91 protein-coding genes (1 of these 91 running past the window's edge) are annotated in these 114,677 nt (G+C 38.3%); 46 read left to right on the forward strand and 45 right to left on the reverse strand.

The features are described from left to right. The 6 genes from leuC to JXQ92_RS18175 all read left to right on the forward strand — a co-directional run. Positions 1–565, forward strand: partial view of a 3-isopropylmalate dehydratase large subunit gene (gene leuC / locus JXQ92_RS18150; protein WP_421988063.1) — the final stretch only. It extends 830 nt beyond the left edge of the window; 565 of the gene's 1,395 nt are visible here — the last part of the coding sequence; the start codon falls outside the window, past its left edge; the stop codon is at positions 563–565. 1 nt (position 566) lies between these two features. Next, on the forward strand, positions 567–1,154 hold the full coding sequence (gene leuD / locus JXQ92_RS18155) for a 3-isopropylmalate dehydratase small subunit (protein ID WP_421988064.1): 588 nt from the start codon (positions 567–569) through the stop codon (positions 1,152–1,154). 50 nt (positions 1,155–1,204) lie between these two features. Then, positions 1,205–2,317, forward strand: a complete 1,113-nt coding sequence (gene leuB, locus JXQ92_RS18160; protein ID WP_421988065.1) for a 3-isopropylmalate dehydrogenase — start codon at positions 1,205–1,207, stop codon at positions 2,315–2,317. Between the two features lie 59 nt (positions 2,318–2,376). Next, positions 2,377–2,883, forward strand: a complete 507-nt coding sequence (locus tag JXQ92_RS18165) for a histidine triad nucleotide-binding protein (RefSeq protein ID WP_421988066.1) — start codon at positions 2,377–2,379, stop codon at positions 2,881–2,883. A 56-nt stretch (positions 2,884–2,939) separates the two neighbouring features. After that, positions 2,940–3,677 carry a YebC/PmpR family DNA-binding transcriptional regulator gene (locus JXQ92_RS18170; RefSeq protein ID WP_421988067.1) on the forward strand — a complete coding sequence of 246 codons (738 nt, stop codon included), beginning with the start codon at positions 2,940–2,942 and terminating at the stop codon, positions 3,675–3,677. Positions 3,678–3,760: 83 nt separating this feature from the next. Next, positions 3,761–6,517, forward strand: a complete 2,757-nt coding sequence (locus JXQ92_RS18175) for a prolyl oligopeptidase family serine peptidase (RefSeq protein WP_421988068.1) — start codon at positions 3,761–3,763, stop codon at positions 6,515–6,517. Position 6,518: 1 nt separating this feature from the next. Here JXQ92_RS18175 and JXQ92_RS18180 read toward each other — a convergent pair whose 3' ends face one another. Next, on the reverse strand, positions 6,519–7,757 hold the full coding sequence (locus JXQ92_RS18180; RefSeq protein ID WP_421988069.1) for a hypothetical protein: 1,239 nt from the start codon (positions 7,755–7,757) through the stop codon (positions 6,519–6,521). Positions 7,758–7,873: 116 nt separating this feature from the next. Between JXQ92_RS18180 and JXQ92_RS18185 the strand changes: the two genes are divergently transcribed. The 9 genes from JXQ92_RS18185 (at position 7,874) to msrA (ending at position 17,536) form a co-directional block, all read left to right on the forward strand. Beyond that, complete coding sequence (locus tag JXQ92_RS18185) at positions 7,874–8,284, forward strand: hypothetical protein (protein ID WP_421988070.1); 411 nt, start codon at positions 7,874–7,876, stop codon at positions 8,282–8,284. Positions 8,285–8,427: 143 nt separating this feature from the next. Continuing rightward, positions 8,428–10,968: a PIG-L family deacetylase gene (locus JXQ92_RS18190; RefSeq protein ID WP_421988071.1), complete on the forward strand. Its 2,541-nt coding sequence runs from the start codon at positions 8,428–8,430 to the stop codon at positions 10,966–10,968. Positions 10,969–11,098: 130 nt separating this feature from the next. Continuing rightward, positions 11,099–12,808: a sodium:solute symporter gene (locus JXQ92_RS18195; protein ID WP_421988072.1), complete on the forward strand. Its 1,710-nt coding sequence runs from the start codon at positions 11,099–11,101 to the stop codon at positions 12,806–12,808. Positions 12,809–12,922: 114 nt separating this feature from the next. Then, positions 12,923–14,254, forward strand: coding sequence for an exonuclease domain-containing protein (locus JXQ92_RS18200; RefSeq protein ID WP_421988073.1), 1,332 nt, complete (start codon positions 12,923–12,925; stop codon positions 14,252–14,254). Positions 14,255–14,414: 160 nt separating this feature from the next. Beyond that, on the forward strand, positions 14,415–14,612 hold the full coding sequence (locus tag JXQ92_RS18205; protein ID WP_421988074.1) for a hypothetical protein: 198 nt from the start codon (positions 14,415–14,417) through the stop codon (positions 14,610–14,612). Between the two features lie 150 nt (positions 14,613–14,762). Further along, positions 14,763–15,683 carry a methyltransferase domain-containing protein gene (locus JXQ92_RS18210; protein ID WP_421988075.1) on the forward strand — a complete coding sequence of 307 codons (921 nt, stop codon included), beginning with the start codon at positions 14,763–14,765 and terminating at the stop codon, positions 15,681–15,683. A gap of 59 nt (positions 15,684–15,742) precedes the next feature. Continuing rightward, on the forward strand, positions 15,743–16,282 hold the full coding sequence (gene msrB, locus JXQ92_RS18215) for a peptide-methionine (R)-S-oxide reductase MsrB (RefSeq protein WP_421988076.1): 540 nt from the start codon (positions 15,743–15,745) through the stop codon (positions 16,280–16,282). Positions 16,283–16,345: 63 nt separating this feature from the next. Beyond that, positions 16,346–16,822 (forward strand): hypothetical protein, encoded by a 477-nt coding sequence (locus JXQ92_RS18220; protein WP_421988077.1) that lies wholly within the window; start codon positions 16,346–16,348, stop codon positions 16,820–16,822. A 54-nt stretch (positions 16,823–16,876) separates the two neighbouring features. Beyond that, on the forward strand, positions 16,877–17,536 hold the full coding sequence (gene msrA, locus JXQ92_RS18225) for a peptide-methionine (S)-S-oxide reductase MsrA (protein ID WP_421988078.1): 660 nt from the start codon (positions 16,877–16,879) through the stop codon (positions 17,534–17,536). 1 nt (position 17,537) lies between these two features. Here the strand turns inward: msrA and JXQ92_RS18230 are convergent, their stop codons facing one another. Next, entirely contained in the window at positions 17,538–18,056 is a 519-nt protein-coding gene (locus JXQ92_RS18230) for a hypothetical protein (RefSeq protein WP_421988079.1), read from the reverse strand. Between the two features lie 55 nt (positions 18,057–18,111). On the opposite strand from JXQ92_RS18230, the gene JXQ92_RS18235 reads away from it, so the two are divergent. The 5 genes from JXQ92_RS18235 (at position 18,112) to JXQ92_RS18255 (ending at position 21,425) form a co-directional block, all read left to right on the forward strand. Then, positions 18,112–18,591, forward strand: coding sequence for a DUF456 domain-containing protein (locus tag JXQ92_RS18235; protein WP_421988080.1), 480 nt, complete (start codon positions 18,112–18,114; stop codon positions 18,589–18,591). A 159-nt stretch (positions 18,592–18,750) separates the two neighbouring features. Further along, positions 18,751–19,548: a c-type cytochrome gene (locus JXQ92_RS18240; protein WP_421988081.1), complete on the forward strand. Its 798-nt coding sequence runs from the start codon at positions 18,751–18,753 to the stop codon at positions 19,546–19,548. A gap of 8 nt (positions 19,549–19,556) precedes the next feature. Continuing rightward, entirely contained in the window at positions 19,557–19,979 is a 423-nt protein-coding gene (locus JXQ92_RS18245) for an OB-fold protein (protein ID WP_421988082.1), read from the forward strand. Positions 19,980–20,003: 24 nt separating this feature from the next. After that, complete coding sequence (locus JXQ92_RS18250) at positions 20,004–20,561, forward strand: YceI family protein (protein ID WP_421988083.1); 558 nt, start codon at positions 20,004–20,006, stop codon at positions 20,559–20,561. A 6-nt stretch (positions 20,562–20,567) separates the two neighbouring features. Then, positions 20,568–21,425 (forward strand): DUF5777 family beta-barrel protein, encoded by an 858-nt coding sequence (locus JXQ92_RS18255; RefSeq protein WP_421988084.1) that lies wholly within the window; start codon positions 20,568–20,570, stop codon positions 21,423–21,425. 295 nt (positions 21,426–21,720) lie between these two features. Here JXQ92_RS18255 and JXQ92_RS18260 read toward each other — a convergent pair whose 3' ends face one another. Next, a complete protein-coding gene (locus tag JXQ92_RS18260; RefSeq protein ID WP_421988085.1) occupies positions 21,721–23,154 on the reverse strand; it encodes a Gfo/Idh/MocA family protein in 1,434 nt (477 codons plus the stop codon). Positions 23,155–23,308: 154 nt separating this feature from the next. Further along, positions 23,309–25,213 carry a peptidase M61 gene (locus tag JXQ92_RS18265; protein WP_421988086.1) on the reverse strand — a complete coding sequence of 635 codons (1,905 nt, stop codon included), beginning with the start codon at positions 25,211–25,213 and terminating at the stop codon, positions 23,309–23,311. A 294-nt stretch (positions 25,214–25,507) separates the two neighbouring features. On the opposite strand from JXQ92_RS18265, the gene JXQ92_RS18270 reads away from it, so the two are divergent. Further along, positions 25,508–26,770 (forward strand): hypothetical protein, encoded by a 1,263-nt coding sequence (locus JXQ92_RS18270; protein ID WP_421988087.1) that lies wholly within the window; start codon positions 25,508–25,510, stop codon positions 26,768–26,770. Here JXQ92_RS18270 and JXQ92_RS18275 read toward each other — a convergent pair whose 3' ends face one another. From JXQ92_RS18275 to JXQ92_RS18285, 3 genes are read right to left on the reverse strand one after another with little or no spacing between them, the layout of a single operon-like run. Next, the gene (locus JXQ92_RS18275) at positions 26,771–28,108 is read right to left on the reverse strand and encodes a sensor histidine kinase (RefSeq protein ID WP_421988088.1); all 1,338 of its coding nucleotides are present in this window, start codon (positions 28,106–28,108) and stop codon (positions 26,771–26,773) included. Then, positions 28,108–28,581, reverse strand: coding sequence for a hypothetical protein (locus tag JXQ92_RS18280; RefSeq protein ID WP_421988089.1), 474 nt, complete (start codon positions 28,579–28,581; stop codon positions 28,108–28,110). The genes JXQ92_RS18275 and JXQ92_RS18280 overlap by 1 nt, the downstream gene beginning before the upstream one ends. 48 nt (positions 28,582–28,629) lie before the next feature. Then, positions 28,630–30,003, reverse strand: coding sequence for a sigma-54-dependent transcriptional regulator (locus JXQ92_RS18285; protein WP_421988090.1), 1,374 nt, complete (start codon positions 30,001–30,003; stop codon positions 28,630–28,632). 193 nt (positions 30,004–30,196) lie between these two features. On the opposite strand from JXQ92_RS18285, the gene JXQ92_RS18290 reads away from it, so the two are divergent. The 4 genes from JXQ92_RS18290 (at position 30,197) to JXQ92_RS18305 (ending at position 40,217) form a co-directional block, all read left to right on the forward strand. Continuing rightward, positions 30,197–32,605 (forward strand): ABC transporter permease, encoded by a 2,409-nt coding sequence (locus tag JXQ92_RS18290; protein ID WP_421988091.1) that lies wholly within the window; start codon positions 30,197–30,199, stop codon positions 32,603–32,605. Between the two features lie 11 nt (positions 32,606–32,616). Next, entirely contained in the window at positions 32,617–35,064 is a 2,448-nt protein-coding gene (locus JXQ92_RS18295; RefSeq protein WP_421988092.1) for an ABC transporter permease, read from the forward strand. Positions 35,065–35,201: 137 nt separating this feature from the next. Next, the gene (locus tag JXQ92_RS18300) at positions 35,202–37,622 is read left to right on the forward strand and encodes an ABC transporter permease (protein ID WP_421988093.1); all 2,421 of its coding nucleotides are present in this window, start codon (positions 35,202–35,204) and stop codon (positions 37,620–37,622) included. A gap of 141 nt (positions 37,623–37,763) precedes the next feature. After that, on the forward strand, positions 37,764–40,217 hold the full coding sequence (locus tag JXQ92_RS18305) for an ABC transporter permease (RefSeq protein WP_421988094.1): 2,454 nt from the start codon (positions 37,764–37,766) through the stop codon (positions 40,215–40,217). A gap of 80 nt (positions 40,218–40,297) precedes the next feature. Here JXQ92_RS18305 and JXQ92_RS18310 read toward each other — a convergent pair whose 3' ends face one another. The 6 genes from JXQ92_RS18310 to JXQ92_RS18335 all read right to left on the reverse strand — a co-directional run bounded on the left by JXQ92_RS18310 (position 40,298) and on the right by JXQ92_RS18335 (position 49,343). After that, positions 40,298–40,714, reverse strand: coding sequence for a hypothetical protein (locus JXQ92_RS18310; protein ID WP_421988095.1), 417 nt, complete (start codon positions 40,712–40,714; stop codon positions 40,298–40,300). Positions 40,715–40,805: 91 nt separating this feature from the next. Further along, positions 40,806–42,008 (reverse strand): tRNA 2-thiouridine(34) synthase MnmA, encoded by a 1,203-nt coding sequence (gene mnmA, locus JXQ92_RS18315; protein WP_421988096.1) that lies wholly within the window; start codon positions 42,006–42,008, stop codon positions 40,806–40,808. Positions 42,009–42,183: 175 nt separating this feature from the next. Then, positions 42,184–43,518 carry an amidohydrolase family protein gene (locus JXQ92_RS18320; RefSeq protein ID WP_421988097.1) on the reverse strand — a complete coding sequence of 445 codons (1,335 nt, stop codon included), beginning with the start codon at positions 43,516–43,518 and terminating at the stop codon, positions 42,184–42,186. An 8-nt stretch (positions 43,519–43,526) separates the two neighbouring features. Further along, positions 43,527–44,894 (reverse strand): amidohydrolase, encoded by a 1,368-nt coding sequence (locus JXQ92_RS18325; protein WP_421988098.1) that lies wholly within the window; start codon positions 44,892–44,894, stop codon positions 43,527–43,529. Between the two features lie 20 nt (positions 44,895–44,914). Then, entirely contained in the window at positions 44,915–46,597 is a 1,683-nt protein-coding gene (locus tag JXQ92_RS18330; RefSeq protein WP_421988099.1) for an amidohydrolase family protein, read from the reverse strand. Between the two features lie 259 nt (positions 46,598–46,856). Then, positions 46,857–49,343: a zinc-dependent metalloprotease gene (locus tag JXQ92_RS18335; RefSeq protein WP_421988100.1), complete on the reverse strand. Its 2,487-nt coding sequence runs from the start codon at positions 49,341–49,343 to the stop codon at positions 46,857–46,859. Between the two features lie 111 nt (positions 49,344–49,454). Between JXQ92_RS18335 and JXQ92_RS18340 the strand changes: the two genes are divergently transcribed. Further along, positions 49,455–50,348: a sterol desaturase family protein gene (locus JXQ92_RS18340; RefSeq protein WP_421988101.1), complete on the forward strand. Its 894-nt coding sequence runs from the start codon at positions 49,455–49,457 to the stop codon at positions 50,346–50,348. Positions 50,349–50,388: 40 nt separating this feature from the next. Then, a complete protein-coding gene (locus JXQ92_RS18345; RefSeq protein ID WP_421988102.1) occupies positions 50,389–50,904 on the forward strand; it encodes a hypothetical protein in 516 nt (171 codons plus the stop codon). Between the two features lie 15 nt (positions 50,905–50,919). Here the strand turns inward: JXQ92_RS18345 and JXQ92_RS18350 are convergent, their stop codons facing one another. From JXQ92_RS18350 to JXQ92_RS18370, 5 genes are all read right to left on the reverse strand, one after another. Beyond that, positions 50,920–52,272, reverse strand: coding sequence for a hypothetical protein (locus tag JXQ92_RS18350; protein WP_421988103.1), 1,353 nt, complete (start codon positions 52,270–52,272; stop codon positions 50,920–50,922). Between the two features lie 159 nt (positions 52,273–52,431). Beyond that, positions 52,432–53,241 (reverse strand): LytR/AlgR family response regulator transcription factor, encoded by an 810-nt coding sequence (locus tag JXQ92_RS18355; protein WP_421988104.1) that lies wholly within the window; start codon positions 53,239–53,241, stop codon positions 52,432–52,434. Between the two features lie 22 nt (positions 53,242–53,263). Next, entirely contained in the window at positions 53,264–53,941 is a 678-nt protein-coding gene (locus tag JXQ92_RS18360; protein WP_421988105.1) for a DUF1961 family protein, read from the reverse strand. Between the two features lie 166 nt (positions 53,942–54,107). Beyond that, positions 54,108–54,728 carry a hypothetical protein gene (locus JXQ92_RS18365; protein WP_421988106.1) on the reverse strand — a complete coding sequence of 207 codons (621 nt, stop codon included), beginning with the start codon at positions 54,726–54,728 and terminating at the stop codon, positions 54,108–54,110. A gap of 63 nt (positions 54,729–54,791) precedes the next feature. Next, positions 54,792–55,568: a S1/P1 nuclease gene (locus JXQ92_RS18370; protein WP_421988107.1), complete on the reverse strand. Its 777-nt coding sequence runs from the start codon at positions 55,566–55,568 to the stop codon at positions 54,792–54,794. Positions 55,569–55,717: 149 nt separating this feature from the next. Between JXQ92_RS18370 and JXQ92_RS18375 the strand changes: the two genes are divergently transcribed. Next, positions 55,718–57,943: an alpha/beta hydrolase family protein gene (locus tag JXQ92_RS18375; protein WP_421988108.1), complete on the forward strand. Its 2,226-nt coding sequence runs from the start codon at positions 55,718–55,720 to the stop codon at positions 57,941–57,943. 5 nt (positions 57,944–57,948) lie between these two features. On the opposite strand, the gene JXQ92_RS18380 is transcribed toward JXQ92_RS18375, so the two are convergent. Beyond that, complete coding sequence (locus JXQ92_RS18380; RefSeq protein WP_421988109.1) at positions 57,949–58,509, reverse strand: hypothetical protein; 561 nt, start codon at positions 58,507–58,509, stop codon at positions 57,949–57,951. Positions 58,510–58,724: 215 nt separating this feature from the next. Here JXQ92_RS18380 and JXQ92_RS18385 point away from each other — a divergent pair, with 215 nt between their 5' ends. Then, entirely contained in the window at positions 58,725–60,056 is a 1,332-nt protein-coding gene (locus tag JXQ92_RS18385; protein ID WP_421988110.1) for a glycoside hydrolase family 2 TIM barrel-domain containing protein, read from the forward strand. 22 nt (positions 60,057–60,078) lie between these two features. Here JXQ92_RS18385 and JXQ92_RS18390 read toward each other — a convergent pair whose 3' ends face one another. Genes JXQ92_RS18390 through JXQ92_RS18400 form a run of 3 tightly spaced genes read right to left on the reverse strand, consistent with a single transcriptional unit; the run spans position 60,079 to position 64,715 of the window. Further along, positions 60,079–61,182 carry an MBL fold metallo-hydrolase gene (locus JXQ92_RS18390; protein ID WP_421988111.1) on the reverse strand — a complete coding sequence of 368 codons (1,104 nt, stop codon included), beginning with the start codon at positions 61,180–61,182 and terminating at the stop codon, positions 60,079–60,081. A gap of 29 nt (positions 61,183–61,211) precedes the next feature. Next, entirely contained in the window at positions 61,212–61,502 is a 291-nt protein-coding gene (locus JXQ92_RS18395; RefSeq protein ID WP_421988112.1) for a hypothetical protein, read from the reverse strand. Between the two features lie 27 nt (positions 61,503–61,529). Continuing rightward, positions 61,530–64,715 carry a WD40/YVTN/BNR-like repeat-containing protein gene (locus JXQ92_RS18400; RefSeq protein WP_421988113.1) on the reverse strand — a complete coding sequence of 1,062 codons (3,186 nt, stop codon included), beginning with the start codon at positions 64,713–64,715 and terminating at the stop codon, positions 61,530–61,532. Between the two features lie 179 nt (positions 64,716–64,894). Here JXQ92_RS18400 and JXQ92_RS18405 point away from each other — a divergent pair, with 179 nt between their 5' ends. After that, the gene (locus tag JXQ92_RS18405; protein WP_421988114.1) at positions 64,895–65,563 is read left to right on the forward strand and encodes a YciI family protein; all 669 of its coding nucleotides are present in this window, start codon (positions 64,895–64,897) and stop codon (positions 65,561–65,563) included. Between the two features lie 15 nt (positions 65,564–65,578). Here JXQ92_RS18405 and JXQ92_RS18410 read toward each other — a convergent pair whose 3' ends face one another. Both JXQ92_RS18410 and JXQ92_RS18415 read right to left on the reverse strand, forming a co-directional pair. Then, the gene (locus JXQ92_RS18410) at positions 65,579–66,556 is read right to left on the reverse strand and encodes an NADPH:quinone oxidoreductase family protein (RefSeq protein WP_421988115.1); all 978 of its coding nucleotides are present in this window, start codon (positions 66,554–66,556) and stop codon (positions 65,579–65,581) included. Then, positions 66,556–67,161 (reverse strand): YdeI/OmpD-associated family protein, encoded by a 606-nt coding sequence (locus JXQ92_RS18415; RefSeq protein ID WP_421988116.1) that lies wholly within the window; start codon positions 67,159–67,161, stop codon positions 66,556–66,558. The genes JXQ92_RS18410 and JXQ92_RS18415 overlap by 1 nt, the downstream gene beginning before the upstream one ends. A gap of 283 nt (positions 67,162–67,444) precedes the next feature. Here JXQ92_RS18415 and JXQ92_RS18420 point away from each other — a divergent pair, with 283 nt between their 5' ends. From JXQ92_RS18420 to JXQ92_RS18445, 6 genes are all read left to right on the forward strand, one after another. Beyond that, entirely contained in the window at positions 67,445–68,062 is a 618-nt protein-coding gene (locus JXQ92_RS18420) for a 2'-5' RNA ligase family protein (RefSeq protein WP_421988117.1), read from the forward strand. Positions 68,063–68,144: 82 nt separating this feature from the next. Then, complete coding sequence (locus JXQ92_RS18425; protein WP_421988118.1) at positions 68,145–68,639, forward strand: hypothetical protein; 495 nt, start codon at positions 68,145–68,147, stop codon at positions 68,637–68,639. Positions 68,640–68,847: 208 nt separating this feature from the next. Further along, entirely contained in the window at positions 68,848–71,472 is a 2,625-nt protein-coding gene (locus tag JXQ92_RS18430; protein ID WP_421988119.1) for a PAS domain S-box protein, read from the forward strand. Positions 71,473–71,528: 56 nt separating this feature from the next. Beyond that, positions 71,529–72,257 (forward strand): LytR/AlgR family response regulator transcription factor, encoded by a 729-nt coding sequence (locus JXQ92_RS18435; protein ID WP_421988120.1) that lies wholly within the window; start codon positions 71,529–71,531, stop codon positions 72,255–72,257. A 147-nt stretch (positions 72,258–72,404) separates the two neighbouring features. Continuing rightward, complete coding sequence (locus tag JXQ92_RS18440; RefSeq protein WP_421988121.1) at positions 72,405–74,174, forward strand: DEAD/DEAH box helicase; 1,770 nt, start codon at positions 72,405–72,407, stop codon at positions 74,172–74,174. Positions 74,175–74,334: 160 nt separating this feature from the next. Beyond that, positions 74,335–75,411: a fatty acid desaturase family protein gene (locus JXQ92_RS18445; protein ID WP_421988122.1), complete on the forward strand. Its 1,077-nt coding sequence runs from the start codon at positions 74,335–74,337 to the stop codon at positions 75,409–75,411. Between the two features lie 2 nt (positions 75,412–75,413). On the opposite strand, the gene JXQ92_RS18450 is transcribed toward JXQ92_RS18445, so the two are convergent. The 15 genes from JXQ92_RS18450 to JXQ92_RS18520 all read right to left on the reverse strand — a co-directional run bounded on the left by JXQ92_RS18450 (position 75,414) and on the right by JXQ92_RS18520 (position 92,454). Further along, a complete protein-coding gene (locus JXQ92_RS18450; RefSeq protein ID WP_421988123.1) occupies positions 75,414–76,586 on the reverse strand; it encodes a glycosyltransferase family 2 protein in 1,173 nt (390 codons plus the stop codon). 133 nt (positions 76,587–76,719) lie between these two features. Then, the gene (locus JXQ92_RS18455; RefSeq protein WP_421988124.1) at positions 76,720–77,598 is read right to left on the reverse strand and encodes a glycosyltransferase family 2 protein; all 879 of its coding nucleotides are present in this window, start codon (positions 77,596–77,598) and stop codon (positions 76,720–76,722) included. Next, complete coding sequence (locus tag JXQ92_RS18460) at positions 77,598–78,401, reverse strand: SAM-dependent methyltransferase (protein WP_421988125.1); 804 nt, start codon at positions 78,399–78,401, stop codon at positions 77,598–77,600. The genes JXQ92_RS18455 and JXQ92_RS18460 overlap by 1 nt, the downstream gene beginning before the upstream one ends. Then, positions 78,392–79,696 (reverse strand): lipopolysaccharide biosynthesis protein, encoded by a 1,305-nt coding sequence (locus tag JXQ92_RS18465; RefSeq protein ID WP_421988126.1) that lies wholly within the window; start codon positions 79,694–79,696, stop codon positions 78,392–78,394. Before JXQ92_RS18465 ends, JXQ92_RS18460 begins: the two co-directional genes overlap by 10 nt. Then, a complete protein-coding gene (locus JXQ92_RS18470) occupies positions 79,696–80,850 on the reverse strand; it encodes a glycosyltransferase family 4 protein (RefSeq protein ID WP_421988127.1) in 1,155 nt (384 codons plus the stop codon). The genes JXQ92_RS18465 and JXQ92_RS18470 overlap by 1 nt, the downstream gene beginning before the upstream one ends. Then, positions 80,847–80,978 carry a hypothetical protein gene (locus JXQ92_RS18475; RefSeq protein WP_421988128.1) on the reverse strand — a complete coding sequence of 44 codons (132 nt, stop codon included), beginning with the start codon at positions 80,976–80,978 and terminating at the stop codon, positions 80,847–80,849. The genes JXQ92_RS18470 and JXQ92_RS18475 overlap by 4 nt, the downstream gene beginning before the upstream one ends. After that, positions 80,975–82,153, reverse strand: coding sequence for a glycosyltransferase (locus tag JXQ92_RS18480; RefSeq protein WP_421988129.1), 1,179 nt, complete (start codon positions 82,151–82,153; stop codon positions 80,975–80,977). The genes JXQ92_RS18475 and JXQ92_RS18480 overlap by 4 nt, the downstream gene beginning before the upstream one ends. A 117-nt stretch (positions 82,154–82,270) precedes the next feature. Further along, positions 82,271–83,716, reverse strand: coding sequence for an O-antigen ligase family protein (locus JXQ92_RS18485; RefSeq protein ID WP_421988130.1), 1,446 nt, complete (start codon positions 83,714–83,716; stop codon positions 82,271–82,273). 78 nt (positions 83,717–83,794) lie between these two features. Then, positions 83,795–84,931 carry a glycosyltransferase gene (locus JXQ92_RS18490; protein WP_421988131.1) on the reverse strand — a complete coding sequence of 379 codons (1,137 nt, stop codon included), beginning with the start codon at positions 84,929–84,931 and terminating at the stop codon, positions 83,795–83,797. A gap of 2 nt (positions 84,932–84,933) precedes the next feature. Beyond that, positions 84,934–87,009, reverse strand: a complete 2,076-nt coding sequence (locus JXQ92_RS18495) for a GumC family protein (protein ID WP_421988132.1) — start codon at positions 87,007–87,009, stop codon at positions 84,934–84,936. 4 nt (positions 87,010–87,013) lie between these two features. Then, entirely contained in the window at positions 87,014–87,811 is a 798-nt protein-coding gene (locus JXQ92_RS18500) for a TolC family protein (RefSeq protein WP_421988133.1), read from the reverse strand. Positions 87,812–87,813: 2 nt separating this feature from the next. Next, entirely contained in the window at positions 87,814–88,986 is a 1,173-nt protein-coding gene (locus tag JXQ92_RS18505; protein WP_421988134.1) for an acyltransferase family protein, read from the reverse strand. Positions 88,987–88,989: 3 nt separating this feature from the next. Beyond that, the gene (locus JXQ92_RS18510) at positions 88,990–89,751 is read right to left on the reverse strand and encodes a sugar transferase (protein ID WP_421988135.1); all 762 of its coding nucleotides are present in this window, start codon (positions 89,749–89,751) and stop codon (positions 88,990–88,992) included. Positions 89,752–89,998: 247 nt separating this feature from the next. Further along, positions 89,999–92,041: an LruC domain-containing protein gene (locus JXQ92_RS18515; RefSeq protein WP_421988136.1), complete on the reverse strand. Its 2,043-nt coding sequence runs from the start codon at positions 92,039–92,041 to the stop codon at positions 89,999–90,001. Between the two features lie 14 nt (positions 92,042–92,055). Continuing rightward, complete coding sequence (locus tag JXQ92_RS18520; RefSeq protein WP_421988137.1) at positions 92,056–92,454, reverse strand: response regulator; 399 nt, start codon at positions 92,452–92,454, stop codon at positions 92,056–92,058. 222 nt (positions 92,455–92,676) lie between these two features. Between JXQ92_RS18520 and JXQ92_RS18525 the strand changes: the two genes are divergently transcribed. From JXQ92_RS18525 to JXQ92_RS18545, 5 genes are all read left to right on the forward strand, one after another. Further along, complete coding sequence (locus tag JXQ92_RS18525; RefSeq protein ID WP_421988138.1) at positions 92,677–93,747, forward strand: DUF4249 family protein; 1,071 nt, start codon at positions 92,677–92,679, stop codon at positions 93,745–93,747. A 310-nt stretch (positions 93,748–94,057) separates the two neighbouring features. After that, positions 94,058–94,582 carry a DUF3570 domain-containing protein gene (locus tag JXQ92_RS18530; protein WP_421988156.1) on the forward strand — a complete coding sequence of 175 codons (525 nt, stop codon included), beginning with the start codon at positions 94,058–94,060 and terminating at the stop codon, positions 94,580–94,582. 51 nt (positions 94,583–94,633) lie between these two features. Further along, complete coding sequence (locus JXQ92_RS18535) at positions 94,634–95,062, forward strand: Rieske (2Fe-2S) protein (protein ID WP_421988139.1); 429 nt, start codon at positions 94,634–94,636, stop codon at positions 95,060–95,062. A gap of 10 nt (positions 95,063–95,072) precedes the next feature. Further along, positions 95,073–95,237: a hypothetical protein gene (locus JXQ92_RS18540; RefSeq protein WP_421988140.1), complete on the forward strand. Its 165-nt coding sequence runs from the start codon at positions 95,073–95,075 to the stop codon at positions 95,235–95,237. Between the two features lie 139 nt (positions 95,238–95,376). After that, positions 95,377–96,411, forward strand: coding sequence for a PepSY-like domain-containing protein (locus JXQ92_RS18545; RefSeq protein ID WP_421988141.1), 1,035 nt, complete (start codon positions 95,377–95,379; stop codon positions 96,409–96,411). 224 nt (positions 96,412–96,635) lie between these two features. Here JXQ92_RS18545 and JXQ92_RS18550 read toward each other — a convergent pair whose 3' ends face one another. The 3 genes from JXQ92_RS18550 to JXQ92_RS18560 are packed head-to-tail and all read right to left on the reverse strand — an operon-like array spanning position 96,636 to position 100,797. Further along, positions 96,636–99,308: a carboxypeptidase-like regulatory domain-containing protein gene (locus tag JXQ92_RS18550; RefSeq protein ID WP_421988142.1), complete on the reverse strand. Its 2,673-nt coding sequence runs from the start codon at positions 99,306–99,308 to the stop codon at positions 96,636–96,638. After that, positions 99,295–100,236 (reverse strand): FecR family protein, encoded by a 942-nt coding sequence (locus JXQ92_RS18555; RefSeq protein ID WP_421988143.1) that lies wholly within the window; start codon positions 100,234–100,236, stop codon positions 99,295–99,297. The genes JXQ92_RS18550 and JXQ92_RS18555 overlap by 14 nt, the downstream gene beginning before the upstream one ends. Before the next feature lie 54 nt (positions 100,237–100,290). Further along, positions 100,291–100,797, reverse strand: a complete 507-nt coding sequence (locus tag JXQ92_RS18560; RefSeq protein WP_421988144.1) for an RNA polymerase sigma factor — start codon at positions 100,795–100,797, stop codon at positions 100,291–100,293. Between the two features lie 137 nt (positions 100,798–100,934). Here JXQ92_RS18560 and JXQ92_RS18565 point away from each other — a divergent pair, with 137 nt between their 5' ends. After that, on the forward strand, positions 100,935–101,306 hold the full coding sequence (locus JXQ92_RS18565) for a cupin domain-containing protein (protein ID WP_421988145.1): 372 nt from the start codon (positions 100,935–100,937) through the stop codon (positions 101,304–101,306). Here the strand turns inward: JXQ92_RS18565 and JXQ92_RS18570 are convergent. Continuing rightward, the gene (locus tag JXQ92_RS18570; RefSeq protein WP_421988146.1) at positions 101,303–102,010 is read right to left on the reverse strand and encodes a LytR/AlgR family response regulator transcription factor; all 708 of its coding nucleotides are present in this window, start codon (positions 102,008–102,010) and stop codon (positions 101,303–101,305) included. The genes JXQ92_RS18565 and JXQ92_RS18570 overlap by 4 nt on opposite strands. Continuing rightward, positions 102,007–103,074: a sensor histidine kinase gene (locus tag JXQ92_RS18575; RefSeq protein WP_421988147.1), complete on the reverse strand. Its 1,068-nt coding sequence runs from the start codon at positions 103,072–103,074 to the stop codon at positions 102,007–102,009. The genes JXQ92_RS18570 and JXQ92_RS18575 overlap by 4 nt, the downstream gene beginning before the upstream one ends. A 208-nt stretch (positions 103,075–103,282) precedes the next feature. Between JXQ92_RS18575 and JXQ92_RS18580 the strand changes: the two genes are divergently transcribed. Further along, positions 103,283–104,674, forward strand: coding sequence for a serine hydrolase (locus JXQ92_RS18580; protein ID WP_421988148.1), 1,392 nt, complete (start codon positions 103,283–103,285; stop codon positions 104,672–104,674). A 54-nt stretch (positions 104,675–104,728) separates the two neighbouring features. Continuing rightward, complete coding sequence (locus JXQ92_RS18585; RefSeq protein ID WP_421988149.1) at positions 104,729–105,001, forward strand: MoaD/ThiS family protein; 273 nt, start codon at positions 104,729–104,731, stop codon at positions 104,999–105,001. A gap of 68 nt (positions 105,002–105,069) precedes the next feature. Here the strand turns inward: JXQ92_RS18585 and JXQ92_RS18590 are convergent, their stop codons facing one another. Continuing rightward, entirely contained in the window at positions 105,070–108,351 is a 3,282-nt protein-coding gene (locus JXQ92_RS18590) for a VPS10 domain-containing protein (RefSeq protein WP_421988150.1), read from the reverse strand. 196 nt (positions 108,352–108,547) lie between these two features. Here JXQ92_RS18590 and JXQ92_RS18595 point away from each other — a divergent pair, with 196 nt between their 5' ends. Together JXQ92_RS18595 and JXQ92_RS18600 are read left to right on the forward strand one after the other, a co-directional pair. Further along, complete coding sequence (locus tag JXQ92_RS18595) at positions 108,548–109,930, forward strand: GH1 family beta-glucosidase (protein ID WP_421988151.1); 1,383 nt, start codon at positions 108,548–108,550, stop codon at positions 109,928–109,930. A 135-nt stretch (positions 109,931–110,065) separates the two neighbouring features. Beyond that, on the forward strand, positions 110,066–114,169 hold the full coding sequence (locus JXQ92_RS18600) for a Calx-beta domain-containing protein (protein ID WP_421988152.1): 4,104 nt from the start codon (positions 110,066–110,068) through the stop codon (positions 114,167–114,169). The last annotated feature ends 508 nt before the right edge of the window (positions 114,170–114,677 follow it).

Genomic DNA, 114,677 nt, shown 5'->3' on the forward strand with positions numbered 1-114,677 from the left:
TCACTTCGATGCTACGGATATAGAACCAATGATTACATATGGTACTAACCCAGGAATGGGTATAAAAATCACTAAGCAAGTACCTCAACATGTAGGTGGTGGTAGTCAAGACAGTTTTAAAAAGTCTTTAGACTATATGGGTTTCAAACCCGGTGAATCACTTTTGGGTAAACCTATCAATCATGTTTTTATAGGAAGTTGTACCAATTCTAGAATTGAAGATTTGAGAATCGTGGCAGATTACGTGAAAGGAAGAAGAAAGGCCGACAATGTATCGGCTATGATAGTTCCAGGGTCGAAACAGGTAGAAAAGCAAGCCATCGCAGAAGGGCTTGATCAAGTACTGCTAGCAGCAGGGTTTGAATTAAGAGAACCGGGCTGCTCAGCCTGTTTAGGCATGAATGAGGACAAAGTTCCTACTGGCGAGTATTGCGTATCAACATCCAACAGAAATTTTGAAGGCAGGCAAGGTCCAGGAGCTAGAACACTTTTGGCTAGTCCTTTAGTGGCAGCAGTTACAGCTGTTGAGGGTAAAATCGTAGATATCACAAAGTATTTGAATTAAGATGAAGAAGTTCGAAAAGGTAATATCAACAGGAGTGCCTTTGGCCATAGAAGATATAGATACCGATCAGATTATACCTGCAAGGTTCTTAAAGGCAACATCTAGAGAAGGCTTTGGCGATAATCTGTTTCGTGATTGGCGATACAACCCTGACAATTCTCCAAAAGCTGATTTTATACTAAATAACCCCACTTTTACAGGTCAGGTTTTAGTAGCTGGTAGAAATTTTGGATGCGGATCGTCAAGAGAACACGCTGCCTGGTCTTTGTTTGATTATGGTTTTAAAGTGATTGTTTCGAGCTTTTTTGCTGATATTTTTAAAGGCAATGCTCTCAATAACGGTCTTTTGCCAGTTCAAGTCAGTGATAAGTTTTTAAAGGAAATGTTGGAAACGATTCAAGCTGATCCAACCACTCAAATAAGTATAGACTTAGTAAGACAAGCAATAAGTTTTAAAGAGCACTCAGAATCATTTGAAGTAAATCCCTATAAAAAGGAATGCCTAATTAATGGCTATGACGATATAGACTATTTGGTGAATATGAAGGCTGAAATTGAAGCTTATGAAACTTCGTCGGTAGTCATCTGATTGAATTAAACTAGAAAATTAAATACACAGTAAACTCAAGTTCTTATAACATGGGAGTAAACAAAAAGATAGGTATGCTACCTGGAGATGGAATTGGTCCAGAAGTAGTTACCGAAGCTCGAAAAGTACTAGATGCTATTGCCGAAAGGTTTGGTCATACTTTCGAATACGCTTATGGAGATGTAGGTGCGGTAGCAATTGATAATTCTGGAGAGCCTTTACCCGACACGACTTTAAGGGTTTGTGAACAGTCAGATGCTTTTCTCTTTGGGGCCATTGGGCATCCCAAATACGACAATGACCCATCTGCTAAGGTAAGACCTGAACAAGGCTTGCTTAAGCTCAGAAAGAGCCTTGGCCTCTATGCAAACATTCGACCCGTAACTGCATATGATAGTTTGGTACACATGTCACCTTTAAAAACCGAAAGGATTCTAGGTGTAGACATGGTGGTTTATCGAGAACTCACAGGTGGAATCTACTTTGGTGAAAAAGGAAGAACCGAAAATGGAGCCTTCGATCATTGTATTTATTCTGATTTTGAAATTGATCGTATCGCCCACTTGGCTTTTCAAGCGGCTAAAAATAGATCAAAAAGAGTCACACTAGTCGATAAAGCTAATGTTTTGGAAACCTCAAGACTTTGGCGAGAAAGGGTTAATGAGATAGCAAAGGAGTATCCAGAAGTAACTTTGGATTGTATGTTTGTTGATAACGCGGCTATGCAAATGATTCAAAACCCGAAGCATTTTGATGTAATTCTAACTGAAAACATGTTTGGTGATATTATTTCTGATGAGGCAAGTGTAATTGGCGGGTCGCTAGGACTTTTGCCATCTGCTTCAGTTGGTGATAAAACGGCCATGTTCGAACCAATTCATGGTTCTTATCCACAAGCCGCTGGAAAAAATATTGCAAACCCATTGGCGACTATACTTTCGGCGGCCATGATGCTAGATCATTTAGGTTTAGTGAATGAAGCGATTGAAGTAAGAAATGCTGTTAACGCATCGCTAAGAATAGGAATGGTGACAGAAGACTTAGCCAAAGAAGAAGGTTATGGAACTGATAGAGTAGGCGATTTTATAGCGAGTTGTATAGCCGATGGTGAAGAATCTTGTGCTCAAGGAAACATAAAATTAGGGTTAAGTACTATTATTTAGTACTCAGTTATTGTGTTTATATTATAAAGCTCCGATTCATCGGAGCTTTTTTTGAACCTTTGCATAGAACTATCGTTTGGCGTACCATGTTTAAATATCTGATACCATTATTTTTCTTAGCATTGACTTTTCAAGCCTTTTCGCAGTCTGAAGCCTATGCATCGGATAAAGCGAAAAAATTGGCCGTAAAGTCTCCTTTTGAAAAAATTTGGGACGAAGAGTTACCTGCTGAAGTTGTTTATAAGGACAGCGAAATCATCGCTTTTGTACCGCTAAGACGGCAAACTCCAGTTCATTTTTTAATTGTACCTAAGAAACGTATCCCCACCATTGCCGATTTGGAAGATGCAGATATTCACTTGATTGGTAAAATGTATAAAGTGGCTCGCGACTTAGCCAAAGAGTATAATATCGCCGAAACTGGTTATCGTTTGTCGATGAATACGAACGAAGACTCAGGACAATCAGTATTCCATATACATTTACATCTGTTAGGAGGAATGAAGGTGGGGCCTATGGTAACTCAAACATATGTAGACCCTCGGAAGAAAAAAGAAGACAAATAATTCTGCTCATATCAAAGACTTTTTAATTTTGAGGCTTTAGCAGAAACCAAATCATTATGGGAAGAGCATTCGAATTTAGGAAGGGTAGAAAAATGAAACGATGGGGCATGATGTCTCGCGTTTTTCCAAAACTAGGTAAGGCCATTACCATGGCTGCTAAAGAGGGTGGCCCTGATCCGGATATGAATGCCGCATTACGTACAGCCATTCAGAATGCGAAAGCTCAAAATATGCCCAAAGATAATATCGATGGGGCCATCAAAAGAGCAACTAGTAAAGATGTAGAGGCTTATGTAGAAATGAACTATGAAGGCAAAGGGCCACATGGTGTCTTGGTTTTTGTAGAATGCGCTACTGACAACCAAAACAGGACTGTCGCTAATGTGAGGTCATATTTCAATAAAGCAGAGGGAGCCTTGGTACCTACAGGTTCATTGGAGTATATGTTTACCCGAAAAGCTGTTTTTGAGTTCGATAAAACCGATGAAATGGATTTAGAAGAACTTGAGTTTGAATTGATTGATGCTGGTTTGGAAGAAATCGAAGAAGACGTCGAAGAGAACGAAAATGGTGAGGAAATCAATACGGTTTCAGTATATGGTGACTATACTAATTTTGGATCACTTCAAGGTGCACTAGAAGGCCTTTCTATTGATGTTAAAAGTGCTAATCTAAAACGCTTTCCAACCACCCCTGTAGAGTATTCCGATGAGCAATTGGAAGAAATAGAGAAAATGCTCGATAAGCTTGAAGATGATGACGATGTTCAGGCGGTATATACCAACATTGGGTAGTTGAAGTCTGAAATCTACTAGAAATTGGCTTGCTAAGTTTGAGAAATAGGTGGTAAATTCACTTCCTACAAAAACTCAACATCATGCTTAATTTTTCAAAGACTACCAGTAGGGTAGCAATACTAATTTTCTCCATTTTTACTGTTTGTTCGGCTGAAATTATTGCTCAGGATACCAAAAAGACGCTCCAAGTGAGTGACTACGAGCAGTGGGAAAATCTTGGTTTTAGAAGTACTTTTTCACCAGATGGTAATTGGTTCTTTTACGACATCAGAAGGAATAATAAGGTAAATGAAATTAGACTACATAATCTCAAGTCGAATTCAGTAAAAATTCTCTCAGAAGGTACAAGGGCTCAGTTTTCCTCGGATAACCAATGGTTAGGTTACTTTGAAAACCCATCAGCCAAAGCCCAAGAAAAGAGTAAATCGCCACTTAAAAGTACTTTTAAGCTTCTGAATTTAGCTCAGCCTGATAGTATGGAGGTAAAGGATGTAAATGCCTTCAGCTTTAACGATGATTCACGTTTCCTTGCAATGAAACGCGTCAAAACCAAAGAAAAGAAAAGCAAGGGTAGTGACTTGGTCATAAGGAACTTAGCCACCGGTCAAGAGTTTAGTTTCGGTAATGTAGCTCAATACAGCTGGAAAGATGAAAGTAGTTTACTGGCTATGGTGATCGACGCTGATGGTCAGGCCGGAAATGGTGTTCAATTATTCGACCCTACAACAGGAAGTTTAAGTGTATTAGATAGTAAGGAAGCTGAATACAGCGGCTTGCGCTGGAGAGAAGACAGCGATGACCTGGTAGTTTTTAGAGATTTTGAAGATGATGACTACAAAGAAGCAAGTCAGCATATTCTAGTTTGGAAAAAAGTAAGTTCAAAAAAGAGAAATGTCTACGTCTTTAATCAAACGGATTTTGAGGATTTTCCGGTGCATCATAAGGTGATAACCTCTAGATCTTTAACATGGTCGGATAATGGTGAGTATTTGTTCTTTGCCATTAAAGCTTGGGAGCAAAAATCTGAGAATAAAGAGGATACAGATGAAGAGAAAACGTCATTCCAAGACTTTACGGATGAGGCGCCCGCACTACAGATTTGGCATAGTAAGGACGTAAAAGTAATCCCAGAACAGAAATTATCCGCTGCTAGAAGAAGAGACAATCAATTTATGTCTGTTTGGCATATCGAAAAGGAAAAGTTCGTTCAATTGGAAGATGAACTAGTTGAAAGCTTGCGATTACAAACCAATCAACCAATTCTTTTGGGAGTAGATGCTACCCCTTATGAGAAGGATGCAATGTTTGGTCGTGGTAGTTCTGATACTTATGCCATTGATATAGCGACGGGCACTAAGACCAAAGTGCTTACTGATATTAGCACCATTGGTTCAATAGGCCCTAATGGTAAATACTTTCCTTATGTGAAGGGCGATGACTATTATATATATGATTTAAACCAAAAGACACACCTACGTTTAACAAATGGTGATGCCATTTTTTTAAACTATGACGATGATCACCCAACACCAAGAAAAAGGTCTTATGGAGTCATAGCATGGGAGAAAAGTGGGAATTCTTTCTTTGTCAATTCAAAATATGATGTTTGGCAGCTTGCTGTGAATGGTAAAAATAATAGGAGAATAACTGATGGAAAAGCCCAAGAAATAAGACATCGATTCAGCTATATAGACTTTGAAGATTATATCGATCAGAAATCGGCTATGTACCTAAGCACGTTCGGTTACAAGTCTAAGAAATCTGGTTATGCTAGAATAGTACCCGGAAAAGCTGTACAACAACTGATTTGGGAAGATGCTAGGGTTAGTCGTTTAAATAAAGCAGAAGAAGCTGAGGTTTATGCTTACAGTACTGAAACCTTTAGTGATTCACCGGACTTTTTTGTCACGTCTTCAACTTTTAAAGATGCAAAGCAGGTGTCAGAGACAAACCCATTCCAAAAAGATTTTGCTTGGGGTAAATCTGAGATTGTAGAGTATACGAATGCCAATGGTAAAAAACTTCAAGGTGCTCTTTTTTACCCTGCCAATTACGAGCCGGGGAAAAAGTACCCAATGATCACCTATATCTATGAGCTGTTGTCCGATGGTATTCATTCGTACAGCGCCCCATCACAGACCAATTACTATAGCCATACGGTGTTTACACAAAATGGCTATTTCGTTTTAAGACCAGATATTGTTTTTGATGCTGGAGACCCTGGTATTTCTTCAGTAAGAACAATGGAAGCAGCAGTAAAAGCAGTTGTTGAAAAAGGGCTAATAGATGAAAAAAGAGTTGGACTAGTCGGCCATTCATGGGGAGGATATCAGGCAGGATATGCTGTAACGCAAACTGATATTTTTGCAGCAAGTGTAGCAGGGGCAGGTTTGACTAATCTTACGAGTATGGCTGGTATGATCGCTTGGGCTTTTGGCGGTGCACCAGAAAACGAACATTTCGAGGTAAGTCAAGAACGAATGGTGGTTCCAATTTTTGAAGATGTGGAGGGCTATGTTAGAAACTCATCGGTTTTTAATGTTGAGAAACTCAATACGCCACTACTTTTTGAAGTGGGAGATAACGATCAGAATGTAGATTGGCGACAGGGTATAGAATATTATAATGCTGCAAGGCGTGCTAGAAAACAATTCGTGCTCCTTGTTTACGCCAATGAGGGACATGGTTTAAGGGCTGAAAAGAATAGTTCAGATTATCAATACCGTATTTTGAAATGGTTTGGTCATTATTTGAAAGGCGAAGAGGCTGAATCTTGGATCAGCCAAGGAATTCCTTATGAAGATCAAATGAAGTCTTTGAAAGACTGGAAAAAGTGAGTTAAAAAACACGTTTATTAGAGGCTTTCGAGCCTCTAATTTTTATAAACTCAGTGAAATAATCAGTAGTAACACCTTCACGACCTTCGACCAACAGCATGTGGTGCTTAAATGGTGAACCTTTTTTATTTAGGGAATAAACTTTAACTGACGCATCATCATTGGATTCCAATAAACCTGGTAGGTTCATCGAAGAAATGGCTGTCGACTGATAATTGTTGTTTTTATCAGCATAAAAGCTGTTTTCGTAGAAAATGGGAATACTAAGTATTTCATCTTTTTTCAATGCTCCACTCTCAATTGATTCTTTTATGAAGCTACTCGACTGATTACCAACATTATTTTTCCATATATGGAAAGCACCCCATTTACCGTAGAAGTTTCCGATCGGGTTCTTGTTCATGACGAATTGCAAATTCTTGGCAAGTTGTTTTTCTCGTTTGACCAAGTAAGCTTCAGGTTGCTGGTGGAGGTCATACCGCATAATCATGTTCTCTAAGATTAACAATACCTCATTGTAATGTATGCCAAACGCCCTTCTATAACTATCCACTAAGTTTTCTTTTCGTAAATCTTCAAGAAAGTACTTGCAGAAACTGTTCACGTCACGATAGTTGTTGTTTTGAAGGCTTATTAAGCTGACTAAAGCCTGTTGTATTGATTTGTCATAATATTGAAGATCATCGAATAGAAAACCTTTAATGGAAAGAATCCCAGTACTAAAATGTTGTTCTAAATCGATTCCTACATATTTAATCTTGGCATAGGATGGTAAACTCTGGTTAAAAGCTCTTAGCGCTTGAAGGCGTTCATAATTTTCTTGAGTGCCACTAAATGTTCCTGTTAGTGACTGAAATATTGACTTGAGTAATTGTTCGTCACCAGTTTGTAAATATTCATTGATGAGCAAACCCATGCCATAACCACTTTCTCCTAAATAATACCTGACGCCATGCTTATAGTAAAGATACTTAAATAGCTCCATGTCCAGCTTTTCGTTAGTTTGACTGCCATGAACTTCTCCTAATAGGATGAGTCTTTTTCTAGTAAAATTACTGTCCAAAGGAGAGAAGTCAGTAGGCTTGTTGCCATCTATAGAAATAGGAAAATTATTTTGATCTAGATAAGCAAGCAATTCAGAATTATCTACCGAAGTCTTAACCTTCCCTTGATTACACCCCGAAAAAGACAAGAGTAATATTAAAAGTAGAAACTTATAAAAGGGATCTAATTGATTCAAATAGATGGTTTTTAGAATTCTTTACTGATCAAAAATAAAGCCAATATAAGCGTTGAATTCATTTTTGGCATCATTTTGGAAATGTAGTTATACATCAACCAAAAAAGGAGGTCAACATGAAAAAAGGTTTACTCATAGTATCAGTCTTAGTTTTATTATCAAGCTGCGACTTAACAATAATTGAAATACCATTCGACAACAGAGACAATTTTGTCGGTCGATTTGAAGCTGAAGAATACAGTGAAACTTATGATCAATTGTCGTTTTTCGACATGAGAATTGTTAGAGATTCAGATGACTACGGCAATGCTATTTACATTCGAAACTTTTATGCGCAAGGCATTGAGGTCTATGCTGAAGTAAATGGAAGAAGAATTACAATTCCTCGACAAGCCATTGACGGGTATGTCATCGAAGGAACTGGAAGATTAGAAAATGGAGAAATCTATCTGACTTATGCGGTCGACGATACTTTCTCAGCAAACAATAGAACGGACTTTTGTAACACTGTACTATTTAGAAGATAAATTGTTGTTTTGAGTTTTGATCCAGGGGCCGCTAGGAGTAGTGGCCCTTTTTTATTTAACCGCTCACAAAAGTGACTTCTTTTCACTAAATACAACTTACTATATTCGTGTTCGTACTAAAACCCATCCGTACTACGAAACCTATGAAATTTCAAATTAAGATTCTTGCTCTTTTAATCTTATCGGCTTTTAGTGTCAATTCTTATAGTCAGGCCCCTGTCAAGTTAAATGCTGCCGAAATAAAGCAAGCCTTAAATAAGCTTGAAGTATTGGGTACTGTCTTATATGTGGCTGCACATCCTGACGACGAGAATACTCGACTTATTGGCTATATGGCGAATGAACGAAACCTTAGAACAGCTTATATGGCGATGACTAGGGGCGACGGTGGTCAGAATTTAGTTGGCACGGAAATAAGAGAATATCTAGGTATAATTAGAACACAGGAATTGTTGGCTGCAAGAAGAAGAGATGGTGGCGAACAATTCTTTACCCGAACCAATGACTTTGGTTTCTCTAAAGATCCTGACGAAACTTTTAATACTTGGGATAAAAACGATGCACTTGCTGATGTAGTCTGGAATGTAAGAAGGTTTAAGCCAGATGTAATGATCGCCAGATTCGATTCCGCAAGAGTTCCAGGTGGGAGAATGCATGGCCATCACACCGCTTCAGCTTTGTTAGCCATAGAAGCATTTGATATCGCAGGTGATCCTAATGTTTTCCCAGAGCAATTGAAATATGTAGATCCTTGGCAACCAAAAGGCCTTTATTGGAATACCTATAATTTTAGAGGAAGCAATAGCGGAACATTTGCTGGAGAAGATGGCTACTATGAGTTAGAGCTTGGCGCCTACAACCCTTTATTAGGTAAATCATATGATGAAATTTCGGCGATAAGCAGGAGCCAACATAAGTCTCAGGGGTTTGGTAGTACCGGTAATAGGGGGGCATTAAGAGAATATTTGAAGTTATGGAAAGGTGAAGCACCGAGTAAAGATGTCTTTGAAAATATTGATCAGACATGGAACAGAGTAGAGGGTGGGAGCACGATCGGTGATCTTTTGAGAAGGGCTAACAAGGCTTACAATTTAGAGAACCCATCGGCTATAGTACCTACATTATTAGAAGCAAGAACGGCCTTAGTGAATCTTAAGAATGATTATTGGAAGAATATAAAATTAAAAGAGCTTGATCTAGTCATAAAATCAGCCATGGGTCTTTACCTTGAAGTAGCTGCAAGCACATACAGTGCAGTACCAGGAGAAGTTGTTCCTATTTTCTACGAAGCAATAAATCGTTCCGTAATCGATACTAAAATACTTTCTATTAATATTCCTTCTTTAAGAAAGACGATAAGCATAAATAAGTCATTGGTAAACAATCAAAGGCTACGTAAGAATGATTCAATTAAGATCAATCAGAATGCGAATTATTCACAACCTTACTGGCTTGAGGATGAAGCCTCATTAGGTATGTATGCCGTGAAAGACCAAGAAATGATTGGGCTAGCAGAAAACCCAGGAGCAGTACCTGTGTTTTTTAATCTTGAAATCAATGGTCAGCCCTACCAATACAGGTCCGATGTGATTTTTAAACGTAACGATCGTGTAAAAGGAGAATTTTATAGGCCATTCGTTATCACGCCTCCAGTAATGGCAGATATCAAGGAAAGCGTGCTTGTGTTTCCGAATAATGAACCTAAAACGGTTAACGTTGTGGTTAAATCAGGTAGAACTGATGTTAAAGGTGCTGTTCGGTTGAACTTACCTAACGGTTGGAAATCCAATCCAGCCTTTGTCTCATACGACTTGAAAGAAAAAAATCAGGAATTTTCAGCAGTTTTTAGTGTCTTACCACCTTCATCTCCAGAAGAAGCCTATATCGGCGTTCAGGCTACTTATAATGGAAAAAGTTATGACCGAGGCCTAAAGATTATAGACTACGATCATATCCCAATTCAAACTATTTTTCCTAAAAGCAACACAAAGGTAGTTCGGGCTGAAATTAAAAGAGCCAACCAATATATTGGTTACATCATGGGTTCAGGAGATGCCATTCCGGAAAGCTTAGAACAAGTAGGATACACAGTTACAATTCTGGACCCCAATAGCATAACCACAGAAAGCCTTGAAGCTTTTGATGCTGTAATAGTAGGGGTAAGAGCTTACAACACAATTGAGCGAATGAATGTGATACAACCAAGGTTGATGGAATATGTTAAAACTGGAGGCACTGTTATTACACAGTACAATACTTCCATGAGAAATCAGCCACCTATTGGTCCATATCCTTTCCAAATTTCAAGAGATAGAGTAACCGTAGAAGAAGCCCAAGTGACGATATTAGCTCCGGAGCACCCCATTATTAACGGCCCAAATAAGATTACCCAAAAAGATTTCGAAGGATGGGTACAAGAAAGAGGCCTATATTTCCCGAATCAATGGGATGAAAAGTATACGCCGATATTATCAAGTAATGACCCCGGTGAAACACCAAAAAATGGCGGTTTGCTTGTTGCAGAATATGGCGAAGGAAACTTTGTTTATACAGGCTATTCTTGGTTTAGAGAATTGCCAGCAGGTGTTCCAGGAGCTTTCAGGATATTTACTAATATGATTTCCTTAGGAAAAGAAAGACCAAAGAATACGGCATTGAACTCTGTAGAAACTGACAACAAATGATCAAAGACAACGAGGAAACCCAAGAAGATAAGCCTCCTTTTTTCGATTCATGGTCTAAAATGTACTGGCTCGTTATGATCGTTTTAGGGATAATGGTTCTATTGTTTTACCTATTTACCATCCATTATTCATGAGTACTATAGATTGGATTGTACTATTTGGTACACTAATTTCCATTGTGGCTTATGGCGTATGGAAAACGCGAAGCGACAATGATATCAATAGCTATTTAAGAGGAGGCGACGACGTTAAATGGTGGGCAATTGGCTTGTCTATTATGGCGACGCAAGCTAGTGCCATTACCTTCCTTTCCACACCAGGCCAAGCCTACACTGAAGGCATGGGCTTTATACAGTTCTATTTTGGGCTACCGCTCGCAATGATCATCATTTCGGTTTTCTTCTTGCCGATCTATTACAAACTAAAAGTATACACCGCCTACGAGTATTTAGAAACTCGTTTTGATATGAAGACGCGCATGTTGGCCGCTTTCATATTTCTTGTGCAAAGGGGATTGGCTGCGGGAATCACCATTTATGCCCCATCCATTATTTTATCTTCCTTATTGAATTGGGACCTTAGAGCTACCAATATTGTAATTGGTGTACTAGTTATTATCTACACCGTATCAGGTGGAACCAAGGCCGTAACCCAAACACAGAAGACCCAAATGGCTGTGATGATGGGAGGTATGATTCTGGCAGGTATTCTTGTGCTCAATTCCTTACCTACAGGTGTTAATGTGACGGATGCACTGCATGTGGCAGGTAAAATGGGGAAACTCAATGTAGTTGACTTCACTTTTGATTTAGAAAATAAATACAGTTTTTGGTCTGGAATGACCGGAGCAGTCTTCCTGTTTCTGTCATATTTTGGTACAGATCAGTCACAAGTACAGCGATACCTATCGGGTAAATCCTTATCAGAAAGCCGTTTAGGACTTATGATGAATGGATTATTAAAAGTACCCATGCAGTTTATTATCCTATTTATAGGAGCAATGGTTTTTGTATTCTATCAGTATAATCAGCCTCCGATCTTTTTTAATGAAACACTAAAAGAAGAAGTATACGAGACTGATAGAGGACCAGATTTTAAGGATTATGAAGGGGAATATGCCGAAATTTTTTCTGAAAAACTGCAAGCTGTTGAAGACTTAAATGACGCTGTAAGAGCAGGAGATGAGCCTGGGATTGAAAGTGCAACATTACGAGTTAATGAATTACAAGCTGAATCGGATACCCTTCGGAAAAGGGCAATTGAACTGGTAGGAGAGGCGGTTCCTGGTGCTGAAACCAAGGATACCGACTATATTTTCATGGACTTTGTGCTCAAGAATATGCCAATTGGTATTGTTGGACTGCTTTTCGCCGTAATATTCTCCGCAGCAATGTCATCAACCTCTTCAGAATTAAATGCACTCGGAAGTACAACCACAATTGACTTCTATAAAAGAAGAGTGAAGCAAAATGCCGGTGATGAACATTATCTAAAATATTCCAAGATTTTTACATTAGGATGGGGTATTCTGGCCATTATAGTAGCTTCTACCCTTAGTTTGTTCGATAACTTAATTGAAGCTGTTAATTTGATTGGATCACTTTTCTATCCAACTGTTCTAGGAATCTTCGTGGTAGCCTTCTTTTTAAAGAAAGTGAGATCAAATGCCGTTTTTATTGGAGCACTTTTGAGTCAAGCGGCTATCATTCTTATTCATTACCTTAATACAAAAGACCTTGCTGGCATATTTACCATGGGCTTTTTGTGGTACAATGCATTGGGTTGTATACTCGTAGTCTTATTTAGTTTGATCATTAATCAAATCGATAGAAATAAATAAAATTACATATACACATATTTAAACATGTAGTAATATTAATGTGTTATTGAAAACTTCTCCTGACTTCATAAGATTGACCTAGAAATACTCAATAGTTTTTCTAAATTCATTTCCATGTATGCCATAGTCGATATAGAAACAACTGGAAGCGCTGCGGCTTATGGTAAGATCACAGAAATAGCGATCCTTATTCACGATGGTAAGCGTGTAATAGACGAATATCAGACCCTGATAAATCCTGAATGCGGTATTCCAATGGGAATTACCTCTTTAACGGGTATCTCAAATGAGATGGTGATGAATGCCCCTAAGTTTTACGAAGTGGCCAAAGAAATTCATCAGATGTTAGAGGGCAACATATTTGTAGCACACAATGTGAATTTCGATTACTCATTTATCAAAAAAGAATTTGTTGAACTAGGAGGTACTTTGAGCTTACCCAAACTATGCACGGTGAGGCTGAGCAGAAAGATATTTCCAGGTTTAAAGTCGTACAGCTTAGGTAGGCTCGCTGATCACTTTCAAATTGAAAATGCTGCTCGGCATAGAGCAATGGGGGATGCCAGAGCAACAGCGGAGCTCATGGATTTATTAATTGCCGACGATTCAGGACAAATTCAAGAGTTTCTGAAGAAGAATTCAAAGGAATCTGATTTACCGCCTAATTTGCCAAAAGAGACTTTCGCAAATTTACCAGCCTTAACAGGCGTATACTACTTTCATGACGACCATGGGAAAGTTCTTTATGTAGGAAAGGCTAATAATATTAAGTCGAGAGTTAGAAATCATTTTTCGTCAAGCGATGTTATCTATAAGCAAGGCCTAAAAGATCAGATATACGATATTACTTTTGAGCTTTGTGGTGATGAAATGATTGCTTTCTTATTTGAATCATTCGAAATTAAAAGACTCTTTCCTCCATTTAATAAAGCCCAGAAATACCCTTCGAGAAAATATGGAATCTACCATTATGAAGACTCAAGAGGGTTTCATCGTTTATCGATTGGTAAGGTTCAAAAAGGACATATTCCCCTAAAATCTTTTACTTCATTTGATAAGGCCAGAACCTTCCTAATTCAATTCGTAAAAGACCATAACCTTGATCCCGAACTCTGCAGTTTGCCTGCTTCAATGATGAAATACTTCGGGTATTCTTTCGAGGTTTCTGATGAAGAAACACTAAAAGAGCGTTTCAAAGCGGCTCTAGCGGCGATAAATGATGTGAAAAACACCTATTGTCTTTTTGGTGATGGAAGAACGATAGGAGAGAAAAGTGTTGTGTTGGTAGAAGAAGGGCTTTATAAAGGGTTTGGCTTTTTTGATGAAGAAGTAACAGGAGAATCATTAAACCAGGTCAAAGATCTTGTGAAAAGTTATCCTGATAATCCTGATGTACATAGAATCATAAATCAATATATCGATAAAAGAGAAATTGTTGTTTTTTAAAAATATTCCGGTTAGGGTATTGATGAAGTTGATTGTTATAAAAATGAAAATCCTACCAACCGTAAACGTTATTTCCCGTTGGAAGGATTAAGATAGAAAAGCTAAGTCATCATAAACATCTTAGACATAACTTGGTTATACAATCATAGAAAATGCAGTCATGAAGAAGACAAAAGAACTTGGAGGAAAAATTTTAAAATACGCTGAAGAGTCAATTCAGGAGAGGTCTAAAAAGACATCGAAACGTTTTAGAAAGTATGTGAACAACGTAAGCGACGTAAGCAAAGAATTAATGTTTGCTAGTACGCTGATGGCTGGGCATAAGAAGCTAGAAGTTTCTGAGTACTCTTCAAATTGAAAAGATTTTTCTTTTCATCCTAGGAGAATAATTCCCATATCGGGAAATACCTTTATCCAAAAGGTCGATTTAACACTCAGAAAAGAATTTTTAAATTTTTGGTAGGGTTATTGGCACGTAGTCTGTATCACATACAGAGACTACGAAAAAATGACTCAAAACACTGCTGATACATTCTTAATATGCCCCTTCTCTGGAAGGAACCTAAGGTATTTAACAGATGCTGAGCTTGTTGTTGTTAATTCAAGAATTAACGGCGGTGAGCTTTTCTTTTATCCGGGTGTTCAAGTTAAAGAGTCTTTAAAACGCGCATTGGTAACAGAACATCAAACCTATATCTACCCTGTTGACGATAATATTATATATCTGAAAAAGGAAACCGCTATAGTTACCAAAAACCGGACAAAGAATTACCTCAAAAGAGTTTCAGATACAGTAATTTCGAGCTTCGAGAGTATTTATAGTTTTAACCGCAAAACTGATTCAGAGCAAGTAAATAAGTTACCAAGTGTACCTTCAATGCCCTCTGATGCCATCGCTTCTTTAAAACAATACATAACAAAATCTCAGAATGTTTTTGTGAGCATGTGCTCGAACAATGCAGATGACGTTCATAACCTTGTTTTTAATACTCATTTCGCGGAATATGTTCATGCAGATTTCGATTTAGAGAGACTTAAAGCATTAAAATCAGAGCTTAAGAAAGATACGACACTTGTTTTATGTGATCCTGTGGCGCTTCCTTTTGCGCAAGAATCTATAGACACGCTCGTTTCATTTGATTTGATAAATGAATACGAGAAGGACGTTGAAAAAGAAGCGGCTGGAGAAATTAAGCGTGTAGTATGTAGTAGAGGTGCTTCAATTGTCATGTTTAATGACAGCCTACCTTTGAATGCTGAACGTCAGCTGAAAAAGGATGAACTTGTGAAAAAAGCCAAGGTGCTAATGAAACCTTGGAAAAAAGTAAGCAGTTGTGAAATCTACTTTCACCCAATATCAGCTACTCAAGATTCTGATATGTCAGATACATTTGTCGGGAAGACTTCTTTGAAGAGACAATTGTTCTAGGTTTTTAAATCCAATTAAACCTTTTTGGCGTACATACGGTTAGCAAAAAAAGCAATCATATGAAGACTAAAGTAATTTTAATCTCTGGTTTGATCATTCTGGTAGTATCAAGCTTCATAACGCTCAAAGGGAATAAAGCAGTTGCAAAGCAAGACGTTCAAGATAAAGAGAAATACGAAATTCAACTTTCGGATGACGAATGGAAAAAACGTTTAACTCCAGAACAATTTTATATTCTTAGAGAACGTGGAACAGAAAGAGCTGGAACAGGCAAGCTCAATAAATTCTATGAAAAAGGGACTTACTATTCTGCAGCTTCTTTACAGCCAATTTTCAGTTCTGAAACCAAATACAATTCTTATTCAGGATGGCCTAGTTTCTGGGATCCAATCTCAGATAATGCCATCAAGTTGGTGAAAGACACCACTTTTGGCATGGTTAGATGGGAAGTGGTGGATAGCAAGAGTGGATCTCATTTAGGTCATGTATTTGATGATGGACCAAATCCAACAGGTAAGCGTTATTGCCTAAATTCTGCAGCTTTGATTTTCGTACCGGAAGGAGAAGATCCACCAAAATTTAAAAAAGACCTGAAGTAATTCAGCAGAACAAAATATTTCACTAACATTGGCCTGATTAATCAGGCCTTTTTTATTTGTACCATGGAAGAACCCAAATCTTTAAACAGCGTAGCAGAATTTCATAAGACTTTTAAACACCCTATTCTTGATTCACCTCAAATACCTTCTGAGGATAGATGCAAGCTTCGTGTGTCACTAATTGCAGAGGAATTAAAAGAATTAGAGGAAGCAATTGCTGACAACGATTTAGTTGAAATAGCCGATGCGTTAGCAGACATACAATATGTATTATCTGGAGCCATTCTTGAGTTTGGTTTAGGTGGTAAGTTCAAGTCGCTTTTTGATGAGGTTCAACGCTCCAACATGAGCAAGACATGTAAGACAATGGATGAAGCAGAAGCTACCAGAAAGCATTACATGGATAAAGACGGAACAGAAAGTTACATAGAGGAATCAGATGGTCACTTTTTAGTATATCGATCGGCCGATAATAAGACATTGAAATCAGTGAATTATTCTCCTGCTGATTTGAAAAGCATCCTAGCTGACCATATTTAAAAACCTTTTCAAGGAACATGGCGTTACGGGAGAACAAATGTAATTGAGGAAGATATGCAGGGAGTTTATTCTATAATGTTATCGCTGATTTTAAACCTTTCTATTGGCTCATGCGCTAGCCAAGGTGGTACTGAATTAGCTGTTTTAAATAATTTACAAGATGGTGAAGCCATAGCAACATTTGCCGGAGGATGTTTCTGGTGTACAGAGGCTGTTTTCGAAAGGGTAGAAGGCGTCAATAATGTGGTTTCTGGTTATACAGGGGGTAAGGAAGAAAATCCAACGTATTATCAAGTTAGCTATGGAAGGACAACGCACGCAGAAGGAATACAGATATATTACGATCCGAGCGTAGTCACATATCAAGAGCTGCTAGATATATTCTTTGCTACACATAACCCTACAGAATTAAATCGTCAAGGACCAGATGTTGGATCTCAATATCGAACAGCGGTATTTTATCATAATAACGATCAGAAAGAAGCACTAGAATCTACGATTGCTAAACTAGATAAGTCGGGTAAGTATGATAAAAAGATAGTGACTGAAGTTAAGCCTTACGAAAAGTTTTGGCTGGCAGAAGATTACCATCAAGACTATTACGAATTAAACCCAGGAAACCCATACATCATTAATGTGGCCATTCCTAAAGTCAAAAAGCTTAAAAAATATTTTCCTGAGAAAGTAAAAGCCAAGTATCGGGCAGAACGATAAACTATAATTTGTGAAGGGCAGAAAGAATTTTTTGCCCTTTACTTTTTATGCCTGGCGTGCCGTATGGCAATAAGTCTTCTACAACAAGGGCCAGTTCATTTTTTAATTCAGGAACGTTCTTGACAATATTATAAGCGACAGTCATAGAAAAAGCTTTTACAGCGACCGCTTCATCTTTACTTTCCAAGAATTGCATGGCTATATCATATAATTCCCCCCAGTGCACTTCGTCTATTTTAGTTTCTTGAAGAAAGCGCATGGTGTTTCTTTTTGGAGCATCATGAAGCCCTTCCTTTTTAAGGTTTTCTATCAATAGCGGTATATAAGGTTGAATAAGCTCGGGACGTGACCTTCCCAAATCACCAACTACCCAGGCCGATCTTTGGACTAACCTATAGCGTTCATTGATGAAAATATCCATCAATTCAACTATTTGATCTGGGTTCGACTCAATAAAACTTACAATAAGCGCTGTATTCTTTTTAGAGTGCTCTTTTAAGAGTTGTTTTCTGATGTCCATGTTTTATAATCAACGAAATTTAGGCATCTTTAATCTCGGTCAAAAACATTATTGAATGGATATTTTACTCATTATTCTTGGTGCTATATGTATAATAGTGGGAATCTTAGGGTGCTTTTTACCTATCATTCCGGGTCCACCTGTAAGTTTTGTAGGCCTATTATTATTAGAATTCACTGAGAAATCACCTTTCGATTCAGATTTTCTTTGGATGTGGGGATTGATTGCCGCAGGGGTAACCGCATTGGATTATGTAGTTCCCGTATATGGTACTAAGAAGTTTGGTGGCACCAAAAGAGGGGTTTGGGGCAGTACAATAGGCCTAATAGTCGGATTATTCTTTGGGCCTTTAGGTATCATTCTAGGTCCTTTTATAGGGGCATTTTTAGGTGAAATGAGCACGGGAAAAGCCACGAATAAAGAAGCACTTCGAGCTGCTTTCGGAGCCTTTGTGGGGTTTCTAGTTGGCGTTTTACTCAAATTAATTGCCTCTGGTTGGATGGCGTGGCTGTTTTTCAAGAACGTATTCGCATAGTAGTCCATATATTTAAAATCTGCCTAATAAGCCGCATTCATTCACTTATTTAAATTAGAGTACCTTTTGAATTCTTAATTTCTGAAGTTTTTTGTCGGACACCGCAGCCTTTTATAAAGGCGTAGCGTATAGGGTGCAATCGACCAAAAACAAGAGTTCATGAAATATTTAAAGGTACCTAGTATCATATTTTTTAGTCTAGCACTTATTTGGGCTTGTACTTCAGAACAAGAACCGCTACCAGGAACAATTGATTGTAGTACAACATTAAATATTGCCTTCTCAAATCAAGTGGATGCTAACTGTGGTCAAAGCGACGGAAGCTTTACTATTGATGTAACGGGAGGCTCAGGAAACTACACTTTTCAATTAGCAGGAGGGTCAGCTCAAACTTCATCCCTTTTTCAAAACTTAGCGGCAGGCACTTATTCAATTACCGTTACTGATACGGATTTAGGCTGTAATATTCAAGTAAATGCCGAGGTTAGAAACCAAGACGGCGTAAATGCAACCTCATCTGTAACACCGAGTGACTGCAACAATCCGGATGGTACAATTCAAATTGTAGCAACAGATGGGGTTACACCTTACGAATATAAGCTAGATGACGGTTCATTTCAGGCAGATCCGAATTTTGCAAGTCTTGCACCTGGAGAATACACAGTTACGGTGAGAGATGCGAGTGGGTGTGAAGTTGAAGTACGTAGTGAGATTGCCTCTACAGTATTGTTTGCAGAAATAAGAACATTAGTACAAGCTAATTGTGCTACATCAGGTTGCCATGATGGCTCACAAGCACCAGACTTCAGAGTTGATGCTAACATCACAGGGCAGGCTGGAAGAATAAGAGCACGTACTAGTGCTAGAACAATGCCACCGCAAGGAAGTGGTTCACTATCTGATGAACAAATCGCGAATATCATTTGCTGGGTGAATGATGGAGCACAAGGAAATTAATAAGGGATATGAAAAAGAAATCAATATTAATCATTGTGATTATCGTCGGTTTAATAGCGGCCTATTTGGTTTACGATAATTTTTTAAGAACTGCACCAGCCATGAAAAGGTTAGATGCAGACCATCAAGTCAATGCTGTACAACTCTACAATGAATTTGATGCAAACGAAGAAGCGTCCAATCAGAAGTACCTGAATAAGATAGTAGAGGTAACAGGTGAAATAAGCGAAATAGAGACTCCGGAAGGTAGTTTGCCAATTATAAGCCTTAAAACAGGTGGATTCGGTGTAATTAAATGCACAATGGAAGCACCATTAGATAATGAAGAGCTACAAAAAATAAGACTTAACAGCTCAATTACACTGAAAGCAGAGTGCATTGGTTTATTACTAGATGTCCTGCTTATCAGAGGTATCATCAATAACAACTGAAAATCACGTATTAAAAATTAACTAATGAAACTAACGAGAATTTTTTTAGCGCTAACCATGCTTATGTGCACGTTGGCAGTAAATGCACAAAATAGATATTTGACTAGAACAGGACATGTGAAGTTCTTTTCTACAGCGCCAATGGAGGACATTGAAGCGCATAACAATAAAGTGTTGAGCATAGTAGATGTCAGCAAAGGTGAAGTGGCAGTAGATATGCTCATGAAGGCCTTCGAATTCGAGAAAAAACTCATGCAAGAGCATTTCAACGAGAATTACATGGAATCGGCCAAGTATCCTAAATCTACTTTTAAAGGAAGCTTTGACTCTCCAAGTGGGTTAAAAGAAATGAAGGATGGAACCTATGAAGTCGATGTTCAAGGAGAAATTACAATACATGGGGTGAAAAGGCCGCTCACAACTAAGGCAATACTTACTGTAAAAGATCAAAAACTAATAGGGGACCTAGTCTTCAATGTTCGCGTAAAAGATCACGAGATCAGTATCCCGAAAGTAGTAGTTAAAAATATTGCAGAAGTAGTAGAAGTGACCGCATCATTTGCGTACGAGCTATATAAATAAAAGATCATGAAAAGCGTAATAACAATATTTTTACTAATGGTTATCAGCATTAATTTATCTGCTCAAGATGACCTACTTGATCTTTTAAATGAAGAACAAGAAGTCCAAACTGACTACGTGCTAGCCACTTTTAAAGGCCAGCGCCTTATAAACGGACATACAGTGGTGACTCGTAAAAAGTCTGAACTTGAATTCCTTATATCACACAGGTTTGGAAGAGTAAATAGTGGAATCAAAGAATTCTTTGGATTGGATGCGGCAAATGTACGTTTCTCTTTAGAATACGGCCTTTCAGATCGTATAACAGCAGGTATTGGCCGAAATTCGCTTCAGAAAGTTTATGACGGTTTTATTAAATACAATCTTTTAAGACAATCTACTGGCAAGGTAAATACACCAGTTACTATAACTGGTTTAAGTAGTATTGCCATTAGAACAGCAGATAACTTTGATTTTGAAGACGATGATTTTGCGTCAAAAGTATCTTATACACATCAGTTGCTTGTGGCCAGAAAATTAAATGAAAAATTTTCTGTTCAAATTTCGCCAACCTATGTACACAGGAATAAGATATTAGAAAATCAGGCCAACGATATTTTCGCTTTAGGAATTGGAGGACGGATGAAGTTATCTCAAAGAATAGCGCTTAATGCAGAGTATTTCTATCGTTTAACCGATGAGTTAGATAGTCAATTCAACGATGCGATTGGAATAGGTTTAGAAATAGAGACGGGAGGACACGTATTCCATCTCAATTTTACTAATGCTAGGTCAATGGCCGAACGTGCCTTCATAACAGAAACCACTGGTGACTTTTTCAATGGAGATATTCATTTTGGATTTAATATTTCTCGAGTTTTTTAGTCGAGTCTTTTTTAGTTGATTATATGTAGATGAGAAGAGCAACTTAGGTTGCTCTTTTTTATTAATACATTATCATATATATAATGATATATATAAACATATTAAACTAATCACATATATAATAAGCAACTCATAATTCAATTAAGCGATAGGGGGCTGATGGTTATTTAAATCTTATTGAACTAAAGAACAATTAATGTATTTCGACTAATTCTATTCACTTCTAATAAAAAAGACACCTGGTCAATAGGTGCCTTTTCTCAGTTACTGACTTGAATTTTGAAAGTGCAGCGGTTTACCAGCCTGTTCTATATTCTCGTTTCACATATTTATTGGCCTCCTCGAAATTGGTCACTTTCATATTTGCAGCATCCCATTGTAGTCTCTTCCTACCATGGTACTTAGTACCACCCCAGAAACCCTGGTTTTTGGCCGCCGGATCTACTTCGAAATAAGCTTTAAGCGCCAGATTGCCTATGAGTAAACTTTCGGTGAAAGGTCCAGCATAATCGAACGATGAGCTTGTTTCCGCATTACCAAAGCCAGCAATACAAGCATTTACCCATTGCAGATAGTGTCCTTCAGGTACTCTGGCTATCGTTTCTTTTACGGCTATTTGCTCATTCAATGAAAGAGGTAAGAGCCTTGGGTTTGCACCATAACAGTCCGCCAAGAGTTTGCCTTTAGTTCCAATAAAAAGTACTCCACCATCCCAATTTCCAAACGCTTCATCATCGCCAAGTTCTTCTGGTCTTTCCGGTTTAAGGCCACCGTCCATCCAAGTTACTTTGATGTTTCCAATACCATCAGTTCTTGGGTAGTTTAAATGAATTTTACTGGCCGTAGGGAAGCTTTTTGGGTAGCTCACGGTCTCAAAGTTCGCCTTAAATGCATCAGCAACGCTACATTCTACTTGATTAGGGTACAGGATAGGTAGAATTCGGTATACCGGATCCATAATATGGCAAGCCATATCTCCAAGTGCACCAGTACCAAAATCCGACCATCCACGCCAATCAAATGGTAAGTAAGCGTCGTTATAATCTCTTTTTTCTGCTGTTCCTAACCACAAATCCCAATCAAGACCATCTGGTATCTTATCCTTTTTTGTAGGTGTTTCCAGCGCCATTGGCCAAATCGCGCGATTCGTCCAGCATTTCACTGTGTGAACTTCACCAATTAGCCCAGCGTCGTAATATTCCTTCATTTTTCTCACTCCATCCCCAGAGGCTCCTTGATTACCCATTTGTGTCACCACCTTGTATTTTTGGGCGGCCTCTGTCAATTGACGGGCTTCGGCAATATCATGCGTCAGGGGTTTTTGAACGTAGACATGCTTACCTAGTTCCATGGCAGCCATGGCCTGAACAGCGTGCATATGATCTGGTGTAGAAACAGATACCGCGTCGATACTATCCTTATTTTCTTCAAGCATCTTGCGATAGTCCTTATACATAGGTGCATCAGGGAAGTTCTCAACCGATTGCTTAGTGTTTCTCGCATCAACGTCACACAAATAGGCAATTTTCACATTAGGACTTTGGGCAAAACTGGCTAAGTCGCTTGTTCCTTTACCGCCAGCACCGATTCCGGCAATATATAATGTGTCTGAAGGAGCAGTAAAACCTTTGCCCAGAACATGCCTAGGAACTATTGAGAAGGCAGCGCCTGCGAAGCCAAGGTTTTTAATGAACGAACGTCTTGATTCAGGTGTGATTTTCTTATCCATGTATAGTTGATTGAAGTCAGGACAATAAGTTATAAAGATTTTGGGAAAATGGATAATCAATAATTATCAAGCCAAGAAGTTTTAAAAGCTGAATATGGCGCATAAAAAAGGCCAGCTTCGCGCTGGCCCAATTTTTTTCGGAGTTGAAAAAGGATTATTTCTCAATCCACAATTTTCTTAAACTTAGTTGCTCAGCGTTAGGGTTATCAACGAACCTTAAAGATAAGGGGAGAGGTACCTCAACTTTTACATTTGGTGCACTCAACTTCACCTCCTTTTTCTCACCGTCAATGTCTCTCAAAACAGTAAATGTCATAGTTTCTAATCCGGTAGATATTTTGCCAAACTGATTATTGAGGAAACTATTGATTTCAGGTCCGAAGTTAATTTCATCTCCATTCATTTTAACTAGGATATCACCATTTTGGAACTTTAAAGCTTGACCTAGAGCATCCATTTTAGTTACATCGCCAACCGCTAAGTAGCGCTTGTTTTCGTGCATAGTAACGGCTACATTCTCTCCGCTAATAACAATTGTGTGCTGCAGTGTAGTAGCATCTTTAGTTAATTCTACACCTACCTGTCCAAAAATCTCATCATAAGGAAGCGGTGTATTACCAGCAACATAGGTTTTGAAGAATTCATCAATTTCGGGATATGTCATGGCTACGATTTCTTCAAAAAGCTGGTCATCTTGAAAAGATTTATCCTTGCCATATTTTTTTGATAAATCGGCCATCATATTCTGAACACCATATGAACCGTTAGATAGTTTTCTCAACTTGATATCAAGCGCAGCACCGATTAAAGCCCCTTTTTGGTAGACATTGTAATACTGGTCTGCATATTCATTTAACGCACCAAGACTAAGTTCCGTAAAAGGTAATTCATCTTTAAAACGTGTTGCCGTTAGAATTTTCTCTCCGAGCATGCCTAAATATTCTTCCGGCGATACAAGGCCATATTTTACCTGAACGCTTCCTGCGAAATATTCTGTCATACCTTCGTACATCCAAAGGTGACGAGACATTTTAGGATCGTTAAAATCGAAACTGCCTATCTCTTCAGAGTGAATGTTTAGAGGTGTAACTATATGAAAGAACTCATGCGCTGCAAAATCTCTCAATTGCTGACTCATTTGTTCAATAGTTTGCTCAGGCATATAGTAAAAAGAACTATACGAGTGCTCTAACGCACCATAAGATGTCACAGGCTGATCTGTGAAGTAAAAAATGAAAGCATATTTATCAACAGGTAATTTCCCACCGAGGAAATCAGTTTGCGCGGCTAAAACTTCTTTGATACTCGCTGCAATTTCTTTTGATGTTACTTTATTGTTTGGCGAATAACTAGCGACAAGGACCTCAGTATTGGCCACTTTCACTATGGCTGTATCTAGCTTGCTATACATTAATGGCGAATCAACTAACTGATCGTAATCTTTGACCGAAAACCTGTCAAGAACAGCTGATTCTGTTGCTGTAGCTATTTCAGGATTAAGTTTTAGATTCTTTTGTAAACCTATTTTTTCAGCTTTCAGGCCTGTGGCACCGTAGAATGATCTGTCTCGAACGAAATTGATCTCAAATTCTTCTTTTTTCATGCCTTCGAAGTAGCCAAAGAATCCACTGGGGTTGATTATGTAATTCTTGCCTTCTTCAATATTGGTTCCTGCGGGCTGAAAAATATCTGGGCCCTCTAAAACAGTGTCGTAAGTATCTTCTACTTGATAAGTGATTTTTCGTAGTTTTTTTGCGTTGCTGATCTTCCATGTGTTATCATCAACTCTTTCTACACTTAGCACATTTCCTTTTTTGTCATATGCTTTAAATGCAGATACCATTCTACCATAATCAGCAATAGCATATGTGCCCGGTATAATTTTCGGCAAATAAAAAACGATTTCGTTTTTCTTGATTTTTGGAGGAGTCAATTCTACGAAAACCTTGTCATTCTCAACCTTAGTAAGGTAAACTGTGTATTTATAAGGCTTTGCTGCCCATACACTTGCTGTGATCATTAGACCCAAAAACAGCACCATTAAACTCTTTCTATTCATCTTTATTCTTTTGAATTCATTAACCTTTTAAGAAACAATACTGCCTTTCCGCATATGGTTTCCCATTCCTTTTACAATTTAGGAGCCAAACTTAAGATAATATGCTTTCTTCTGCATTCGGTGAGCCAATTATATCGCTGAAAACCTAGAAACCTTGGTTAGTTTTTACTTTTTTTAAACGCGTATATAATTGAAAATGATTACATTAAACTTGTGATTGCGTTTAAAATGCGTCTTCGCAGAGAATTTCTCAGGTCTAGCTCAAATCAACTCTATTTCTTGGATTTAATTACTATGAATAAGAAGCTGATTCTATTTCTTCTATCATTTGCGCTTTTGACATCGTGTAATAGCAAGGATGATGCACAAAGTGTTCCCGATATCATCGGGCCATCGGACATTCAACTATTTGATATTAATAATCGGAACGATGCTTCTGACATCCGTGTGTTTTTCTTTTATAGAAATCCTGTTGTAAACGTTGAACAGTTCAGGTTGATTCTGATCCCAGATGGTCAACAAGGTGCCATAACTATCGATGATTTTTTAAGAGATAATAATACAGCACAAATTATTTCCGCTTTTTCAGGCGAAACACGTTTGAATTTTGTCGGTACAATTTCTGACTATGCCGGTAATCAGGTTAGAAACGGTCAGTCATATGCAGTAGGAATAGCCGCCATTCATAATCTTGATAATGCTGCCAGTGAGTTTACCATTTCTGAAGAGATTGTTTTGCTTGAAGATAAAGAGCTTAGAGATTTATATATCGGCAATGGGCAGGGTAATTCAGTGGCTATTATTGATGAAGTAACAGGAGAGTTAATCGGAAACTTTATCAACCCTTTTGAGGGAGGTTTAGTAGAACTGATCGACATCATTGAAAAGCCGGATGGTGATTTTCTAGTAACAGGGATTGGGAATAATACTGTCAAAACCTTTTCTCGAGAAACAGGGGAGTATAAAGGAGATTTTACAAAGACTTACCCATTGGTTACACCAACTAAAACGGCAATCGGTCCTGATGGTTTGTTATATGTTAGTCAATGGCTAGATGGTAGAAATCATGTGGTTAGATTCAATTCTTCAGATGGTGAATTTGTAGATGAATATATTTTGAATGTATCCCAGGGAATGGGGCATGCTTGGGATAGTCAAGCCAATTACTATTTAGCTAGTTTCGGTAGCGGAAGGGTATTAAAATTTGACAGCGAGGGTAATGAATTAAATGTTTTTGGAGAAAACATACTCACAGCTCCTGTGAATATTTGGGTTGATGAAGAACGTGATGCTCTATTTGTAGTGGATTGGTATGATGGCGCCGTAAGAAGGTTCAATTTACAGTCCGGTGATTTTGAAGGTGACTTTATATCGGGGTTAGAACGTGTTGAAGGCTTCTTATTTGGTAGAAACAACGCACTTTATCTTTGCGACTGGCAAGAGAATACGATTAAGGAATATGACCTGACTTCAGGAGAATTCAGAAGACTTATTAATGTAGAAGGACTGAGCGCACCCAACTCTATGGTATATGGACCTAATGTAGACCCACAATAATCAATAAAACTTTAGAATAAATGTAGTACCAGTTGATCTGGTTGAAAGAACATCTAAGCTTCCATTGTGCAGTCTCATAATCTGACGAGATAGCGATAAACCAATCCCAGAACCTGCTTCTTTGGTCGTGTAAAAAGGCACAAAGATGTTTTCAATGACCTCATCTGGAATGCCTGGGCCATTGTCTTTGATTAAAATATCTATTTCATCGCCTTCTTTTTTTGCACTTAAGTAAATGGAAGGGCCTGGTGATTCGTTTAATGCTTCAATTGCATTTTTTACAAGGTTTATTAGAATCTGATCCATTAAATCCGGATCTGCTAAAACCATCAAATCTTGATCACAATCAATTTTGAAACGCATTTGCTTCTGATCAATGTCTACTTTAAATAGGTTCTTCACCCTTTCCAGCATACCGCTTACAGAAACGGTCTGTAGCTTAGGTTTAGGTACTTTGGTAAGTTGATCATACGTCTTAACAAAATTCGCTAAACCTTTACTTCTTGATTCTATCGTTTCTAACCCACCTACTAAATCTTCGACACCTTCATCATCTAATCGCGAAAGGTCAGGGAGTCCTTCTTCGTCCTTTATCATCTGTAGTATAACATCGGATAGGGTAGAGATGGGAATAACAGAGTTCTTAATTTCATGAGTCAACACTCTGATAAGTTTTTGCCAAGACTCTAGTTCATTAGCTTCTAGTTCACTTTTTATATCTTGGAAAGAAACAAGTTTAAACGATTCGTCTTGTAGTTTGAACTCCGTGGCTAAAATCGACAGGTTCACGAACTTTCCACCAATGGAGAGCTTAACGAGTTCTTTTTCGCCATTTTTCAATCGCTCTATTAATTCGACCAACTCTAATGAGGTATTATCAAGCGATCTTAAGGAGGTAATGAATGGTTTATTGAACAAAGACTTGGCTGCATGATTCGATAGTTGAACACGCATATTATCGTCAAAGCAGATAAGCGCAACCCGTATGTGCTCCACTACTGTCTGAAGATATATAAGGTTAGAAGCCTTTTCGTTTCTCAACTTTTTAAGTACATGGTTAATCTCATGGAATGCGTAATTGAGATCGCCTTCTTTTTTGTAATGATACGTATTACTAAAGTCTTGCTGCTTAATGGCCAAAAGGAAATTAGCTAGTTCTCGTCGCGATCGTTCAACGTATTTAATAAGGTTGATTAGCGTAATGATTAGCGCCAAGGAGAGCCAAAAGGAAACAAGCCAAAAATGCGTTTGCGTAACTACATATACAGCCCCGTAACCAAAAAGAATAATAAGGGAAATGCGAATGATAACATTAATGCGGAAGTACTTGTACTCCATTAGTCATCTGCGTTTTTATTTACATAGAACACAATCAGGCGCATCTCGGTATTGATCATCTTTTCACATCCCCAGCGTAAGCCGTAATTAATGTTCATCATAAATTCTTTTTCCGTGGTATACATTGAAGTAGCCGCCTTAAAGCCCTTTAAGTCAGTTTCTAAGCTCAACGGATCGTTAGTTCCAAAAACGTAAGATTCTTTCTGGTTTCGTACATCGAAATACATGTAACAATCAGTTTTGGCCAACAGGTACATTCTAACCGTAGTATTTTCTTCAACTCTTAAATAACTGGTAGTTTTATTGTCTACACCTTTCACTGTGTAATCAAAAGTACCGAAATGAACCCAGTCGCTGGTTTCATCTTTCAATTGACTTTCTCTGATCTGTTTAGCAATATCATCGATAGATTCTTGTCCTAAAGCTGGAGAAAGTAGTAAACATAGGACCATGAAAGTGGTGAAGAATTTCATCTGGTTGAAGTGGTTAGGTCAGGCTAATCTAGCAAAATCTTTTCAAAATTACAGACCATATTTCGACATCTTTCTGTAGAGTGTGCTACGACCTAAACCTAAAGTTTGAGCGGCTTTTGTCAAGTTTCCTTCCGCATTCCTCACTGCATTTTGAATGGCTTGTTTTTCCATTTCCTCAATGTTATAATTGTCTGAAGCAATTACGTTTTGGGTAGGCCTTTCTATTAATAAGAAGTCTTCAGGTGCTAAAAGTGGAGAGTTGGCCATGATTACCGCCCTTTCAATGGCATGCTGAAGTTCCCTGACATTCCCTGGCCAAGAATACTTTTTTAACTTGCTCAAAGTGGTGTCGTTTAATCGCATTTTCTCTTTGCGATACTTCTTGCCATACATTTTTAGAAAATGTCTTGCCAAAGGTTCTATATCTTCTAGACGTTCTCTTAAAGGTGGAAGCTTAATTTCTACTGTATTAATTCGGTAGAGTAAATCTTGTCGAAATTCATTCTCGACAATCATGTCATACAAGGGCATATTCGTTGCGCAGATCAAACGAGTATCTAAAGTGATAGCCCTATTAGAGCCGACTCTTGATATTTGTTTGAACTGAAGGGCGGTCAATAACTTAGCCTGCATGGCTAGGGATAAATTGCCAATTTCATCGAGAAACAGGGTACCCTCATGCGCCATTTCGAACCGTCCAGGTCGATCTTCTCGAGCATCAGTAAATGCTCCTTTTACATGACCAAATAGTTCAGATTCGAAAAGACTTTCAGAAACTGCACCTAAATCGACTTTAATAAAATTTTCATCTACCCTTGGCGACCTATTATGAATTGCTCGGGCTATTAGTTCTTTTCCAGTACCGTTTTCGCCTAAAATCAATACGTTAGCATCAGTTTCAGCTACCTTGTTGATCGCCTCAAAAATAGGCTTCATAGAATCGCTAACACTTATTATATCATCAAATTCTCTTTGCTGATCTTTTACGACGATTTTCTGGCTTGTTTTTAAGTCTTGTACTTGCTTTTTGGTTTTGCTGAGCTTGCAAATTGATTGAACGGTGGCTAAAAGTTTTTCCTTTTGCCAAGGCTTAACTAAAAAGTCGACGGCACCTTCTTTCATTGCCTCCACAGCGATGTCGATTTCTCCGTAAGCCGTATTCATTAAAACATGAGCGTTCGGATCTTTCGCCAAAATCTTACGAAGTAACTTTATACCTTCCTTTCCACTGGTAAGTCCATAGGAGAAGTTCATGTCTAGTACAATAACATCGTACTGATGCTGATTGAGAAGGAAATCAAGCTTCAACGGGTCTTTCTCAATAATGACAGTTTCAAAGTGTTGTTTAAGTATCATTTTCGCTGTATACAGCACTCCCTGATCATCATCTAATACTAGGATTTTAGCGTCCTCTTTGCTCATTTTCTGTATACAGTGTCTTAATGAGCTACTAATGTATTCATTGTCTCATATTGATACAAGTGTTCGTGTCACAATGAGACGAATTTAGTTATAATCGGTAGATAGATTCTGTAACTATCAGAATAACAGGTGTTTGTAATTTAGGCACGGAATTAGGATAAATGTGGAGCATCGACCCTTAAACCGTCAGAAAATGTTTAAAAATTATTTCAAGGCAGCATTTAGAATCCACATTAAGAATAAGCTTTATTCTTTCATCAATTTCATTGGCCTGTCAGTATCATTAATGATGTGCTTTCTCGTCTACTTATTCGTCCAAGATGAGTTCAGCTATGACAATTTTCATAAGGATAGCGAAAGCCTGTATTTATTCCATTCGATCAAATACAAAGCGGACAATCCTAAAATGGAAGCTGGTTTTTGGGATGTTGAACCGCTAGAAGGAATACAAAGGTCTTATACGACTAACCTACCTTTTCTTAGCGATATTAAATCGAAAGTACCGGAGATTGAAAGTATCACAAGAGTGGAGTCGCAAGGGCTGCAAACTTTAAAAGATGGTGTAAAATCTAGGGAGACGGTTCATTATGTTGATGGCAATTTTTTCGATCACTTTACATTCGATTTCCTTAGGGGAGATGCGGAAGTCGCTCTTAGTAATAAGAGCAATGCCGTTATCACAAAAGACTTTGCCATAAAACACTATGGAAGTACCGATGTAATCGGCAAAGACCTAGTAGTACTAGGAGAGCCCAACACGATATATGTTGTTTCTGGCCTTATTGATTTACCCCATAATACGATGTTCAATTTGAATATTGTGTTGCCTGTTGAGAATTCATACTACTATAAAGAGCATGCCGACGATTGGAATTACTTTGCCATTTCTGCCTTTTTTAAACTCAAAGATCCTTCGCAAGTAGAAGCAGTCAATTCGAAAGTAAGAGACATTTGGCTAGAGCGAAACAGTGATAAGACGCTTGATGGTCAGCGTAAGATGTTAAAGTTGTCAGCGGATAATCCAGTTCAAGAATATGGCCTTAGAAACGTTTCAGATGTATACCTAGATCCTACTTTACAATTCTATAAGTCCTCTTCACCGCTTTACTCTTATATACTCATTGCTATTTCTGCGGTGATACTTATTATCGCTAGTATAAACTATTTATCAATCAGCATCGCATCTTCTGCCAGCAGAAGGGTAGAAATAGCAGTTCGTAAGGTAGTGGGAGCTAATGTAACTCAGCTAAAATTGCAATTCTACTTGGAAGCGGTTGCCCTAACTATACTATCAGTCCTTGGCGGTTTTACACTAATGCAGGGCTTGCTACCTAAATTCAACGATTTCGCTGGAAAATCTCTAATGCCTACGGTGGGTGAAAATGTGCAATTGTTAGGCTATGGTTTAGTATTTGGATTATTGATCTCTTTTATAGCCGGAGGATACCCTGCTCAGGTCTTGTCAAGAATCAAGGTAATAGCCGGCCTAAAGGGGCAAACAACTAGTCGTGTCAGTCCAAAACTGATTAGAGGCATGATGATTTTCCAATTCACATTATGCCTTGTCTTTATTTCTGTGACGTTAATAATGCAAAAGCAATTTGAATACATCAATCAAAAGGATTTAGGGTTTGATAAAGATCAGGTGGTCATGGTTGGTGGCCTATGGGGTAAATCCCACCTGGTGAAACAAGAGCTTGCCAAATCGACCGCAGTTCAAGGTGTCGGAACAAGCAATGGCATTTTTATAGGAGGTAGCGGTTTCGGTATGATGGTAATGAATGGAGTGGAACACAGGATTAGACGGGTGGGTGTGGATAAAGATTTTTTGAAAACATTGAATATTCAATTTGTCGACCGACAAGGTTACCCGGCACCTAAAGAAGGCGAATTAGTGGAAGGCAAAAACTATATTAACGAAACCTATTTTGACTTGCTGGAAGCAGATACTGCCGCTTTTGGCTATATGAAATCCTACATTGGTGGTGTCGTAAAAGACTTTCATTTCGAATCGCTTCAGGCGGCCATGTACCCTATAAGTTTCGACTTAAGAAACCCTGAAAACTTATCATCTCTATTTGTGAAATTAAATGGAGGCAGTGTAGAACAGGGTATTGCAGATATAAAAACAGCTTTTAAAAACGCTACGGGAGAACCGCTAGATGAAGTGCGATTTATGGACGACTTCTTGGCAACCAGATATAAGGATAGCAAGCGTTGGCAGAGCATTATTCAGTCGTCCACGACTATCGGAATTCTGATCGCTTGTATAGGTCTTTTTGGGCTTACAGGGATCAACATGGCGAATAGAATCAAAGAGATTAGTATTCGAAAAGTTCTCGGTGCCGAATTTAGTGAGATTGCATTTTTGCTCAACAGACAAACCCTTATTCTGATAGTTGTATCAGCCCTTATCTCTATACCCATCGCTTATCAATTGATGTCAAGTTGGCTTGATGGCTTTGCATATCATGTAGAAATCTCGCCAGAACTGTTTATGATATCTATGCTAGTACTGCTCACCATTGCTGTTGGTACGGTGTTGTTCCATTCAATCAAATCAGTAAGAACTAATCCTGCTGAAGTATTAAGAAACGATTAAACCTAAATCAAATGCTCAAAAACTACTTTAAAACAACATTGAGGTCATTAAGAAAGAACAGACTCTTTTCTTTCATCAATATAATGGGCCTTTCTATTGGAATTACTGCGTCAACATTAATTCTACAATATGCCTTTAACGAATTAAATGTAGATCGCTTTCATAAGAATTCGGCCAATATTTATCGCGTGATGAACGAACGGTTTACAGGCGATAGAATGATTCAACGTGGACAGATCACTTATTCTGCTGTAGGTAAGCAAATGTTTGAAGACTATCCGGAAATCGTAGACTACTTTACACTAAGCACATTCGGTCAAAATGTGATTACGCATAATGAGCATACAGTTAAAATACCTTTTAGCATTTTAGTTGAGCCAAGCTTTTTCAAAATGTTCTCTTTTGAGGTACTGGCTGGTAACCCAGAATCTATTTTTAATGAAAAAAGAAAAATGGTTGTTACTGAAAGCACAGCCAAAAAACTATTTCCTGGTAAAAATGAAGGGTGGGATATTCACCTAGGTAAGATTATAGAAATGGGATCGAGCCGCACGGAATATGAACTGGCAGGGGTGATTGAAGATGCTCCGCATAATTCCAGTCTTCAGTATGAGATCATTTTATCTCGAGCCACCACTTTTGATTTTTTCGACCAAGCTGAATTTAGCTGGACAGGTTCAGATTACTTCCATTATATCCAAGTTGCTGAAAATGCGGACGTGAAAGCACTGGAAGCCAAATTTGAAGATTTCAGTAATACTTATTTTGAAGGAGATAATGTGACTGGGACATTCGAAAAGTTTCATTTACAGCCTTTAGAAGATGTTTATCTGTATTCAGATTATGAGTACGAAAACCATACCACTGCAAGTGGAAGCATGGTTTGGACTTTGATATTGGTGGCTGCTTTTATCTTGGCCATGGCATGGATTAACTATATCAATCTTGCTACTTCTAAGTCTTTACAACGCGCTAAAGAAGTCGGCGTGCGAAAAGTAGTAGGTGCAAGCAAAGGGCAGCTAGTGAACCAATTTTTAGTAGAGTCTTTAATCTTAAATTTCTTTGCCTTTATTCTGGCGATTACTTTTGTACAAGTTTCTCGGAACTTCTTTAACCGTTTGGTAGGCAGAGAATTAGACCTTTTAGTTTTCTTAAATTCTGAACTATATTCTTTACCATTATACATCTGGATGATTGGCTTACTCTTTATTGGGTCATTTATATCCGGAATATATCCCGCCTTTGTGCTTTCCAGCTTCAAAGCCTCTCAATCATTGAAAGGTACTTTTGGCAAGAGTTCAAAAGGACAGCAATTAAGAAAAACGTTGGTAGTCTTTCAGTTTGCACTATCTATTGCATTAATAGCTGGAACTATTTTAGTGTATCAGCAGACTAATTTTATGAGAAATCAAGACCTAGGCGTTAATATGAGTCGGGTCATTACCGTAGAACCACCTTCTTTAACTCGTTTCGATAGTACGTTTGTTGAACGGATGCATCAGTTTACCAATAAGCTTGAACAAAATTCCCGAATAGAAAAAGTAGGCACTTCGGGTTCTGTTTTCGGTAGTCGGTTGCCTAGAACTTTCAATGTAAGAACAGGTCCAGAAAGTGAAGGACATATGTTGAATAGGATTAGCGCAAACTATGGTTTTCTAGATGTTTATGAAGTTGAGATTATAGCTGGGAGAAATTTCGTGAGAACTGATCATAACCCTGATTTTAATTTGGTAAAAGGTACAATTCTAAACGAAAAAGCTACAAAACTCTTGGGCTTTGAACGTCCGGAAGATGCTGTAAATACAAAACTTACCTTCTTCGGTAGAGATTGGGAAGTTTTGGGAGTAACCGCCGATTTTCATCACAGGTCTTTAAAATCAACCATTGAACCTTTAATGTTAGCGCCCTTTATGAGCGGCGGTGATGATACTTATCACATACGTGTAAATGATGCTAAGCTTTCCGAGACAATCGCTTATATAGAAAAGACGTTCGAAGAGTTTTATCCAAACGATATTTTTGAATATAATTTCATGGATACTCGTTTTGAAAGTCAATACCAAGAGGATAAGCAATTTGGCGCTATTTTCAACTTATTCTCAGTTTTGGCAATAGCCATTGCATGCTTAGGCCTATTTGGTTTGGCAGGGTACTCTGCCATTCAAAAGACTAAAGAAATAGGGATTAGAAAGGTACTTGGCGCTACTATTCCAAATATTTTGCAAATGCTGTCTAAAGACTTTATCCTTTTAATAGGATTGGCTAGTGCAATTGGTTTGCCACTAATTTATTGGGGAGCTACTGAATGGTTGTCAGGTTTTGCTTATCAAACTTCTATCGGTTTATTCTTCTTTCTGGTTCCCATTGTTAGTGTGTTGTTCATTAGTCTGGCTATTATACTTGGACAGACCTTTAAAACTGCAAAATCTAACCCAATCAATTCCTTACGTCAGGAATAGGCTTAAAGACTTATATGTTCTTGATTTCTACAAAGAGTGATGTTTTTATTACCATTTTAACAACAGGGAGGATTGCTGTAAGAACAGCAAATAGTAATCCAATGGAAGTACTAAGAAAAGATTAAAATAACTTCGTAATGCTTATTAGAAATATAAAATTGGCCATTCGACAGCTTTCTAAAAACAAGGTTTTTTCTATCGTAAATGTATTTGGTTTAGCCTTATCGATGGTTGCCTGTTTGCTTATTTACAAGTATGTGAGTTTCGAAAAGAGTTATGATCAATATCATGCCGAAGCTGATAATATCTATCGAATTTATCGGGTGGAAGCGAACGAAGATCCAGATGACGGCGTAGCATCTGTTTTCTCAGGCATGAAAATTCCTTTAGAGGAAGAATTACCTGAAATAAAGCATGTCGCTCGCTTTATTGGTTACGATAAGATTTTTCAATCATTTGCTTTCACATACAATGGTCTGGACGATCAGTACAAGACTTATAATGTTTCGAGTGGGTTCTTTTCAGATCAAGACGCCATTAAAATCATTGATTTTAAATGGAAAGAAGGCGTTTCATCTTCCGTTTCGCTTAACAATCCGTTTGAATTAATCATTTCCGAGAAGTATGCTAAACTGTTTTTTGGAGATGCCCCAGCCTTAGGTAAAGTACTGCGATTTAAAAATTTAGGAACAGATTTTAAAGTGACAGGTGTTTTTAAAGACTTGCCGGAAAACACACATATTAAATTCGAAATGCTGTGCTCTATGAAATCCTTGCCGGCAAATTGGAACCTAGATAACGTATATAACTGGGGAAACTTCTATACATATATAAAAACAGCCGGTGGAGCTTCTCCTAGGGCCTTAGAGTCAAAGATTAACGAGCTTTTTGCTGGAATAGAGGGCGCTTGGTTTGATGAGGACGGGGTGACAATGAAACTACAGAATATTCAAGATATACACCTTAATTCTCACCATTCCTATGAAATTGAGGCAAATGGAAATGGCGACACTGTGACTTTTCTATCCATCATTGGGGTTTTTATAATGGTGATTGCTTGGGTAAATTATATAAACCTAAGCAGCTCAAAGCTTGTTGATAGGGCCAAAGAAGTAGGCATTCGAAAAGTAATGGGTGGTTATAAACGCCAATTAATGGGACAGTTTTTAATGGAATCATTCACAACCAATTTCTTTGCAATCATAATTTCTTTGACCTTACTTCAGTTAACGCGGAGTTTCTTCGAAGGATTAATAGGAATACCCATCACGTTTTTCGAAGCTGAATCTTTATTTATCACTCTAGCTTTTATAGCGGCTTTTCCGCTTGGATCTATCATATTTGGCTTTTATCCAGCGCTTCTTTTTTCAAGTCAAAAAGTATCTATCGTCTTGAACGGGAAAAGTAAAACAAGTAAATCTGGATTGCTATTCAGACGTGGCCTAACGCTTTTCCAATATGTGATAGCCTTGGTGTTAATCGTAGGAACATTAGCTGTGAAAAAGCAGCTGTTATTCATGCAAAATCAGTCTTTGGGAATGAATATTGACCGCACGCTAGTAGTGAAAAAGCCTTTTATGGAAATGGAAAGCCGGTTTTCAAGCAAGGCTTCATTCATGAATAGTGTGAATCAAATGAGTGAAGTATTGGGCGTAAGTGCTTCATCAGAAATTCCGGGTTATGAAATTTCACGCATGAGATGGATTGCATTAGGTCCTGGCTCTGATGATAAAGCACTTTATGCTAAAGATATTGCCGTGGATGAGTTTTTTACTGATCTCTACGAGATTGATGTCATTTATGGACGTAGTTTTTCTAAGGGATTTTCTGATTCTACATCAGTAGTGTTGAGTCATCAAACGGCTAAAGAATTGTTGGGAGAAGATAACCTTGCTGATTGGATTGGTAAAACGATTTATTATGAAACGCTACCATACCGACTCATTGGTATTGTAGATGATATCAGTCAAGAGTCGCTCAAAGTGAATAGAAAACCTCATATCTATACTAAAGTCAATAGGGATAAATTTTATTCAATAAAGCTCAATAGCGACAATATGAGCGAAGTGGTAAGTGAAATTCAAACCATATTCGACAGGAGTTTTACGACCAGTCATTTTGAATATTTCTTTTTAGACGAGTATTATGATCGGCAGTATAAAGCAGATCGTCTTTTTGGTCAAATATTTTCTTTCTTTTCCATCTTAGCGATCATTATTACGGCATTAGGACTTTTTGGGCTCTCATTATATAATATCAGTCAGCGCGCGAGAGAAATTGGTATTCGTAAAATTCTTGGCGCGCCAGTGAATCACATATTCTATTTGTTAACCAAGGAATATGCGCTGTTAATAAGTCTCGCTTCGGTTATTGGTTTGCCTATTGGGTATTACTTTATACAGAAGTGGTTAGTTAATTTTTCCAGCCATATGGATATCACTACTGGCTTGCTTGTTCTTCCTATTGCACTGCTGTTTTTCTTAACCTTAGGTACCATTTGCTATCAAGTGATTAAAGCTATTCGAACAAACCCGGCTGACACTTTGCGATACGAGTAATAAAACGTATCATGATGATACGAAAGTGTGTCATCATGATACGTTTATTAGGATGCTAAATCCGTTATATACTTGATTAATAGAGAGTTATATATTTGGTATTAGTATTGTCTGTTGTATGGCATACAAATTCAAAACAACATGTTTAAAAATCATATTTCCGTTGCACTTAGAAACTTTCAAAAAAGAAAGTCTTTCACCTTTATCAATGTTTTAGGACTTACTGTCGGCATGACGGTCTGTTTACTCATTTTAACATATGCTAAGTATGAAATGAGTTATGATACATTTCACAGCAGAGCCAATGATATCTATCGCATTTCAGTTGACATTTACAATGGCGAAGACTTCCAGATTGCAGATGCGCAATGTTACCCTGCAGCCGGCAAGTTGGCAAAAGACGAATTCGCAGAGGTAGAGGAGTATGCCATGGCGAGAAAATTTGGTCGTATGTCTTTAAAAAATGGCGATAAAGCGTTTAATGAAGACGGTGTTTACTTTGCTACGCCTTCTTGGTTAGAGGTTTTTGATTGGGAATTGCAAATGGGAAATAGGGCTACCGCGCTAAAAGACGCTAATACCATAGTAATTTCAGAGAGTACTGCCGAGAGATACTTTGGTGAAGAAGATCCAATGGGTAAAATGATTAAACTTTTACCTGGCGGAGGTGAGTTACCAATGCTTGTTACAGGAGTTATTAAGGATGTTCCTGAAAACGCACATTTGAAGTTTGATATTTTGGTCTCATATCAAACGGCTGTCGAAGAGTTCGGAAGTAAGTACGATAATTTCGGTGGCAATAATGAGTATATGTACATTTTGGCCAACACTGCGCTGGACAATGAATTCGAAAAACGCTTCAATGCGACCTACTTTGAAAGAACTGAACCATTCTTAGAGCGCGGTGATAGTTTAGATATACAACCATTAACTGACATTCATTTAAACTCTGATAAAACTTATGAGGCAGAAACTAATGGCAGCCAGTCTATTGTAAATATACTCTTAGTGGTTGCCATATTCGTATTGATCATTGCTTGGGTGAACTTTATCAATCTTTCTACTGCACGAGCTATGGAAAGAGGAAAAGAAGTAGGGGTAAGAAAAGTATTGGGTTCGAACAAAGGAGCATTGATTACTCAATTTTTAATGGAGTCCTTTATGCTCAATTTCTTGGCCGTAGTGTTAACCCTAACGTGCATCCAAGGTGTATTGCCGCTTTTCAATGAGTTTGCTGGTTTGGATCTTTCTTTTAATGTGTTCCAGAATACGCAGGCCCTATTACAGGTAGCGGCAATTTTGATAATTGGCTCTTTCGCTTCTGGTATTTATCCAGCATTGGTTTTGTCCAATTATAGGCCATTAGCGGTTATTAGCGGACGCTTAAAAGACTCTAAGGGCGGGTTAATCTTACGAAAGGGTTTAGTAATTTTTCAATTTATGATTACGATGTTACTTCTAGCAGGTACTGTTACAATATATCAGCAGGTTAATCATATGCGTTCACAATCATTAGGTGTAAATATTGATCAAACCATCGTAATTAGAAACCCTGTAATGTCGGCAAACGATAGTCTTCAGAGTGAGCATAGAAAAACTTTAAAATCTGAATTAAATCGAGTCGCACAGGTGAAATCGGTAGCCTATTCCGAAACAGTTTTTGGTCAAGGAACAACGGAAATGAATACGACAACGGGTTTTTATGAACTAGTCAATAAAACCGGAAGGGGAGTAAGTTTCTCATTTTTCAGAGTAGATGAAGATTTCACAAAAGCTTTTGAGTTTGAAATTCTAGCAGGAAGAACATTTGATTCGAATATTGAAAACTTGATTCCAGATAGCGGTGGCTATGACGGAATCATGATTAACGAAACAAGCCGAAAAATTTTCGGGTACTCCACTAATGAAGAGGCTGTAGGACAAAAGATCAACAGGTTTGGTGCGCAAGTAGCAATAATAGGCGTTTTCGCAGACTACAACCACCATTCCTTAAAGACTAAGGTAGACCCAACTGTTTTATTCTTCGATCGATATGGCTACGCTTCTGACTATGTATCCATAAAGCTAAATGCGGGAAATAATCCTGGAAAGGCGTATAAATCTATATTAGGTGAGATTGAGAAAGTATATAGACAAGTATATCCTGAAAGCGATTTTGACTATTTCTTTTTAGATGAGAATTTTGAAAAACAGTATCAAGCTGATCGACAGTTTGGAACGGTATTTACAACTTTTGCAGGAATTACGATATTCGTGGCTATTCTTGGCTTGTTCGGTCTTGTCCTTTACGAAGTGCAGCAAAGAATTAAAGAGATTGGAATTCGTAAGGTATTAGGAGCCAGCGTAGGTACAATTATTAAATTACTTTCGTCAAGTTTCTTGAAATTGATTTCTATAGCTATTCTTCTTGCTACACCGATAGCTTATTTCGGAATGAATGAGTGGTTATCAGGCTATGCTTATCGAATTGAGTTATCTGTCTTATTATTTATAGTACCTGCCGTAGGACTACTTTTAATCGCTTTGGCAACAGTAACAACTCAAGCAATAAAAGCGGCGAATGAGAATCCAGTAAAGTCTCTTCGCTACGAATAATTATTAGTCCTTACTTCTAAAAATAGTGAAGCCCCGATTGCAGTCGGGGCTTCTTTATTCAACTAAAAACACAAGCAAGTTTAATTGCCTCCGCGGCCGCCTCCGCGACCACCTCTTTGTGATTCTCTTTCTGCTTTCCACTTTTCGTAAGCGGTCCATTGTGTTTCATTAAAAATTTCTTTGAGTTGTTTATCGCTTTTCTCTTGAAACTCTGTAATTACTTCACGCATACCAGCTCTTTCACCACTTTCTCTCATTTCCTGAAGCTTTTCAGTTCTTTCTTTATTAGTGGTTAAAAGCACATCATATGTCTTTTTGTATTGTTCGTCAGAAAGGCCGAATTGTTCTTGAAAATTCTCAGCTAGTGTTTTAGCAGCCTCTTCTGGACTCACTCTCTCGCCGCGTTGTCCACGCTGTCCGCCTTGACCTCCTCTTTGTGCATGTGCCGCAAGTCCTACAAAAAGCAGCATACTCATAAATAATAATGTCTTTCTCATAGTTTTCTGTTTACATGGCTTTGGACAAAAGATTGTCCAAAAGGTTTAATTGGATATAAAATTTGGATTTGAATCAGTGTTAAATGCCAAATTAGGCAATTTCACCTGATCCAATTAGTTCATTTTTACTATACCAAGCTACAAACTGACCTGGGGCTATTCCTTTCTGGTGTTCATCGAAAATAACGTACAAACCGTCGGACTCCATATATAGCGTAGCTCGTTCCAGTGGTTGTCTGTATCTAATTCTCGCTAAATAACTTCTAGATTCACCGACTTTTAATTTCAAATCTGCTCTTACCCAATGGATACCTTCGTTAGGTACTAATAGCCCACGTCGTAACAGCCCTGGATGATGATCACCTTGACCTGTATATATGATGTTATTAATCGTATCTTTTTCAATGACAAAAAGTGGTTCTGGTGTACCACCTACAGCTAGGCCTTTTCTTTGACCAATCGTAAAATAGTGAGCTCCGTTATGTTGGCCTACTACTTTACCATCTTCTGGTTGATATTCGTAAGGTGCTGAAAGCGCTATTAGTTCCTCGCGCTTATTCTCAAATGACTGATTGGCTTGTTTATAATAAGTTTGAAAATTTGTTTCATGAACACCTAGTTCACGAATTTCGCCCTTTTTCGGTGCCAATTGTTGCTGTAAGAAATCAGGTAACCTAACTTTTCCTATAAAGCATAAACCTTGTGAGTCTTTCTTTTCTGCTGTTATTAAGTCAGCTTTTCTAGCAATTTCTCTTACCTCCGATTTTTGTAAGTGTCCAATAGGGAAGAGGGCTTTCGAAAGCTGTTCCTGGTTTAGTTGACATAGAAAATAGCTTTGATCTTTATTAGGGTCTTCTCCTGCTAGTAACCGGTGAATTTCTTTGCCATTTTCCACAATGGTGTCTTTCTGAACGTAATGTCCAGTAGCCACAAAATCTGCTTTAAGTTTTAATGCTGCTTTTAAGAATATGTCGAATTTCACTTCTCGGTTGCAAAGAATATCTGGGTTCGGCGTGCGACCTTGCTCATATTCTTTGAACATATAATCGACGATACGTTCTTTATATTGCTCGCTTAAATCTATTACGTGAAAAGGGATCCCTAATTTCTCTGCAACGGCTAATGCATCGTTGCTATCTTCTACCCATGGACATTCTTCTGAAATAATGACAGAGTCATCAACCCAGTTACGCATAAACATGGCTATCACTTCATAGCCTTGCTCTATTAGTAAGTGGGCGGTAACACTGGAATCTACTCCACCCGAAAGTCCTACAACTACTCTTTTTCCCATGATTTTATCCTAACTCGGAAGGCTAACATCGTTTTTGCAAAAATAGTTGTAATGTTCTGAAAAACATGATGTTGTTTTTTGTCTTGTATTTTAACGCTGTTTTTGGTCGGCTAAAAACAATAAAAAAGGGCCTCGATAATTCGAAGCCCTTTTCCTAGGTTGAGGTTGAAGAGGTTTATTTCTTCTTGATGTCGATAGCCTTTTTAGACTTATCTACACCTGGTGTTCTATTTAAGAATTCGTCATAAAGTCTGATTTGACGTGATGTCATCGGTACCTTATAACCATCAATAAATAGCTCAGTGATTTTAGTAGCGGTTTCAAACGGATCTCCTGTTGCTACAAAGATGTTTGCTTTTTTACCTACTTCGATAGAGCCTACCTGATCTCCAATTCCAAGAATTTCAGCGGCATTAATGGTAATAGCCTTTAATGCTTCTTCACGCCCCATACCGTATGCTGCAGCAAAACCTGCATGATAAGGTAAGTTTCTTACGTTTTCAGCTTCCATAGTTCTTAAGGCGACTTTAACACCGGCTTTAGACATAATACCTGGATTAGCATAAGCTGCATCATAAGCATCGGACTGACGTGTTGGTATCGCTTGAACTGGACCAGTAATTACTGATAAACCTGATTCTGCAATTTTATCGGCAACTCTCCATCCTTCAGATACACCAGTAAGGATTACTTTTTTGTAACCTCTTTCTTTTACCCAATCAATAGTTGCGATGATATCTTTTGCCGCATTTACTTCAATGAAAAGCATCATGTCACCTTTCACTACGGGTACTAATGCTTCGATTTCTGGGTATGATCTTACTTCATCAGCATTCTCAATTTTAGCATAAAGCTCAGCTTTGTCCCAAGCATCGTTGATTTGCTTTAATGCTCTTTCCTGACGTTTCTTAAGTTCAGCTGGAGAAAGTCTTCTGAATCGTCTGCCTCGACCAGTAGAAGGGAAGGTCATAACAATCCCTTTGGAACCAGCATACATTTGATCAGGTGTATAACCGAATAGGTTAATTGATGCAGCTGTACCCGCTAAAGCACCGCCTCTTGGCATAGTCCAAACCGTTGTAACACCACTAACTCGAGTAACAGGGATTGCCACCGAATTAGGGTTTACAGCCGTTAAAGCTTCCATTTGAGGTGTTAATGCACCAAATTCTCTGGTGTCATTCGCTTCTGCAATACTTCCGATTTCTGATAAACCTAAAGTAGTACCACCATCGATCATGCCTGGGTAGATTTCTCTTCCTTTACAATCAATAACTTCTGCATCAGCAGGAATAGTTACATCGGCACCAACAGCTTCGATTACACCGCCATTAATTACAATGGTACCGTTTTCAATAATCCCGTTTGTTACGGTATAAATTTTTGCGTTAGTCAACGCAAACTTACCGTTACGCGCTCTTAGGACTTGATCATCCTCCTGTGCCAAAGACAAAAGAGGAACGAAAGTCAACATAAAGAGTGCTGCGAATAGTATTCTTAAATTCTTCATATCCTTCTTTATTTTTTATTGGAGAATAATTCTTCCATCGTTAACAGATGTGCGTCTTCTAGACATCTATGATCATCATGTCTTTCATAAATCAAGACATCTTCAATAGCCGCTTCAGGGTTGATGTATAATCTAACATCTTTCAGGTCATCTGCTTTGTCAAAGTATTTTACACCATCAACAAAAGTCATTAATGGAACAGCATAAACAGATAATGGATGCGCATCGAAAATAGCGATGTCAGCATCTTTACCTTCTTCTAATGAACCAACTCGGCTATCTATTCCTAGTTGCTTCGCAGGGTTCAATGTAATCATTGCTAGTGCTTCATCATCTGTTAAATCACCATATTTCTGCGTTTTAGCAGCTTCGTGAAATAAGTGTCTGATTAGTTCTCCAGAATCAGAGTTGATTGACGTATTAACACCCGCTTTCGTTAAAATAGCTGCGTTATAGGCAGTAGAGTAGTATACTTCAAGTTTATAGGCCCACCAATCGGCAAATACTGAAGCTGTTGCTCCGAAAGCTGCTAATTCTGGTGCCACTTTATAAGCTTCATTAGCATGTTGGAAAGTCAGTTTAGGGATATTGAAATCACTGAACACTTTTAAGAGCATATAAATCTCATCGGCTCTATAGGAGTGACAGTGAACTAATACATCACCATTCATAATGTCTACTAAGGTCTGAAGCCTTAAGTCATATTCTGGAGCTACTTTTCTAGCGGACTTATTCGCATTATAGGCATCCCACTTTTTCTTGTATTGAACAGCTTGAGTAAATGAATTTCTCAGCATGTTTTCTACACCCATACGACTTTGAGGCTGAATTCCTCTTGAACGACCACCTCTTGTAGGGTTTTCCCCTAGCGCGAACTTGATAGTTCTTGGCGCACCTTCAAACCTTAAATCATCAGGATTAGTAAAACCGTAACGAAGTTTAAGTGTTTCATTCTGACCTCCAATTACATTGGCAGAACCGTGCATAAGGTGAATGCTAGTTACACCACCTGCTAATGCTCTATAAATAGAAACATCTAAGGGGTTAACTACATCTTCCATGCTCACTTCTGAAGTTACTTGACTAGTTCCTTCATTAATGGCACTGCCCGCAATGTGGGAATGAGCATCGATGATTCCTGGCATAACAAATTTGCCAGAGGCATCCAAAGTTTCCACTCCTCTAGGGGCACGAAGTCCTTTTCCTATTTTCGAAATTTTACCATCTCGAACGAGTACATCCGTGTTTTCTAGCGTACCATTGGTCACCGTTAATACCGTACCGCCTTTTATCAATAAGTCTCCTTTTGGCACTTGGGCCAACGCAACTGTGCTAAACAGGGCTAGGAGGATTGTTATTATGTTTTTCATTTTCATGATTTTTTTCTTTAGCTAGTTTAAACGCCGTCTTTTGTAGCTGTCAGTTCAAACGTTACATTAAATGCTGCAACAGAAGCTTCAGCATCATAACTCTTCCCAGATACTTGACCTACAACAACGATTTCGATCGATTGACCTCCACCATCAATTGCGAAATCAAAAGATAGTTCACCATCTCTGAAGTTGAGATTGTTCATGTCGTTGTCTGGGCTACCATCACTGCTGGTTAAAACACCAGTATACTTACCTTCTTCTTTTTTAATGATCATTTTGCCAGACTGATCACCGCCTGGGGTTGTGAAAGTGTAAGACCATGTTCCTAAGATTGGATCGTCACTCGCAGCTGCCGGAGTTGCTTCTTTTTCAGTTCCCTCTTCTTTCTTAGCTTTCTTTTCTTTCACTTCATAATCATGTCTATCACCATCAACGAACATCATTTTTACTTGTGAATCTTTAGTGAAATAAGGTGCAGTGGTAATCATTACATTGGCCATTTTACCTGATTCGACTGTTCCAGTAACTTTATCAATTCCTAACATTGAAGCTGGATTTGTAGTTAATGCTGCCAATGCTGCATCTTCGCTAAGTCCATTTTCAATCATTGTCATCAAATTCTTTTTGATTTTACCGTTAGAAGTACCTTTAGTAGAAAATCCGAATTTGATTCCTGCTTCTTGAAGTTTGCCAGCTTGCGTTACATAAGTTTTGTAGAACTCATCACGTTTAGCCTCTAGGGCAATAACCTCTTCGCTTTTATCTTTATCCTTTATCTCTTTTGGCTCATCTGGTAAATCCATAGAAAGGAAAATTGGAGTTCCAGTGGATTTTAATTCATCCATAATATCCCAAGCTTGTTCTACTCCAGCTATCATTAGTTTAAAACCAAGATCGTTTTGAAGTCTCATCGCTCTGCGAACGTCTAGCATACTGCTTACGTCGAACATTACTGCTTTGCGCTGTGCAATTACTGGGTGGAATGCCATACTTACTCTGTCATTCACTGGACGTGGTAGCCCAGATGGATTTTCAGCGTATAGTGCCACATGATCTTTGTGCTGAACTGCGTTTCTATACAAATTTCTCCATTTAGCCATTATTCCAAGAATATTACCAGGATAAGCACCCGGTGCACCAACAAACTGAGCGTAAAGCGCTACATCTTTTGCTAGGACCAATTCATCCATATGGTTGGCATCTTTCAATAGAATGAGAGATCCTGAACCTGGTAGCATTCTACCATAAGGCGCCGTATGAGAAATTGCGAAACCTATTTTTCGGATGTTTCCTATGGTACTACTTTTTACATCTAACTGAGATAAAACACTATTCTCAGGTGTAATTCCTGCATAGTCGTTTGGAGGATCAGGTGTGAATAAATTCTGAGGTCTTGGAAGATTCTCAGGTCTTTTAGCACCAGTATTAGCCAACCCATCAATAAAAGCTGGGTAGACATAAAGCCCAGATGCATCAATTACTTCAGCATCGGCAGGTATAGTTTGGTTTTTGCCAACTCCGACAATCAAACCATCCTTAATCACTACAGTAGCGTCTTTCATTTCACTACCCGGTTTTGTTATCACCGTGGCATTTGTAATTGCGTAAGTCCTTGTCACTGCTGATGTTCCAGATGGATCACTTTGTGCCAAAGATGTATGCAATACTGTGAATGATAGGAGCAACACTAAGTGTAGACGTAACATTCGAAAGGATTTCATATTCAATATTTAGTTAAGATTAGTTCAAGGCATAATATACTTCAAAGGTGGCTTCAATTCAAAGCCAAATATGAGAGTGGTTTTATATTGGTTTTGAGGGTAAGGGCTCTTTTTGTATTCTCTACATAGATATTGTCCTCCGCCACCTTTAAGGCTTATTTAATCTTTAAATTCTCTAAGATTATTTACCGAAAAGACATAAAAAAAGGGCTCGTTAGAGCCCTTTTTTTATGATTGTTAAGAATTACTTAGGATCTAAAATATTGCTAATGCGGTCTTTTAGGTCTTCTAAGTGCAATCTGCTTGCCCGATCTGAATATTTAGACATCGCGCTATTGACATCTCTTTGAAGTGTTTTCAATTCAGCTTTTACAACTGGCCGAATATCTGATTGAGAAATGCTTACTTGTCTTGCTTGGAACTGACTAGACTCATTGTTCATCATGAACTCAAGTCTTGCCACGAAGGCACGTTGTAAGTTTCTTCTGTAAGTATCAATAACAGCTCCACTTGAAAGTTCGCTAAAGAGTCCTTTCCTGGTATCTGCGAAAAGCTGATAAATGGTGTAAGTATTTCTTCCTTTAAAGGCTTCAGCTTCAATTAAACGTTGCGCTCTAGTAGCATCTAAAAGACGGTTTAGGTAAGATACTTGTGTTGTACGAATTCTGTTTACAGCGCCGTATCCTTCGAGTTTTCTCAGTAAACCTTCATCTAGTAACCATTCTGGGGTTGAAAAAGCGTGTTTATGCATCCAAGCCATGGCTTCTACTTGACGTTTTTCTGGTACTACATTGTATACGGCACCTTCTTGATCTGCAGATTTAAAATCTTCTGTTACACCGCCAATTGTTGTTACCACATGCCCGACAAACCTTCTCCACTGACCGATTGATTCGTTATAAATCTCTCTTGTTTCAGTATAGTCTTCACCATCGGTAGTAGTCCAATCTAATAGGTTAGGAATTACTTTCATCAGATTCATCATACCATAAGTACTGGCTAAAACGCTGTTATCGCCTAAGTCCTCGGTTTGAGATTCTGGGTTGAAACCATTGCTGCTTCCAAACCTATACATTCTATCATCCGCCTTATCTAAAATCCATTGATCTAAAGTGCTGGTTTCGGCTTCTGGCGTATTAGCACCAGGAATAACTCTGTAACCCCAATTGATTACGTATTTATCGTAAGGGCCAATTTTTCTAATGAAACGTTCTACGCCGTCACCAGGCTGTGCTATATAATTTACCCGTGCATAATCCATAATAGTAGGGGCTACACCGTATTCTTGAGTAAATTCTGGGTCTCTGAGTGATTCAACTGGATAAGCTGAACTAGCCTTCATATTGTGCGGTAGGCCTAATGCATGACCTATTTCATGAGCAATTACGGCCCGCATCATTTCCCCAATGTCTTCTTCTGGTGTTTCAAGTGTTCTGGCTTTAGGGTTAGCTGCACCAGTTTGAATCAAGTACCAGTTTCTATATGATCTTAGGTGATTATGGTACCAAATAATATCACTTTCAATAATTTCACCACTTCGAGGGTCGGCAGTACTTGGCCCAGTGGCATTTCGCGTCATGTTAGCAATGTATCTTACTGTGGAGTAACGCGTATCTTCTGGGCTCCAATCTGGATCTTCTTCTTTGGTGGGTGGTTCTTTTGCAATTATTGCATTTTTAAAACCAGCTGCTTCAAAGGCTACTTGCCAATCTTCAATACCCAGTTTAAACCACTTTTTGAACCTTTCAGGAGTTCCAGGGTCTAAATAATAAACGATTGGTTTTACTGGTTCTACCAATTCACCTCTTGCATATGCTGCAGGATCTTTTGGTTCTAACCTCCATCTTTTTAAAAATCGTACTTGGTCTCCTTTGAGCTTATTTGAACTATAATTCACATTTCCCATGGCAAACCAACCTACTCGCTGATCGGCCAAACGTGGCATCATTGGCGTTTCAGGAAGTTTTATCATTGACTGAGCTACTTGCATTGAAATAAGGCCTGCACTTGCATTTGAAGGCGGTCGGCCAGCGTCATAAGTCATAACTTGTCGTACTTCTACATTTTCAGGGAATGACTTTACTGATTCTGTATAGCTTTTTGACGCATCAAGTCTTCTCACTTGAAATTGTGTTCTGAATCTTCCAGACATTGCACTAATCGATCTCGTGTCGGCGGTAAAGAATTGCGTCACATCAACTAGGTATGCGGCTGAATCTTCAGGCTGTCCCATTACTTTGAATGAACCGATAATAGGAGCAAAGTTGTTGTTTACTACAGATTTATAAATGGCATCCGTACTGTCAGCTACATTGTTGAAAGACATTTTCTTAAGGTAAATTTTACCGCCTTTTTCTTCCCAACGTACTACTTGTTCTATCATTTTAGAACCTGAAGCGACAAATCCACCACCAAAATTTTCTGGTGCAGATACTAATCGAGTAACCCAAAGCATATCTTTTCCAAGTTCACTTTTAGGTATCTCATACATGATTTTACCATCCTTAGTGTATGTGGTAAAAAGCCCTTCATCGGCTTTCATACCTTTTACCAAAGAGGCATATGTTTTTTCTTTCTTTTTCGGAGGAGTTGGTTTTTCCGTTGTTGGAGCCGTTTCAGCTTTTTGATTTCGCTTCTTGCGTTGGGCTAAAGCATCATTCCCTAGCGTCAACAAAAAGGCGCCGGTTAAGCAAAGGCTAGCAACCCTCTTTAGGTTGTGTTTCTTTATCATCAGGTTTATTTTCATTTCATTGTAATGAAACACTTTCACTTGAAAGGAGAAAAGACTATTCCCAAAGTGGGTAATTCATTATGTTAGTGGTCGAAATACAAGTATTACGTTGTGAATAGATATTGGGAGATTGTTCAGAGTGCATATCAAGGGTACGCTAACTACCTTTGGCAGGAGATTACGTTTCAATATGATTATAAGCCATGGTGGCAGAATTATTTTTGGGCCCTGATCGGTATTTCTCTGATCTTCTTGGCTTGGGAATGGTTAAGACCTTGGCGAAAAGATCAGCCTAAGTTTAGAAAGGATTTTTGGTTAGATACTTTCTATATGTTCTTTAATTTTTTTCTTTTCTCTCTAATCATTTTTAACGCATTGTCTGAAGTTGTGGTGGACGCATTTTCGAATCTTTTAGCACAATTGGGTTTAAATAATTTGGTGGCAATAGAGATAGGCTCATGGTCTATTGTTGCCCAGCTCTTCGCATTATTTATTATTCGAGATTTTGTTCAGTGGTGGACACACCGCTTATTGCATGCCGTGCCGTTTCTTTGGAGATTTCACAAGGTGCACCATTCTGTAGAACAAATGGGCTTTGCCGCACATTTACGGTATCATTGGATGGAGACGCTAGTTTATAGAACTATAGAATATTTACCGTTGGCCATGATCGGTTTTGGTATCGACGACTTCTTTTATGTGCATATGTTTACGCTCGCTGTTGGGCATTGGAATCATGCCAATATTAAAGTGAATTTGGGGCCTTTGAAATACATCTTTAACAATCCAAATATGCATATGTGGCATCATGCACATGACCTGCCTGAAAACCGCAAAACTGGAGTAAATTTCGGCTTAACATTGAGTGTATGGGACTACATTTTTGGAACAGCGTATATCCCTTCAAGTGGTAAGTCAATAAAGTTGGGTTTTCCCGGAATTACTAAATTTCCTAAAGACTTCTGGGGCCAAATTACTCATGGTTTCAGCAAGAAAAACCAATGATAGATTTCTGAGTATCTTTAGTTTTCCTAAAAAATCAACCATGAGAAAAATTATCGCACTTACAATTACACTTGCATTGTCAACGTCACTTTTTGCTCAAGAGGCTAAACCGGAAGATGTAAAATCAGCCGACGCTATTCTGGGTGCTTTGTATGATGTGATTTCAGGCCCTGCTGGGCAGAAAAGAGATTGGGACAGAATGAAAAGTTTATTTATTCCAGAAGGCAAGCTGGTACCTTCTTTTAAAAGAGACGGTAAAGTTCAATACCTCTACTGGACAGTTCAGCAATATATTGATCAGGCAGGGGCAGGCCTTGAACAGAGTGGTTTTTTTGAGGTGGAAGTTAGTCGTAAAACAGAATCTTATGGCACTATTTCTCACGTTTTCAGTACTTATGAATCAAGGCGAACCTTAGAAGATAAAGAGCCGTTTGCACGCGGAATCAATAGTATTCAATTACTAAATGCAGGTGATCGTTGGTGGATTGTAAGCGTGTTCTGGATGGGAGAGACTCCTGAATATAAACTGCCAAAAAAATACTTGAAAAAAGATTAAAAAGAAGGATAGAGGTTAATTGTTTAGATCATTCACTATTGGGTTAATTACTGGGCCAGTCAGCTGAAAACGATACTTACCTCTTTTTTTGATCAGTATATTAGATTTATTCTTTTCCCACTTTTGAATTAATTCCTCTGCTTCATCGGAAAATGGTTTTAGGTATACTTGAGCATTTTTAAAGGTAAGTACTTCTGTATTTCTTTGTAGAAGTAGCGATGACATGGCTTCTGTTTTGTAGACTAGGACTGCGTTTGCATCAAGTCTGATAAAATCTTTAAGTTCTAGATTGATGTCGTTGATGTTTAAGCCTTGATTTTGTTTCCGTAGCTTAAACGATAACTCGTCTACAAACAACTCCTCCTGGATCAATGATATTCCGAACTTCGATATGCTATAGCCTAGTTTCTCGGTAGTAGACAACTTAAAATCTTCGATTTTAAAGTCCAATTCAAAGTTTTTGATAGGTGACTCTTCGATAAAATTATCAGTTTGGATTAAGTCTATTATGTTATCAAGTTCTACGTCTATCAGAAAGCGACCTTGCATTCGACCGATAGAAAGATCGACAAATTCTGGGTCGAGACTTTTCGAAAGGCTCAGGTCATATTCAGACTCCATAGTTAGCCCACTCAACTCAAAATCATTTATGTTTTCACCACTAAATCTTAGTTCTGCCAACCCATTTAATTTTGAATTAGTCGTTTCTATTTCCCAATCATTGAACGCCAGCCGTTTTTCATCGGGAATAAAGGCGGCGCCAAAGCTTAAACTTACTGGCGATTGAGACATGTCATTTAAGGCCTCTTGATAGTTATTGCCTAGTTCATTATTAATCTCATTTATATTCCACCAGTAGATGTTTTTTGCTTCTACCTTCACAGATTGGTAGGTAGTTGGCAATAGGCCATCGTCGATTTTCTTGATTTGAGAAAACGGTAATTCTCCATCAAAAGTGAGCTTGATTGATTCACCTAATAGTCGGGTTACATCATTCGGGTAAATGATCTTGGGGTCAATAAGTGTAAATGATATTTTCTCAAAGGAATAAATTGACTTATCGTCTTTGATTGATAATAATTCTGAAAGTGGTAACGATAGTTTGATTCGATCAGCAGATAGTCCGTAGTCGCCAATGCTGTCTAGTGCTTCGAACCCATGGATTGTGAGACTACCGTTGATAGGACTGGCTGTTATCTCGTCATATTCAATGTTAAATGAGCTTAATTCTAATTGCTCGTTTAAAATTTGCTGTACTTGTTCGTTTGCTGTTGATGCCAAACGTTGCCCAATAATGTTGTTTGTGATTAATAAAGTAGATAATAATGTTAAAGCAATTATTAATATAAAAATGTATTTCTTGTGCATGGATTAAAAGTAATGTAAAATATAGAATAAATTATGTTTAAATCTATAAAAGAAATCAATAAAAAAGATAGTGTTATGAAGTCATAAGGTTAATATGAATTGTATTAGCTGAAACTTTCTTTTCCAGCTAGTTAAACTTGACTAAACGAATCGTGGTTATTATACATAAGAAGTCACTTGCTTAAAAGCATTGACTAATTCCGCTTTGTAGGTAGGTCCAATGGGTAATGTATGGTCTTTTAGGTTGATTTCATTCTTGGAAATACTAATGATCCCGTTCAGGTTTACTAGATAGGATCTATGTGACTGAATGAAACCTTGCTTGTTGAGTTTGTCTTTCCATTTTCTGAGACTATCTAAAATAAGTATCTCCTTATCTATGCACACAACTTTTACATAATCAATTTCTGCCTTTATAAAGCGGATTTCAGATGATTTGACTTTATAAGTGGTTTTATCTGCATACAGATAATGAATTTCGTCGATGGTTGACTTTGAATGAGCTTGGACTGCTTCCTGTTCTACGGACTTTTTAGCTTCAGAAACTCGCCTGATTTCTTCCTTTTGTTTTAATAGACCTTTGACAAGAAAGAGGACAAGAAAGAATAGAATAAAAGCAGAAATTTTAATGACATCAGATAAGAAATGATTCCATGAAAACGGTTGATAATTATTATCATGAAATAAGCTGTCAGAATATTCATATGCGAATATTGTACCCACAAATATGAGTAAAAGCACTGGGAGCCAATTGAGTTTGTTTTTTGAAGTAAGGGGGAGCCACCAAAGATAGAAAGCATAAGAGGGTAGGATGATGAAGAAAATTGAATTCAATTCATGTAGAAAGGTCTCCGGATAACCTCCCTCTAGTTCAATGAACTTGATATAGGGAAATAAAAGAACGCCACACCATAACATTATATGAATAATGTATTCTTGTTTAAGCGGACCTGAACTGTTCAATTTCATTAGTCCAATCAAGTTATGGCTTTTAGCCGTGGGTAAGCACAAAATCTTTATAAGCCGCTTTAGCAAAGATTATTTCATCGCCATTAGTACCGCTAATTCTAAGTATAATATGTCCACCAGGTAAAGGTTCATGATCTTTTACTTCAAAAATCAGTTTGCCGTCGAGAGTAAACCTGACGGTTTTATCTTTCTTTATAATTTCCACATCATACCATCGCTCTGTTACCATAATATTGTTCGGTTGGTCAAGGCGAAATCCTTTTTCATAAGGACTTATGTTTTTATAGAAGAATGGACGAATTCCGTGCGACTTATTATTGAAGGTTAGGTTGTAATGTTCCAGAGTTGTTCTCCAATTCCACACTTCCCTTGGGCTAAGATCATTTGATTCAGGGATAGTTAAATCAGTCGATTTACCCTCATCTGAGGCAGAGAACAAAACAATTTGCACAGCTGATTCCGATAGTGCCTTTACCTTATAGGTTATGGTAAGTTCTCCTTGATAAGACTTTGGGCTTATCAGAAATAAACCATCCGACCCTTCAGTTTCCTCCAATACCAGCGCATCATTTTGAATGCTCGCTTTCCCAATGCCATATGTTGGCCAATTGGCTAGTTCTTGTATTGTGAATGACTTTCGATTTTGTGCTTGCCCTATATGGAAAAGGGTGATTAGTATACCGCTTAATAATAGTCTCATCTCTTTTTTTTAAAAGATGAGTGGTTGATCAGTACTAGGCAAAAAAGTTCTGTGAACCCCTTTGTTTTTTCTGTGAAAGCCGTTTAGTAAAGAGTGAAGATACTATCGTTCAAATCTGACAAGTCTTAAGTGTTTTGAAAATCTAATTAATAATCATTTAGATTGTTTAGTTGAATTTTATTCCTATTGCTCTTTTTCCTGCATTGTATAGAATTGCGTCTATCGTATTTCCTTCTTCTTCAGCGGCTTTTTTAATACGTCTTGCGAACTGGGTTAAATCACCTTCTATTCCTTTATTAGCTAATCCTCCAGACAAATAAGACCCCACTTTAGCTCCTCCTGATTTTTCAACTACTAAATCATATTCTACGATTGGTTCACATAGAGCAAAAACAAGTGTCCCATTGATGTTTTTGACTCGGGCCAGATCTTTTTTTGCTGGATCTAAATCTTCTTTGAATTTAATAGCGATAGCTTGTTTTCCAGAGGAGTATAAAATGGCATCAAATTCGAAACCTTTCTTCTTTTTCGATAATTTTGTTAGACGCTTAACATATTGACTAACCTTACCACTGATTCCTTCATTGACAAGTCCGCCAGTTAATAATGATCCTGCTTTACCACCAGTACCTCGACTTGCAACTACGTCATAATCATTCAAAGGCTCATTAAATATATACACAGGAATTCCATTTACTTTTGATACTCGCGCATAGTCATTTCCTTCTTGAGCGATAGTTAACTGAGTTATTAGAATAAGTGTGGCTATTGTTGTGATTATTTTCATCTAATTATGGATTAAATTTGGTTAGTACCTAAGTTAAGGTCTTTTATGGTGATTAAAAAAATATCATCTATAGATTTCGTTAATGACTCCAGCAAGTCTTACCCCAGCTTGAAGGATTCTCTGCTTTACTAAGTCAAAGTTGTCATACGAATAGCGGTAGCTCAATCGACCATTTTCAGGAACAGCATATACTTGCTCTCTGAAGGACATTGATTCCATTGCCCATTCTCTCACTGTCGCTTTTTGCCATTCTTTTATTTCGCTTTTTGTGGGATGGTTTACCCAATCAGCCAATTCAGTATAACTAAACTGTTTGCCATCTATCATTCGGGAATCCCACACGCTATGCAGGTTTGTGCTATTGCCGAACCACTCCACCTTCACATCATTTCCACCACGATCTTCACCATTTCCTACATGCAACGGTTGGTGAATATCTCCTACAAGGTGAACGAGGAACTTTAAATTTTCTGCTTCTTCATTGGCCGATAGCGCACCAGATTTTAACTTATTTATAATGCGTTCTATAGCCCAAATTACATCACCACCATTTTGTTTCGGTGCAGTTTCGTAGGTCATTCCATCGGGTATGGTGCAATAGTGCCATGTGTTTGCATAGCGGTAAGCATTATCTGACCTGATTTCATCCATCCAAGTACTTACTTCGGCAAGAGTTTCTGTGCCCAGTACTTTTTTGACTTTTTTAGTAGCCTTCTTAGAAAGCATACCATCGGCAATATGACCAATAGTTCTATGCCCAATCTGGCCCCAATAAGCTTCATTAGGTGTTGGGTTAGTATTGACAAAGAATAATGTGATTAATATGCTTATGAATCTCATAGTACTTTTTTTTATGGTTGCAAGCTTACTAAAAACAGAGCAATCTACGGTTACTATTTATTTAAATGTACATTATGAAAACGACCAGTTATAAAATCTATAAAGGCAATCTAATGTCGATTCATTATTTTGCTTCAAATCATTGACCCATGAAAAAAATCTCCATCTCACTCATTTTATTCTTGCTGATAGCCTCTACCATTTCAGCACAGAAAACAGCATTTACAGTTGAAGATGCTATTAAAGTAAAATCGCTGGGTAGTCAAACACTTAGCAATGATGGTGCTCTCTTGGCCGGAACCATTTCAGACGGTAAGGCAAGGTTTGGAACTGATCATTTCAGATTCAGGGATCCGAGTTATTTGAATTTAAGAGCTGGTAACTTGGTGGTAGTTAATACAAACACAGGCCAGCAGACAGCTGTTTTTAACGAGCCTGTTCGCGTTACGAATTTGACATGGGATGAGGATGGTGAAAAGCTGTTCTTCCTTCAGCAGCAAGAGGATAAATTGGTTTTGGCCTATTATGAAGTTAAAAACAAGCGCGTCAAATATGTCAAAGTAAAAGATTCGAGAATTCTAACTTCTAATTCTGGTATTAATGTTATGCCTAATGGCCATGAAGTTGTCCTTTCAGTGAGAAAAGAGGGTTGGTTCGAAAAAGCCATGGCAGAATATAAAGAAGCTACTGAAGGGCCTATTGTAGTTTACGATGGCAATGACGAATTCTTAAAGTGGGATAGAATTGGTCTTACTGGTGGCCTAGCGCAAGTTGTGAAAATCAATATAAAATCAGGTAGAGTAGACGATCTTTTGCCTGAGTCTAGTTATGGTGGAGTATCTATTAGTCGTGAAGGACGTTTTTTATCGTTTACTGAGAATTTCAGAACAAAAACGAGTTATACACGAAACGATGGAACGGAGTACAAAATGAGTTACATAAAACTCATCGAAAAAGAGGCTGAACCTATCGCAGTTTATGAAAGATCGGACAAAAGAAGACGTTATTGGTGGGATGAAGCGGACCGAAAGTTTGCATGGGTTGACTCTGGAAATGTTTATGTAGACGATTTGAGCACATTTGGAACAAAAGAGCCGGTTAACATTACCAAAGGAAAAGCTTTTGAAGATGAAGAGAACGAGAAGGCGGTCAAGTTTTCCGTTGTTAGATGGAATTCGATTGGAAGCAAGCTCTTATTAAGTTCCAAGAAGGGGTGGTGGACGATAAATGCGAATGGTGATGACCTGAAAATGATTTATGAATTGCCTCAAACCGATGAGGAAAAGAAGTTGGCTCCGAATAGAAATGTCGTCAAATGGTCGAATGATGGTAATTATCTTTATGTCTCTTACTCGGAAAAGGAAGATTGGGTAAGAGGAATTCAACGCTTTAACATTGACGAAGGTGAATTTGAAGATCTGATGACGAATAAAAATTTGTATAGCGGTTGGCGTTTTGCCCGAGATACAGATAGAGTAGTATACAGCAAATCAGATGGAGATCGACCAAATAATGTATTTACGAATACGCTTGATTTTAATTCAGAAGATCAATTAACTGACTTAAACCCATGGGTTTCTAATAAGAAATGGACGTATTCTGAGCTTATTTCCTATCGAGATGCTGATGGTGAAGAGTTAAAGGGGATACTGTATTATCCCGTTGACTACGACCCGAACAAGAAATATCCACTCGTCTTAGAAGTTTATGAAACGTTCTTCAATAATGGCTATCGCTCATCGATGAATTTGTTGGCTAACCGCGGCTATTTCGGACTAAGACCATCAGTTGATTTAGAGCAAGGGTATCCTGGGGAAGCGTGGTTAAAAGGTGTTACCTCAGCGATTAATTTATTAGTAGAAAGAGGTCAGGTTGACAACGACAAGGTTGGTGTCCAGGGGACAAGTTATGGTGGCTATGCTACATCATTGATAATTACCCAAACCGATCGTTTTGCAGCGTCCATCAATATTTCTGGTAAGGTTAACATTATTAGCTTTTTAGGAGATAGCCCTAAAATAGGAACACGGAATTATGCGGCAGCAGAAGTCGGTCAGGATAGGATAGGAGGTTCTTTTTGGAACGAACCATTAAAGTACTTCCAAACTTCTGCAGTTTTCTTTGCAGATCGTGTTAAAACACCACATATGTTAATTTCTGGTGAAGGTGATTGGAATGTACCGGGTACTAATTCCCGTGAAATGTACTACGCACTCAGAAGACTTGGAAAAGACGTGACTTGGGTCAACTATATGAAAGGCGGCCATGGCGCAGGTTGGGCAAGCACTGAGAGCGACTATTACGATCAGTGGGAGAGAATTTTCAACTATTATGATAAATACTTCTTCCCGAAAGAGGATGAAGAAAAGAAATAGACTTCTTAGTTCGTTTTCTTATATGAGTTTAGGTTTTTAGTCATGTAAAAAAAGTCTCTTTCTAAATCGTGAACCATTCTTTTCGTGCTATTTCTCATAAAGAAATATGGGATGCCTAGCATAAAAGCGGCATGAATTATTATAAATGGAATGATTAAAAAACCTTCAAAGCCAGCTTCAGGGTTGGTAACAGGAAAACCAATTAAGAATATTAGGTAGAAAAGAGTCACGAAAATGTAGAAGGGAATCATGGCCCCTATAAAGCCATTTACTTTTGTTTCAATAATTAAAGTATTGTTTTTCTCTATAAACGATCCTTCGGCAACGGCTAGATTCACGTTGAAATCAAATAGTTTTTTCCTTTTCTTTATTTTAAAATCATTGTACCCAATACGCCCTTTATATTCGTTTTTACTTGACTTGAAAACCTCGAAAGTGTCTGAAAAGTGGCTAGTGGTGCCGGGGTCTACAGAAGCCTTAAAAACTTGCAGAAACTCGCTTTTACTAACTTCTAACTCTGTTATAAAACTTTGTGTCAATTTAAGCTTTCTTAAGAGTTCGTTCATGAATCAATACTTGTTTGCAGCTGATATTTAGTTTATCAAAATAAGGCCATTGATTGGTCTTAGCAAATACTTTCAAAAAGCGATTGAGCCAGTTATTCGAGGAATAATACATCAATAACACATCAACTGTCTTAAAAGAATCACTTTAGGGTAAGTGGATAGTTTTAGTTATTAAAAATTTGAGATATTAAGGTCTTAAACTTTTAACCATTTCGATGACGATTAAATCATTTCTTTCCGTAAAATCAATTTTGTCATTTTCAATAGCAATTATGTTGCTCGGTTGCCAAGCTACCACTGAACAAGAAAATGATGACAATACTGTTTCTAAATCTGAAATTCGACAAACTGCTGAGGGTTATCAGCTTTTTGTAAACGATAAGCCTTTCTATATTCAAGGGGCTGGTTTAGAATATGGTAGTATTCCAAAACTTGCGGCACACGGTGCTAATTCTTTTAGAACATGGAGAACAGATAATGGCCGACGATCGGGGAAAGAAGTATTAGATGATGCGCTAAAGTATGGTTTAAAAGTTACGATGGGCATTGATGTAGGAAGAGAACGTCTTGGGTTTGATTATGATGATGAAACTGCCGTTAAAGCTCAACTAGAAAGAATTAGAGGAGAAGTAATGGCGCTTAAAGATCACCCTGCCTTAATAATTTGGGGGATCGGTAACGAGTTGAATCACCATTCTGAAAACCCTAAAGTATGGGATGCAGTGAATGATATTTCAAAGATGATCCACGAGATTGATCCAAACCACTTAACGACTACGTCTTTAGCGGGAATGAATAAAGAGTATGTTCATTTAATTAAGGAAAGAGCTACTGATATAGATATACTAAGTGTCCAGATGTATGCTGAAGTAGAAATTCTTCCTGAACAAATCCAAAAGTCTGGCTGGGAAGGCCCTATAATGGTAACAGAATGGGGTGCAACTGGTTATTGGGAGGTTGGTACTACCGAATGGCAAGCTCCGCTGGAAAATAATAGCTCAGTAAAAGCAGACTTTTACCGTAGTAGGTTCAGAAAAGCGATTGAATCTCAGAAGCAGCAGGTTGTAGGTTCTTATGTATTCTTATGGGGGCAGAAACAGGAAAGAACTCCAACTTGGTTTGGGATGTTTATGCCTGATGGCCGTGAAACCGAGTCAATCGATGCCATGCATTACATTTGGAATGGTGAGTGGCCAGATAATAGAACACCAAGAATTAACGACTTCAAACTAGAGTCGAAAGTAGCTGAGAACAACATCAAATTAAAGAGTGGTCAGTCGTACGCTGCTATGGTAGATGTAACCGATCCTGATGGTGACCCTTTAGTATATCGATGGGAAATTATGAAAGAGAGTACCACGAACGCAACAGGTGGAGACGCCGAAGAAGTGCCAGAAGTAATTCAAGGGCTTATAAAAAGTGATCCTGGAACAGAGGTTTCTTTTACGGCGCCAAATGAGGAAGGTGCCTATCGTTTATTCATTTATGTTGACGATAACAATGAACATACTGCTCATGCTAACATTCCTTTCTACGTAAATAAATAAGAGTTTTATAAGGCTTTAAAGCCTATTCTAAATGAGTCCACCAATCTTTGGTGGACTCTTCATTTAAGAGAACAATCTCTCCAATTTCTGGTGTGGAAATACTTAATTTCTTAAGCTGCGCTTCTTTTGTAAATCTTTCAATTGGGTCTTTCCACGTATGAAGAGCGAGTGGAAAGCCTCCCCAATGAACAGGTATTGATGTTTTGACGCCAGCGTCTATAGATGCATTAACAGTTTCTTCTGGAAACATATGAATTGGATGCCAGAGCTTATTATACTGCCCACATTCCATAAAACCCCAGTCAAAAGGTCCTAAACGTTTTCCGACCTCCTTAAAATGATCGTCATATCCACTATCACCACTCCAGTATATGTTGTGTTGGTCGGTTGTGAAAACCCAACCACCCCAAAGACATTTGGCCCTATCAGTTAGGCCTCGACCAGAAAAGTGCCTGCTAGGTGTAAATGTGATTTTGATAGATTCAAATTCATGTGCATCCCACCAATCAAATTCGGTAATCTGAGCAGTTGGAATACCCCACGATTCAAGGTGCCTAGAAACACCTAATGCAACGAACCAATTTCTGACCTTAGGTATCAGTTTTTTTATACTCTCGTAGTCTAGGTGGTCATAATGGTCGTGAGTCATTAAAACCATGTCAATAGGAGGCAGGTTATCGATAATGTCTAGTGAGTTATCGCTAAAACGTTTTACTGCAAAGGGGGAGATAGGAGCAGCGTTTGGTCCTAGCATTGGGTCTATGAGTAAATTCTTTCCATTAAGTTGTAGTAGAAGTACAGAATGCCCATACCAGATGAACTTTGGCTTTTCAATATTTTTATTCCATATGTTTGGGTTAAAGGGTACCCATGGAATTGGTTTTTCAGGGCTTCTTAACTTTCTGCCAATAAACTGCTGTTTTAAAAGACCAGGCAGTGTTTTGAGGTTAATATCCATCAGTGTCTCAGACTGATTTTCGAAAATTTTTCCGTTCCATTGCGATGAATTGCTGTATCGCTCAATCAAGGTCTTAGATACTTTTCGACCAAACTGAGGATGGAAATTGATGAATAAAAAACCGATTGCCACTAAAACTAAAATGGCAACTAAGATATAAACAAGCATAAATTACGAGTTGGAAGTGTTACCTAAATTCAATCAGCAGGTCTAATCTTCGATAATTCATTGAATAAAGCACTAAAACCCCATTTAACAAGTTTATAAAAACCAACGATTAGCCCGATTACGAAAATCCCCATGAAGAGATCGTAATTCAAACTATTATTTTGACCTTCTATAAGGTAGTTATATTTCTCCTCGTAAGTAAGGCCATCCAAAGCTGCCATCTCGCTTCTATTACTATTGTACATAAAGTTGCCCGTTATAATACCAGCAACGATAATAGAAAGCATGCTCGGCAAATAAGAAGTTAGTTTTTTAAGCATATATATGTTTTTTGATCTATTTAGAGTTTATCGCTCTCCTCCGGTTTTTTCTATTTCTATGGTTCTGTTTTTACGTTCAAGCGCTTTGTTAAACTTTTTAATATCCTGGTTGATCAGCTTATCAAATTGTGCAATGGCGTTTTCTAGTCTATCGCTGAGCACCTCTTTTACTTCGCCTTGCTGATCAGTCGGTTTAAAATCAATGCCACTTCCATTAATATCACTAGCGAGCGCACTTAGTCGGCCATAAAGTTTAATAGGTGACCTAAAAGCATCTTCTCGAGCACCTGTCAAATGAATATCGTATAGCTTTCCTGCGACTTCTTCTGCCAAAGCCTTCAAACGAACTGCCTCTTTTTGCGTTCTTCTATCCCCAACTTCTGCAATGATTTCTTCAAGCTCTTTTCTCAGAACTTCAACCGCATTGATATTCACAACAGCTAAATTCATGGCGTTTCGTAATTCAAGAGCAAAAGCAACTTGTTGTTCTATATCGGCTTGACTTCCTTCGGCCATTGGGTCTTTTAAGACTTTCAGTGGCTTACTCATAGATTCTACCACTTCACCCGATTTATTCTTAATTATTAATTGTGCTTGATAAGTGCCAGGAGCAACTCTAGGTCCTAATTGCCCCGCATTCAAGTCTAAATCCCATTGCACTAATGGTCGCCATCCTTCACCGTTTAATTGCACCCATGGGCGGCCTGGAGGTTGTACTCTCAATTTAGGACGGAAGGTCGATTCATACCTCAAGTTCCATACTGCTCGGTTAACACCTTTATTGTTTCTAGCTCTCAGTGTACGAATAACCTCTCCATTATTATCTTTTATCTCAATACTGATTTCACCATCTACTTTTTCCGGTAAGTAGTAGTTTAGAATAGCGCCATTTGGTGGATTTTGACCTGAGTTATTACTGCCGCCATCTGTTTTAATGCTTTCTCTACTGTTAAAACGATAGGTGTCACGGATATCGACCAGATTAGCTTTGCTGCCTAATTTGTCCATGTTACGCACGGCACCTAAATCGTCAAGAATGTAGTAGCCACGTCCGTAAGTACCTACCACAAGGTCATCGAAACGCTCTTGAACCTCCATCCAGTATACGGGTGCTGGAGGTAGGTTAAGTCTTAATCTTTCCCAGGAATCTCCATCGTTATGACTTATATAAATGCCTTTATCGATACCTGCATAGAGCAATCCTTCTCTTTTTGGATCTTCTTTTACTACATGAACAAAGCTTGATTCTGACTTGGGAATTCCGTTAGATATTTTCTTCCAAGATTGGCCATAGTCGCTTGTTTTGTAAATGTATGGATCGAAATCGCCCATTTGATGTAAATCTACCGTAATGTAGGCTGTGCCGGTATTGTATTTAGAAGGGTGAATATTGGCTATAGTTCCCCAAGCCGGAAGGTCAGGGATGTTTGCCGTTAAATTGCTCCATTCCTTGCCACCATTCTTAGTGAGTTGTACTTGGCCATCGTTAGTACCTACCCAAATCAAACCAGCTTCAATGGGCGATTCTTCAATGGCGAATAGGGTAGAACCATCAAAAGTCATCAGGTTATCGATAGCCACACCACCTGAGCTTTGCTGATGGCTCTTGTCGTTTAAAGTTAAATCTGGGCTGATGATTTGCCAGCTTTGACCACCATCGTCTGATTGATGTACGAACTGACTACCTACATAAACACGATGCTTTGTGTGGGTAGAAAAGCTCAATGGAAAATTCCAGTGCCATCTATATTTCATGTCGGCAGGAGCCCAGCCATAGCCTGCTTCTGGCCATACTCTTACTTCACGAGAGTATCCGGTGCGTAAATCATGTCTTTCCAGTCCGCCATCATAACAGCCAGACCAAATAATGTTGTTATCGTTAGGATCTGCTTTGGCAAAACCACTTTCACAGCCACCTACACCTTTCCAAAGACCAAGAGGAATATATCCTTGAAGAGAATTGCTTGGTCCCATATAAGACCAACCATCTTGTCTATTACCAATGACATTATATGGAATCTGATCGTCGACCGATACATGATACATTTGGGCAATTGGCAAAACGACACGCTGAAATGACCTACCGTGGTTTAAACTTATACTGGCACCACCATCGTGAGCTACTAACATTCGGTCTGGGTTGGTAGGATCTATCCACATGTCATGATTATCGCCACCACCTCTTGGCGGTCTTGGGCTACGTGTTTTACCACCATCCAAAGATTGAACGAATCGAACGCTCATCGAGTAAACTTCATCTGGGTTATCTGTACCTACCGCGATTCGAGTGTAATAAGGGGCTCTTTCGTTCCAAGTATGGTCTTGGCTCATTAAGGTCCACGTCTCACCTTTATCATCCGATCTCCAAAGCTCTGGGCTGTCGATTTCGAATAGTGCATAAACAACATTAGGGTTTGAGTATGAAACCGCAACGGCTGTTTTACCAACTGGTCTTTCTGTACCACCCGGTAATCCTTTTGAGGTTAGGTGCTCCCAAGTGTCGCCACCATCCATTGATCGGTAAACGCCACCACCAGCGCCACCACTATTAAGGCCCCAAGAATTAATATGTACAGACCACATGCCCGCATATAAAATATTCGGGTTTTTTGGGTCAATCGCTAAGTCCGCAGCTCCAGTTCCTTCGTCTACGAAAAGTATTCTTTCCCAAGAATCACCACCATCTTTTGTTCTATAAATGCCTCGTTCTTGCTGAGGGCCATAAGTATGACCTAGAGATGCAGCATAAACTACTTTTGAGTTTGTAGGGTGCACTATTACTCTACCAATCCTTCCAGTTTTTTCTAATCCTTTGTGTTGCCAAGTTCGGCCTGCATCAGGGGAAAAGTAAATCCCATTACCCATAGCGTGCGCTGGGCGAATCACAAAGGTTTCTCCAGTGCCAACCCAAACTTGCTTGGGGTCTGATTTTGCTAAATCAATTGATCCGATAGAGGAAATATCCTGACCATCGAAAATTGGTCTCCAGTTAATGCCGCCATCTTCTGTTTTCCATAAACCACCAGATGCCGCACCAATATAGTTGACCATTGGGTTGCCGGGTTCTCCAATTATGGCAATGGCTCGGTTGCCTTCAGGTCCGATAAACCGAAAGCGTTGATTACCCATTTTGTCATTTAAACTTTGCTGGCCCCATAAAGTGCAGGAGGTGATAAGTAATGCGATGGTTAAGGTTATTCTATTTCGAAGCATGATGTTAGTAATAGTTCAGTGTTAATTTAATGATTATTAACTACTGGATTGAATTTCATTTGAAAGGCAGTCAAATACTTTTGTGATTGGTCTATTGAAGATGTTTTTCTTGGATTGAACACGCTATCTAACAATTCAGTCATCAAGAATTATTAAATTAGGTTTCGACTGTACGACTAATGAAAAAGCTTTTTATCACCACCTTCCTATTGTTCTCTTTTGGAGTATTTGCCCAAGATCAGGGGCGATATACCTTTGTTTTTTTAAATACGAATGAGAACCGAGCAGACCTTCCGAAAAATGAGGTAGATAGTCTTCAGGCAGGTCATATGGCCAATATAGGTCGGTTGGTAAAGGCAAGGAAGATGATTGCCGCAGGCCCATTCGATGGCGGAGGAGGTGTTTTTCTGTTCGATACAAATGTGCAAGAAACGAAAGCAATATTAGATTCCGATCCAGCCATTGCCGCAGGAAGATTCAATTTGGAAGTTATGGCTTTTGATATGGCCATGGGAGAAATTTGCACTTTGTGGGACAAGCCAGAAGAAGACATCGGTATGACGATTTACTACTTAGCACGATATACGAATAAGGGTAATGGTTTTGGCACTAAAACAAGTAACCATACGGTAAGACATATGCGTGATGCACAAAGGATGTTTAAAGGTTTGGAGGTGTTGAGCGTGCTTAAATTTGATGGTAATGCAGGACAAGTCGTTATCTTTAAAGCGCCAGAAAGCGATGCCTATGAAGCATATTTCGCTAAACAGAAACTAGTCAGAAAAGGGGCAATGGAGGTTTATGTGAAACCCTTATACTTTCCAGTAGGAGTGTTTTGCGAGAAGTAATTGCTTATGGTACGATTAAGGAACTGTAACCACGTTTTTACCGATAACCTTGCGATCCATTAAATCGCGAATGGCCTGGCTACCTTCTTTTAGTGGGTATAAGCGATTAATATGCTGTTTTAGCTTACCATCCTTAATCCAGTTTAAAATTTGCTGAAAGTTCTGGTTGCTTTCTTTGGGTCGTTTTTGAGCAAATGCTCCCCAAAAAACACCAACAATCGAAGCTCCTTTCAATAAAGGTAAGTTTAATCTGATAGCGGCTGGAACGCCAGCTGCAAAACCAACCACTAAGAATCTTCCTTCCCAAGCCAAAGATCGAACGGCTGGTTCCGAAAATTTATCACCCACCGGATCATATATTACATCAACTCCTTTTCCTTCTGTCAATGCTTTAATGCGCTCCCTTAGATCTGCGCTTGTATAATTGATGGTTTCGTCTGCGCCTAAATTCTTGCAAACTTCGAGTTTTTCTTCTGTAGAGGCCGCAGCTATTACTTTGGCACCTAGTAGTTTTCCAATTTGAACAGCGGCCAAACCTACACCACCGGCAGCTCCTAATACTAAAAGAGTTTCACCCGCTTGAATCTGAGCCCTTTGTTTAAGTGCATGTAAGGACGTACCACAGGTGTACATAGTAGTAGCGGCGGTAACAAAGTCCATATTACTGGGTATTGGTAAACACTTGTGAGCATCAGCTAAAACAAATTCTGCCATTCCGCCCCATATGGTTAGTGCAAATACGCTGTCGCCCGGTTTTACATGTATCACGTTTTCGCCAATGGCTTCTACAATGCCAGAAACTTCACCGCCAGGTGCAAAGGGGAGTGCTGGTTTGAATTGATATTTATCTTGAATAATAAGGCTATCGGGGAAGTTGATGCCGCATGCCTTTACTTTTATTAGGACTTGATTTTCAGTAGGTGAGGGCTTATCGACTTCAGATATTTGTAGCGTTTCTGGTAGGCCAAACTCATGGCAAAGTAGTGCTTTCATTATTTTTTATACTTATCGTTTAAACCGATCCCATTTTGAATCATAGGAATGATTTTTTCTAACCTTGTTTGCCTAGTACTTTCTCTTTTGGCAGTTGAAATATACTCTGTGAAATCTCGCCGATTAGTTAATGAATGTGCTTCAAAACTCTCTTTTAACGCATTATCAGTATCAAAAATGACCTTAAGTTCAGGTGGGATGATCAGCGGTTTAGGCCTTTTTTTAACGGGTTTAAATTCTTTGCCCGCACGGTGATTGTCAATCGCTTCCTGAATATAAACTTTGATTAAGTCCTCGTTCTCTTTGATTTCCTCTACCGACTGAAAACGCCACTGGCGCATTGCATGCGTTTTTCCTTCTTGCGCATTTACCAATCGATTAGCTCCATCGGTTAGGTAGCAACCCTGAAAAAACCAGATGCCAGCGTAGGCTTTGAAACCTCCAAGCCCTATAATGTTTTTGCCTGATATGGTATAAACAGGAAACGCCCATTTAACGGTTTCGTCAAAAGGGAATGTGTTTACTATTCCCCTTAAGCATTTCATTTGCTTAGCTTGCGGTGCGCCTGAAGCAAAATAGTCCTCAACGTTTTTAGGTTTTAACATAGATTTGAAGTTCCTAAAAACATCCAACCCATGCAAATACTATTCGTTTCTAGCGGCTAAAATTAGTTGTCCCAAGCACTGCTTAGTAGTACTAGTATGCTTAGTAAATTGAGCCTATTTTTTATGTTTTTAAGTTATGGTTTAACCCTGTATGCAGATAGTCTAAGTATGTCCTAACCCCTAAAAACTGTATTCCAGTCCATTAAGAGCTTAATACTAAAATAAATAGTAAAAACTAAACTCAATAGCTTTTAGATACTAAACTAATTAGTATATTTACAATATGATTTTAGGAAAGGATCATTCATTGTTTAATCAAAGCGATCAAAGCGATCTTAGCGAGTATCTATTTATCGTTTTGCCCTATGCTGAGATAAGTAAAGAGGTGAAGTCTTTTAAAAGAGATTTCTTCAATAAGTATGGTGCTTATCCGGGTCAGAATTCCTGTGCTCATATTCGTTTGGTCTCTTTTTTTCAACCGGAGGAAAGAGAAGAAAGATTGCTGAAAGCATCTCATGAAGTGCTTAGTCAAATAAAGGGATTTGAGGTTTTCCTAAATGGCTTTGGTTTTTATGGAGTGGATCGACACGTTTTCCTCGATGTACTGAATAAGCAGTCGCTTATAGATGTTTATCACCTTCTAAGGTTTAGGCTTTTCAAGGAGTTGGTGTCTTTATCATTTTTAAATAAACGCTACGAACCTACGCTCAATATTGGTACAGGATTCTCGGCATTACAATTTATGGATGCGGTGAAAGATTACGAACATGAGCCATATACTAACAATTTTAGAATTACAAGAATACATGTGCTAAAGAGAAAGGCACCGTTCAAAACTTGGGAAAGTTTAACAACACTGCCCTTGGCAAAATCAGAAGGAGAGTTGCTGGGGCTTCTTTAAATGTTTAGGTAAACCTAGCTGAAGCGATATCAGCCAATCTTCGCCTTCCCAGGTGGCGAAGATTGATTAGGTTTTTTAAAGTTTGAAAGCGGTTTATAAAAGAGAAAAAGAGATGAGAGATTTTGGAAGCTTAAAAATTATGGAACAAGGCATAGAGATAATATCAACAGCACATCATTTAACGAATGAATATGTACAATCAGATATAGCCGGCCTTATCAAAGAGATTAACCTTTTAGCCATTCAAATTCCTTCTAATGTAGCCGCAAGTAGTGGAGATGAGGAGTTAGGTGCTTATGAGGATGGTTTAAAAAGGGCACTCTCATCAGTCAAGAATATTGAAAGTAAATTAATCGATGTAGTTGAAGTAGAAGCTACGACTCATCCGCTGAATCGATTGAAACAATTGGTTAATAAAGAAGAAGAGTTGATAGCGCATGCTTTGAGTCATACAAAGCTTAGGAAACAGAATAAACCGCTGAAAAGATCGCGTCTATCTGTTGTGTCTGGTGAAACAAGGCCTGCAATGCCAAAAATCAAAGTCACCCAAGGATTACAAGTCGAATTATTCTCGTAATTAAATGACCAATTCCATTCGTCGAATTATTTGGTCATTCATCGAAAGATGATGTCAGTTATCTAAAGATTTCTCCCATTAATCGAAATTAAAATTTTGCCACATATCTCCAGCGTTTCTTTGCAACGCTTAATCAAGAGATATCAAACCATTTATAATCATAGATAGGGAAGGTATTCTTTACGAAGAATGTCTATTGTCTAATCATTTGAAAAATGATTATGGATTGATTGTTGGCCAAAAAGCCCGCTCAGAATTTTTAGATAATGCAATCCCAGAGATTGGAAACTCCGAAATTTCCTCATTTATTTCCGAGTATCAGAATATTATACTTTCTGCAAAAGTTGACGATTCAACTGATTTATACCATATTACTTTTTCAAAACGAGAGGGTAGAGAGTTGCAAAAAAAGTATGCTACAGATAAATATCGAATATTAGTTGAGGCAGCTCAAGATGTCATCTATGAGATCGACTTGAAAGGACAGTTCATCTACGTTAACCCAAAATCGACAGAAGTAACTGGTTTCACAGAAGCGGAATGCTTAAAAATGAATTACCTAGAACTGGTAAGAGAGGATTGGGCAGAGCGCGTTCAAGACTTTTACATTAAGCAAGTTAAGGAAGCCGTACATTCAACATACTTAGAATTCCCTATCGTAACCAAAGCAGGTAAAGAGATATGGCTGGGCCAGAATGTACAATTATTGGAAGATGAAATTTCGCTGATAGGCCTAATGGCCATTGCACGGGATATTACTAAAGATCATGACACGCAAAAAGCTCTAGAAAGATCAGAAGAGAAATATAGAGGCATTATTCAAAACCTTCAATATGGCTTAATGGAAGTTGATTTAGATGAGCGAATTGTCTATGCCAATGAAGCGATGTGTCTAATAACAGGTTATTCCAAAGAGGAACTCGTTGGACAGCACGCATCTGATTTGCTAGTTGATGATACGACAAGATCGGTCATTGATAATCAGCATGAGCAGCGACTTGAAGGAGTAGCTTCTGTTTACCAATTAAAATTAAGACATAAGAACGGGGATGAACTCTGGGCTCTGATTTCAGGAGCTCCAATCTACGATGCGAAAGGAAATAGAGTGGGGTCCATTGGGATTCATATGGATGTTACAGAGAAGCAAAAAGATCAAGAGGCACTCATTTTTGCTAGAAATCAATTAGAGCAACAAAATGAGAAACTCCATAAAAATCAGCGTTTTTTAAGCGCAATTAATGGTTTTGTGACAAAGCTCTTGAATGATGAGACACTATTTGAAATTGCCTGGGAAATTGCAGAAAACGTAATTGAAGAATTCGGTTTTGAGGATTGTGTGATTTATGTTCTAAATGAATCGACCAATAAACTCACGCAACTGGCAGCCTATGGGGCTAAGTCAACCAAGAACCGTATGGTGGTTGATCCAATCGAGATTGAATTAGGAGTAGGAATAGTTGGAGCCGTTGCAAAAAGTGGGATAGCTGAAATCATAAAGGATACCACTAGAGATCCTCGATATATAGTTGATGATGCTAAACGCTTGTCTGAAATTACAGTACCTATAGTTGCTGATGGTAATGTTATAGGGATTATAGACTCCGAACATAGTGATAAGAATTATTTTAGTGATACTCACATGGAAATTCTTACTACAGTAGCCACTTTAGCATCCAATCGATTGAAAAATGCAATTGTCCATCAGCGGCAATTAGAAACTAAGAAAGATCTAAGAGATAGCGAAAAGAAATTAAGAACAATTCTTGAATCTGCTATCGATGGTGTAATCTCTATTGATTCAAACGGGTTTATCACTGAATGGAATAAGCAGGCGGAAGTGATTTTTGGTTATGCTTCCAAAGAAGTTATTGGTTTAACCCTAACTGAAACTATTATTCCCCCAGAATTTCGATCAGCGCATGATAGGGGAATGAAGCACTACCTAAACACAGGAGAGGGTCCTGTTTTGAATCAAAAAATTGAGATTTCAGCGCTTAGAAAGAACGGCGAAGAATTCCCAATAGAGTTGGCTATTATTCCGGTAATTACTAGAGGTGTTCAAACATTTACTGCATTTGTAAGTGATATAACTATTCAAAAGCAGGTTCGACTAGAAATGGAAAAAGCGTTGAATAAAGAGAAGGAAGTCAATGAGTTAAAGTCTCGATTTGTTGCCATGACTTCGCATGAATTCAGAACACCGCTAACTACGATTAAACAAAACTCAGATCTTATAAGTCACCGACTTGAATTGACGGCTCCTGAGCAGTTTCCAAAATTTGCTAAGTACTTTGAAAGAATAGAATCTGAATTGGGAAGGGTGACTGGTTTAATGAACGATATTCTCATGTTGGGTAGAATTGAATCAGGTAAAATCGAAATCAAGAAAAAAGAACACGATTTAGTTGAATTCTGTCGACAAATGGTAGACAAACAGATTGTAGACGAAAAGCCAGTTGTTCACATGAAAATTCAAGGTGTGCCACGGCCAATCATGTTCGATAGACAACTGTTAGATCATGTTGTATCTAACCTTTTAACCAATGCAATGAAGTATTCTGTGGGTAAAAAGGAACCCAAGTTAACGTTGGTTTTCAATGAATTAGATAAGGCCAGAATTCATGTCAAAGACCACGGCATTGGCATCCCCAAAAAAGACCAAAAGGCCCTTTTTCAGTCCTTTTACAGGGCTACAAACGTCAAGAATATTCAAGGGTCTGGACTTGGTCTGTCTATTGTAAAGGAGTTCACCGAGATGCACGGCGGAAAGGTGGAGGTAATCAGCGAGGTAAATAAAGGCGCTGAATTTATTGTTGAAATTCCTGATAAGTAATATTTCCAATCTTTGAGTTTCACGTCTTATGCTTATATTAACATCAAAGAAAGCATATGAACAAATTGAAAGTACTTGTGGTTGAAGACGATCTTATGATCGCAGAAAGTGTAAAAGACATACTTGAACTCTTGGACCATGAAGTAGTTGGGATTGCCGAAGATGCAGAAACAGCTATTCAATTATGTAATGATCATGAGCCTCAAATAGCACTTTTAGATATTCAAATTGGTGGTGATATTGACGGCGTTGATTTAGCTGAGCTTATCAATGATCAATTCGATATACCTTTCATTTTTACAACAGCTTTTGCAGACGATGCCACGGTTTCAAGGGCTTCAGAACGAGGGCCTTTTGGTTATTTAGTAAAACCTTATGGTGTAAAGGACATAAATGCGGCCATTGAAATTGCAATGTCGGCCTATGGTAGACTAAAAAAAGCACAGGAAAACCCAGGCGTATCTAAAATCATTGACAATAGTCTTTTCCTAAAAGTTGACTCCAAGTTGATCAAAGTAAAGATAGATGATATTCTTTACGTTGAAGCGAAAGGGGATTATGCGCTTTTTAAGACTTCAGCTAAAGGATATATAGTTCATTCGACGATGAAACGTGTTCAAGAACGGTTAGATCAATATAATTTTGCAAAAGTGCATAGATCCTATGTTGTGAACCTTTCAAAGATTATAGACATTGAAGAATCTAACCTCCTAATCGAGGATAAAGTAATTCCGATCTCTCGGGCGAATAAAGAAGCGCTTATGAAAAGGCTTAATAAACTGTAGTATAACCAAGATACAGAAGCTTTAATGCTTTAAAATCAGTTTATCGTAGGCTATTGATCTTTTTGCTTTAAAGGTTCATAAATATCTGAATAACAATTAGAATGCCGATTCATCTACTTACCTTTGCGAATCACTTATTAATATCCCTTGAGTCATTTTAATCAATTAGGACTTTCAGAGTCTACCTGTAGCATTTTAGAACAATTAGGTTTTGAAAAGCCAACTCCCATTCAAGAAAAAGCCATCCCAATGTTGTTGGAAAACGATCCGACAGACTTTATTGGTTTAGCACAAACTGGAACTGGTAAAACAGCCGCTTTTGGTTTGCCACTTGTCGACATAATCGATGAGCATAATTCTTCTACTCAGGCTTTAATCATGGCACCGACAAGAGAGTTGGGCCAGCAAACGGCACAACAACTAGTAACTTTTGCCAAAAGTAAAAAAGGACTCAACGTAGAGGTTGTTTATGGCGGAGCAGATATCAGCCGACAGATAAAAGCATTAAAGAGGCCAACTCAAATAGTTGTGGCCACACCTGGTCGACTATTAGATTTAATAAAAAGACGAGCAATTAAGCTAGAAAATGTTCAGCATGTGGTTTTAGACGAAGCCGATGAAATGTTGAATATGGGCTTTAAAGAAGATATTGATGAGATTTTAAGCCATACACTCGACAATAGGGTTACCTGGTTATTTTCTGCTACTATGCCTAAAGAAATTAGGCGTTTGGTGAAGGTCTATATGAAAGATCCTTTAGAGGTAGCTGTTGATGCAGACCAAAAGAGTAATAAAGATATTTCGCATCAATATGTTGTAACAAAGAATGACAATAAGCTATCAGCTATTCGTCGTTTTATGGATATTCAGCCTGATATGAAAGGTATCATGTTCTGTAGAACCAAAATGGATACACAGGACATTGCCGATCAATTATCAAAGCTAGGGTATGCTGTTGAAGCACTTCATGGTGATTTGTCACAAAGGCAGCGCGATACGGTAATGAAGCGATTCAAGACACGTTCAATGCAGCTTTTGATTGCAACCGATGTGGCAGCTAGAGGTATTGACGTAAATGATTTGACACACGTTTTCCATCATAAATTACCAGATCAATTAGAAAGTTATACCCACAGAAGTGGTAGAACAGGACGTGCTGGTAAGAAGGGTATTTCAATGGCCTTTATTAACCCTAGGGAGACACGTAAAATCACTGATATTGAACGTAGAGTAAACGTTAGCTTTCAAAAAGTAACTATTCCTACGGTTGATGAACTTAAAGTGAGCCGTATCAACAACTGGGCAAGCTTGATCTTGAATACGAAAGTTGATGAAAAGTCGGAGTCAATCTTAGCCAGTTTACATGGTCAGTTTGCAGAACTTACCAAAGAAGATCTGCTGAAACGATTAATTACTACTCAACTAGATCATTTAATGGTTCAAGGAGATGAAGAAGGTGATATTAATGTAGGCGAAGGCAGAGAAAAGAAAGAACGAAGATCAAATACCAAGGAAGGTTTTAACCGTTATTTCATCAATGTCGGTATAATGGACGGAATTACTGAAGCGGATTTAGTCCACTTCTTAGCTGATGTAACCGGTATAAAACGTAAACACTTTTCAGACTTATCGATACAGAAAAACTGTAGCTTCTTTAATATGGATGAGAAGGAAGATGACGATCTTGGAAAGCACTTTGAGTTCATTGAAGTTGAAGGACGTGCTATCCGCGTAAATCGAGATGAAGAAGGCAGACCGGCACGAAGAAATTCATCACGTTCAGGCGGTGGCTATCGTGGTAAAGATGGAGACCAGCGAAGTGGCGGAAGTCGTAGAGGCGGGGGTAGAAGTGGCGGAAGTCGCTCTCAAAGCAGTCCCAACCCAGCCGGCAGAAGGAATAGAGGTCGAAGAAGATAAACCTAAGTTGCACGCACCAAGCACGTTCAATATTATAGGTGGAGCAAGTATAAATGCTTAGTTTTTATGCTTATCTTCCGAAACCAAATCTTATACTAAAATCACTACTATCAAGCATCCTAAATTTCAAAAAAACCAGGGTTCAGATTTTTCACGTACTGTGAAAGAGAGAGTTAATAGTTATTTCTCAGACAATAATATAAGCAAGCAAGCTAATGTCGGAATGGTGCTAAAGACTATTCTTATGTTGTCCCTTTTTATCGCTCCAATTACCTTGATTAATCTGGGTATAGTAGAACAAGTTTGGTTACTTTTTGCCCTTTATATTATTAGTGGTTTAGGAATGGCAGGTATTGGCATGGGTGTAATGCACGATGCGATTCATGGCTCTTATTCTAAAAATAGAATGGTCAATAAGATTTTGGGCTATTCAATGAATATTATTGGAGCGAATGCTGGTGTTTGGAAGATTCAACACAACGTTTTGCATCATACGTATACCAATATTGATGAAGCTGATGACGATATCAACACGCCGCCTTTCTTAAGGTTTACACCAAACCGAAAGTGGATGAAGGTTCATAGATATCAACACATTTATATTTGGTTTTTTTACTCCTTAAGTACAATTTCTTGGATTACAACCAAAGACTTTATTCGTGTAAAACGCTATTGGAAAATGGGTCTTGTGGGTTGTAAAGCCACATATAGGCGTGAAATGCTACAAGTTTTTCTCTGGAAAGCTTCATATTATGTTTATGCGTTGATCTTGCCAATGATATTCTTGCCATTTAATCCGTTTGTGGTTTTTGCTGCATTTATATCCATGCATATGATTACTGGAATTAGCATAAGTGCTGTATTTCAGACAGCTCATATCATGCCTGATATGGAGTTTCCGAAAATGGACGAAGATGGCAAAATTGAGAAGAACTGGGCAGTGCATCAGCTCGAAACAACTGCTAACTATGCACCTAAAAGCACCGTTTTTTCTTGGTTAATTGGTGGTTTAAACTATCAAGTGGAACACCATTTATTTCCCAATATCTGCCATGTTCACTATAGAAAATTATCTAAAATAGTTAAAGCCACAGCCGAAGAGTTTAATGTACCTTATTACAGTCATAAGACGTTTCTTAGCGCTTTAAATCAGCATACTAAAACGTTGCAATTACTTGGTAGACCTGATGCTGATAAGGAACCTAATGCTGAACTCAGTGCATTTCCAGTAGGATAGGTTTAGACCTGTATTATTTCAGCACGCTTAGACTTTTCCCATGTTACTTTCTGTTCACCACTGAAGTATTTTATCCAACCAAGTACTACACAAACTTGCATAAAGATGAAGTAGTATGGTATGTGTACCATCTTCATATTAACAGTAGCATCTCTTAAAACGTAACCTGCAAAAGCTAATAAATATAATATGAGTTGTATTCTTAGCATTAACTCATATCCCCAATGGTTATCAGCCAAAGCCAAAGATGCAAGCAACACGCACGCGAAAGCGATTGGAATGAGTGTCCACCTTAGTACTCGGTGAGAAATATATTGAAAAGTCAGTTTTCCATGTTTCAAAAAGTTGAGAAGATAGGCCAGTTTTATAACGGCTTGAATTCCTCCAGCACTGATTCGTACTTTTCTCTTCTGTTCCTCATGAATAGTAGCAGAGGCAGTTTCGAGAGCAATTGCTTTCGGTTCGTAGGCAACCTTATAGCCCTCAGCAGCTAAAGTCATTGTCATTACGAAGTCTTCGATAAGTGTATTCTCATCTACAGGAGTGAAAAGGTGAGTTCTCATAGCAAATAATTCTCCGGCAGACCCAACCAAGGTGTTCCACTCTGCGTCGTTTTGCTTCAGAAAGGACTCGTATTTCCAATAAAACCCTTCTCCAGCACCAGCAGCATTATCAGCATCCTTTTGAAAGATTTTCTTTTCACCTGAAACAACACCAATTCTGTTTTGTTGAAAGTGATTGACCAAATGCTGAAGACCATCTTCATTGATCATAACGTTGGCATCTGAAAATACCGTGATTTCAGTATCAATTCTGGGCATAACGCGATTGACTGCCGCAATTTTCCCTGCTCTTTTAGGCATAAATTCTAATTGAACTTTAGGATACCTTTTAATTATACTATTCGTATGATCGTTAGAACCGTCAGTTACCATTAGAACTTTCATTTTGTCCTTTGGGTAATTCAGTGAGAGCGTGTTTTTTATTTTTTCCTCAATGACTTCTTCTTCATTGTAAGCTGCCACTACTAAAGTAATGTTTGGTAAGTCTTCATCAGAAAGTTTTGGTAGGCTTGTACTTCTCTTTTTTATCTTATTAAAAAGGGTTATCAGTACTCCATAGCCAATAAAATGGTAGAAAATGATGAATGCTGCTGTCCAGAATATGATTTCCATGTCTTTAATTTTTAGGTCCGAAAATGATCTATTTGAACCGTTCTAAAGCAAGGTAGACTTATGGTCTTATGGCTTTCTGAATTTCAGATGACTGACCGTAAAACAGGGATAATTGACAGACTATATTGGTTGACTAGAAATTTTGAAAACCAATCTTCTTTTGGAAAATGCTATGAGAAAACGCCTTTCTAAATGCTCTTAAGTGCTTTATTTCGCCTTTTAGAAGGTGGATAATAAAGTTTTTAGGTAGACTAATTAGAATGAAGTAAGCCATGAACATCCATGAGGATCTTACTTGAGAAGCCCTCATAAAGTGAACTCGATTTCTGGTTTGATAATAGACTTTTAGTGGACTGTTTTTACCGGTAGTGACCGATTCTTTATGTAAGACAGATACCGTATTAAGTACTTTTAGGGAATAACCATATGATCTTATTATCCTAGACCAATCAAGTTCTTCATAGTATAAGAAGTAGTCTTCAGGTAAGCCACCACAAGCCTCAACAACGCTTTTAGTCGTCATAACTGCAGCTCCATGAATATAAGGTGTATCAGTTAATTCTTCCTTTGGTGCTTCTTGGAGTATATTGTTTCGGCCAGTAATGGAATTGATTTCAGTGAAGCCGGCAAACTGAATTTCTTGATTATCGAAGTATTTAATAATGGGACTAACAGCACCAATGGATGTGTCTTGAAGGGTTTCTATAAGCCTTTCAATTACCCCATCTTCTATTTCAGTATCATTGTTTAGAAGCAGATAATAGTCTCCAGTAGCTGCTTTAATTCCAATGTTATTACCCTTCGCAAAACCCGAGTTCTCTTTAACATTGATCACTTTTACACTAGGGAGGTGGATTTCATAAATCACAGTATCATCTGCCAATTGACCGTTGTCTACCACAATAGTTTCCAGGTTAGGATAACTTAGTTCTCTAATAGAATCTAATAGCTCACAGGTAACAGCGGGCTGTTTATAGTTTACGGTTATGATACTTACTTTCGGCTGATTCATTACAATGGTTTTTGTCCTATCACTTGAATGGCATTTCCCCATTTGTTATGATGAATAATCCTATCCAAATGGATCATAATCTTGGCCAATGGTAGTGTAATCAGTTGACCTAAAATTCCAATTTTCTTACCTAAATAGGCCGTTTCCCAGCCCAAACGTGATAACCATCCGTCAGAATATGAAGCATGAATAACATTGAAACCTTCGTCTTTGAAACGTTGAGATAAACCCTCTAACTCATAAACTTGACCAATGTGTTCATCCTCTAGCCATTCATGATGCTCTTCGAATAATCTTTCTGGAAATATGGTACGCTGTATTTTACTGGGGATTTTAACAAGGAAATATCCGCCTGGCTTAAGCTTCTTATAACACTCAGAAAATGGCATTTCTTCAGGGGCAATGTGTTCGAATACATCAATCGTAAAAATGAAATCAAGCATTTCTAAGTCAGTGTATTCGATTTTAATCCGGTGTGTTTTGATATTTTCAACAGTAAGACTTTCGATAGCTGACTGAACCGCATTGATTCTTGACTGATCTATGTCTAAAGCATGAATTTTAGCTTTTGGTAAAGCCGAAGCTAAGCTGAGTGCGTATTCTCCATAACCAGTGCCTAAATCAAGAAAATTCCCAGTTTCAGGTAACTCTATACCTTTAACAAGCTTTTTAAAAATTGTAAAACGAGCATAGTTTCCTACGTTAGAATAACCGAATGTTTTGCGAAATATGCTCGCGAGAATCGGATACTTATTCAGTCTTTCACTCGTAAATACTTGTCCTTGTCCGAATGTTAGTTCCATGAGAATGATTTAAAATGTGATTGTTGATTTCTTATCGCTAACCAAACATCCTCTATTGGTTTAATCGACGCATAGCGACCGATTCTGAATTGGCCAATGATGGTTGTGATAATTATACTTAGTGTTGTGGCAATAGCTGCGCCTCGAACCCCATACAGCGGGATTAAAATCAGGTTGACACTAATGTTAATGATCAGGCTAATAAGAAGCATGTTAAAGTTGACTTTAGGTTTTCCAATCGCATCGAGTGTCAATCCAAAAACTCTACCCCACGGCTTAAATATTATGCCTAAACCAAGTATGATTATCAATTGAGATGAATCAATGTATTCACCTGATGATAAGATATTTATGATTGTTTTATTTAACATTACAACAGCTATTACTATAGGTATCACAAATACTAATAACCTGATTATTGCTAGGCCATATTCTTTATTTAGTTCATTGGCTTTATTCGCATGATAACTTGCGGATAGTCTCGGATAAATGACTTGAGATAAGGCATGCAGTGGTAGTTCTGCATAGTTCATAATTTTGGTCGCAAAATGGAAGATTGCCACAGAAACCGGATCTAAGAAAAAGGCAATCATCAGTATATCGGCCTTATGAAATAGAATGGACAACATATTGGTGCCTGCTGCAAACCGTCCGAAATCCAATAGTCTTTTAAATTGAATGCGGGTAGGTAATACCAATGATAAATCACTTTGTATTAAAAAGTAGAGCGCAGGTAGAATTAACGATACTGCTTGTGCATTGATCACCTGAATTAATGTAATGGTTTCAGAAGTCTGACTCACATAAATTATGGCTGCAATAAGACAGGTTAAATAGATGAGGTTGGTTACTAAATAGGCCTTAAACTTAAATTTGGCCTGACATAATGTGCTGATAAATTGCATGGTGCCTAACATGAGCAATGACTTCCATGCATGTGGTAAAAGTTCTTGAATCGTGCTAGTTTGGGCAACGACGAATGAGGCTAGTAAGCCGATCAAACCTAAAGTGAGTATTAAACCATAGTTTAAGCAAAAACCAGTACTCGATAGGGTTTTATCATTTGGAGACTTCACTAAAAGTCGAGCGAGGCCGTTGTTAACCATGCCTTGACGCAATGAATCCGCTATTGATATGATCGTCATATATAAAGCCCAAGCGCCATACAGATCTTGACTGATTTTATTCACCAAGAGTATGAATAGTAAGAAGTTAGATAGCAAAAACGCTACTTGACCCCCAAATGAAAAGACAGAGTGCTGCAGGTATTTGCTCTTTTTGATTCGATCAAACATCAGACAGCTATTTTATAGTAAGCTTGAAGTGTATCTTCTGCGATCTGACTCCATGTGTATTGCTTCAATACTTTTTCCTGGCCGTTGCGTCCCATTTGTTCGGCAATTGCAGCATTTTTAGACATGTAATCCATAGCGTTTATAAATTCCATTGGGTCGTCAGCATTACATAAAATACCATTGAATCGATCAGTTACAGTTTCTCTAATGGCAGGAATATCAGAAGCAATTACGGGTATGGCATGCGCATTAGCCTCGAGCAGAACGATGCCCTGTGTTTCATAATGACTTGGCAGGATCAATGCGTTGTAATCTGGAATTACCTTATGTATCTCTTCGTTTGTGAATTCGCCAAGCAGTCTTACTTTATTTTTGAGACCATTTTTTCTGATCGCTTCTGAAATTCTTTCAAATTCATGACCAGTTCCAATAATATCCAAAGTAATATCTTCTGATGCCATCGCCATTTTTTCTACAATGCGACTGACTCCTTTTACAGGATGTAATCGACCTATAAAAAGGAATTTGGCAGATTTGTTCGTGCTAGTCTGCTTTGAAATGTGTTGAGCTGATACCCCATTTGAAATAACCTCTAGGGGGGTATTTAATCTTAAAGTTTGAACCTGATCTTTAAGTGATTTGCTCACCGAAATATTTATCCGTGATGCAAAGAGTAACTTCTTTTCAATCCATTTAGTAATAGAAGTATGCAGATTTCTATTGAAAGCATACCAGGGCCTTTCCTGATTCTCAAGGTCAATTAATCCATGAACCGTATTGATAAGTTTGTGGTGCACGGCTTTCACCAAGAAGAGCAGATAGCCACTTCTACCTTGACTATGAATAATGTCGAAAGCTTCATGGTTTTCCTCAACCCAATTCTTTGCCGCCCAATTGAACGCAAATTCTTCTGCAAGAAAACTAATTGGTTTAATATACCTGCCAGGGAAGTAAGGCCTGCTTATAACCTCTATACCTTCCTTTATAACCCGCTTTTCATAGCTTCTAAAGGCACCACCGCTAAGTATTGAAACTTGATGACCTTTATCATTCAAGGCCTTGGCCAATTGCCAAGTATGCGTTTGAATTCCTCCTTTAAACTGCCAAGGAAGGGTCTTGCAGATAAGTAATATGTTAAGTCCTATGCTGTTCATTTTTTCTTTCGTTTAGCTTTTAATGCTTTGGCTTCAGCGATTTCTTTTTTTGAATTCATTACGCCAAGTGTAAGTGCCAGAAGTGCAATTGGTAATACTAATGGCCATGGCATTCCTTGGAATATCATGAGCTTGCTAATTTATGTTCGGTATGAAGAAACTGAGTCTTAGAAGCCTTCATAAATCCAATGGCTTTAATAGCTCCCCAAATCAGTTTTGGAATAGATCTTATAATGGCAAAGACGTTTCTCATCAATTGAATTGTCGGTAAGGCCAGCAAATAGGAGATAAGTGTTGCACTTAAACCAACTATAGAGAAAGCTGTCAAGAAATAAGCACCACAGAGTGCCGTAATAGCAATAGCGATAAATAATAATACAGGAGCCAATACGCGTGGTGGTAGTGCCAACTGCATTACTTTATGGAAATGATCAAAATTGCCTTTTATTAATGATTTAAACCCTCCTTTAATCGATTTGAATAAGAAGGTATATTGCGCTTGCAGCCATCTTCCTCTTTGCTTTGCAAAAGCCTGAGTGTTTGCCACTTTTTCATCTAATACAACAATATCATGAGCATATTTGATATAGATACTCTTTTTTGTTAACGCTAATTCTAATTCCTTATCGAACCCACCAATGGCTTTTAGTTGGAAGATGAGTGATTTGAATAATTGATAATCGAATACCATTCCTGATCCCGATAATTTTGATGAGAAGCCGAGTCTATTCGCTCCTTTACATAACATTTCGGTATTTGCAGCTTCAGAAAGACCATCCATCAAGGCTATTGATGTTTGTGCGTTTGCAGCACTTCTAAGGCCTTGGATTGCTTTATATCCGCAGCTCAAGTAATGACTTGCCTTGAAGAGTAAGTTCATATTCACCACATTATCAGCATCGAGAATAATTACACCTTCATATGCTTTGTCATATCTAGTGATTGCCGCTTGGAGAGACTTTACTTTGGTGCTTTTATCAAAATTTACTTTTAGGACTTTAGCTCCCAGTGTTTTTAGTTTTTCATTGGTGCTATCCTTAAGTCCATCGCTTATTACTACATAATCGAACCGTGTTTTAGGATATTTATACCTAAGGTTCATGTTTCGTTTAGTGGTTTCTAAAATGACTTTGTCTTCCTTATAAGCAGGTACTAATACTAGCATGTTGCGTTTTCTTCCATCAAATTTGCAAATGCGTCGTGCTGGTCTTTTAGAGGCAATTGCTAATACCAGCTGGTATGTTCCACTGGCTACTAGGTAGCAAATGATGATTGATGCGATGATGTAGATGATTGTGCTCATAACTCTTTATTTATATATATAAAGCTAGTTTTTGAATGAGAATCAATCTTTAGAATCCGATAGGCGACAACAATGAGTAGGCGAGTGGCTGAGTAATTCCGATAACTGGAAATAGAACTATTTGGGCTTTCTGGTAAGAATAAAAATGAATGGAATGAGCATGTTCATGATCGGACCAGTAGGCATTTGCCCTAAAACTTGGTTTCCATAGCTAGCGAAGATTACACCGACTAAAGCGGCATAGAATGCGATGGCATGCGACTTTTCTTTCGAATCTTTCATTGTCATGATTCTATGACCTCCTTTGCCCAATATGTAGCCTAAGATTATTAAATGAAGCATAAGTCCAACAGGACCAGTTTCTGCCCATATTTTAACATACCAGCTATCTGTAGCCGTATTTGCCATAAGTGATTCTGGATTAAACCTAGCGCCCCAAAAGCCGGCAGTTCCGACGCCTCCACCAAATGGTTTATTGGCTAAATACCTGCCGAAAGTTTTTTGATTATCTAGCCTAACGCTAAGTGATTTATTATTAGGATCTAGGGCGGTTCGCATTCTTCGAACTTGTTCTACACCTTGGAATAAGAAGGTGTATTTTAATATGCAGAACACGATGAGAATGGTGCTAAAACCTGCCAAAAGTATTTTGAAGTTCTTTGCCAGAATTAAATAGGCAATTCCTCCTGCTAGCGGCACCATTAATGCGCCTCTAGTACCAGAAATGCCAAAGCCAAGGAAAAAGGCTAGGCCTAAAAGCAAGTACTTTATTTTGGTGATTTTTTTGAATGGCCCCATAAATAGAATCCCGCAAACAAGTGCCATCATGGCTTGTGAAGCTCCAAAAGCACCGGCATCTGAGTAATACGAGAAGACTCTCAGTACACCGTGAAGAATGTGCTCTTCATGATGGTCTTCCACATAAAGCCAGTTATATTCTGCGGCATCTACGCCTAATATTTGTTGTTTAAAACCCCAGACTGTACCTAATAATGATAACAGTAAAATAAAGTTCATGAATTGCTTAACATCCTTGGGCTTCCGAAAGAGTAGGAAGACTAATGGTACTGTTAAGAATTGATAGAAACCTATGCCTCTCATAGCATAGAACCAGGCAATCAGGCCATTTCCTGCAGGGTTTACGGCTTGAAACACAATGTAACCCATCCAGATTACGGTTAACCAAACAATATCTTGCTTAGCGTGCTTCCAATTAACTTTGATATCCTTATTCAAGAAAACTACAAGCCAAGAGAGTACAAGTAAGATGTCTATACTTAATCCCCATGGCCCTGGTAAGTACCTAGTTAGGCCTGTAGAAAGAAATGCCATAGTCAAAGCTCCCCAAACACCAAATTTTGGATTCTTCCAAATAATCGAGAGCAAGCTTAAGGCAATTGGTAAAGCCAATACAATGAAACCACCAGCAAGTCCTAAAAGCTGGATGGCGATATAGGAAACGACTAGAGCAATCAACAATACCAATATCCCGAAACCGGAATTGATTTTTTGCGCACCGCTGCGTTGTACTAAAATGTTACTATTAAGTTCTCGGTATTTCACGATTTGAAGGTAAACTTCAGTTGGGTCAAAATTCGAGATGTTAGCTAAACTGCAGTAAAGAACAGTTCATCGGTGTGATTATGCCGATTGATGAATTACTTCATTGAATTGATTAGCGCGATCAGACCAAGAATTCTTTTGTGCAAAGTCAATCCTTTTTTGCCCCTTTAAGCGGTTGTTGTATCGTATTTCCTTTTTAGTCATTGTCACGAAATCAGCATTACTTGTTGCTATGCTGATCAGCTTATCGAAATCTGAAAGGTTGGCAAAATCAGTGCTGATAACTGGTTTTCCTAGCGCTAAATATTCATTGATTTTTAAAGGGTAAATTCCTTTAGTAAGCTCATTTTTTACAAACGGGATCAAACAAGCGTCAAGCATATTCAATTTTTCAGGAAGACTTTTTTGACTTACTGCTCCATGAAAATGAACGTTAGTAGGCAGCTTAGGAAGTGCTGTTTTGATAGGACCAAAAAAATGAAAATGATATGTATCTAATTCTTCAGCTAGTAATCCAATCAAATTAAAATCTAATCTATTGTCAACAGCACCTGCATACCCTAAAGTATAATTGCGATTTTTATTAGGAGCTACTGTTTTAAAAATATCGAGGTTTACGCCATTTGGTACTAAATGACAATTAGGGTTTAAACGAGATTTTTCTTCTTTCAAGTGATGACTTGTGCATATAACACCATCAACGTTCTTGATATATTCTGCTTCATATTCGGGACCATGTTTTCCTGCCCATGATGTGCCTGATATTTCATCATAACAGTAATAATACGTTTTGTTAACCTTCCAAAACTTTTGTGTGAGTAGGCCGAAAACGGGATTGAAAGCATTGATTAAAGTTGTTTTATCTGAAACGGTCCGTTTCATAATTGAACGAATGCTTCTTTTTAAAATCCACCTGTTAACTTGGGTAAAGAGATTCAAAAGTTTTTTATTATTGACCCAATTAGTGGGAAGAACAGGAGAGGAGTTATAAATTTCAATTACTCCATTCTTAGTTTCTATTTTTCTCCATCTACTCTTAAAGCCTAGTAGCCTTTTTTTAGGTGCATGATCGTTTAAAAAAACATCTTTCCAAGTGTAATGATAATCCACTAAAATGACTCTGTTTTCACCAGTAAGCCTAGTCATAAGCTCTAGTGTTGATTTTACGTAAGGTGTATCCCATGCAGGAAAAGAATGGCAAATGATGGTGTTCATATTTATATCGTTGCAGGTTTAAAACCTTGAGTTAAAAGCTGGCGAACTTTCATCCTTAACCAGGTTCTTCTTTTAGGAATTTCGCCAATGATATCTTCCATTACATCAACTGAAACACCATTTAGGAAGAGCAAAGGCTTTTGTCCAGCTAGTTTGGAGTATACTTTTACGGCATGCTTATCGGCGGCTGTCCATTTTCTATTGGCTCTTGTCACCAATAAATGTATTGACGCGTTTTGCAGATCCTTTTGCGCATATGGTTCATGAAGTATGGCATCTATTTCTTTAAAAGTAAATTCCGGGATTTGTAATTCGCTGGAGGATAAAAATCGCTCGAAGTATGCCTTTAAACTTTCGGCTAAAAGCGTTTTTCCCTCGCCATGCTGAGTACTTAGAAGAATTACTTCTCTAGGTACATCTTGTCCACTAGTTTTAGCCCTTAATTCTTGCACCAGAAGGTTCAAAGCCTGTTTGTTCAGCTGAGGAAAATCAACCATATGCTTTTCAGAGTTTGCTGGTTGTTTCGACAAAACGCCTGCAACTTTCAGTTTAGTTTGATTTCCTGCATTTTCAGGGTTCTTTAAACTACTATCCGTTAACTCTAGGGTAATTAAGATTCCCAATGGTAAAACAAGGCCAACAAGAAAGGCTAATATTACCATCATCATCCTTTTAGATTTTAAAGGCTTGTCTGGGTAATAAGGAGAATCAATCACTTTTAAGTTACTAGACATTAGGCTACTGTATTTATGTAGTCTGGCTTGGTTATAACTGTGAAGGTTTTCTAAGTAAGCACGTTCAGCAACGTCTATTTCACGTTCCAGCCTTTTCAAAGTAGATCCTAGTGGAGCAAAACGATCATAAATCTTTTCATATTCACGTTTCCTCACATCCATAACTTGGAGTTTTGCAGCGGACTCTTCCTTAATTATAACTTGGTTCAACCAGTTGGTTAATAGATCTTTAGTTTCTACACCTTCTGAAGTTTGGTTCACAAGGATTAGCTCACTGGCAATACTTGTCATTTCAGTTTTTAGAGAATCAATAGTGGCGCCCAAATTCGATTTCCTGATGTAGCGGCTTTCATCGAACGTAGTATCGTTGATTAACTCCAATTGCGTCAACTGGGCTGTTTGTTTTGAAATTTCCGATCTATTGAATGCAATTCTACTTTGGAGTTGTGGGATAATCTGTTTGTCGACAATTTCTGCCTCAACTTTCAAAAGAGCAGATTTGGATCCTGCAAGTATCTTCAGTTCTTCTTGATATTGTCGGTCTAATTCTTGTTTGTTTCCAGATATAAATCGGGTTTGTTCATAGTAATTAATGATCTGATTGCTAACTCTAAATTTGAGTAACTCATCTTCAGCACCTTTAAGTTTTCTGTCAGACTTATCTACGGCATCTTTAAAGAAGCCAATGACAGAATCTGTCTGTCCCTCTTTATTTTCTTTCTGCTGTGTAATAAAAATGTCGGTAAGTAGTGACAATGTCTTTTGACTCAGTCGAGGATCAATAGAGCTATATTCCATGCGAATCATATCACTATTTCCTTCTCTAGAAACAGTCAATGTTGACAGCTGTTCCAGTCCGAAGAATGGATTTTTGGAGTTAATTAGATCATAAATTGAGTTTTCATTGTCACGATCTCTGATTTTGATGATTTGATAAAGTATTGATTCTTCGTTATCCCGATCGCTTACGGATATTGGAAGATTTTTAATGGATTCTCTGAAATCTGAATAGTTTTCAGGAAGAATTTCTAAAGACTCATTATGGTTTTGCAATAAAAAGAATGCTAAAAGCCTGGCAGAAAGTTCTTTATGTGTTTCATATGCCGTAGCTAGATTTATAAGGTTTTCTAATTCATTGTTTGTTTTAGCATAGTCAATTCTGCCAGAACTACTGCTTTCAATACTATAGCCTGAAATTAGACCCGTATTGAGCAGTGTATGTGTAGCGTATTCTTTCTTGTCGTTTTTGGTGCTGAAGAATACTAAAAGTGTTAAAATAATCGCTGTACCAGCTATGTGCCAGAAGTAGCGAACGATTAATCGAATAAGATCTAGTAATGACATGGCCTTATTTTAAGATTGATTGTCCCACTAACTCAGTAAGTATTTTCATACAATACCATGCTTCGTTTTTAGATTTTTCGTACTCGAGTTTCGATGTGAATCGAGCGTCAACTGCCATTCGGTATTGCTCCATTGGTGTTTTTCCGGCTTTAAAAAAGTTCTCGGCTATTTTTAGAGCAACCTCATTGGCTTCAACCACTTCAGTTTGCAATTCAACCGCTTTTAAGCAAGATTTAAGTTCTTTGTAAAACCTAACTACTTCTTGACGGATGAAGTCACGCTGTTCTTGTTTCATACCTTCAAGGCGCTTTATTTCTAGTTTTTGGATTTTAATCTCATGCTTTCTTGATGAGACTTCGCTGAAAGGGAGTCTTAAGTTTAGGCCTACATTGTAGGTTACGTTTTGTCTGGACAGGTAGGTAAATCTATTGTCAGTTCCACCATCTGTTAGCTGGTCTGAAATTATGCCGTTGCCATAGTTTACACCTGCTGTTAGTGCCAAATGTCTAAGCCACTTTTTCTTAGTGACGTTAATCTCTTCACTAACTTTCGCTTGACTTGTACTTAATCTGTCAATAGCTGCCATATTTCCTTCAGCTATTGTTAAGAGTTCTTCTAAGGGTTTGATATTGTCTAAAGCAATGTCAGTGTTTGCTGATTGCGCTTGCCCTGCTTGTGAGAGTAGGAGTAATGCTAATAACATGGCTATGAAAAAGCCTTTGTTGAATCTTTCATTTTTCATTTGAATCACTGAATAAGCGTCAGGTCTCTCATGTTTAATTTGATTTGTAAATACTTTCATGATTAATCGAGTTTTGTAATTAAGCGACCTTTTAAAAGCATCCATTTATCAGTCAGCTGCTGCTTAATTTTTGTCGCAACGTCTTTGCTCATAAATGGCTGCTCTGTGTATTTGTAAAAGATCATGCTGCTAATTAAGACTATAGGAATGGCGATAATCAGGCTAATCGTTAGTTGAACCCAATAAGGGGATGAATAACCAAATCGTGCGATAAGTGAATAAAGCAGCTCTAGAAGAGGTAAATGCGTTAAATAGATGGTATAGCACATTCCGCCAATCACGGCAATCCATCGGTAGGTCAATATTTGGTGTATAAGCTTACCTTTTAATGCTGAAGCAAATAGTGCCAGCATTGCCACCATAAAGATTACAGATTTACCTAATTCTTCTGTCCAAGTAAACATGAGGGTAAGCACAGCTGCAAAACCGATTAAGTCCCATAATCTATTTTTCTCTTTGTGCCATTTTGGTTCGTTCACGTAAAAGTCGGCCATTAATAGCCCAACCATGAAATGCTGTAGCTGACCCAGTATGGATGCCTTTGTTGGTAGATATTGCCATCCGAACTGGTGTTGTACCACAATAAAAACCAAAGTGAATGCCAATAACAGTGTTCTTCGTAAGGCAACCTTGTTTTGTCGGAAGTAACACATGGCTAAGAAAGGAGCAAAGAGGTAGTACTGTATTTCTACTTCAAGTGACCAGGCCACTGGGTTGATAATAGAAAACTCTCCATAACTAATGTTGTGTACATAAAAGATACTGGCTGCATAGTGATTTAGAAGTTCGCTTAACCCAATGTTTTGCTTAAAAAAGAAGATCAAACCAAAAATGGTCATCCATAATATATAAGGCGGTTCAAGCCTAGTTAATCGCTTGGATAGATACTTTTTGTAGCTGAATCTACTGTATTGTTTGGCGAAGGGTAAACTCAGGATAAATCCACTTAAAGTGAAAAAGATCATGACGCCAATGGCACCTCTACTAATTACATAAGACAATTCAGTTTCGAAATTCGATGAAGGTGTTACCACATATCTTTCAAACCGTTCTGTTGCATGTAATAGCACAACAGGTATAATGGCCATGAATCTGATGCCATCTACGAAAGGGATGTATCGCTTACCCCCAGTATTTCTTGTAAGTGATTGCAGTTGTTTGTTTAGAAGTTTCATAGGCTAAACGTTTTCGTGTTGAAATGCAGCTACAGGGGTTTTGAAGAGAATTTTCATATCCATCCAAAAGCTATGATGAAGTGCATATTCTATGTCTAATTCAATTCTTCTTTCAGGATCCGCATTGTCCTTTCCACGTTCCGTTACCTGCCACAATCCTGTTAAGCCGGCAGGAGCTAGGAAACGCCCTACACTATGGTCTTTTGTTAGTTTTTCAGCTTCATATAAAGGGAGCGGGCGATTACCCACCAATGACATATCGCCGATTAGAATGTTGAAGAGCTGTGGTAGTTCATCTATGCTCGTGTTTCTAATAAATTTTCCTACACGCGTTATTCTAGGATCGTTTTTGAACTTAACGAATGTGTTTCGTTCGTCTGTAGCTTTATGATCTTCAAACTCATCGAGTTGAGAATAGACATCATCACCCACTACAACTCTATGCTTATCTATATTACTAATGAGGTGCCTGTTTAATTGATGTTGCTCACATTCGTCATTCTTTCCGTCATCATATTGGTTCAAATGCTTCATGTTTTCTACCATTTGATCGGCATCTGTACGCATAGATCGAAATTTGTAAAACTTGAAAGTGTGATAGTTCTGACCCACTCTCATGGCGTAGTAGAAAACTGGTCCTTTCGATTCTAGGCGAATTGCTAGAATAATGATTAGCAATAGCGGACTTAACATCATGATCATTAAGGCTGATACTATGATGTCTAATGTGCGCTTGGCGATTTGAGTTGTTTTTGAACTAGTCATAAGCTTTCTTTTATCTATTACAAAGCTATTTTGAATGACTAGATGTGACGGTTCTATTGGATGACTGAAAGGATTATGTCGTCAAGCGAACGGATACTTTCGATAAGTATTATTTTGGCATATTTATTTCTATAAATAGCTGTTATACAATATGATAAGCGAATTTGTTTCTAGTATTTTAAAACATAAAAACTCCACCCAATAGAGGGTGGAGTTTACCAGTTAGTTCATAAATATATGACAGATGTTATCTTCTTAGATATATGTGATTTGTATTTCTATATCCGTTTTGTACACGGTACCAATCCATGTAACTGAACCCATAACTTTTGGCCCATTCATCGAACCTTAAGTGGCCCAATCTTATATCTGAATTTTCTCTTGGGTAGTCAAAACTTTCAGGTAAATGAATCCCCCAAGGCAAATCAGTTTTCGATCGATAATATTGGCCAATAGAAATATCTGAGTCATCATCTTGTGTGCCGAAAAGAGACGCATCCACTAAGTCAGTCGGGGCATATCCAGGTAAGTGTACTTCTCTGCCTCGGTTCTGTGAAATTATCAAGAATGGGTTGTACGGTACACTTCCGATATCGGCATATCGCTTAGGGCTTTGGAAAACTATCTCTAAAGCAACTTCACTAGGTTCATGATGTAATGAAGCTTCTTCGGTATTGACAAATCCATTGGTTTCAAAATGATCGTGAACATTTCCTGAAACAATAAATGTTGCTTGAGATTGTCCGCTTTCAGTACCGTTACTATTCAAGGAAATGTAATTGGAATTGACTGAATGCCCATTTACGGAAAGAACATCGCTTGGTAATAGGTCAGTCGTAAAACCAAAACCATTTCTATAACCTGCACCTATGGCTCTAATTTTAAATTTAGGGGCCATCACGACTATTTCATTATCAGCATTTAAGGTGTGTTTGAATTGGTAATCAATCACTAAGTCGTTAAAATCATAGTCGCCATAATTTGGCCAGTTATCTTCGAAGGCGAAGGTACCAAATGTTGATGCGGATGGATAATAGCTATCATATGCTTTATTAGGGTCGTTCGGATATTCATCTAATACATCATTTATCCCATCGCCATCAGTGTCTAGTATCCCAGGTTTATCAATTGGGCTTACATTATCTGTGTTAATGGCTGTTACTGGATTTGAGGTTACAAATAAGATAGCATCATTAAAATCTTGATCACACTTAAAAGGAATGTCATCGCGTCTAATATCCTCAAAGCCTATTAAAAACAATTCATTATCAGCATCCCAAAGCAGAACATTGTGCTGTTTTAAGTCGTCGTCGGCTTCTGGATTTAGATTTTTGTCGGCAAATACAATGTGTTCGTAGTCTTCAGAATTATTACCGTCCCAACCGTTGGCTAATAGAACAAGCCCAACTGAGGTTCCGGGATCAAATCGTCCAATATTCACTTTGTCTCCAGAAGATAAGCCACCACCAGATCCTGAAAATGACAGGTTTGGAAAAATTACATTAACATTATCAATGTCGTCAAGACTTTGTGGCGGAGTGTTAGTAGGATAGGTATAAAACGCCATGGCGTTTCTCCAGCCGGCGCCTTCATGCACAAAAGTTAGCCATACATCGCAAACCTCATCTATATCTAGTGTGGTCTTTTTACCATTGGCTAAGTACGATGGATGAAAGTCTGGAACTGGCTGTTTTTCTGGAAGCGAGGCGTTAATGTATTGTAAAAGTGTGCTAGAAATTTCGTCTCTTTCAGACTCTAAATAGCTAGGTACCCCCTGGTTGTTATAGGCGCCCATGTAGCTAATGGTGAAACTTTCAACGGAATTTCCATTGTTTGCTGAAAAACCACCATTACTTCTACTGCTAGACGATTTATAAGTGTCAATAGTTGGTGTTGAAACTTTACCTCCAGTACAAACCATGTCAATGGTATTATTCAGAATAGGTACATGTATGCTATTCGGAATACCAATGAATGATGTTTCAATAACCACTTCACTGATGTGTGTAGGAATGTTTAATAAGCCATTTGCTCTCCCTTGTCCATCCGTTAATGTGGTGAAAAGTAAAAGGTCTTTTTCTCCGTTTACCGTTGACCAAACATTGGCTTTTATACCCTTTATGGGCTGACCAGTATTGTCTTGAAAGGTGAGCTCAATGTTTGTTGATGATGTCGTTCTAAAATCAAAATCTGTTCCTTGTTCAGGAACTTGATCAATTTCGATTTCAGGCTTTTCTACACACGAAAAAATCGCTATGCAGATAAGTAGTATTAATAATTTGTTGCTCATAATCTTTTTAAATTTTAGGCCACTGTTCTTAAGCCTGTGAATAGATTTGATTGATCAAGCAATGAATTGATTCTTAAGTTGAGTTCTTTTGGATTGAATGGTTTGCTAAGTGTGTCTTTAGCACCAGTATTGAGGGCGTTAATGCGTTGGTCACTTTTATCTTCATCTGTTAAAATAAACAGAGAGGTTGATGACCAGGCTAATTGTAAATTTAGTGCATTTAACACTTCACTTTCTTCTGAGTGCTCTTTCTGATAATCAGATAGAACTAGATCAAATTGTTGACCTTGTGATGCTAAGGCTAGTGCCTCAGATGGGGTTTCTACCGCTGCTACATCATATGTTTTACCAAGGTAGTTCAGTAAAAACACTCTCATCATGTAGTTATCTTCTACGATCAAAATCTTTTTCATAACGGCTTTTGTTTTTTGGTTCGCTTCAAATGTAGATGTATCAATCTTCAGCGATTATCAGTTTCGATAAGCTGCTTCAATATTTCGATAAAGGGGTAAGGATTGGAGATTACTGTTTTCTCTTTTGACTTAATTCTCGCGAATAAGATAGGTTTAGCCACTTTTTCTAGCGGATATATTATTAAATGATACTCCTATCAACTAACTTCCTAAGTATAGGGTATGAAGGTTAAAAAGGTTTTAAATGGGGTTAAACGGGCGTGTTATCTAACATTAGTTACGCTGTTGGTCTGCACTTGTGCCGAAGTAATAGACTTAGATGGAGACCCTACGAGCCAATTCGTACTAGTGTATGGAAGAGTAACTGACGGTAAGGCGGGCAATGAAATTTCCTTGGCCCTAACTTCTGAAAGATCGGATGGTGCTCAAGAACCCATTAGTGGCGCCACCATTGCGCTGATGAAAGGTGAAGAGTTGCTAGGGCGATATATCGAGAAATCAGAAAGTCCAGGTGATTATAGGCTTAATTATGCCGATTCTGCCAGAGAAGGGGAGGCTTACCATATTGAAATTGAACTTCCGAATGGAGAAAGAATATTATCGCAACCGAGCGTAATGCCCAGTTTAGCAGCAAAAGATTCTCTTTCTATTCAAGTAGACCTGATAGAATTTGTGGTAGATGAGCGTGGTTTTCGTCGTGATATTCGAGCTGCACAGCTCTATGTAGATACCAAAGTGACAAACTTAGAGAATGACTTTTTCCTGAAATGGAATATTTTAGAAAGCTATATTGCTGTCGAAACGCCGCGTTGTTGTGGCACGCCACCCCCGCCTTGTTACATTGGTAATGACATCACTGGACAGGAAATTAGGATTTATGATGGTGCCAGTTTAAAAGCAGATGTTATTCCTGATCGCCTGTTTAGAACTACTGAAGTCGATGGCAGATTCGCTTTCTTGTACTATTATCAAGTTATACAGTCAACAATAGATCAGCAGGCTTATGAATATTGGTCTAAGATCGAAGAGATATCGAATCTTTCTGGTTTCGTATTTGATAAGACGGTCGCCAATATTCAAGGAAATCTTTACTATCCTGATGACCCAAAAAGTCAAGTGTTTGGCTATTTTGAAGTAGCAAGAGTTGATACAACCCGTATTTCTACGGATAGTGATGAATTCAATTTCTTTCTGCGAGAACCGTGCCCAGCATCTCCAGAAAACTTTGCTCCTGAATGTGGGAGTTGCCTAATTATTGAGAATAGTACGCACGACCGCCCATACTTTTATTAACACGGTTTAATGTCATTCGATTAACTAGTCAAATTTCATACATTAATACATGTAAATAAATTGTTATGTATATATAGAAATATATATAATTAAAATTATGTTAGTATGTTTAATTAATTTACTCAATAAAGTTACGATAGGTGAGCTGAAAAACGAATCAGAAAACGGTTTCGAAATTAATTTATAAGAAGAGGAATGGGTCACGACGGATCAAAGGCGATCATATAGTCTTTCCGCTAGTTTTTCTACAGTTATAAATAAACGGATGCAAGCAAGTATTTCAACTGATATTGTAACGTAATCTGGCTTACTGAGTACACCATTTCATCGTGTCTACTTTTCTGATGAAGTTGATGCAAGAGTTGAAAGGCTTCCGTTTACGCGACTAAAAATCCGGATTGGTCTAAGGCTGAATTACTATGCAAGTGATTTGGTTTTATTAAGGGCCTATTACCGTTTTTATTGGGATGATTGGGGAGTGAAGGGACATACAATGTCAATAGAAGCTCCAATAAAGCTTAATAGGTTCTTTTCTGTCTATCCTTTCTATAGGTTCCATACGCAATCTCAAGCGAATTATTTCAAACCTTTTGGTGAGCATACTACTCAAGTTCAATACTATACTTCTGATTATGATTTGGCACAATTATCTAGTCATCAATTTGGAATGGGTGTTCGGTATTCTCCTGCAGAAGGAATAGGGGCCTTTAGATTACCAGGAAAAAACAATAGGCTTTTAGTGCTTAAGGAATTGAATCTTAAGTATGGGCACTATACAAGAACGCCAGGCTTAGCATCTAAAATTTTCAGTTTCGGAATGAATTTCACATTCTGAGAATATTATATATGAATAAAAATAAATATGACAACATATAAATAAAACAATATGAATCGTAAAGACTTTTTAAAGAGACTAGGAGTGGGAGCCGCGTTTGCACTGACGGCCACATGCCTAGGTGGTTGTGCAGTAGAAAACATTAATCCTGATACGCCGAACACTGCTAGTGGGCCAATTGATTTTACACTAGACCTTGATAGTACGGCCAATGCAAGGTTACAAAATAACGGCGGATATGTGGTGGTCAATAACCAAGTAGTAGTGGCCAAAACGAATACAGGTGAATACGTGGCTGCAACGAGAACGTGTTCTCATGACCCTAGGAAAGAAGTAATACTAAGGAATGGCGAATGGTATTGCACTGCTCATGGTGCAAGGTTCAGGTTAGATGGCGCTGGCTTGAATGGCAATGGCCGAAAAGGTCTTACAATCTATAATACAAGTTTAACAGATAATATGCTTCGAGTTTTTGCTTAAAAGAAAAGTTATGAAAAGAATTTATGCAGTGCTATTCCTTCTGAGCCTAAGTGCCTTTTACTCATGTGAACAAGTAAATCCACCTGCAAATGGTGCGGTGAGTACAGATGTACAGGTAACTGATGGTGATCCATATGGTAACAACAATGACAATAATGATAACGATGACAATTGATTGTAGGCCTAAAAACTTTCAGGAAAAATGAAAAATGGGGGTAGGGTAAATAAGAACTACCAGTATTTAACATCGAAACCGCCATTAATTAGGCGAAATAAAAAATGTCTGAAGAAATAAAATTATTAATGACCGTACTATGAAATTATTCAAAAACCTATTTATGCTAATGACCTTGGTCTCGATGGCTTTTTTAGCCTCTTGTGACAATGCAGACCAAGATGTAGTTCCACAAGAGAATGAAAGTGGAGCAAATGTCACATCAAGATTACGCTTTGTTAATTCTAGCGATTACGATACAACAGGAATGAGCCAGTGGCAAGAAGTAACAACACCTCCAGAAGCTATACAGACTTATGTGAATGAGCATTATAGTGGTGATATGATTGAAGAAACCTGGCTAACGGGAACCGGAGAATTTATTGTTTTATTAAGTGATGACAGCGTGTTGGTGTTCAATGCTTCTGAACAGTTTGTTATTGCCTTTAATCTAGATGGTTACGTAAGCAATTTTGAAGATGATTTTGAGGAAGTTGAAGTTTCATCCTTGCCTCAACCAATTCTTGATTACTTATCGGCTAATCATGCGGAAGATAATGTTGATATAGCAGGTTTAAATGCAGAAGATGGCGAATACGTTATTGTTTTAGAATCGGGAGTAGTTTTGATTTTTGACACTGACGGTAACTTTATTGAGCAGTATACGGAAGATGACTACGATGATTTTGATGATCTGGAGGAAGTAGATACCGGGTCTTTACCTCAAGCTATAATCGATTATGTAGCCGCCAATTACTCTGATGCCACTATTAACGAGGCCTTTATTGATAACGAGGAGGAAGAATATGTCATTATTTTGGATACGGACCTTGTCTTAATTTTCGACCTACAAGGCAATTTTATAGAAGCGTTTGACCTTGATTTCGAAGATTATTGTGATGAAGTAGATATTGCTGACTTACCGCAAACTATTTCAGACTACGTTGGGGCTAATTTCCAAGGAGAAACAATTGAAGAGGCTTGGTTTGATGACGAAGCGAATGAATATTATATAGAACTTTCTAATGACAAGATTCTTGTTTTCGATGCTGATGGTAACTTTTTGAGAGAATATGTTGATGATGAAGACGAAGATGATGATGATGGTGATGAAGATGATGATGACAGTGAATGATTTTGATTGATTGCGTTTGACCTGACAGTAGAAGGTGCTGAAGGAGTTGTGATAATGTTGTAGAGGCATTTACAACTCTGGAAGCACCTTCTTTTTTTGTGCTCAATGTAGAATAAAGCGTTGCAAGCCTGTAATAATTCACATGATCAAGTAATCAAATAAGTGTAAGGTAAAGAACTAACTAACCGCGAAGGATCTTATTGATTAATATCCACTTGAGGGCCTTAAAACCAAAGCCGTAGACTCACATTAGGCGTAAAGCCTAAAAAGAACTTTGTTCTTTCAAGGATAGCTAAGTTTTCATCCCGGTCAAAGTCGAGCGAGTAAGTACTATTAAAGATATTCCTTCTATCAAGTAGGTTAATGATGCTCAGTCCTATTTCCCCTTTCACTTTTTTAGATTGCTCACCGAACTTATGCCAAATCGAAAAATCAACACGATGATAATCAGGTGCCCTAGCATCGTTAGGCGTAGAAAAGATAATATCATACTCCTCATCCTCATCAAATGCACCTGGAGTGTTTAATGGAACTACATTATCATCTGAATCTACCACTATCAAATTATTCTTATTGGTTATCGGAAGGCCAGTTTTAAAAATGTAGCCTATTGAAAATTCCCAATTTTTCACGTTGTATGTAGCCGAAAGCCTAAACTGGTGTCTAATGTTAAAAGAGGAGGCAAATGAACCATCAATTATCTCAGGTAACTCTACTCTTGAATCCTGAAAATTATAGCTAAACCAAGACCTGAAATGTTTCCATCTTTTTCTGATGGTTAAGTCAAAGCCATTCAATAATTCGAAACCAGGTTCAAATGCCTCGTCATTTTCGAAACCAAACCGTTGGTTAGTTGCTAATATCCCATCAATATCTTTAATGTAGAAGTCTAGGTCTATTAGCCATGAATCTAAATTATAGAGTAGACCAAGGGTTAATTGACGATTGATGATAATCGGAACGGTAGAGATTTCTTCTTCGTCTGAATTGACGTCAGATAGCAACCAGTGTTGCTCAACTGCATTTGAGAGTGTGAACTCTGATTCTTGAATAGTGCTTAGGTATTGGTGATAAATACCAAAAGACGACTTAAAGACTAGGGCTTTGATCGGGTTGAAGTTTAATTTAATCTGTGGGCTAAAAAAAGACTCACCAAGTGTACCTACATTAGTCAATCTTCCGCTAAAAACAGCTTCTAACTTATCACTTGGTCGGTAATTATAATCAGCAAAAAGAGCATGGACAAAGCCCGTTGAGCGTATATCCGTCAATTCATCTTCTTCGAAAAAATCAGAGGCATCGATACGGTTCTTTACATCAAATCGGTTCATTTGGTAGCCAAATTCCAATACCGAATTTTCGCTACTTCGCCAATGGTTACTAAGTCTAAACTCTAGGTTGTTAAGATCATTACTTCTATTAACCTCATCATCGTCGCCAAGGATAATAAAGTTTCTCAGATTATTGAACCGATAAGCCATGCTATACTGAGAGTAGCTTAAACTAGACGTAATAGAGAAATCGTCTTTTAGCCTATATGACCAGCCAAGGTTGGCCCCAAAACTCTTCACGTCGTGTTGCTGGCGGATGTTTATGTCTTCTTCCTCTTCTTCTTCACTATACTTAAAACTACTTCGGTTGTTGACAAGACTTGCACTGAAAAGCGATCTGTCGTTGGGTTGATAATCCCATTTGACGTTGATATCAGTAAAACTCAGGTCATTTTCAAAATCGTTTTCATCTTCAGTTACTTGAAAAATTCCGAGGCCATCATCTGTTTCACTACCAAATAGCTTAGTGGAATAAGAATTGAAGGTATAGGTGGGTATAACGTCGTTATAAGACCTCCTAAAAGCGACCATGATTGATCCAAAGTCTTTCTTAAAAGGGACTTTAGCATATACATCAGCGTGCGTCATATTAAGGCTCGCTTCTGCGTTTGTTTTACCATCTATTTCGTTTCGAGAGGAAATTGAGATCAAGCCAGCACTAGCACCACCATAGCGAACGGGTATGTAGTTCTTATAAATGTCTAAAGCACCGGTTGATGAAGGGATAAAGCTGGAAACATTACCAAAATAGTGGGCTGTGTGGTATACAGGAACGTTATTCCAGTAAAGTAGCGTGTTATCGGGCGCACTTCCCCGAATATTAATGCCAGAAGCCGATTCGTCGTTGGAAGTAAGGCCTGAGATGATTTGAGCAGATAAAAGTACATCTCTTTCCGATAGGCCTGGTAAGATTTCCATTTCCTGAGGAAGAACCCTGAAACTGTTTGCCTTAGGGTCGGAACCAATCCCCACATTAATGTATTCCTTAACTTCAAAATCTGTTAAACCAAGTGGTGAAGGTTTTAAAGCAACTTGGAAGGCTTCATTATCATTAATATTACTTACGGGTATTGAATGTGTTTGAAAACCGAGAAATGATATTTCCAGCACGGCATCTTTAGGTTTAGGGAGCACAAGTTTTATGTCTCCCGCGTCATCAGCCACTTGGCCAAGTAAAGTGCCTTGCAACCTGATGGTGGCATATGGGAGGGGGGCATTATTCTCCTCATCTAAAATACTCAGGTGGATGAATTTGGCTTCAGGGGTTTTAATAACGTAAAACTTCCCTTTGATTTTTTCGAAAACTAAATCTGTCTCTGCTAGTACTTCAGAAAGAATCGATTCAAGATCATTGTTAGATCCATCGGCGGAAACACGTTTCGTTTTAAGTTCATTTGGGTTGAAGGAAAAGTAAACAGGAAACTGTTTTTCCAGATCATTAAGCACTTGTTTCAATGGCTTATTCGAAACCCGAAAACCCTGAGCTGATTGACCAAGGCTTAATAAAGGTAGAATAAGTAAGAACAGGCAGAAAATTGAACATTTACTGCCCTTAGGTACCTTCAAGTACCAATGTCTTGCTAATTTGGTCGTAAGAATATTCAATATTATTTATTGCTAATACTGACTTAATAGCCGTGTTAAGGTCATCATTAGGGAATGTTCCGGTATAAGGTAATGCTTCTTGCTCACTATTAGAAACAACCTTGATTCCATAAATATTGCTTAGTTCATTTAAAGCCTCTTTTAAGGTAACGCTTTCCAATGTAGTAATGGCGCTTGTAAGCCATAGCGGTTTTAATTCTGCTTGAGGTATGGATAATGAACGGCTGTAGGTTCCATTATTGAGTCTAATCCCATTTCCAGGCGTAAGGTCTTGTGTGAACGATTTTTCAGACACGTTTACTTTACCGGTGTAGCAAATGACATCTAATAGCTCATTTCTATTCCAAATATTAAAGGAAGTACCCAGTACTTTTACAGTGCCTTGATCCGTGATTACTTCAAAATTGATTCCTTTAGTTACTTCAAAAAAGGCTTCACCTGACAATTCTAAAACTCTATTTTTATCGAATTTATCTGGGTAGTATTTTAATGTTGAATTTGCATTGAGTGTTACTACAGATTCATCTGGAAGTGTTATGGTCTCTACTTGACCGGCTATGGTCTCATATACCTCATAATTTGGTTGAGTAAATCTGTAAACAAGAAATGCACCTAATATAATAACCGCCGCAGCGGCATATCTGAAAACCTGTTGCAACTTTACAACCTTGGTTTCTGGTTGAACATGATGGTTTTGTTTAGCTTTTAGTTTTTGGAGCTCTCGTTCAACATCATATGCAGGTAGGGCAACCTTTTCTACAGAACCCACGATAGCAAGGTATTCTTGACCTTCTTCCGAGGCCAAAAACTCAGCTTCTTCTTCAGGAGACAATTCTCCTGCTAGCCATTTGGCTAAAAAGTCATCGCTATCGTTTATTTTTTCATTCATTTATACTGTAGATACTCTTAAATACGTTACGCCCATTTTTACCCTACCACTTGCTTATATGTTTTTATGAATTTCTCTAATTTTCACTAAAGCCTTGTGCATACGCTTCTCAACGGCTTTTACGCTTACGCCAAGTAGTTCAGCTATTTCATTATACGTTTTCTTTTCCACTCTATTGAGTAAAAATACTTCTCGCTGTCCTTCAGAAAGTCTTCCAATGGCTTGTTGAATTCTCAGGTCGAATTCAGAAAATTCCATTTTAAACTGGGGATCTTCTTGATCTGTGGTTTTAGTAATAAAGGGAATGTGCTTTTGTTTGACTTTCTCTTTGTCTACAAGTTTGAGCATTTGGTTTTGAGCAACCCTAAATACATATGCTTTGGCCATTTCTGGCATTACTTTCTTGCAATTATTCCAAAGTACCATAAAAGCCTCTTGTACCATGTCTTCTGCACCTTCAATATTATTGTATTTAAAGCATAGAAAGTTGCGCAACAGCGGAGCTATATTTCGAAATAGCTCGTTGTAAACAGACTCTTGGCAGGTATCTTGGGCACTCACTTTGGCTAAGGTGTTAAGAAATTGGCAGAACTCAAATCTACAAGTCAGAAAATGAGTTTATATGCATTGCAGTTGTTTAATACATAATTGAACCAGAATAAATGTTAGCCTCAGCATCTTTCTTTTAACTTTATCGGATGGACTTATCTAAGGTGAACATATTGAAGAAGTTTGATCTTTTTACCGATCAATGGAAACCTCATATTATTGGTGAATTGAATGGTCAGCAAGTTAAATTGGCCAAGCTACAGGGTAGTTTTGTTTGGCACAGCCATGAGCATGAAGATGAATATTTTCAAGTATTTAAAGGTACTTTATTCATGGAATTTCGTGACCGTACTGAAGTTGTAGAAGCCGGAGACATGATTATTGTTCCAAAAGGAGTAGAGCATAACCCATATACTAAATCAGAAGAAGAGGTTTGGGTGTTGCTTTTTGAACCTGCTTCCACCCAACACACAGGTGATGTGGAGCACGAGCGTACCCATAATGACCAACAGTGGATTTAGTTTTTCAACCAACTGTCTACCATTTTTTTATAGCTATTACCAATTGGGATTTCTTGCCTACCTAATTCAATATCTTGAGCTGTAAATGCAGAAATATGCATCTTATTCACGATGTAGGAGCGATGTACTCTTAGAAATTCGTCTGGCAATTTAGTTTCGAACTTACTGATCTTGTCTTTGGTTACCACTGCACTATCGATGAGATTAATTTTGATGTAATCCCTCAAACTCTCGATGTACAAGATCTCCGAAAAATTCACCTTAACATGTTTCTTATTCACATTTACGAAGATAAATTCTTCTACTGAAACCGATGAAGTTGTGTTTTGAGTACTAGATGTAGGAGATGTGGTTTGCTTGATGTACTTATTAATAGACTTAAAAAATCTTTCAAAGGTGATAGGCTTAAGCAGGTAGTCAACAACATCTAGTTCATAACCACTCATGGCATACTCACGAAATGCGGTTGTGAAGATTACTTTCGGCGGATTGTCGAGTGATTTTAAAAAGTCAATGCCCGAGAGTATTGGCATTTGAATATCTAAGAATATGAGATCAACAGGTTTAGATTTTATGCTTTCTAAGGCTTCTAAGGCATTAGAGCAGGTACCAACTAAATCAAGCATTGGTACTTGGTCCACATGTGCTGTTAATAGCTGAACTGCTAGTGGTTCATCATCTACTATCAGACAGTTGATTTTCATAGATCGTTTATTACTAGTTCCACTTTGTATGATTTGAGTGCTTCTTCAATCTTAAGTTCATATTGACCTGGATAAATCAAATTAAGTTGCCTTTTAACATTCGAAAAACCAATTCCAGCTTTATAGCTAGTAGGGTCGGCTTGTTGGACTGGTGCTTTGCTGTTTTCTACAATTAAGGTCAAAGTACTCCGCACGACAGTCAGGTCAATAAACACATACGGTGAGTCAATAGCTCCGCTCACGCCATGTTTAAAGGCATTTTCTATTAAAGAAAGCATAATAAGGGGTGAAAGCATTGTATTCGGTTCGTCGATTGAATCCTTGTAAACTAAATTGAGTCTGCCGCCATAGCGGAGTTTTTCAAGGTCTATATAATTATTGATCAGCTTAATTTCATCGTTAATAGACACCTCATTGTCGTTACAACGATAAAGCATATAGTCTAGCATTTCCGATAGCTTCACAACGGTTTTAGGCGCCTCATCAGATTTTTGTAATGTAAGTGTATAAAGGTTGTTGAGGGTGTTAAATAAGAAATGTGGGTGGATTTGAGCTTTTAGAAAGTTGATTTCTGTAAGCTGTTTTTCTTTTTCTAAATCATCTGCTTTACGTTTGGCTTCAAAGTTGGCTTTAACAAGTTTAATAGAAAAGAATATGATCGGAGCTAAATATATGCTCATTAAATAATTCCGGATGAGTCGCTCAGGTGAAATTAAAACTATAGCCCACATATCTGCCAGCGGTTGATCTAAACCTAGAACGGGTTCAAAAACATATACAGTTAACAACCTGGCTATGACTAAAAAAATGTAAGCGCTTCCAATCATGGAGAAGACGAATTGGATGTATTTTTTCCCTTGAAGTAGTCTAGGTGCCTGATAGTAAGCAAACAAATACGTTGCGCCAATCATAGAAGGGAAAAGCACGATGTTTCTCATAAACCCAAACCAAAAAGAAACACCTGTATAGAAAAATACTTGAGTGTATAGTAGGAAAATAACCGCCCAAAATAATACATGTGGTATTATTCGTCGTGCTAGAATTTTGTCTACCAGTTGCTGCATCTGAAAAGGCAAAATAAGCACTTCTGTTAGAACATTGGTTTCTAAGTAGGTGAATCATGGTTTGCGCCCTACCAATAACTGAAAACTTATGATCAACGGATTAATGATGTGGAATGGCTCATATGTTTGGAGTTAATCACTTTCGGTCGATTTTATATTACTGCCCTTATTATAAGGAGTAGTTTCAGAAAACAATGAATATTTTCAAATGAAAAAAATCGGAATACTCATCATGTCGGTCGCGCTATGTACGGGTCTTAATGGACAGGTAATAGAACAGAAAACGCTTAATCGAATTGAAACTTTTATTGACAACGCTGTTGCTGGTTTTGATATACCTTCAGTAGTCGTTGGTATTGTTGAAGGTGGAAAGTTAAAATACACACTTTCGAGAGGGGAGTATAAAATAGGAAGTGGTCTTAAAGTGAATGGTCAGTCTCAGTATCAAATAGCATCTCTCACAAAATCTATGACAGCCATTATTGCCAATAGCCTTTACTTATCTGGAAAACTTGATTTAGATAGGTCAATAGCTGACTATGTGAAAGCTGATTTGGGCGATGAAAAGTCAAAAAACTTTGTAAATATCACCTTGAAGGATGTTTTAAAACATAGGGCAGCACTGCCCAATGATGGTGCATCAATACCACCTACGCCAAATGGACAAGCCATGCGTGGTGGATATACTAAAGCCAACTTTTTGAAAGATTTATCAAATATAGCGCTCAAAGAAGACCAGATTGGAAACTTTGGTTATTCAAATTTTGGTTATGCGCTAATCGGCTATATTCTTACCAAAGAAACAGGCGAGTCCTATGAGCAACTGCTTCAACGCCATGTGCTTAAACCGTATGGGCTGAACGCAACTACAAGCGACCTTGAATCAATTAGAAGTACTTTGGTTACCCCATATCATGTGCACAAAAGAAATGCGGAAACAGCTGCTTGGGAAATGGGAATGTCAATTCCCGCAGGTGGTGTAGTATCAACTGTTTCAGATTTATCTGAATTGCTTATTGCTGAAATGAAGGCATTCCAACAATATCAAAAAGATGGAATTGTAACACCTTTAGTACTGACGGCAGATAAAAAGTCGTTGATGGAAAATACTAATTACGGATATGGCTTTTTTGAAGGTAAGAATCCGAGCGTCAATAATATTTTACAGTTAGGCCATGGTGGGGATGTAGACGGTTTCGGTAGTTTTTTTGAGTTTTATCCAGATTTAGATTTAGGCTTGATACTACTTACTTCAAGTGGCGGTTCTTGGTTCAATGACTTAAAAGCTGATATCGAAAAGCTAATGTTAGGCATTCCGGTTAAGAATAGTATAGTATTATCTAAAGCTGAGTTGAAAAAATACATTGGTAAGTATGACTTTGGGAAGGGGCAAGTTATGCGAATTTTTAGACGTGGAAATTACCTTATGACAACTATAAATGGCTCTAGTCCAGCACGTTTGTTTGCGGAGAGCAAAAACGATTTTTTCTATAAAAGCATGAATTCTTCGTTTGAATTTGAGTTGGATAAAAAGGGAAAAATAAGCAAGACAATTTATCGTCAAGGCGATCAAGAATTTTTCCCAAAGAAGATTCGTTAATTGACTCAGAAAAACAGATAACTTTGAAGCATCAATTGATGCTTCTTTCTTTATATGGCTAGCGTAAAATTTACTTCTAATCTAAAACGTTTCTATCCAGAACTAACAGACTTGGAGGTAAAAGGAGAAACTGTTGCAGATGTGCTTTCAGAAATTGAGCGATCTTATAATGGTTTAAAAGACTACATCATCGATGAGACTGGTGCCGTACGACAACATGTCAACATTTATATCGGAAATAATTTAATTAAGGACAGAGAGTACCTTTCAGATCAATTGTCAGCTGAAGATGAAGTCTATATAATGCAGGCGATTTCAGGAGGGTAACAGTCGAAAAAATAAAAAGGAGATCTTCGATTGATCTCCTTTTTACTCTTATGAGCATAATATAAATACTATTTAATTCCTTCTATCCATGGAGCACCAGCCGCTTTCAGAGCTTTAAGTAATCTTTCCATTTCATCACTAGCTTGATTTAATTGACTATTTAAATCCGTTAACTGATTATTGATAATATTCAAACTCATGCGGTTGGTATCAGTTGGTCCATAGGTAGAACTGCCTACGCCTAATTGAACATTAAACAGCCTTGTACCAATTGTCGTGTGGGTTTTAGCACCCATTTGATTTTTGGCAGGGTTTCCGTTTAACTGAGAGTTAATTTTTAATAAATCATCTCTCAAGTTACTGATTTGCCGATCTAAGTTTTCTGGGTTGGCTTGTGAATTCTCTAAAGCTGTTTGCATAGCAGTTGTTTTCTTAATAGCAGTGCTTAGCATTGTACTCAGCTGTGCTGTTGTTCTTGAGGCCTCTTCATAAGCCCTCCAAAAAGCGGCTACATCGGCTGGGTTTGCACCTTCTAGTGCTCCTTTTCTCATCTGTTCAACTTCAAAGTTTACGGATTCTCCTAATTGAGTCACCAGACCGTCGATACGTTTATATAGTGCTGCACTATAAGTACCAGGTGCTACCATCATTCCCGATCCATTAAACTCTTGATCAAGATTCACAATTGCAGGAGCGGGGTATTTTAAATCCCAAGTAACCCTATGAAATCCTTTTTTATGACTTGTTGGGATTCTTCTTATTACTTTTCCGCTACGATCTGTTACAATTAGCCAGATTAATGGCTTTTGCTCGTTAGCTTCGGCCTCTAAACTCTTCCAGCCAGGAAAGCTAACATCCTCTTCTTCTCCTAAATTCTTTTCAGCGGCTTGTCGAATTTCAGTTTTTGACTGAAGACTTTCTTTCAGATAATAGGTAAAGGTGGCACCAAAGTCAGGGTTCGGGGCTAAATAGTGCTGAGAACCGATAGACCCTTTTGGCGTATCAAAATCTAGATGAGAACGAGGGATATACCACCACGCTTTTCTTGGAGCAAACAAAGTAGCTTCTTGAGCCAATTGTTCATCGGACACATTTCTTAAAGCAGAGTAATCGTCTAAAATGAAGAAACCTCTGCCGAATGACGCGGCGACCAAGTCATTTTCCCTTTTCTGTATGGCCAGATCTCTAAAGGAAATTGTAGGTACACCACCTGCCAGTTTGGTCCATTGTGTCCCTGAATTTACTGTAAAATAAACACCGTATTCTGAAGCTAAAAACATTAATTCGGGCTTAACGTGGTCTTGAACTATACGCCATAGTAATGTTCTGTCCGGAATATTATTTGAAATGGATGTCCAAGTACGACCGCGATCGGAGCTCTTTACTAAGTAAGGAGCATAGTCGCCATACTTATGATTGTCTAAGACTACATAGACTGTGTTGGCATCATAAAGGTCAGCCTTAATGTCATTAACGAAAGCCGTAGCAGGAACGCCAGTCATGTTACCGACAGGGATACTTCTCCAGTTTTGACCGCCGTCTTCCGTCACTTGAACTTGTCCATCATCAGTTCCAGCATAAATAACACCTTCTTCTACCGGTGATTCTGCCAAAGAAGTGATTGTGTTGTAATTCGACATGGCTAAAACATCCCAAGGAGCATCCCAGCTTTGTTTTTTGCCCATTATGGGGAGTTCTAAACGTTCTTGATTCTTAGTTAGATCGCCAGAAATTATAGTCCAACTATCTCCTCTGTTTTCAGATTTCCATACGCGTTGAGAAGCAAAGTAAAGCCTTGTTGGTTTGTGAGGACTTACAAGAATTGGCGCATCCCAATTGAAACGTTCATAATCTTCATCGGCTCCTGGTTGTGGTTGTATATCTACGACTTCACCAGTTGTCATATCAATTCTTGAAAGAGCACCTTCTTGGCGTTCGGCATAGATAATGTCAGGATTACCGGGTTCTGTGGCAGGTTGGTGACCGTCCCAGTTTAAGACAACACGCCAGTCCGAATTCTGAATTCCATGTAAATTATCTGTTCTTGAAGGGCCACCTTGACTACTGTTGTCTTGAGTTCCACCATAAATATTATAAAATGGAGCGGCATCGTCTAAAGCCACTTTATAGAACTGAGTAACCGGTATATTGGGGAAGTAACGCCATTGATCTCCTAGGTCGAAACTCTCATATACGCCGCCATCGGTACCGATCATTAAATAATTTGGATCATCTTTTTTGAAGGCTAAGGCATGATTGTCAACATGCTTATCATTGGTGTTTAAAAGTGTGAATGTCTTACCACCATCCTTTGAAAATTGAACATCCGTATCCATCAGGTATAGCCAATCAAAGTGGTGAGGGGATGTATACAATTCTTGATAATAGTGCGGGCCTGTTGCTCCCGAAACTGCATCAGATTGCTTATTCCAAGTAGCCCCACGATCTAAAGATTTATATAAGCCACCAGTTCTTCGATCTAATTCGATAGCGGCATAAAGGATATCAGTATTTTGATGAGAAATTGCTAAGCCAATCTTACCCATATTTCCTTTGGGTAGACCTGAAGTTAGTTTAGTCCATGTATCGCCAGCATCTTCACTTCTATATAATCCCGTTTTAGGGCCACCTCCCATATAAGCACCCAATGTTCTATGTCTTTGCCATGTTGCTGCATAAACTCTATCAGCATTAGTCGGGTCTACCACTATATCGGTTACTCCAGTCCATTCCTCGTCACCCAAAGTTTTGGTCCATGATTGGCCACCATCTACTGATTTATAAAAGCCTCTCTCTCCACCTTTACTCCACAAAGGCCCTTGTGAGGCCACATAAATTACATTAGAGTTGTCTGGGTGTACAATGATCTTCGATAGGTGCTCAGATGCTTTTAGGCCCATGTTCTTCCAGCTAGCGCCGCCATCTTCACTTTTATAAATTCCGTCTCCAAAACCAATATGACGTCCGCCGTCATTTTCACCAGTTCCTACCCATATTACATGTGGATTGTTGGGGTCTATTGTGACACAGCCCGTAGAATAAGATGTTTGATCATCAAAAATGGGTTTCCAAGTCACTCCGGCGTTAATAGTCTTCCAAACGCCTCCAGAAGCCACTGCAACGTATCTGATATTCTCATTTTCAGGGTGTATGGCAATGTCGGCAATCCTACCAGACATGAAGCCAGGCCCAATATTCCTGAACTTAAAGTCGTCAAATTGTGCCGAATTTATAGCAGATGTTGCTCCTTTTGGTGGTGTTGAGTTTCTCTTTCTTCGTTGCGCTTCACTACTGAAATTTATAAGTAGAAAGCATAAGGTTAATGAAAAGGTTAATAGGCTGTTTTTCATGGTTGAAGTGTTGATCAATTCCTGAATGTAACCTAGTATAGACTTAAATCAAAGGATCATAAGAATGAGCTTGGATAGTTTATACCTTAGTGATTTGCCTATTTCAATACATCAATTATACATCAAGTCATAAATTGAGAAGAAACTATTTAAAGCATTGGAAACAGTCCTTTATGTTTGTAGTATACGCTCGATTATGAAAAAATTTCCTGAAGGCTTTTTATGGGGATCAGCCACCTCTTCTTATCAAATTGAAGGAGCACATAATATAGATGGTAAAGGTCCATCCATTTGGGATGCTTTTTGTACAATTCCCAATCGTATTAAAAATGATGATAATGGAAATATCGGGATTGACCATTATCATAGATATAAGGAAGATGTTGCCTTAATGAAGTCTCAAGGATTTAAAGCATATCGCTTTTCGATCGCTTGGCCAAGAATAATGCCGGAAGGAAAGGGAAAAGTCAATGAAAAAGGAATTCAATTCTATTCAGATCTTATCGATGAATTGCTGGCGAATGATATCCAACCTTGGGTGACTTTATACCACTGGGATTTACCATTGGCCCTTCAGACAGAGGAAGATGGCTGGTTAAATCCAATAATTAGCGAATACTTTAAAGATTATGCTGATTTATGCTTTGAGCGATTTGGCGACCGGGTAAAAAACTGGATTACGTTAAACGAACCTTGGGTTGTATCCATTTTAGGTTACGGTCAAGGCGCCTTTGCGCCTGGCAGAAAGTCCAATACAGAGCCGTACTTAGCGGCGCACCATTTGTTAATTTCTCACGCCAAAGCCGTTGATTTATACAGAACCAAATATGCGCATCAAGAAGGAACAATTGGCATTACCAATAACTGTGATTGGAGAGAGCCTTTAACAGATAAACAAGAAGATAAGGAGGCAGCAGAAAGGGCTTTGCAATTCTTTTTAGGTTGGTTTGCTGATCCTGTTTATTTCGGTGATTACCCTACCGTTATGAAAGAAAGATTGGGAGACAGGCTACCGAGTTTTACCCCAGAAGAAGCAGAAATACTGAAGGGGTCATCGGATTTCTTTGGGCTTAATCACTACACAACGATGTATGCTTCAGAAGAGGCTGAAAGACCTCAAGAAAACATCAAAGGTAATGGTGGCATTTCGGAAGATCAAGGCGTCACTCTAACACAAGATCATAACTGGACACTTACTGCCATGGATTGGGCTGTTGTACCATGGGGCTGCAGAAATTTACTCCAATGGATTGCTTCTCGTTATGATAATCCGTCGATTTATATCACAGAAAACGGATTTGCTTGCGATGACGAAATGGTTAATGGTCAGGTTGACGATTCAAATACCAGACTGGCCTATTATAGAGGATACCTTGAAGGGTGTCATGAAGCTATTTCGAACGGTGTAGACTTAAAAGGTTATTTCGCTTGGAGTATGTTCGATAACTTCGAATGGGCCCATGGTTATGGTTCTAGATTTGGGCTGAACTATGTGGATTATAAAACCTTGGTGCGTACTCCAAAGGCATCTGCCAAATGGTTTGCTGAATTGATTGATTGCAATCAGCTTCAGGACTAAAAATCTCTCGACATTAAATTTGTGATCTAGCAGGGTGAAATTAGATCTAAGTGTATTAATTTTGGAGCAGAAAGAAAATCTGCTTTCTGCCTCAACAGACCTTACCGTTAATATTTAGTACAATTCACCTGAACCATGCGCAGAATTGCAGCAGCAAGAGGTATTTACTTCTTGTGTTTAATGTTATTTATTAGTGCTGCCCTTATGGGGCAAACAGGCCCTGGTGGGGTAGGCTCTAGCGCGAATAACATTATTTGGCTTAAGGCGGATGAGATTACTGGTCTGGCAGATGGTGCTGATGTACTTACATGGTCTGATTTCTCTGGGAATGGCAATACCTTGACCCAGCCCAACTCAATTTTTAGTCCTGTTTTTCAATCTGGAGAAATTAATGGGCTACCAGTAGTACGCTTTAATAAGACCAATGGTAGGATCAGAAGAACCGGTTTTTCAGGCTTTCCTACTTCAGCAATCACGGCTATTTATGTGAATAAAACGACAGACAGCGGTGATGGCATCCTTTCTTATGCCAGCTCTTCAAGCAACAATGATTTTTTACTCTTTCGAAGTGAAAACCTGAATTTTTATAGAGGCACTAATATAGCCTCTGGAGTTTCAATTAATGACAATGCTTTTCATATTACGAATGCAGCCTGGCGAAATAGTGACGGTAGCGTAGAAGTATGGAAGGATGGAAGTCAGGACTTTTCAACTTCTGGTTTCCGAACTGGAACTTCTATTACGGCAGGTGGTAGCTTTGCTGTAGCCGGGGAGCAAGATTCGCAAGACGGTGGTTATGCCTCCAGTCAGGCTCATTTTGGAGATTTTTCGGAAGTTATGGTTTTCGATACTTACCTGAACGAGGCCCAGCATATCATAATCGCGAATTACTTGTCGGCAAAGTATGCGCTATCTATCTCAAATGATAGGTATGACTATCAAAGCTCGCATCCAAATGAAGTCGCGGGTATAGGCCGAGAAGACGCCAGTAATACACATACCTCAGCCATGTCTGCCGACATTTTTAGAGTTGAAGGTGCTGATGGTTTAGATGCAAATCAAGAATATTTACTCTTTGGTCATGATGGAGGTGATGCCACAACGGCTTGGACCACTACTGAGGCCCCAAACAGTGGGGTTAATATTCAGCGTTTAGCACGTGAATGGCGATTTGATGAAACGGGAACTGTAGGAAATATTGATATAGTCATTGATGTAAACGACCTCCCTACGTTGCCTGCTGATTATACTGTTTATGCATTAATGGTGGATAGCGACGGTGACTTTAGTAGTGGGGCAAGTGTTTATGAGTTAGTCCTATCTGCGGGTACAGAGTACTCGTATGCCGGTTATGATATCAATGACGGTGATTATATGGCCATAGCCGCAGTGAGACCTGTAATAGAACATACGCTAACCTCTAATACGGGTGCCGAAAGCCTTAGTCCAACGATTGAGGTGACGTTGAATTTTATTCCTGCTACGAGCAGAACTGCTGAAGTGACCACATCAGATATATCGACTACCGTCGGCGACGACTATACTGCTTTAAGCGGCACAACTGTAACTATAACCGCTGGAAATGCCACAGCGACCTACAGTGTGACAGTAATAGATGATATGGATGAAGAATCTAATGAATCATTATTAATCACTCTAGCCAATCCTACGGCAGGATTAAATATTGGGGATAACGATGAGTTTACATACACTATAGAAGATAACGATCAAGTGAGGAAAGTATACTTTGATGCGGCATCCAGCAGTGGTTCAGAGACTGTACTAAGTGTTAATGTGGGTTTATCAATTAGTTTGGTAGATATGACTAACCCAACCAGTGTTGATTATGAAGTAACTGGTGGTACGGCTACTGGTGGGGGAACAGACTATACTTTGGCTGCTGGAACGGTGACTTTTGCGCCAGGTATTACTACAGGATCATTTAATATTGACATCATTGATGATGGGTTATTTGAACTTGACGAAACCCTAATTATTACACTTTCCAATCCGGTCAATTCAAACTTGGATAATACCATGCCATTTGCTGGTACAGGAGCTGTAACGCATACTTATACCATTGTTAATGATGACGTTGCTCCACAAATTCAGTTTAACAGTACAGCTGCTTCAGGTTCTGAGACTATTACAGCTGTAGCCTTTCAAGTTGATTTAAGTACCGTTTCTGGAACAGATGCTTCCGCTACATATACAGTTTCTATGGCTAGTACAGCAACTGGTGGTGGTTCAGATTACACTTTGGCGGATGGTACTATTACAATTTCGGAAGGGAATACTACTGCAAATATTAACGCGACAATTATTGACGATTCAAATGAAGAATTGTCTGAAACGCTAATTATAACCCTATCCTTACCGATTAATGCTTCATTGGGAAGTAATACAACTTTTACTTACACAATTATCAACAACTCTGTGATTGGGTTTACAGGCCCAGGAGGTGTCGGTCAGGCCTCCAGTAATATTCTTTGGAATAGACCTGAAGAGTTAAGTGTTGTTTCTGACGGTACCGATATAACGATATGGCCAGATTTTTCTGGAAATGGAAACGATCTTGAACAGGCAGATCTATCTTTTACACCAAGGTATTTTACGAATATCCTTAATAATCAACCTGTTGCCCGGTTTCAGCAATCAAATGGTAGGTTGGTAAAAACGAATTTCAGTCAGTTTCCTACAGATCAAATAACAACAGTGATTGTAAATGCTACAAATGAAACATCTGACGATGGTTTGCTATCCTATGCGAGTAGTGCCAGTGATAATGACTTTTTACTTTTTAGTACAAATAATCTAAGGCTCTTTAGAGCAAATACCAATACTTCCTCAGGTGTTGCAATTAACGGTGGAGGTTTCAATATCTCAACAGCGACATGGCAAACTAGCGGTGCGGTTTCGGTTTGGAAAAATGGTAGCGAAGATTATACAACTACAGGCTTTCAGACAGGTACGGCTATCACAAATAATGGTGCATTAGCCATAGGAGCAGAGCAAGATGGAGTAAATTCTGGATATGATGCAGCCCAGGATCATTTAGGTGATTTTGCAGAGGTTGCAATCTATAACTTGGTCCTTAATGAGGCACAGACAATTATAGTACAGAACTATTTATCCGCCAAGTACAATATTACGCTCTCTACAAATGATATTTATAAACAAGACGATTTCGCGAGTGGAGATTTTGATCACGAAGTAGCTGGAATCGGTAGAATAGGAGCTTCAAATTTACATGTTGACGCGAAAGGTTCTGGTATCGTAAGGGTAAATAATGTTCAAGATTTGGATGATGAAGAGTTTCTATTGTGGGGGCATAACAATTCGGAGCTAAGGGCGACAAGTACTGACGTACCGATGGGTATATCTAGACGTCTGGAGCGTGTTTGGAGGGTTAGCGAAGTAAATCGTTCTAATGTGTCAGTTGATGTTGGTGCTATTGATATAAGCTTTGACTTGGCAGGTTTGGGTAATGTGGAACTATCAGATTTGGTTTTACTAATTGATTCTGACGGTACGTTTAATGCTGGAGCTATTGAAGTGAGTGGTGCTCTTGATGATGGTGGTGATTCATATCGCTTTTCAAATGTTACGGCTATTACTGATGGTTTATATTTTACACTTGCCACCCTCGATAAGCAACAAACACCATTACCGGTAGAGTTGATTTCGTTTGCTGGAGAGCTTACTTCGAAGAATGAAGTCTATTTGACCTGGGAGACGGCATCTGAAGTAGATAATAGTCATTTTGATATAGAAAGAAGTTTTGACGGAATTACGTTTGAAACCATAGGGACTGTAGCGGGTAACGGACAAAGTGATTCAGTAAATTATTATGAGTTTTTAGATAAAAATCTTGCAAACGGGAGGAACTATTATCGCTTGAAGCAGGTGGATTTTAATGGAGTATTTGACTATTCTGAAATTGTGAGCATATTTTTTGAGGGTTTTAGAGAAGCTGACTATGAACGGAATAAGATTTACCCTAATCCGATTGATCGCGGCAAGGAACTTCAAATTGCTTACAGTTCAAGAACCGAGCAATCTTTAACCATTCATATTTTCGATCGTCAGGGAACCACAGTTTTGGCCAAAGATGTCAAGGTTTTAACTGGTGAGAACCTGTTATTATTGAATACAAATAGATTAACTCAAGGCCTCTACATCATAAGAATATCCGAGGCCGATCGATTAATACAAACTTTTAAATTGATAATCAAGTGAGTCTTTTATGAGAAAGGAGCCCTGTGGTTTTGGATATGTTGTAACAGAAGTCAAGCTCATTATTATGTGAAGAGCTAATAAGCAGCTTCAAAGTGCAAAAAACTATCTGTTTAGTTAAATAGTAAGCAAGACTTGGTTGACCTATTAGTGTTTCTTTGGGTTTATTAAATAAAAATATAAATCAATGAATTCATATAAATGTATATATATAAAGAATATATATTGAATAATTAATTATATTGTGATTTAATTAATTTAATTCATAAATTTGATTCCATATAATTAACTCGTGGAGACCTAACAAACTCTCCATTTTTAATTGCAGGTGAGCTTTCGGCGCTGGCGCGTTTTATTTACGCGAAACTACACTTGCGACACATAAACTGTGACGCAATGTATAGTACAAAGGCAAAGAGGTTATTAATCTTTCTCTTCTTTCTTCAACTGAGCCAAATCCTCATGGCTCAAACTGGCCCAGGTGGCGTAGGTGATGCTACTAATAATATTT

The organism is Roseivirga sp. (assembly GCF_049099775.1).
GTDB lineage: Bacteria > Bacteroidota > Bacteroidia > Cytophagales > Cyclobacteriaceae > Roseivirga.

Coding starts and splice junctions, on each gene's coding strand:
- leuD (WP_421988064.1), top strand. CDS start 567: ATGAAGAAGTTCGAAAAGGTAATATCAACAGGAGTGCCTTTGGCCATA.
- leuB (WP_421988065.1), top strand. CDS start 1,205: ATGGGAGTAAACAAAAAGATAGGTATGCTACCTGGAGATGGAATTGGT.
- JXQ92_RS18170 (WP_421988067.1), top strand. CDS start 2,940: ATGGGAAGAGCATTCGAATTTAGGAAGGGTAGAAAAATGAAACGATGG.
- JXQ92_RS18175 (WP_421988068.1), top strand. CDS start 3,761: ATGCTTAATTTTTCAAAGACTACCAGTAGGGTAGCAATACTAATTTTC.
- JXQ92_RS18185 (WP_421988070.1), top strand. CDS start 7,874: ATGAAAAAAGGTTTACTCATAGTATCAGTCTTAGTTTTATTATCAAGC.
- JXQ92_RS18190 (WP_421988071.1), top strand. CDS start 8,428: ATGAAATTTCAAATTAAGATTCTTGCTCTTTTAATCTTATCGGCTTTT.
- JXQ92_RS18195 (WP_421988072.1), top strand. CDS start 11,099: ATGAGTACTATAGATTGGATTGTACTATTTGGTACACTAATTTCCATT.
- JXQ92_RS18200 (WP_421988073.1), top strand. CDS start 12,923: ATGTATGCCATAGTCGATATAGAAACAACTGGAAGCGCTGCGGCTTAT.
- JXQ92_RS18205 (WP_421988074.1), top strand. CDS start 14,415: ATGAAGAAGACAAAAGAACTTGGAGGAAAAATTTTAAAATACGCTGAA.
- JXQ92_RS18210 (WP_421988075.1), top strand. CDS start 14,763: ATGACTCAAAACACTGCTGATACATTCTTAATATGCCCCTTCTCTGGA.
- msrB (WP_421988076.1), top strand. CDS start 15,743: ATGAAGACTAAAGTAATTTTAATCTCTGGTTTGATCATTCTGGTAGTA.
- JXQ92_RS18220 (WP_421988077.1), top strand. CDS start 16,346: ATGGAAGAACCCAAATCTTTAAACAGCGTAGCAGAATTTCATAAGACT.
- msrA (WP_421988078.1), top strand. CDS start 16,877: ATGCAGGGAGTTTATTCTATAATGTTATCGCTGATTTTAAACCTTTCT.
- JXQ92_RS18230 (WP_421988079.1), bottom strand. CDS start 18,056: ATGGACATCAGAAAACAACTCTTAAAAGAGCACTCTAAAAAGAATACA.
- JXQ92_RS18235 (WP_421988080.1), top strand. CDS start 18,112: ATGGATATTTTACTCATTATTCTTGGTGCTATATGTATAATAGTGGGA.
- JXQ92_RS18240 (WP_421988081.1), top strand. CDS start 18,751: ATGAAATATTTAAAGGTACCTAGTATCATATTTTTTAGTCTAGCACTT.
- JXQ92_RS18245 (WP_421988082.1), top strand. CDS start 19,557: ATGAAAAAGAAATCAATATTAATCATTGTGATTATCGTCGGTTTAATA.
- JXQ92_RS18250 (WP_421988083.1), top strand. CDS start 20,004: ATGAAACTAACGAGAATTTTTTTAGCGCTAACCATGCTTATGTGCACG.
- JXQ92_RS18255 (WP_421988084.1), top strand. CDS start 20,568: ATGAAAAGCGTAATAACAATATTTTTACTAATGGTTATCAGCATTAAT.
- JXQ92_RS18260 (WP_421988085.1), bottom strand. CDS start 23,154: ATGGATAAGAAAATCACACCTGAATCAAGACGTTCGTTCATTAAAAAC.
- JXQ92_RS18265 (WP_421988086.1), bottom strand. CDS start 25,213: ATGAATAGAAAGAGTTTAATGGTGCTGTTTTTGGGTCTAATGATCACA.
- JXQ92_RS18270 (WP_421988087.1), top strand. CDS start 25,508: ATGAATAAGAAGCTGATTCTATTTCTTCTATCATTTGCGCTTTTGACA.
- JXQ92_RS18275 (WP_421988088.1), bottom strand. CDS start 28,108: ATGGAGTACAAGTACTTCCGCATTAATGTTATCATTCGCATTTCCCTT.
- JXQ92_RS18280 (WP_421988089.1), bottom strand. CDS start 28,581: ATGAAATTCTTCACCACTTTCATGGTCCTATGTTTACTACTTTCTCCA.
- JXQ92_RS18285 (WP_421988090.1), bottom strand. CDS start 30,003: ATGAGCAAAGAGGACGCTAAAATCCTAGTATTAGATGATGATCAGGGA.
- JXQ92_RS18290 (WP_421988091.1), top strand. CDS start 30,197: ATGTTTAAAAATTATTTCAAGGCAGCATTTAGAATCCACATTAAGAAT.
- JXQ92_RS18295 (WP_421988092.1), top strand. CDS start 32,617: ATGCTCAAAAACTACTTTAAAACAACATTGAGGTCATTAAGAAAGAAC.
- JXQ92_RS18300 (WP_421988093.1), top strand. CDS start 35,202: ATGCTTATTAGAAATATAAAATTGGCCATTCGACAGCTTTCTAAAAAC.
- JXQ92_RS18305 (WP_421988094.1), top strand. CDS start 37,764: ATGTTTAAAAATCATATTTCCGTTGCACTTAGAAACTTTCAAAAAAGA.
- JXQ92_RS18310 (WP_421988095.1), bottom strand. CDS start 40,714: ATGAGAAAGACATTATTATTTATGAGTATGCTGCTTTTTGTAGGACTT.
- mnmA (WP_421988096.1), bottom strand. CDS start 42,008: ATGGGAAAAAGAGTAGTTGTAGGACTTTCGGGTGGAGTAGATTCCAGT.
- JXQ92_RS18320 (WP_421988097.1), bottom strand. CDS start 43,518: ATGAAGAATTTAAGAATACTATTCGCAGCACTCTTTATGTTGACTTTC.
- JXQ92_RS18325 (WP_421988098.1), bottom strand. CDS start 44,894: ATGAAAATGAAAAACATAATAACAATCCTCCTAGCCCTGTTTAGCACA.
- JXQ92_RS18330 (WP_421988099.1), bottom strand. CDS start 46,597: ATGTTACGTCTACACTTAGTGTTGCTCCTATCATTCACAGTATTGCAT.
- JXQ92_RS18335 (WP_421988100.1), bottom strand. CDS start 49,343: ATGATAAAGAAACACAACCTAAAGAGGGTTGCTAGCCTTTGCTTAACC.
- JXQ92_RS18345 (WP_421988102.1), top strand. CDS start 50,389: ATGAGAAAAATTATCGCACTTACAATTACACTTGCATTGTCAACGTCA.
- JXQ92_RS18350 (WP_421988103.1), bottom strand. CDS start 52,272: ATGCACAAGAAATACATTTTTATATTAATAATTGCTTTAACATTATTA.
- JXQ92_RS18355 (WP_421988104.1), bottom strand. CDS start 53,241: ATGAAATTGAACAGTTCAGGTCCGCTTAAACAAGAATACATTATTCAT.
- JXQ92_RS18360 (WP_421988105.1), bottom strand. CDS start 53,941: ATGAGACTATTATTAAGCGGTATACTAATCACCCTTTTCCATATAGGG.
- JXQ92_RS18365 (WP_421988106.1), bottom strand. CDS start 54,728: ATGAAAATAATCACAACAATAGCCACACTTATTCTAATAACTCAGTTA.
- JXQ92_RS18370 (WP_421988107.1), bottom strand. CDS start 55,568: ATGAGATTCATAAGCATATTAATCACATTATTCTTTGTCAATACTAAC.
- JXQ92_RS18375 (WP_421988108.1), top strand. CDS start 55,718: ATGAAAAAAATCTCCATCTCACTCATTTTATTCTTGCTGATAGCCTCT.
- JXQ92_RS18380 (WP_421988109.1), bottom strand. CDS start 58,509: ATGAACGAACTCTTAAGAAAGCTTAAATTGACACAAAGTTTTATAACA.
- JXQ92_RS18385 (WP_421988110.1), top strand. CDS start 58,725: ATGACGATTAAATCATTTCTTTCCGTAAAATCAATTTTGTCATTTTCA.
- JXQ92_RS18390 (WP_421988111.1), bottom strand. CDS start 61,182: ATGCTTGTTTATATCTTAGTTGCCATTTTAGTTTTAGTGGCAATCGGT.
- JXQ92_RS18395 (WP_421988112.1), bottom strand. CDS start 61,502: ATGCTTAAAAAACTAACTTCTTATTTGCCGAGCATGCTTTCTATTATC.
- JXQ92_RS18400 (WP_421988113.1), bottom strand. CDS start 64,715: ATGCTTCGAAATAGAATAACCTTAACCATCGCATTACTTATCACCTCC.
- JXQ92_RS18405 (WP_421988114.1), top strand. CDS start 64,895: ATGAAAAAGCTTTTTATCACCACCTTCCTATTGTTCTCTTTTGGAGTA.
- JXQ92_RS18410 (WP_421988115.1), bottom strand. CDS start 66,556: ATGAAAGCACTACTTTGCCATGAGTTTGGCCTACCAGAAACGCTACAA.
- JXQ92_RS18415 (WP_421988116.1), bottom strand. CDS start 67,161: ATGTTAAAACCTAAAAACGTTGAGGACTATTTTGCTTCAGGCGCACCG.
- JXQ92_RS18420 (WP_421988117.1), top strand. CDS start 67,445: ATGATTTTAGGAAAGGATCATTCATTGTTTAATCAAAGCGATCAAAGC.
- JXQ92_RS18435 (WP_421988120.1), top strand. CDS start 71,529: ATGAACAAATTGAAAGTACTTGTGGTTGAAGACGATCTTATGATCGCA.
- JXQ92_RS18450 (WP_421988123.1), bottom strand. CDS start 76,586: ATGGAAATCATATTCTGGACAGCAGCATTCATCATTTTCTACCATTTT.
- JXQ92_RS18455 (WP_421988124.1), bottom strand. CDS start 77,598: ATGAATCAGCCGAAAGTAAGTATCATAACCGTAAACTATAAACAGCCC.
- JXQ92_RS18460 (WP_421988125.1), bottom strand. CDS start 78,401: ATGGAACTAACATTCGGACAAGGACAAGTATTTACGAGTGAAAGACTG.
- JXQ92_RS18465 (WP_421988126.1), bottom strand. CDS start 79,696: ATGTTTGATCGAATCAAAAAGAGCAAATACCTGCAGCACTCTGTCTTT.
- JXQ92_RS18470 (WP_421988127.1), bottom strand. CDS start 80,850: ATGAACAGCATAGGACTTAACATATTACTTATCTGCAAGACCCTTCCT.
- JXQ92_RS18475 (WP_421988128.1), bottom strand. CDS start 80,978: ATGATATTCCAAGGAATGCCATGGCCATTAGTATTACCAATTGCACTT.
- JXQ92_RS18480 (WP_421988129.1), bottom strand. CDS start 82,153: ATGAGCACAATCATCTACATCATCGCATCAATCATCATTTGCTACCTA.
- JXQ92_RS18490 (WP_421988131.1), bottom strand. CDS start 84,931: ATGAACACCATCATTTGCCATTCTTTTCCTGCATGGGATACACCTTAC.
- JXQ92_RS18495 (WP_421988132.1), bottom strand. CDS start 87,009: ATGTCATTACTAGATCTTATTCGATTAATCGTTCGCTACTTCTGGCAC.
- JXQ92_RS18500 (WP_421988133.1), bottom strand. CDS start 87,811: ATGAAAGTATTTACAAATCAAATTAAACATGAGAGACCTGACGCTTAT.
- JXQ92_RS18505 (WP_421988134.1), bottom strand. CDS start 88,986: ATGAAACTTCTAAACAAACAACTGCAATCACTTACAAGAAATACTGGG.
- JXQ92_RS18510 (WP_421988135.1), bottom strand. CDS start 89,751: ATGACTAGTTCAAAAACAACTCAAATCGCCAAGCGCACATTAGACATC.
- JXQ92_RS18515 (WP_421988136.1), bottom strand. CDS start 92,041: ATGAGCAACAAATTATTAATACTACTTATCTGCATAGCGATTTTTTCG.
- JXQ92_RS18520 (WP_421988137.1), bottom strand. CDS start 92,454: ATGAAAAAGATTTTGATCGTAGAAGATAACTACATGATGAGAGTGTTT.
- JXQ92_RS18525 (WP_421988138.1), top strand. CDS start 92,677: ATGAAGGTTAAAAAGGTTTTAAATGGGGTTAAACGGGCGTGTTATCTA.
- JXQ92_RS18535 (WP_421988139.1), top strand. CDS start 94,634: ATGAATCGTAAAGACTTTTTAAAGAGACTAGGAGTGGGAGCCGCGTTT.
- JXQ92_RS18540 (WP_421988140.1), top strand. CDS start 95,073: ATGAAAAGAATTTATGCAGTGCTATTCCTTCTGAGCCTAAGTGCCTTT.
- JXQ92_RS18545 (WP_421988141.1), top strand. CDS start 95,377: ATGAAATTATTCAAAAACCTATTTATGCTAATGACCTTGGTCTCGATG.
- JXQ92_RS18555 (WP_421988143.1), bottom strand. CDS start 100,236: ATGAATGAAAAAATAAACGATAGCGATGACTTTTTAGCCAAATGGCTA.
- JXQ92_RS18565 (WP_421988145.1), top strand. CDS start 100,935: ATGGACTTATCTAAGGTGAACATATTGAAGAAGTTTGATCTTTTTACC.
- JXQ92_RS18570 (WP_421988146.1), bottom strand. CDS start 102,010: ATGAAAATCAACTGTCTGATAGTAGATGATGAACCACTAGCAGTTCAG.
- JXQ92_RS18575 (WP_421988147.1), bottom strand. CDS start 103,074: ATGCAGCAACTGGTAGACAAAATTCTAGCACGACGAATAATACCACAT.
- JXQ92_RS18580 (WP_421988148.1), top strand. CDS start 103,283: ATGAAAAAAATCGGAATACTCATCATGTCGGTCGCGCTATGTACGGGT.
- JXQ92_RS18585 (WP_421988149.1), top strand. CDS start 104,729: ATGGCTAGCGTAAAATTTACTTCTAATCTAAAACGTTTCTATCCAGAA.
- JXQ92_RS18590 (WP_421988150.1), bottom strand. CDS start 108,351: ATGAAAAACAGCCTATTAACCTTTTCATTAACCTTATGCTTTCTACTT.
- JXQ92_RS18595 (WP_421988151.1), top strand. CDS start 108,548: ATGAAAAAATTTCCTGAAGGCTTTTTATGGGGATCAGCCACCTCTTCT.
- JXQ92_RS18600 (WP_421988152.1), top strand. CDS start 110,066: ATGCGCAGAATTGCAGCAGCAAGAGGTATTTACTTCTTGTGTTTAATG.